Origin of the sequence: Accumulibacter sp. (assembly GCF_029255145.1) — a bacterium.
In the GTDB taxonomy this organism is placed as follows: Bacteria; Pseudomonadota; Gammaproteobacteria; order Burkholderiales; family Rhodocyclaceae; genus Accumulibacter.
This window is the reverse complement of the sequence record NZ_JAPUVQ010000110.1, coordinates 1-84,480: the sequence shown is the minus strand read 5'-3', so window position 1 is coordinate 84,480 and position 84,480 is coordinate 1. Positions and strand designations below refer to the sequence as shown.

83 protein-coding genes, 1 tRNA gene and 1 pseudogene are annotated in these 84,480 nt (G+C 63.5%); 22 read left to right on the top strand and 63 right to left on the bottom strand.

Going from position 1 to position 84,480, the window contains the following annotated elements:
• On the top strand, positions 1-191 hold a 191-nt coding region (locus Q1L50_RS11730), incomplete at its 5' end, for a hypothetical protein (protein ID WP_300338907.1).
• 80 nt (positions 192-271) lie between these two features.
• On the opposite strand, the gene Q1L50_RS11725 is transcribed toward Q1L50_RS11730, so the two are convergent.
• Positions 272-356: transfer RNA gene (locus Q1L50_RS11725), tRNA-Leu, on the bottom strand.
• Positions 357-513: 157 nt separating this feature from the next.
• On the opposite strand from Q1L50_RS11725, the gene hpnC reads away from it, so the two are divergent.
• From hpnC to hpnE, 3 genes are all read left to right on the top strand, one after another.
• Positions 514-1,323, top strand: a complete 810-nt coding sequence (gene hpnC / locus Q1L50_RS11720; protein ID WP_300338904.1) for a squalene synthase HpnC — start codon at positions 514-516, stop codon at positions 1,321-1,323.
• Between the two features lie 61 nt (positions 1,324-1,384).
• Positions 1,385-2,218 carry a presqualene diphosphate synthase HpnD gene (gene hpnD, locus Q1L50_RS11715; protein ID WP_300338901.1) on the top strand — a complete coding sequence of 278 codons (834 nt, stop codon included), beginning with the start codon at positions 1,385-1,387 and terminating at the stop codon, positions 2,216-2,218.
• On the top strand, positions 2,185-3,513 hold the full coding sequence (gene hpnE / locus Q1L50_RS11710; RefSeq protein ID WP_366145232.1) for a hydroxysqualene dehydroxylase HpnE: 1,329 nt from the start codon (positions 2,185-2,187) through the stop codon (positions 3,511-3,513). The genes hpnD and hpnE overlap by 34 nt, the downstream gene beginning before the upstream one ends.
• 112 nt (positions 3,514-3,625) lie before the next feature.
• On the opposite strand, the gene Q1L50_RS11705 is transcribed toward hpnE, so the two are convergent.
• Both Q1L50_RS11705 and Q1L50_RS11700 read right to left on the bottom strand, forming a co-directional pair.
• On the bottom strand, positions 3,626-4,072 hold the full coding sequence (locus Q1L50_RS11705; RefSeq protein WP_300338896.1) for a hypothetical protein: 447 nt from the start codon (positions 4,070-4,072) through the stop codon (positions 3,626-3,628).
• A gap of 110 nt (positions 4,073-4,182) precedes the next feature.
• Entirely contained in the window at positions 4,183-4,884 is a 702-nt protein-coding gene (locus Q1L50_RS11700; protein ID WP_300338894.1) for an ATP-binding cassette domain-containing protein, read from the bottom strand.
• On the opposite strand from Q1L50_RS11700, the gene Q1L50_RS11695 reads away from it, so the two are divergent.
• Both Q1L50_RS11695 and mnmH read left to right on the top strand, forming a co-directional pair.
• A complete protein-coding gene (locus tag Q1L50_RS11695; RefSeq protein ID WP_300338892.1) occupies positions 4,883-5,527 on the top strand; it encodes an arylesterase in 645 nt (214 codons plus the stop codon). The two genes, Q1L50_RS11700 and Q1L50_RS11695, sit on opposite strands and share 2 nt — an antisense overlap.
• 28 nt (positions 5,528-5,555) lie before the next feature.
• Positions 5,556-6,608 (top strand): tRNA 2-selenouridine(34) synthase MnmH, encoded by a 1,053-nt coding sequence (gene mnmH / locus Q1L50_RS11690; protein ID WP_300338890.1) that lies wholly within the window; start codon positions 5,556-5,558, stop codon positions 6,606-6,608.
• On the opposite strand, the gene Q1L50_RS11685 is transcribed toward mnmH, so the two are convergent.
• Complete coding sequence (locus Q1L50_RS11685) at positions 6,609-7,154, bottom strand: methyltransferase domain-containing protein (protein WP_300338888.1); 546 nt, start codon at positions 7,152-7,154, stop codon at positions 6,609-6,611.
• Positions 7,155-7,204: 50 nt separating this feature from the next.
• Here Q1L50_RS11685 and Q1L50_RS11680 point away from each other — a divergent pair, with 50 nt between their 5' ends.
• Both Q1L50_RS11680 and Q1L50_RS11675 read left to right on the top strand, forming a co-directional pair.
• Positions 7,205-7,660 carry an OsmC family protein gene (locus Q1L50_RS11680; RefSeq protein WP_300338886.1) on the top strand — a complete coding sequence of 152 codons (456 nt, stop codon included), beginning with the start codon at positions 7,205-7,207 and terminating at the stop codon, positions 7,658-7,660.
• A gap of 102 nt (positions 7,661-7,762) precedes the next feature.
• Positions 7,763-10,453: a bifunctional acetate--CoA ligase family protein/GNAT family N-acetyltransferase gene (locus Q1L50_RS11675; RefSeq protein ID WP_300338885.1), complete on the top strand. Its 2,691-nt coding sequence runs from the start codon at positions 7,763-7,765 to the stop codon at positions 10,451-10,453.
• A 134-nt stretch (positions 10,454-10,587) separates the two neighbouring features.
• On the opposite strand, the gene Q1L50_RS11670 is transcribed toward Q1L50_RS11675, so the two are convergent.
• From Q1L50_RS11670 to nosZ, 38 genes and pseudogenes are all read right to left on the bottom strand, one after another.
• On the bottom strand, positions 10,588-10,785 hold the full coding sequence (locus Q1L50_RS11670; protein ID WP_300338883.1) for a DUF3460 family protein: 198 nt from the start codon (positions 10,783-10,785) through the stop codon (positions 10,588-10,590).
• Between the two features lie 173 nt (positions 10,786-10,958).
• The gene (locus tag Q1L50_RS11665; protein WP_300338881.1) at positions 10,959-11,192 is read right to left on the bottom strand and encodes a DUF3567 family protein; all 234 of its coding nucleotides are present in this window, start codon (positions 11,190-11,192) and stop codon (positions 10,959-10,961) included.
• A gap of 102 nt (positions 11,193-11,294) precedes the next feature.
• Positions 11,295-13,874, bottom strand: coding sequence for an ATP-dependent chaperone ClpB (gene clpB / locus Q1L50_RS11660; protein WP_300338878.1), 2,580 nt, complete (start codon positions 13,872-13,874; stop codon positions 11,295-11,297).
• 130 nt (positions 13,875-14,004) lie between these two features.
• Positions 14,005-14,457, bottom strand: coding sequence for a molybdopterin synthase catalytic subunit MoaE (moaE, locus tag Q1L50_RS11655; protein ID WP_300338876.1), 453 nt, complete (start codon positions 14,455-14,457; stop codon positions 14,005-14,007).
• A gap of 1 nt (position 14,458) precedes the next feature.
• Positions 14,459-14,713, bottom strand: coding sequence for a molybdopterin converting factor subunit 1 (moaD, locus tag Q1L50_RS11650; RefSeq protein WP_300338873.1), 255 nt, complete (start codon positions 14,711-14,713; stop codon positions 14,459-14,461).
• Between the two features lie 8 nt (positions 14,714-14,721).
• The gene (gene glp / locus Q1L50_RS11645) at positions 14,722-15,927 is read right to left on the bottom strand and encodes a gephyrin-like molybdotransferase Glp (RefSeq protein ID WP_300338870.1); all 1,206 of its coding nucleotides are present in this window, start codon (positions 15,925-15,927) and stop codon (positions 14,722-14,724) included.
• Positions 15,914-16,441, bottom strand: a complete 528-nt coding sequence (gene mobB / locus Q1L50_RS11640) for a molybdopterin-guanine dinucleotide biosynthesis protein B (RefSeq protein WP_300338867.1) — start codon at positions 16,439-16,441, stop codon at positions 15,914-15,916. Before mobB ends, glp begins: the two co-directional genes overlap by 14 nt.
• A complete protein-coding gene (locus Q1L50_RS11635) occupies positions 16,438-17,772 on the bottom strand; it encodes a hypothetical protein (protein WP_300338864.1) in 1,335 nt (444 codons plus the stop codon). Before Q1L50_RS11635 ends, mobB begins: the two co-directional genes overlap by 4 nt.
• A complete protein-coding gene (locus tag Q1L50_RS11630) occupies positions 17,772-19,715 on the bottom strand; it encodes an ATP-dependent DNA helicase (protein ID WP_300338861.1) in 1,944 nt (647 codons plus the stop codon). Before Q1L50_RS11630 ends, Q1L50_RS11635 begins: the two co-directional genes overlap by 1 nt.
• Positions 19,716-19,782: 67 nt before the next feature.
• Complete coding sequence (locus Q1L50_RS11625) at positions 19,783-20,649, bottom strand: serine protease (RefSeq protein WP_300338858.1); 867 nt, start codon at positions 20,647-20,649, stop codon at positions 19,783-19,785.
• A gap of 156 nt (positions 20,650-20,805) precedes the next feature.
• Entirely contained in the window at positions 20,806-21,732 is a 927-nt protein-coding gene (locus tag Q1L50_RS11620; RefSeq protein ID WP_300338856.1) for a transglycosylase SLT domain-containing protein, read from the bottom strand.
• Positions 21,732-22,763 (bottom strand): SDR family oxidoreductase, encoded by a 1,032-nt coding sequence (locus Q1L50_RS11615; RefSeq protein WP_300338913.1) that lies wholly within the window; start codon positions 22,761-22,763, stop codon positions 21,732-21,734. Before Q1L50_RS11615 ends, Q1L50_RS11620 begins: the two co-directional genes overlap by 1 nt.
• 35 nt (positions 22,764-22,798) lie before the next feature.
• Positions 22,799-24,079, bottom strand: coding sequence for a nucleotide sugar dehydrogenase (locus tag Q1L50_RS11610; protein WP_300338853.1), 1,281 nt, complete (start codon positions 24,077-24,079; stop codon positions 22,799-22,801).
• A gap of 52 nt (positions 24,080-24,131) precedes the next feature.
• Positions 24,132-26,918, bottom strand: a complete 2,787-nt coding sequence (prsT, locus tag Q1L50_RS11605) for an XrtA/PEP-CTERM system TPR-repeat protein PrsT (RefSeq protein WP_300338850.1) — start codon at positions 26,916-26,918, stop codon at positions 24,132-24,134.
• 44 nt (positions 26,919-26,962) lie between these two features.
• Positions 26,963-28,321: a PEP-CTERM-box response regulator transcription factor gene (gene prsR / locus Q1L50_RS11600; RefSeq protein ID WP_300338827.1), complete on the bottom strand. Its 1,359-nt coding sequence runs from the start codon at positions 28,319-28,321 to the stop codon at positions 26,963-26,965.
• Positions 28,318-30,432, bottom strand: a complete 2,115-nt coding sequence (gene prsK, locus Q1L50_RS11595; protein WP_300338825.1) for an XrtA/PEP-CTERM system histidine kinase PrsK — start codon at positions 30,430-30,432, stop codon at positions 28,318-28,320. Before prsK ends, prsR begins: the two co-directional genes overlap by 4 nt.
• Before the next feature lie 73 nt (positions 30,433-30,505).
• Complete coding sequence (locus Q1L50_RS11590; protein ID WP_300338822.1) at positions 30,506-31,888, bottom strand: TIGR03013 family XrtA/PEP-CTERM system glycosyltransferase; 1,383 nt, start codon at positions 31,886-31,888, stop codon at positions 30,506-30,508.
• A gap of 266 nt (positions 31,889-32,154) precedes the next feature.
• Positions 32,155-34,224 carry a hypothetical protein gene (locus tag Q1L50_RS11585; RefSeq protein WP_300338820.1) on the bottom strand — a complete coding sequence of 690 codons (2,070 nt, stop codon included), beginning with the start codon at positions 34,222-34,224 and terminating at the stop codon, positions 32,155-32,157.
• Positions 34,225-34,312: 88 nt separating this feature from the next.
• Positions 34,313-34,540, bottom strand: coding sequence for a DUF2783 domain-containing protein (locus tag Q1L50_RS11580; RefSeq protein ID WP_300338818.1), 228 nt, complete (start codon positions 34,538-34,540; stop codon positions 34,313-34,315).
• Positions 34,528-36,123, bottom strand: coding sequence for an FAD-dependent monooxygenase (locus tag Q1L50_RS11575; protein ID WP_300338815.1), 1,596 nt, complete (start codon positions 36,121-36,123; stop codon positions 34,528-34,530). The genes Q1L50_RS11580 and Q1L50_RS11575 overlap by 13 nt, the downstream gene beginning before the upstream one ends.
• Positions 36,124-36,168: 45 nt before the next feature.
• Positions 36,169-37,044: pseudogene (locus Q1L50_RS11570) on the bottom strand (MBL fold metallo-hydrolase).
• Positions 37,045-37,230: 186 nt separating this feature from the next.
• Complete coding sequence (gene trxC / locus Q1L50_RS11565; protein ID WP_300338812.1) at positions 37,231-37,665, bottom strand: thioredoxin TrxC; 435 nt, start codon at positions 37,663-37,665, stop codon at positions 37,231-37,233.
• Positions 37,666-38,055: 390 nt separating this feature from the next.
• The gene (locus tag Q1L50_RS11560) at positions 38,056-38,445 is read right to left on the bottom strand and encodes a hypothetical protein (protein ID WP_300338810.1); all 390 of its coding nucleotides are present in this window, start codon (positions 38,443-38,445) and stop codon (positions 38,056-38,058) included.
• 272 nt (positions 38,446-38,717) lie between these two features.
• A complete protein-coding gene (locus Q1L50_RS11555; protein ID WP_300338808.1) occupies positions 38,718-39,221 on the bottom strand; it encodes an AsnC family transcriptional regulator in 504 nt (167 codons plus the stop codon).
• Positions 39,218-39,697, bottom strand: a complete 480-nt coding sequence (locus tag Q1L50_RS11550; protein WP_300338805.1) for an AsnC family transcriptional regulator — start codon at positions 39,695-39,697, stop codon at positions 39,218-39,220. Before Q1L50_RS11550 ends, Q1L50_RS11555 begins: the two co-directional genes overlap by 4 nt.
• A complete protein-coding gene (locus Q1L50_RS11545) occupies positions 39,690-40,670 on the bottom strand; it encodes an Lrp/AsnC family transcriptional regulator (protein ID WP_300338911.1) in 981 nt (326 codons plus the stop codon). The genes Q1L50_RS11550 and Q1L50_RS11545 overlap by 8 nt, the downstream gene beginning before the upstream one ends.
• Before the next feature lie 5 nt (positions 40,671-40,675).
• Positions 40,676-41,842 (bottom strand): cytochrome D1 domain-containing protein, encoded by a 1,167-nt coding sequence (locus Q1L50_RS11540; RefSeq protein WP_300338803.1) that lies wholly within the window; start codon positions 41,840-41,842, stop codon positions 40,676-40,678.
• Between the two features lie 126 nt (positions 41,843-41,968).
• Positions 41,969-42,469, bottom strand: a complete 501-nt coding sequence (locus Q1L50_RS11535) for a TlpA disulfide reductase family protein (protein WP_300338801.1) — start codon at positions 42,467-42,469, stop codon at positions 41,969-41,971.
• A gap of 13 nt (positions 42,470-42,482) precedes the next feature.
• Complete coding sequence (locus Q1L50_RS11530; protein WP_300338799.1) at positions 42,483-43,310, bottom strand: ABC transporter permease subunit; 828 nt, start codon at positions 43,308-43,310, stop codon at positions 42,483-42,485.
• Positions 43,311-43,320: 10 nt separating this feature from the next.
• Positions 43,321-43,806: a nitrous oxide reductase accessory protein NosL gene (locus Q1L50_RS11525; protein ID WP_300338797.1), complete on the bottom strand. Its 486-nt coding sequence runs from the start codon at positions 43,804-43,806 to the stop codon at positions 43,321-43,323.
• A gap of 41 nt (positions 43,807-43,847) precedes the next feature.
• Positions 43,848-44,720, bottom strand: a complete 873-nt coding sequence (locus Q1L50_RS11520) for an ABC transporter ATP-binding protein (RefSeq protein ID WP_300338794.1) — start codon at positions 44,718-44,720, stop codon at positions 43,848-43,850.
• 12 nt (positions 44,721-44,732) lie between these two features.
• Entirely contained in the window at positions 44,733-45,695 is a 963-nt protein-coding gene (locus Q1L50_RS11515) for a NapH/MauN family ferredoxin-type protein (RefSeq protein WP_300338792.1), read from the bottom strand.
• Positions 45,695-46,594 (bottom strand): 4Fe-4S dicluster domain-containing protein, encoded by a 900-nt coding sequence (locus Q1L50_RS11510; protein WP_300338789.1) that lies wholly within the window; start codon positions 46,592-46,594, stop codon positions 45,695-45,697. The genes Q1L50_RS11515 and Q1L50_RS11510 overlap by 1 nt, the downstream gene beginning before the upstream one ends.
• Positions 46,591-48,015 (bottom strand): nitrous oxide reductase family maturation protein NosD, encoded by a 1,425-nt coding sequence (gene nosD, locus Q1L50_RS11505; RefSeq protein ID WP_300338787.1) that lies wholly within the window; start codon positions 48,013-48,015, stop codon positions 46,591-46,593. Before nosD ends, Q1L50_RS11510 begins: the two co-directional genes overlap by 4 nt.
• A 5-nt stretch (positions 48,016-48,020) precedes the next feature.
• Positions 48,021-49,010 (bottom strand): hypothetical protein, encoded by a 990-nt coding sequence (locus Q1L50_RS11500; RefSeq protein ID WP_300338784.1) that lies wholly within the window; start codon positions 49,008-49,010, stop codon positions 48,021-48,023.
• A 200-nt stretch (positions 49,011-49,210) separates the two neighbouring features.
• Positions 49,211-49,945 carry a c-type cytochrome gene (locus tag Q1L50_RS11495; protein ID WP_300338782.1) on the bottom strand — a complete coding sequence of 245 codons (735 nt, stop codon included), beginning with the start codon at positions 49,943-49,945 and terminating at the stop codon, positions 49,211-49,213.
• A 123-nt stretch (positions 49,946-50,068) separates the two neighbouring features.
• On the bottom strand, positions 50,069-50,380 hold the full coding sequence (locus Q1L50_RS11490) for a cytochrome c (protein ID WP_300338780.1): 312 nt from the start codon (positions 50,378-50,380) through the stop codon (positions 50,069-50,071).
• Positions 50,381-50,461: 81 nt separating this feature from the next.
• Positions 50,462-52,759: a Sec-dependent nitrous-oxide reductase gene (gene nosZ / locus Q1L50_RS11485; protein WP_300338778.1), complete on the bottom strand. Its 2,298-nt coding sequence runs from the start codon at positions 52,757-52,759 to the stop codon at positions 50,462-50,464.
• A 283-nt stretch (positions 52,760-53,042) separates the two neighbouring features.
• Between nosZ and Q1L50_RS11480 the strand changes: the two genes are divergently transcribed.
• The 3 genes from Q1L50_RS11480 (at position 53,043) to Q1L50_RS11470 (ending at position 54,602) form a co-directional block, all read left to right on the top strand.
• Positions 53,043-53,504 carry a hypothetical protein gene (locus Q1L50_RS11480; RefSeq protein WP_300338776.1) on the top strand — a complete coding sequence of 154 codons (462 nt, stop codon included), beginning with the start codon at positions 53,043-53,045 and terminating at the stop codon, positions 53,502-53,504.
• 152 nt (positions 53,505-53,656) lie between these two features.
• The gene (locus Q1L50_RS11475; protein WP_300338773.1) at positions 53,657-53,797 is read left to right on the top strand and encodes an SCO family protein; all 141 of its coding nucleotides are present in this window, start codon (positions 53,657-53,659) and stop codon (positions 53,795-53,797) included.
• A 316-nt stretch (positions 53,798-54,113) separates the two neighbouring features.
• The gene (locus tag Q1L50_RS11470; protein WP_300338771.1) at positions 54,114-54,602 is read left to right on the top strand and encodes a copper chaperone PCu(A)C; all 489 of its coding nucleotides are present in this window, start codon (positions 54,114-54,116) and stop codon (positions 54,600-54,602) included.
• 54 nt (positions 54,603-54,656) lie between these two features.
• Here the strand turns inward: Q1L50_RS11470 and Q1L50_RS11465 are convergent, their stop codons facing one another.
• The 12 genes from Q1L50_RS11465 to Q1L50_RS11410 form a co-directional block, all read right to left on the bottom strand.
• Positions 54,657-55,046 (bottom strand): DUF2237 domain-containing protein, encoded by a 390-nt coding sequence (locus tag Q1L50_RS11465; RefSeq protein ID WP_300338769.1) that lies wholly within the window; start codon positions 55,044-55,046, stop codon positions 54,657-54,659.
• Positions 55,043-55,237: a Fe-S cluster assembly protein IscX gene (gene iscX / locus Q1L50_RS11460; RefSeq protein WP_300338766.1), complete on the bottom strand. Its 195-nt coding sequence runs from the start codon at positions 55,235-55,237 to the stop codon at positions 55,043-55,045. The genes Q1L50_RS11465 and iscX overlap by 4 nt, the downstream gene beginning before the upstream one ends.
• Positions 55,234-55,575: an ISC system 2Fe-2S type ferredoxin gene (gene fdx / locus Q1L50_RS11455; RefSeq protein ID WP_300338763.1), complete on the bottom strand. Its 342-nt coding sequence runs from the start codon at positions 55,573-55,575 to the stop codon at positions 55,234-55,236. The genes iscX and fdx overlap by 4 nt, the downstream gene beginning before the upstream one ends.
• Entirely contained in the window at positions 55,572-57,473 is a 1,902-nt protein-coding gene (hscA, locus tag Q1L50_RS11450) for a Fe-S protein assembly chaperone HscA (RefSeq protein ID WP_300338760.1), read from the bottom strand. The genes fdx and hscA overlap by 4 nt, the downstream gene beginning before the upstream one ends.
• A 61-nt stretch (positions 57,474-57,534) precedes the next feature.
• Positions 57,535-58,062 carry a Fe-S protein assembly co-chaperone HscB gene (hscB, locus tag Q1L50_RS11445; RefSeq protein ID WP_300338757.1) on the bottom strand — a complete coding sequence of 176 codons (528 nt, stop codon included), beginning with the start codon at positions 58,060-58,062 and terminating at the stop codon, positions 57,535-57,537.
• Positions 58,063-58,130: 68 nt separating this feature from the next.
• The gene (gene iscA / locus Q1L50_RS11440; RefSeq protein WP_043568452.1) at positions 58,131-58,454 is read right to left on the bottom strand and encodes an iron-sulfur cluster assembly protein IscA; all 324 of its coding nucleotides are present in this window, start codon (positions 58,452-58,454) and stop codon (positions 58,131-58,133) included.
• Positions 58,455-58,504: 50 nt separating this feature from the next.
• Positions 58,505-58,900: a Fe-S cluster assembly scaffold IscU gene (iscU, locus tag Q1L50_RS11435; protein WP_300338754.1), complete on the bottom strand. Its 396-nt coding sequence runs from the start codon at positions 58,898-58,900 to the stop codon at positions 58,505-58,507.
• A gap of 23 nt (positions 58,901-58,923) precedes the next feature.
• Positions 58,924-60,135: an IscS subfamily cysteine desulfurase gene (locus tag Q1L50_RS11430; RefSeq protein WP_300338751.1), complete on the bottom strand. Its 1,212-nt coding sequence runs from the start codon at positions 60,133-60,135 to the stop codon at positions 58,924-58,926.
• Positions 60,136-60,227: 92 nt separating this feature from the next.
• Positions 60,228-61,388 carry a cysteine desulfurase family protein gene (locus Q1L50_RS11425; protein WP_300338749.1) on the bottom strand — a complete coding sequence of 387 codons (1,161 nt, stop codon included), beginning with the start codon at positions 61,386-61,388 and terminating at the stop codon, positions 60,228-60,230.
• A 44-nt stretch (positions 61,389-61,432) separates the two neighbouring features.
• On the bottom strand, positions 61,433-61,924 hold the full coding sequence (gene iscR, locus Q1L50_RS11420; RefSeq protein WP_300338746.1) for a Fe-S cluster assembly transcriptional regulator IscR: 492 nt from the start codon (positions 61,922-61,924) through the stop codon (positions 61,433-61,435).
• 64 nt (positions 61,925-61,988) lie between these two features.
• A complete protein-coding gene (gene cysE / locus Q1L50_RS11415; protein ID WP_300338743.1) occupies positions 61,989-62,741 on the bottom strand; it encodes a serine O-acetyltransferase in 753 nt (250 codons plus the stop codon).
• A gap of 45 nt (positions 62,742-62,786) precedes the next feature.
• A complete protein-coding gene (locus tag Q1L50_RS11410) occupies positions 62,787-63,596 on the bottom strand; it encodes an RNA methyltransferase (RefSeq protein WP_300338740.1) in 810 nt (269 codons plus the stop codon).
• A gap of 67 nt (positions 63,597-63,663) precedes the next feature.
• On the opposite strand from Q1L50_RS11410, the gene Q1L50_RS11405 reads away from it, so the two are divergent.
• Positions 63,664-64,473, top strand: a complete 810-nt coding sequence (locus tag Q1L50_RS11405) for an inositol monophosphatase family protein (protein ID WP_300338737.1) — start codon at positions 63,664-63,666, stop codon at positions 64,471-64,473.
• A 683-nt stretch (positions 64,474-65,156) separates the two neighbouring features.
• On the opposite strand, the gene Q1L50_RS11400 is transcribed toward Q1L50_RS11405, so the two are convergent.
• Positions 65,157-65,429 carry a hypothetical protein gene (locus tag Q1L50_RS11400; RefSeq protein WP_300338914.1) on the bottom strand — a complete coding sequence of 91 codons (273 nt, stop codon included), beginning with the start codon at positions 65,427-65,429 and terminating at the stop codon, positions 65,157-65,159.
• A gap of 966 nt (positions 65,430-66,395) precedes the next feature.
• The gene (locus Q1L50_RS11390; protein ID WP_300338734.1) at positions 66,396-66,824 is read right to left on the bottom strand and encodes an integrase arm-type DNA-binding domain-containing protein; all 429 of its coding nucleotides are present in this window, start codon (positions 66,822-66,824) and stop codon (positions 66,396-66,398) included.
• A 567-nt stretch (positions 66,825-67,391) separates the two neighbouring features.
• Between Q1L50_RS11390 and Q1L50_RS11385 the strand changes: the two genes are divergently transcribed.
• From Q1L50_RS11385 to Q1L50_RS11350, 9 genes are all read left to right on the top strand, one after another.
• The gene (locus tag Q1L50_RS11385) at positions 67,392-68,876 is read left to right on the top strand and encodes an Eco57I restriction-modification methylase domain-containing protein (protein WP_300338731.1); all 1,485 of its coding nucleotides are present in this window, start codon (positions 67,392-67,394) and stop codon (positions 68,874-68,876) included.
• Complete coding sequence (locus tag Q1L50_RS11380; protein WP_300338728.1) at positions 68,873-69,826, top strand: BsuBI/PstI family type II restriction endonuclease; 954 nt, start codon at positions 68,873-68,875, stop codon at positions 69,824-69,826. Before Q1L50_RS11385 ends, Q1L50_RS11380 begins: the two co-directional genes overlap by 4 nt.
• 176 nt (positions 69,827-70,002) lie before the next feature.
• A complete protein-coding gene (locus Q1L50_RS11375; protein WP_300338725.1) occupies positions 70,003-70,392 on the top strand; it encodes a hypothetical protein in 390 nt (129 codons plus the stop codon).
• A gap of 65 nt (positions 70,393-70,457) precedes the next feature.
• On the top strand, positions 70,458-71,507 hold the full coding sequence (locus Q1L50_RS11370; RefSeq protein WP_300338722.1) for a replication initiation factor domain-containing protein: 1,050 nt from the start codon (positions 70,458-70,460) through the stop codon (positions 71,505-71,507).
• 256 nt (positions 71,508-71,763) lie between these two features.
• The gene (locus Q1L50_RS20040; protein ID WP_366145231.1) at positions 71,764-71,958 is read left to right on the top strand and encodes a DUF4224 domain-containing protein; all 195 of its coding nucleotides are present in this window, start codon (positions 71,764-71,766) and stop codon (positions 71,956-71,958) included.
• A 158-nt stretch (positions 71,959-72,116) separates the two neighbouring features.
• Entirely contained in the window at positions 72,117-72,944 is an 828-nt protein-coding gene (locus tag Q1L50_RS11365; protein ID WP_300338719.1) for a tyrosine-type recombinase/integrase, read from the top strand.
• Positions 72,928-75,522 carry a DNA mismatch repair protein MutS gene (gene mutS / locus Q1L50_RS11360; protein WP_300338716.1) on the top strand — a complete coding sequence of 865 codons (2,595 nt, stop codon included), beginning with the start codon at positions 72,928-72,930 and terminating at the stop codon, positions 75,520-75,522. The genes Q1L50_RS11365 and mutS overlap by 17 nt, the downstream gene beginning before the upstream one ends.
• On the top strand, positions 75,519-76,457 hold the full coding sequence (locus Q1L50_RS11355) for a metallophosphoesterase family protein (RefSeq protein ID WP_300338714.1): 939 nt from the start codon (positions 75,519-75,521) through the stop codon (positions 76,455-76,457). The genes mutS and Q1L50_RS11355 overlap by 4 nt, the downstream gene beginning before the upstream one ends.
• An 82-nt stretch (positions 76,458-76,539) precedes the next feature.
• Positions 76,540-77,679: an ABC transporter substrate-binding protein gene (locus tag Q1L50_RS11350; RefSeq protein ID WP_300338711.1), complete on the top strand. Its 1,140-nt coding sequence runs from the start codon at positions 76,540-76,542 to the stop codon at positions 77,677-77,679.
• 75 nt (positions 77,680-77,754) lie between these two features.
• On the opposite strand, the gene Q1L50_RS11345 is transcribed toward Q1L50_RS11350, so the two are convergent.
• Together Q1L50_RS11345 and Q1L50_RS11340 are read right to left on the bottom strand one after the other, a co-directional pair.
• A complete protein-coding gene (locus Q1L50_RS11345; RefSeq protein WP_300338909.1) occupies positions 77,755-78,261 on the bottom strand; it encodes a peptidylprolyl isomerase in 507 nt (168 codons plus the stop codon).
• Between the two features lie 2 nt (positions 78,262-78,263).
• Positions 78,264-78,734 (bottom strand): peroxiredoxin, encoded by a 471-nt coding sequence (locus tag Q1L50_RS11340; RefSeq protein ID WP_300338708.1) that lies wholly within the window; start codon positions 78,732-78,734, stop codon positions 78,264-78,266.
• Between the two features lie 224 nt (positions 78,735-78,958).
• Here Q1L50_RS11340 and Q1L50_RS11335 point away from each other — a divergent pair, with 224 nt between their 5' ends.
• A complete protein-coding gene (locus tag Q1L50_RS11335) occupies positions 78,959-79,663 on the top strand; it encodes an SIMPL domain-containing protein (RefSeq protein ID WP_300338705.1) in 705 nt (234 codons plus the stop codon).
• A 65-nt stretch (positions 79,664-79,728) separates the two neighbouring features.
• On the opposite strand, the gene ftsB is transcribed toward Q1L50_RS11335, so the two are convergent.
• Genes ftsB through Q1L50_RS11310 form a run of 5 tightly spaced genes read right to left on the bottom strand, consistent with a single transcriptional unit; the run spans position 79,729 to position 84,201 of the window.
• Positions 79,729-80,079 (bottom strand): cell division protein FtsB, encoded by a 351-nt coding sequence (gene ftsB / locus Q1L50_RS11330; RefSeq protein ID WP_300338702.1) that lies wholly within the window; start codon positions 80,077-80,079, stop codon positions 79,729-79,731.
• A gap of 40 nt (positions 80,080-80,119) precedes the next feature.
• Entirely contained in the window at positions 80,120-81,403 is a 1,284-nt protein-coding gene (gene eno, locus Q1L50_RS11325; RefSeq protein ID WP_300338700.1) for a phosphopyruvate hydratase, read from the bottom strand.
• Between the two features lie 25 nt (positions 81,404-81,428).
• Complete coding sequence (locus tag Q1L50_RS11320) at positions 81,429-81,725, bottom strand: DUF1330 domain-containing protein (protein WP_300338698.1); 297 nt, start codon at positions 81,723-81,725, stop codon at positions 81,429-81,431.
• Positions 81,725-82,561 (bottom strand): 3-deoxy-8-phosphooctulonate synthase, encoded by an 837-nt coding sequence (gene kdsA, locus Q1L50_RS11315; RefSeq protein ID WP_300338696.1) that lies wholly within the window; start codon positions 82,559-82,561, stop codon positions 81,725-81,727. The genes Q1L50_RS11320 and kdsA overlap by 1 nt, the downstream gene beginning before the upstream one ends.
• Entirely contained in the window at positions 82,558-84,201 is a 1,644-nt protein-coding gene (locus tag Q1L50_RS11310) for a CTP synthase (RefSeq protein WP_300338694.1), read from the bottom strand. Before Q1L50_RS11310 ends, kdsA begins: the two co-directional genes overlap by 4 nt.
• Positions 84,202-84,480: the final 279 nt, after the last annotated feature.

Genomic DNA, 84,480 nt, shown 5'->3' with positions numbered 1-84,480 from the left:
AAGATGCTCAAGAAGCACGGCTTTATCCCCGCTGCCGCCTGAGCCTCTCTTCCTGCCAGTTGCTCTCAATGGCATCAAGTGCCAGAGATTCGCTCGCCTTCAAGAGGGTGTTCTTTCACGGTAAAGCAGAGTCAAAGGCAGCACCGGGGCAGCGCGATCCAGCTGCTAGCGAAGTCAACTGCACAACTTAAACTGAGATGATATTTGTCTTGACTATGGGGACCCACTTAAGGTTTCTCTGGACTTCGATGGACCAACTTGGATTGCTGTTTGGTGCCCAGGAAGGGAATCGAACCCCCACACCTTGCGGCGGCAGGACCTAAACCTGCTGCGTCTACCAATTTCGCCACCTGGGCACTGCCACGGACCGACCACACGCCCCGCGCAGACCGAGACTCGGTCGGCACACCGACTCGCCTGATCCGCCGCGTGAGGCATTCTACCCGCGGCGACCCTATACTGTCAGCTGCCGATGGCGCCTTCGCGCGATTGAGTTCACCCGCCTGCTCCATAATGCCCGTCGACCACTACGAAAACTTCCCTGTTGCATCGCTCCTGCTTCCCAGGCGTCTGCGCCGACCGATCGAGACCATCTATCGTTTTGCCCGCAGTGCCGACGACATCGCCGACGAAGGCGACGCCAGCGATGCGGCGCGCCTGCGCGGGCTTGCCGACTACCGCGCCGAACTCGACCGCATCACCCGTGGGCACGATCCGGCGACCCCTGCCTTCAGGGAACTGGCGCTGGCGATCGACGAATGGCGTTTGCCGGTGCAGCTTTTCCGCGACCTGCTCGACGCCTTTGCGCAGGACGTCGTCAAGAAGCGCTACGCCGACTACCCGGAACTGTTCGACTACTGCCGACGCTCGGCCAATCCCATCGGCCGCCTAGTGCTACACCTCGCCGGCAAAGCCAGCAACGCGAACCTGCGCTGCTCCGACTGCATCTGTACGGCCCTGCAACTAATCAACTTCTGGCAGGACATCGCCATTGACTGGGGGAAGGATCGTGTCTATCTGCCACGGACCGACCTCGATGCTTTCGGCATTTCCGAAACCCAGATCGCGGCCGGCCACTGGACCCCCGAATGGGCAGCGCTGCTTGCTTTCGAGAGCGCGCGGACGCACGCCTTGATGACCGAAGGCACGCCACTGATCAAGCAACTGCCGGGTCGGTTGGGCTGGGAAATCCGGCTGACGGTACAAGGCGGCCTGCGAGTCCTGGAACGGATTCGGCTGGTTCGCGGCGACGTCTTCGGAGAGCGACCACGGCTTGGGCCGGTCGACTGGCTGCGGATCGGAGGCCGGGCGCTGCTCATGTAGCTCCGGCAAGGCGCGCAAGTCGTGTAAGAATTGCGGCCCTGAGCACCTCCCGAGACTGCCAATGACCCCAGACGAATACTGCCAACAGAAGGCGGCCCGCAGCGGCTCCAGCTTTTACTACAGCTTCCTGTTTCTGCCACCGGAACAGCGGCGAGCGATCACCGCGCTCTATGCCTTCTGCCGGGAAGTGGACGACGTTGTCGATGAGTGCCAGGACGCCCAGATCGCAGCGACCAAGCTGGCCTGGTGGCGACAGGAACTGAGCCACGTCTACGCCGGCCAGGCGCAACATCCGGTGACGCAGGCGCTGCAGGCGGCGAGCCGCGAGTTCGACTTGCCGGAGGAGCAACTGCAGGAGATCATCGACGGCATGGAGATGGATCTGCAGCAATCGCGCTACCTCGACTTCAAGGCGCTGTCGCTCTACTGCTACCGCGTCGCCGGCGTCGTCGGTCTGCTCGCCGCCGGGATTTTCGGCTTCCAGGACCGCCGGACGCAAAAGTATGCCCACGATCTCGGCCTGGCTTTCCAACTGACCAACATCATTCGCGACGTCGGCGAAGACGCGCGCAGAGGACGTATCTACTTGCCGATCGACGAATTGCACCGTTTCGAGGTGACCGCCGCCGACATCCTCAACGCCCGCCACACGGACAACTTCGAGCGCCTCATGGCCTTCCAGATCGAGCGCGCCGAGAGCTACTATGCGCAAGCGCTGGAGGCTCTGCCAAGCGCTGACCGGCGGGCGCAACGGCCAGGCCTGGTGATGGCGGCGATTTACCGCACACTGCTGGACGAGATCAAGGCCGACCGCTGCCGGGTGCTGACCCAGCGCACTTCGCTGACCCCGGTACGCAAGCTGTGGATCGCCTGGCGGACCTGGGTGCGTGGATGAGGGTGGCGGTCGTCGGCGGTGGCTGGGCAGGACTGGCGGCCGCCGTCGAGTTGACCGACGCAGGGAACCGGGTCACCGTCATCGAGGCCGCCAAGCAACTTGGCGGCCGCGCACGCAGCGTCGACCTGCGCGGGCTGCGGCTGGACAACGGCCAGCACATCCTGATTGGCGCCTACGGCGAAACGCTGCGCCTGATGAAGAAAGTCGGCGTCGACCCGGAGCGGCTGCTCAAGCGCCTGCCGCTGGAAGTGCGCTTTCCGGGCTGCCAGCCAGCGCCTTTCCGGCTCCGGCTGCCGCGCCTGCCGGCACCACTGCACCTGGCGGCGGGACTGCTCACGGCCCGCGGCGCCAGCCTGGGCGAGAAGATCGGCGCAGCACGTTTCATGCGCTGTCTGCAGGCGACGGGGTACCGGATCGCCGACGACTGCACGGTGACCTCGCTACTCGATCGGCACCGGCAGAAGGGCAAACTGCGCCGCTACCTGTGGGAGCCGCTCTGTCTGGCGGCGCTGAACACCGCGCCGGAACGGGCCTCGGCCCGAATCTTCGTCAACACGCTGCGCGACAGCCTCGGCGGTGAACGTGCGGCAACCGACCTGCTGCTGCCGGCCGCCGACCTCGAGCAGCTGTTCGCCGTCGCCGCCGCTGAATTCATCCGCGCCCGCGGCGGCGAACTTCGCCTCTGCACACGTGTCGGTTCTATCGACGACGAGTTGAGCGTCGTCGGCGAGCGTTTCGATTGCGTCGTCCTCGCCGTCGGCCCGGTCCCGGCAGCGGCGCTGCTCGCCCAGAGACCGGAAACCAGCGCCATTGCGAAATTGCTCGCCGACTACCGCTTCGAACCGATCGGCACCGTCTACTGCGCCTATCCGCCGCAAGTCCGGCTACCCTTTCCGATGCTCGGGCTGGCAGCCCAGGACGACGGGCAAATCGGCCAGTGGGTCTTCGATCGCGGCACCCTTTGCGGCACGCCGGGTCTGATGGCTTTCGTCCTCAGTGGCCATGGTCAGTGGGAAGCACTCGACAACCAGGCGCTGGCGTCGGCACTGGACCGGGAACTGGCCGCGACACTGAGCAGCAGGCTACCGGCGATGCTCTGGCAGCAGGTGATCCGCGAGCGGCGTGCGACCTTTTCCTGCCGCCCCGGTCTGCACCGCCCGAACGCCCGCACCGCGCGTGCTGGATTGTGGCTGGCGGGCGATTACGTCTGTGCCGACTATCCGGCGACTCTGGAAGCCGCTGTGCGCAGCGGCGTAGCGGCGGCCCGGGGGATTGCGCTAGGTGGCTGCGAGTGAAGCCAGCTGGCATCGTCCAGACGATCGAGCAGCGGCTTCCCCGCTCTCCCCGCCGATCGGCTCAGGCGGCAGGCAGCGATCTTGATCGTCCGACAGGGATCGGCATTCGCGGTCAGGGGCAGTTCTTCCATTCGTCAAGGCGGGCTCGAGCGCATTGAACGGCGCCCTCTGAAAACAGCTCCGGGTGCCGGACGACGACCTCCTCAAATGCGTAATCCTCAAGACCCAGTTCGACCAGAACGGTGTGGCCTGCGGTCTCTGGCTCTCGATTCACCGCCCGCTCGACGGCGCCGATGATTCCGTGACGGCGGATCATTTGCCAGGTATGCACGGCGCGCGTTGCTTTGCCGTTTCTGGTCGCGAGGACGCCTTCATAGGCATAAACGGCCTCCAGGCACTGCCGCTCTGGATCCGTGCTGGGCCCGTACTTCTGCGCACGCAGTTCGAGAGAGCGCTTCCGGGCAGCAATGGCGAGATCAGGGCGCCCTCTTTCCAGCACGTTTTTCTCGAAGATGGTGCACTCTTCGGGCGTCTTGAAGTTTGCTACTCGTTCGGCCATGAGTGACATGGGATCCCTTGAAATTGATATGGTTGGTAGTTAAGGGCGGTGAGGAAGGAGGTACAGCATACCCTTCCGGACCGCCGAGTTGGTAGACCTGCTCGCGACGCTCAGCGCGCAGGCCTGGCGCTGACCTCGTCCAGGTGCCCGACGTCCATCCGCAGCCGCCGGGCACAACGCCCGGCAATCTCCTCGTCATGGGTAACCAGAATCAGCGTGGTACCGCTTTCAGCGTTGATCGCAAACATCAGTTCGATCACCTGATGGCCGGTCACCGCATCGAGATTGCCGGTCGGCTCGTCGGCGAGCAGCAGCCGCGGCCCGCGGGCAAAGGCACGGGCCAGAGCCACGCGCTGTTGCTCGCCACCGGAAAGATGTTTCGGATAATGCCGCAACCGGTGCGCCAACCCGACGCGCTGCAGCCATCGTTCCGCTTCGGCGCGGGCGTTGGCGGCACCGGCAAGTTCGAGCGGCAACATCACATTCTCGATGGCGTTCAGCGACGGCAATAACTGAAAGGTCTGAAAGACGAAACCCAGCAACCGCCCGCGCAATACCGCCCGGGCGTCCTCATCGAGGCCCGACAGATTTTCGCCAGCCAGGACCACCGAGCCACTGCTAGCCTGGTCCAGACCGGCCATCAGACCAAGCAGAGTTGACTTGCCTGAGCCCGAAGCACCGACGATCGCCACCGTCTCCCCCGCCGCGACGGCGAACGAAATGTCGTGCAGAATGGTCAACGGCTCGCCGCCGTTATCGACACGTTTGCTCAACTCACGAACTTCAATCACCATCTCTGCGTCTGAAACCATGCTCCACTTCCTGAACTGCCGTTGCTCCCTGATCCGCCGATTCTTTCTGCTCGCCGCATTGCAGTTGCTCGCGCCGACGGCACCAGGCGCCCAGGCCGCACCAACGATCCTGATCTTTGGCGATTCGCTGTCCGCGGGCTACGGAATTCGCCCGGAGGCTGCCTGGCCAGCCTTGCTGGCACGCCGCCTGCAGGAGAAAGGCCTCGATTATAGCGTCGTCAACGCCAGCATCTCGGGAGAAACCAGCAGCGGCGGCCGCGCCCGTATCGACGCGGCGCTGGCCAGGTACTCGCCGCGCGTCCTAATCCTTGCCCTCGGCGCCAACGACGGCTTGCGTGGTCTGCCGGTGGCACAACTGCGCGACAACCTGACCGCCATCGTCGCCAGCGCGCAGCGGAAGAAAGCCACGGTGTTGCTGGTCGGCCAGCGCCTGCCGCCCAATTACGGTGTTTACGCCAGCGAGTTTCATGACTCCTTCGGCGCCGTGGCCAAGGTCCGCAAGACCGCCCTGGTGGACTTCCTGCTCGCCGGCGTGGCGACCCAGCCACAGCTATTCCAGGCCGACAATCTGCATCCGACGGCCGAGGCACAAACGCTGCTGCTCGACAATGTCTGGCGCGGGCTGGCGCCACTGCTAGAATAGCAGGTTGCCATCGAGAGGTTCGCGCAGCATGAAAGCAGACATTGCGACCGTCGAGCGGATCAGCGACTTCGATTCGTTTGACGAGATCATCGACGTTCGCTCGCCGGCCGAGTTTGCCGAGGACCACATCCCGGGGTCAGTCAACTGCCCGGTCCTCGACAACCAGCAACGGATCGAAATCGGCACACTGTACAAGCAGGTCTCGGCCTTCGAGGCCAAGAAGCTGGGCGCCGCTCACGTGGCCGAGAACATCGCCAGGCATCTGCGTGCGCGCTTCCTCGATCGCCCGAAGAGCTGGCGACCCTTGATCGTCTGCTGGCGTGGCGGCCAGCGCAGCGGCTCGATGAACCACGTTTTCCGCCGCGTCGGCTGGGATGCGCAGCAACTCGAAGGCGGCTACAAGGCCTATCGCCGACTGGTCGTCGAAAGCCTGGCCGAGTTGCCACGTCAGTTCCGGCTCAAGGTCATCTGTGGCGCCACCGGCAGCGCCAAGAGCCGCATCCTGCAGTCCATCGGACGACTAGGCGAACAGGTGCTCGACCTTGAAGAACTCGCCTGCCACAAGGGTTCGGTGCTGGGGGTCCTGCCGGACTCGCCGCAGCCCTCGCAGAAGATGTTCGAGTCGCACCTGCTGACCGCACTGCGGGCGCTGGACCCGCTTCGCCCGGTCTTTGTCGAGGCCGAAAGCCGCAAGATCGGGTCGCTGCAGGTACCTGCCGCGCTGATCGAAACGATGCGGGCCGGCGAGTGCTTCAACATCGAAGCGTCGTTCGCCGCGCGGGTCGATTTCCTGTTGCGCGACTACGACTACTTCCTGGCCGCGCCAGAACGCTTGAACGCCTGCCTTCGTCCCTTGCGCAATCTGCAGAGCAGCGACACGATCGAACGCTGGCAGGCGTACGCACACGAGGGCCGTTGGCGCGAACTGGTGAGCGAGCTGCTGGCACTCCATTACGATCCACTCTACAGTCGCTCGCAGACACGCAACTACAGCGGCTTCGCTGCGCCCGCGAACTTCGTCAGCGACGATCTGACGCCGGCCGGAATTGAAGCGCTGGCGCTCGCGGTCTGCGGCCGTTAGTCAGAGTCTCGCGCCAATGCTGCCGCGCGCGGCGCAAAGGCGCTGCACGACCGCCGCGCGCGGCACCTCGACCTGACCCTCCTCGAAAGCCAGCACCCGCCAGCCCGGCCGCTGCACCCAGCCGAGCATCTCCTGCGAGCGCAGCAGGAATTCCGGATTCGCCGGCCTGCCGTAGCGCTCATTACCGACCATGAATGTCTCGTAGATCAGGATTCCCGGGTCGGCGAGGCAAGCCAGCAGTTCGGCCAGCCGCGCGCGAAACAGATAGTTGGTGACCACGATGCCCGCGAAGGAACGCCCACCGTAGGGCCAGACACCAGCTTCGAGGTCGACCTGCCGCGCCGATACCCGGCGAAGACCCTGCAGCGACCGCAGGACCAGCGGATTGCGATCGACGGCTTCGACATGGTAGCCGAGGCTGGCCAGAAAGCGCGCATGACGGCCACTGCCACAGGCCAAATCGAGCACCTCGCCGGGCTCCGGAATCAGGCCGGCAAAGCGCCGCACCCAGGGCGATGGACGCGATTCGTCGAGAGAAATTGTCATCCGTGGCCTTCTTTCATTTATCATGCTGCAAGACTTCCGGAGATCAGAGCATGGCACCAGACCAACCAGGCGTCGTCGTCAGAGAGAACGGACTGGGACGCTACCAGCAGACCGTTCGCCTTGGCAAGCACACCCTGATCGCCGATGAGGCCGTGGCCACGGGCGGCGAGGACGCTGGTCCCGAACCCTTCGACTTACTGCTGGCCGGCCTCGGCGCCTGCACCTCGATCACTCTGCGGATGTACGCCGAACGCAAGGGATTCCCGCTGGCTGGCGTCAGCGTCGAACTGACCCACGACAAGATCAAAGTCGACGGGCACGGCACGCGTGATCGAATTGTCAGAAGGATCACCCTGGAAGGCGATCTGACGCCTGAACAGCGCGACCGCCTGCTGGCGATCGCCAACAAATGCCCGATGTACCGCACGCTGCAAGCCGTGACCCAGATCGACAGCACGCTCACCGACCGCTGCCCGGCAACAGCGGCCACCACGGCGGCCGCCTGAGCCATGCCGTCGATCTAGAGACTTGACGCGCCATCTGTGGTAAATTGATGCAGTGCAACAATAACCGCTACAGCACCTCTCAAACGCGAGGTGAAATTCCCCATGCTAGAACACCACTACCTCACCACCCTGTTTGAACCCAAGTCCGTCGCGGTCATCGGCGCCTCCGACCGCGAGAATTCGGTCGGAGCGGTGCTGTTCAAGAACATCCTGGAGTCCGGCTACAAAGGCCGCCTCTACCCGATTAACACCGGACACCCGACTGTACAGGGCGTGCCGGCTTACAAGTCGATCGAAGAAATCAGCGCCCGCGTCGAACTCGCGGTGGTCGTCACCAGGCCGCAGACGGTGCCGAGATTGATCGAACAGTGCGGACGCAGCGGCGTCAAGAACGCGATCGTGATCACCTCGGGTTTCGCCGAAGCCGGTCACTCGGGTGCCGCGCTCGAGCGCAAGATGATGGAGATCGCCCGGAGCTACGGAGTCCGCCTGCTTGGCCCCAACTGCCTGGGGATCATTCGCCCCAATCTCGGACTCAATGCCACGTTCGCCAGCGTACACGCACACGTTGGCAATCTCGCCCTGGTCGCGCAGTCGGGCGCCATCTGCTCGGCCGTTCTTGACTGGGCCAGCAGCAACCACATCGGCTTTTCCAGCGTGATCTCGCTGGGCGGCACCGCCGACGTCGATTTCGGTGAAATCCTAGATTACCTGATCTACGACAACCACACTCACTACATCCTGCTCTACGTCGAAGGCATCCGCGATGCCCGCCGCTTCATGAGCGCCCTGCGCTCGGCGGCGCGCATCAAGCCGATCGTCCTGCTCAAGGCCGGACGCCACGCTGGCGGACTGGCCGCGGTCGAGACCCACTCGGGGATGGCCGGTGGTTCCGATATCGTTTTCGACGCTGCCGTCCGGCGCGCCGGAGTGGTGCGCGTGAAGAACATTGGCCACCTGTTTTACGCCGCCAAGGCGCTGGCCTCGAAGTTTCGCCCGCAGGGAAAACGACTGGCGATCATCACCAACGGCGGCGGCCCCGGAGCCATGGCGGCCGACCGTGCCGGTGACCTCGACATCCCGCTGGCCGAGTTGTCCGCCAGTACCTTGCAGGCGCTCAACGCCGCCATGCCGCAGACCTGGTCGCAAAGGAATCCGGTCGACATCGAGGGCGACGCAACACCGAAGCGCTACCACGACGCGATCCTCGCCGTTGCCGGGGACGACGCGGTCGACGGCGTCCTGGTAATGCTTTCGCCACAGGCCATGACGCAGCCGATCGAAGTCGCCAAAGCGGTGATCGACGTCGACCTGCTGACCGCCAAACCGATCCTCACCTGCTGGATGGGCGAGGAGCAGGTGCGCGAGGCACGCAGCATGCTGGAAGACGCCGGCATCCCCTCGTTCCGGATGCCGGAAACGGCTATCGAACTCTACGCCCACATCTCGACCTACTACTGGAACCAGAAGCTCCTGCTGCAGACCCCGGCGCCCTTGTCGAAGCATGCCCGCCCGGAGACCGAAGGTTCCAAGATGTTGATCGAGGCGGTGTTGCACGAGCGCCGCAAGGTGCTTTCGGAAATGGAATCAAAAGCCATTCTGCGCGCGTTCCGCATTCCGGTGGCGCAGACCATGGTCGCCCACACGCCGACCGAATCGCTGTTGCTCGCCGAACAGATCGGCTTCCCGATCGCCATGAAGATCGATTCGCCCGACATCATCCACAAGAGCGAAGTGGGCGGCGTGCGGCTGAACATCACCAATGCCCCGGCCGTGCGCAACGCGTATCACGACATCATTGAGACAATCAAGAAACGGCACCCGACCGCGCGCGTAAACGGAGTCTCGATCGAACCCTACCTGGCGCGCCCACATGGCCGCGAACTGATGATCGGGGTCACGCGCGACCCGATCTTCGGTCCGATCATCACCTTTGGCGCCGGCGGCACCGAGGTTGAAGTTTTCAGCGACCGGGCCGTCGCGCTGCCGCCGCTCAACCGCTTCCTGGCGCGCGACCTGATCGCTTCGACGCGTGCATCGAAACTGCTCGGCGTCTTTCGCAACATGCCGCCGGTCAACTCCGAGGCGCTGGAGGATGTGCTGCTGCACGTTTCCCAGATGATCTGCGAGCTGCCGTCATTGCAGGAACTCGACCTGAACCCACTGATCGTCGACGAGAACGGCGCCATCGCCGCCGACGCGCGCATCGTGATCGACTATGCAGCGCCGTCTGGTGACCGCTATTCGCACATGGCGATCCACCCCTATCCGGTGCACCTGATCCAGGAATGGGAACTCCCGGACGGCCGGGTGGTAACCATTCGCCCAATTCGCCCCGAAGACGCCGAGCGCGAACAGCAGTTCGTCATCTCGCTATCCGAGGAAAGCAAGTACTACCGCTTCATGGATACCATCCGCGAACTGACGCAGGCGATGCTGGTGCGCTTCACCCAGATCGACTACGACCGCGAAATGGCGCTGGTCGCGAACATCGTCGACGCCGACGGCAAGGAAGTCCAGATCGGGGTCGCCCGCTATGTCACCAACCCGGACGGAGAATCGGTCGAGTTCGCCCTGGCGGTTGCCGACGACTGGCAGAAACACGGTGTCGGCCGCAAGTTGATGAGCGCGCTGATTGCCGCCGCCCGTGCCAAGGGCTTTCGGACCGTCGTCGGCGACGTGCTGTCGATGAACACCAAGATGTTCAGTCTGATGACCAAACTCGGGTTCACGATCCACCCGCACCCCGATGACCCGGCGGTCAAACGTGTCATCAAGCCCCTGAACAGTTAGGGCCGCGTTCGCGGCCGGAATGCGGTTGCAGGCAGCGCATCGCCGCCGCTCCCGCGAAAGAGACCAGAAACGAGAGGCAGGCGGGAAGCTGCGGCCGGCCGCCCCTCCCAGGCGAACGCCCGGTGGACTTAGCCTTACTCCTGCTCGAAATTCACGTCGTAGGGATACGAACGATGTCGTTCGGCAGCCTCGCGATACGCTTTCTGTTCGTCAAGGTCAGTCTTCCGGTCCCAGAAGATGGCCCGGCCGCGACGCTGGTCCTCACGCCACTCCGGGTTCCTGGCCAGCATTTCGCGGATGAATTTGGTGTGCTCGGATTCGTACAAGGCCATCTGGCCTACTCCCCAAAGGTATACAGGTCTACGCCGTCACCCGGCGCCAAGATCATGATTATACGCGCGCGCCATGACGGCATGCGCGCTCGGCCTGGAATGCAGCGCGGCAGAGCCGGAAAACGACGACCCACGGTGCGACGCGCCAACGCCAGGCAGCCGGCTCGAAGTCGTCAGTGCAGGATGATCGGCCGCGCTGCACCGGCGCAGTAGGAGTCGAGCAGGGCATCGATCGACTCTTCGTCACGCTCGCTGTCGGGGATATCCTCCAACGCCCGGCGCAAGTCCCTGGCCACCGAACCCTGGACAAAAAGACTGCGGCTGGCCGCCTTGTCCACCAGCTCAAAACCCTCCTGCGCCGGGTAGGCGACGATCGCGTAGTTCGCGCTGTCGTACAAAATGTTCATGATTGCTGTTCCTTTTCCGCCGCAGGAAAACGGGGCCGGACGGCGCCCGGATCATCCGTCGCACCGCATGCCGGCCGCGGTGGCCATGAGCATACCTGTAGCCTACACCTTGTCGAAGCGCATGACGCCGTTTTCACAGGCGACGCGGATCGTATCACCGGCGGCAAATCGCCCTTCGAGAATCGCCTTCGCCAGCGGGTTCTCGAGCTCCGACTGGATCGCCCGCTTCAGTGGCCGCGCACCGAATACCGGGTCGAAACCGGCGGCTGCCACTTCGGAAAGGGCGCTGTCATCGACCTCGGTCTTCATTTCCAGTTGCGCCAGTCGTTTATCGAGATAGCCGAGCTGGATCCGGGCGATCGACTTGATGTGCTTTTCGTCGAGCGCATGGAAGACGACGACCTCGTCGATGCGGTTGATGAATTCCGGCCGGAAATAGCTTTTCACTTCGCCCATCACCGCCAGCTTGATCACCTGATAATCATCGCCGGACATTTGCTGGATCATCTGCGAACCGAGGTTCGAGGTCATCACGATCACCGTATTCTTGAAATCGACGGTACGTCCGTGACCGTCGGTCATGCGGCCATCGTCGAGGACTTGCAACAGCACGTTGAAGACGTCCGGATGCGCTTTCTCAATTTCATCGAGCAAGATGACGCTGTAGGGCTTGCGCCGCACGGCTTCGGTCAAGTGGCCGCCCTCCTCGTAGCCGACATAGCCCGGCGGCGCGCCGATCAGGCGCGACACCGAATGCTTCTCCATGAATTCGCTCATGTCGATACGCACCAGGTGCTCCTCGGAGTCGAACAGGAACCCGGCCAGCGCCTTGCACAACTCAGTCTTGCCGACGCCGGTCGGCCCGAGGAAAAGAAATGAACCATAGGGCCGATTGGGATCGGCCAGGCCGGCACGCGAGCGGCGAATGGCGTCGGCGACCAGGCGCACCGCCTCGTCCTGACCGACCACCCGCTGATGCAGACGCTGCTCCATCTGCAGCAGTTTCTCGCGTTCGCCCTGCATCATCTTGGCGACCGGGATGCCGGTGGCGCGCGACACCACCTCGGCAATTTCCTCGACGCCGACCTGCGTGCGCAGCAGTCTGTTCTCCTGCCCGCCCTGGGTTGACTTTTCCGCCGCCTTCAACTGCGCTTCAAGCTGCGGCAACCTGCCGTACTGCAACTCGGCGGCCTTGTCGAGCTTGCCCTCGCGCTGCAGTCGGGTGAGTTCGACCTTGAGCTTGTCGATCTCTTCCTTGATGTGCGCGCTGCCCTGCACCTGCGCCTTTTCTGCCTTCCAGATTTCATCGAGGTCGTTGTACTCGCGCTCCAGCTTGAGCAGTTCATCCTCGATCAGGTGCATGCGCTTTTTGGACGCTTCATCCTTCTCCTTGCGTACCGCTTCACGTTCGATCTTGAGCTGGATCATGCGTCGATCGAGACGGTCCATCACCTCCGGCTTGGAGTCGATCTCCATCTTGATCCGCGCCGCCGCCTCGTCGATCAGGTCGATGGCCTTGTCCGGCAGGAAACGATCGGTGATGTAGCGCTGCGACAACTCGGCTGCGGCGATGATCGCCGGATCGGTGATCGGGACGCCGTGGTGCAGCTCGTATTTCTCGCGCAGGCCACGCAGGATGGCGATCGTCGATTCGACCGTCGGCTCATCGACCAGCACTTTCTGGAAGCGGCGTTCGAGTGCCGCGTCCTTCTCGACGTACTTGCGATACTCGTCGAGCGTCGTCGCGCCGACGCAGTGCAGTTCGCCGCGCGCCAGCGCCGGTTTCAGCATGTTGCCGGCGTCGATCGCGCCCTCGGCCTTGCCGGCACCGACCATGGTGTGCAATTCGTCGATAAAGACGATGATCCGCCCCTCTTCCTGGGCGATCTCCTTGAGCACTGCTTTCAGGCGCTCCTCGAACTCACCGCGGTACTTGGCACCCGCCAGCAGCGCGGCCATGTCGAGACTCAGCACCTTCTTGCCCTTGAGCGTTTCCGGAACCTCGTCATTGACGATCCGCTGTGCCAGCCCCTCGACGATCGCCGTCTTGCCCACCCCGGGCTCACCAATCAGTACCGGGTTGTTCTTGGTCCGCCGCTGCAGGATCTGGATCGCCCGGCGGATTTCGTCGTCGCGGCCGATCACCGGATCCAGCTTGCCTTGGCGCGCGCGGTCGGTCAGGTCGATGCAGTACTTGCCCAGGGACTGGCGCTGGCCTTCGGCTTCCTGGCTATCGACCCCCTGGCCGCCGCGCACCGCCGCCACGGCCTGTTCGAGCGCCTGCTTGACCAGCCCGTGCTGCCTGGCCAGACGGCCGCATTCGCCTTTGTCTTCGCAGAGCGCGAGCAGGAACATCTCCGAGGCCATGAACTGGTCGCCGCGCTTCTGCGCCTGCTTGTCGGCCAGATTCAGCAGATTGCCGAGATCGCGGCCGATCTGCACCTCGCCGCCGTGCCCCTCGACCTTCGGCAGGCGGCCGAGCGCCTGCGTGAGTGCCGACTTTAGCGCTGCCACGTTGACCCCGGCGCGCGCCAGCAGCGGCCCGGTGGCCCCGTCTTCCTGCTGCAACAGGGCCAGCAACAGGTGCTGCGGCTCGATCATCTGATGGTCGTGACCGACCGCCAGGCTTTGTGCATCGGCCAGCGCTTGCTGGAACTTGGTCGTCAGTTTGTCGAGACGCATGCGGCTACCCTCCGGGGAAATATATCCATGCGCCACAGATGGGGGCGGGGGGCACGAAGTCAACGCCCATTTTCGTGCGCTCCGCGGGTAGACCGCGGTGCCTCCCGCCGGCGGGGTCAGCGGTGGCGGGTCAGTCCTGCCAGCGCTCGGCCGCCTGGTCGTCTGCTTCGCGTGCGTCAACCCAGCGCGCACCGTCGCCGGTCACTTCGCGCTTCCAGAACGGCGCGCGTGTTTTCAGGTAATCCATGATGAACTGACAGGCGGCAAAAACGTCGCCGCGATGCGACCCGGCAACCGCCACCAGGACGATCTGATCGGTCGGCAACAGGCGGCCAACGCGGTGGATCACCAGCGCATCGATGATCGTCCAGCGCTCGCGGGCCTGGTCGACGATCGCCGTCAGAGCCTTCTCGGTCATCCCCGGATAGTGTTCGAGCGTCATTTCGCTGACGCCGGTGCCGTCGTTGACGTCGCGCACCAAGCCGACGAAGGACGCCAGCGCACCGATCTGCGGCTTGCCCTGGCGCAGCGCGGCGAGTTCGGCGCCAACGTCAAAATCGGCTTCCTGCACGCGGACCCGCATCTCAGCCCCCGGTCACCGGTGGAAAGAATGCCACTTCGTCACCGGCGCGCAGCGTCGTCTGCGGCCTGGCCATCTCCTGGTTGACCGCGTAGCGAAGATTCCTGACCGTCGCCAGGCCTTCCCATTCGCCGCCGCGGGCGGCCAGAAAGGCGAGCAGTCCGGCGACGTCGGTTACCCCGTCGGGCATCTCCAGCTGCTCGCTGGCGTGTCCGAGCCGCTCGCGCAAACCGGCAAAGTACAGAATTTGCACGATCATCCCATCGCTCAAGCCAGCAACTCCGAAAAAGGCACAAAACAAACCATCTCGCCACGCCGGATGGGCTGCTGCGGCGGATTGTCGATCAGCCCGTCGCCCCACACCGCCGAAGTCAGGACACCCGAACCCTGCTGCGGAAACAGGTCCACGCCGCCGTCGCCGTTGCTCCTGGCCCGCAGGAACTCGCGCCGCGCGTCGGGCCGCAACCAGTCGAAATCGGCACGCAGGAAGTAACTCGCCGGTGCCGTCCGCGATGCGCCCTGCATCTTCAGCAGAAATGGACGTACCAGCATCACGAAGGTGACGAAGCTCGACACCGGGTTGCCCGGCAGACCGATGAACGCCACTTCGCGGCCGCTCGCGGCGACGCAGCCGAACGCCAGCGGTTTGCCCGGCTTGATGGCGATTTGCCACATCTCCAGCCGGCCTTCGGCTTCCACGGCCGCCCTGACATGATCCTCCTCGCCAACCGAAACGCCGCCCGAGGTCAGAATCAGGTCGTTGTCCTGCGCTGCTTCGCGCAACGCCTGCCGGGTCGCCGTCAGATCGTCGGCGACGTGTCCGTGGTCGCGCACTTCGCAGCCCAGCTGTTCGAGCAGACCAGTCAGCAGGAACCGGTTGGCGTTGTAGATCGCCCCGGCCGGCAGCGGCTCACCGGGCATGCGCAGTTCGTCACCCGTGAACAACACCGCCACCCGCAGGCGGCGAAAGACCGGCAGCCGGGCGATTCCGACCGACGCCGCCAGCGCGCTATCCTGGGGTCGCAGGCGCTGCCCGGCGCCGAGAATCTCGCTGCCGGCGGCAATGTCGCTGCCGGCTCGCCGGATATGATCGCCCGCCTGCGGCAGGTGGTCGATCACCACCTCATCGCCGAGCATCTGACAAAGTTCCTGCATCACCACCGCGTCGGCGCCATCCGGGATCGGCGCGCCGGTGAAGATCCTGGCGGCGGTTCCCGGCTGCAGCCGGCTGCCGACGCTACCAGCCGGAATGCGCTGGGCGACCGGCAGCCTCGTCGGCAAGCTGCGGACATCGGCGACGGCAACCGCGTAACCGTCCATCGCCGAGTTGTCTAGCGGTGGCGCGTCGAGCGCAGAGGGCTGCGCCTCGGCCAGCACCCGCCCGACGGCCTCCAGGGTCGGCAGGAAACATCGTTCGGCAAGTGCCGGAGCGCCGGCCAGCAAACGTGCCAGCGCCAGTTCAAAGGACAGCATGCGTCTCTCCTCCAGCTTGCACAGTACCAAGGATAAAGCCGGCGATCGCCGCTGCATCGTTCAGGTCGAGCGCGGCAAGGTGTCCGGGGAGCGTCCCCGGCAGCGGCTGGTCGGAAGCCACGGCGACGATCTGGTGATGATCTGGCCAAAGGGGCGACTTGCCATTAGCCGGTCGAAACACCTCCAGCGTCGGGATCGCTTCGCCCTTGAAGCCCTCGATCAGCACCAGGTCGCAGGGCGCGAAACGAGCGACGTGTTCGGCCAGCGACGGCTCCTCGGCGCCGCGCAGTTCGCTCATCAGCACCCAGCGCGAACTGCTGGCCAGCAAGACCTGGCTGGCGCCCGCCTGGCGGTGCCGGAAGGAGTCCTTGCCGGGACGATCGATATCGAAATTGTGATGCGTGTGCTTAATCACCGAGACCCGCAAGCCGCGCGCGGTGAGCAACGGCAACAGCTTTTCCAGCAAGGTCGTCTTGCCCGATCCGGAGTAGCCGGCAATACCGAAGACCCTCATCTGCAGCTTCCCGACGGACTTTGACAGGCCACCGGCAGGACGGCCGCGAAGCCGCCTCCGGGGGTCCGGAAATTGGTTGTCTGGCCGCGGTAGAGGCGAGCGGAAACGAGCTGCACGGCACCCCGATAGACGTAGTTGCGGAGATCCAGCTTGAAATCCTGCACCACGCCGTCAACCCGCAGCCGCCGCTCCGACGGCTTCACCAGTGCCTGCGCGATATAGCCACCGCGCGCGATGTCGGCGAAAACGCGCCGGGTCAGCTTGTCGCCGCGGTACGCCGCCTTGCTGCCAAAACCCGCCGCCGGCTTGAAGAACCACTGCCTTCGACTGCTCCAGAAGGCATCGGCGGTGGCCGGAACGACTTCCTCGGTATGCGGAATGCTGCTCGCCAGCAACTGCCGCTGCTGTGCGCCAACGCCAATCTGCCGCAGCCACTGTTGATCGCCGAGGACGGCCAGATTGCGCTTGTCGGCGTACAGTGCGTGCATCTGCGGGTGCGGCGTCAGGACCACCGCGTCGGCCAGATACGCGTCGCGCAGCGCGGCATGCTGCGCTTCGGCGAGGGCGAAATCGGTCAGCCGGTTGTAGACCAGGTCGACCACCTGGCCGCGACACCACAGCCGCCCGTCAGCAAACGAGAGTTCAGCCGGGTCGGCGACCATCGCCGCGATACCGTTGGCCTCGAACAGCTGCCGGAACAGTTCGAACTCGGGCGCCAGGTACTGCGCGGTCGGTTGCGTATCGACGATCGCGATGCGCGCCAGCGGCCGACTCGGCGAGTCACCGCGGGCCAGACGCCACTCCTCGCGGAACATGGCCACCAAGGTGGCTTCAAGCGGACTCGGCGCCGGCAGCATCCGGGCCACCGGCGCGCAGCAGGCGCGCTGGGCACGCAACAGCCGCGAATTCAGCAGCGCCCCGCCGGCATTCGAATTGATCTCGATCAGCTGCGGGCCGTCCGGACCGAGATGGAAGTCGTAGCCGAGGAAAACGCCGGCGGCGGCCGGTGCATGCCGGGCGATCGGCGGCGCATGGGCCAGCACCCGCTGACGATAGGCGGGCATGAGTAGCACCTGCTCAAGCGCCGCAATGATCTGTTCCATGCGCCGCAGATGCGCTTCGCTGACGAAGACGACGCTGTCCGAAAAGAGGTGCGGGCGCGTCGCCAGCAGCTCGCCGTGCGAGAGCGTTCCCTGGCCTTCCTCAAGGGCCTGCTTCAACGATTGGTGATCGACCGAAACGCACGCACAGCCGCGATTGAGCCAGGCGGCCGCAGCACCGCAGTTCGCCGGCAGCAGATCGGCAAGAGGCGCGGGAAGAGGCACGTCCATCAGCCCTCCGCGGCCGTGCGCCGGGCGAAGAAAGCCAGCGCTTCGTCGAGGTCGCGGGTCCTCTTCATCGGCGGCAAGCTGCGCCAGATCCGCTTTCCGTAGGGCTTGCTGAGCAGCCGCGGGTCGCAGATCATCAGGACGCCGCGGTCGTTTTCGTCACGAATCAGGCGCCCTGCACCCTGCTTGACGTTGATCACCGTGCGCGGCAACTGGTACTCCATGAAGGCATTGCGACCCTCGCTCCTCAGGCGCTCGATGCGCGCCGCAAGCACCGGATCGTCTGGAGACGCAAAAGGCAGCTTGTCGATCACCACCAGTGACAGCGCTTCGCCACGAACGTCGACGCCTTCCCAGAAGCTCTGGCTGCCGATCAGGATGGCGTTGCCGAGTCGCCGGAAGCGCTCGAGCAGTTCGTTCTTGCTGCGCTCGCCCTGCAGCAGCAAAGGCAGATCCAGCCCGGCCGCGGCGAGTTGCTCGGCGAGCAGCTCGTGCGCGCGGCGCATCGCACGCAGCGAGGTGCACAACAGGAAGGCCCGCCCGCCACTGGCCCTGAGCAAGGGCAAGGCAGCCTTGACGACGGCCTCTACATAGGCCAGGCTGTTCGGGTCCGGCAAGTTCCTCGGCGCGTAGAGCAAAGCTTGTCGCGGGTAGTCGAAGGGGCTCTCCCAACGCGCCGTGCTGGCATCGCCGAGGCCCATTTCGGCGCAGTAGTGCGAAAAATCGTTCTGCACGGCGAGCGTCGCCGAAGTGAAGATCCAGGCCCGCGGATGACCGGTCATCTGCTTGTGCATGATCTCGCCAATCACCAGCGGCGTGGCGTTGAGCTGCAGCGAGTGTGTATGCGTTTCTCCCCAGCGGACAAAGTCGGCATTGGCACCGCTCTGCCAGCTACGCAAGCGCTCCAGCAATTCACCGGCACGCCGCCAACAGCTCTCCAGTCCTTCGGAACGCTGCGCCTGCGATTCGAGCAATGCGGCCAGCGCAGCAAGTTCGCTGACCACCGCGGCGACCGCGCTCTCGAAGCCCGCACGCCCTTCGAGTTGTAACAGCGCGAAACGCGCGGGATCGACCGGCAGCGTCAGTCGCAGGTCGCGCAGCGCTTTCTCGAGCACGCCGCACAGGCCGGGAAGGTCCAGGCAGTCGCGCGCCGCCGCCAGGCCGGCGATCTGCGTATCGCGGACCAGTTCGACGAGCTGCGCGGTCGACACGCTTTCGCCGAAGAACACGCTGGCGACTTCCGGCAACTGATGGGCTTCGTCGAAGATCACCGTGTTGCAGGCCGGCAGCAACTCAGCCGTACCCTCGTCGCGCAGCATCACGTCGGCGAAAAACAGGTGGTGGTTGACCACCACCAGATCGGCAGCCAGCGCCTCGCGACGGGCCGCAAGAATGAAACACTCCTTGTGCTTCGGGCAGTCCTGGCCAAGACAGTTGTCGCGCGTCGAGGTGACCAGAGCCCAGACCGGCGCGTTCTCCGGCACATCGGCGCACTCGGCCTTGTCGCCGCTGCTGGTGCGTTTGGCAAAGCGCGCGATGCGCTGCGCGTACGCCGCATCGTCGCGTGACAGGAAACGGCCGTCAGCCAGCGCCCGCTCGAGGTGGTAGTGGCACAGGTAGTTGGCGCGGCCCTTGAGCAGCGCCACCTTGACCGGCGCCTTGAGCGCCTTGCGGACGGTCGGAATGTCGCGCGAGAAGAGCTGATCCTGGAGGTTCCTGGTGCCGGTCGAGACGATCACCTTGCCACCGGAAAGCAGCGCCGGCACCAGATAGGCATAGGTCTTCCCGGTCCCGGTCCCCGCTTCGGCGACCAGCACCCGATTGTCGGCCATCGCCGCAGCGATCAGTTCGGCAAGTTCGAGCTGCTGAGTCCGCAGGCGATAGCCGGAAATGCTGGCGGCCAGCGGGCCTGCGGCAGAAAAGACTTCGGCAAGCAAGGCGTTCATGCGCGGTTCGTCGGAAGCAGCGCGCATGCTAACAGATGCGGCCACGGTCGGTGCGGCGGCCGGTCGACTATTGGTTCGCTTCCCGCATCAACTCGCGCAGGAACTGTACCGGAATGGCGAAGCTGATTCCCGAGGGCTTGCTCAGAATGGCTTCCTTGGTTTCCTTGACGAATACCATGTTGATGATTCCGACCACCTCGCCGCGGCCGACTTCGTACAGCGGACCACCGCTGTTGCCAGGGTACGCCGTCGCGTCGAGCTGGTAGATGTCGAAGCTGCCGCTGCGCAAGCGCTGAATCACCCTGGGATCAAGCTGCCGCGCGTTTGCCCCGGGCAGGACAATCGGCGTCACCGCCGAGATGATGCCGCGGTGCGTCACCGGCGACAGGCCCAACACGGCGCCGATCGGGAAGCCGGTAAACGCGACCGACTGCCCCTCGCGCACCTGCCCCGGGTGATGCAGGGCAAGCGCCGGCAAGGCCGGCCCATCGACCTGCAGCAGCGCCAGGTCATGCGTCTTGTCGACCGCGACCGATCTGGCCGCGCGTTGCTGCGGGCTTGAACCCGGCAGAAGCGCCAGAATCACCAGCACTTCGCCCGCCGTATCGTTGGTCTTGTCCGGAAGCACGTGAAGATTGGTCGCCACATGACGGCCGTCGCCGACCACGAAGCCGGTTCCACGCATCATGAACTGCGGGCTGCGCGTCCGCTGATAGGTACCGACGACCACCACCGAAGGCTTCACCTGCTCGATCACCTCGGGCAAATCAGCAACCGCGGGCCTGACGAAAACCAGCAGGACGAGCAGCGCGGCAGCCCGCCACAAGCCCGGCGCGCTCGCCATCGGCGCCGCCGGCCGCACCTTCCGGGAGTCGTCACGACGACTTCCCGGCGCTTCGGTCGACGCGGGCGAGATCAAATGCCACAGTTCCATGTTGTTCCTTCGAAGGTCATCCAAGGCCTGCGAAATGCGTGCGGAGGCGCGGGAAAGCGGCACCGCCGGGGCGGCTTTCTTGCGGCGCCCCGGAACTGGCCGGCGCGGCCAAGAGCACCACCCGCTGGCCGCCGACCCTGTCGCAGCTTGCCCGCCCTAGCTGCCTTTGGTCAAGCGAATCCTCGGCAGTTCGGGGGAAGGCGTGGTCACGCTGGCGTCGTACGGATGGTCGTCACGCTTGAAAAGACTCATGATCCGCTTCACGTAGCCGCGCGTCTCGGCGTAGGGTGGCACGCCACGGTAACGATTGACCGCGCCTTCGCCGGCGTTGTAGGCCGCCGCGACCAGGCTGACGTCGCCCTCGAAATAGGCCAGCAGCCAGCGCAAATAAGCGAGCCCGCCACGCAGGTTCTGCTCCGGATCAAAGGGCTTGGTGACGTTGAAGCGCGCCGAGGTATCCGGAATGAGCTGCATCAGCCCCTGCGCGTTCTTGTTCGACAGGGCCTGCGGATTGAAGTTGGATTCCGCCCGGATGACCGCCAGCGCCAGGCGTGGGCTGACGCCATATTGGGGCGCCAACTGATTGACCAGGCCAAAGACCACCTTCTGCGCTTCGCTGCCGGCCACCAGCACATCGCGGCCATCGTCGGCCAGCACCGGCGGGCGCATGCACTCGGGCACCTCCGGCCCCGGTTCGCCGACGAAGCGTTGCATCTTCTGCGATTGCGGGTGCCCCTGTTTGGCGGCCAGGCTGAAAAAGTAAGCTGCCCGCGAGTCATCACGGTCGACGCCGCGACCATTGGCGTACATCCAGCCCAGATTGAACTGTGCCTCGGCGTCGCCCAGACGGGCGCCATCGCAGTACAGGCTGGCCGCCCGAAGCGGATCCCTGGGCACGCCTTCGCCATGCTCGTAGCTCAGCGCCTCCTTGCGAATCGCGAGGCGACGCTCGTTGTCCCGGTCACCGGAGCCGTCGACGGCGGCATGCGCGGCGAGCGACGAACTGCCGAGACTCAGCAATCCGCAAAAAACCAGCGCCCCACGGCGGAGCCGCAGCGGACAACGCAAACAGGCGGCTTTCATCAGCTGACCTCGTCGGCAACGGCAAAACGTGACAGGTACCAGGGCATCGCCGCCCGAACGCCCTCTTCGAGCCGGTGGCTCGGCCGATAGCCGAGCAAACGCCTGGCCTTGCCGATGTCCGCCTGCGAATGACGCACATCGCCGACGCGGAATTCCCCGTGCACCGCTCGCACATCGCCCACTTCGGGGCGAAATTCCGCCAAGGCGTCGCGCAGGATCTCGAAAAGGCGATTGAGCGCCGTGCGGCCATCGACGGCGACGTTATAGACCTGGTTGACGGCCGCCGGTTCGTCGCTGGTTGCCGCCAGGAGGTTGGCCTGCACGGCATTGTCAATGTAGCAGAAATCACGGCTGCTCTCGCCGTCGCCGTTGATCGTCACCTCCTCGCCAAGCAGCATCGCCCGCGTCCAGCGCGGAATCACCGCCGCGTAGGCGCCATCCGGATCCTGTCGCGGACCGAAGACGTTGAAGTAACGCAGACCGATTGACGGGAATTCGTAACAGCGCGCAAAAACATCGGCGTAGAGTTCGTTGACCAGCTTGCTCACGGCGTAGGGTGATAGCGGCCGACCGATGCGCTCTTCGACCTTGGGCAGCGCCTGATGATCGCCGTAGGTCGAACTCGATGCGGCATAGACGAAGCGCCTGACACCGGCGTCCCGGGCTGCCACCAGCATGTTGAGAAAGCCATCGACGTTGGTGCTGTTGGTCGCCACGGGGTTAGCCAGCGAGCGCGGCACCGAACCCAGCGCCGCCTGATGCAAAACGAAATCGATCTCGCGGCACGCTTCGCGGCAGGCATCGAGGTCCCGGATATCGGCCTCGACGAAGCGATGACGCAACCACTGCCCGGGGGTCACCAGTGACTGCACTTCGTCGACGTTGCGACGATGACCGGTCGCGAAGTTGTCCAGACCGACCACGGTCTGGCCGTGGCCGAGCAGCGTCTGCACCAGATGCGAGCCAATGAATCCGGCACTACCGGTCACCAGCCAGCGTGCCGGCTGCGCCCGCAGGCGTTCGCCGAGCACCGCGCCGGCGCTCGGCGAATCGCTATCCGGGGAACTCAGAGCCGCCACAGGGTGACACCTTGCGCCGTCAGCTCGGCGGCGTTGAACATGCTCTTGACGTCGGCCAGGACGCCGCCCCGCTGCAGCTTGCCGAGGTAATCGGCCAGCGGCCGCTGCTTGAATTCACGATGCGCCACCGCCGCAACAATGGCCGCCGCCGGCGGCAACTGCTCCCACGTGACCAGTTCGACCCCGTACTCGTGCCGTGCTTCAGCGGCATCGGCGACCGGCTCGTGGACCAGCACCTGCGCCCCGTACGACTCCAGCTCGCGGATCACGTCGATGACGTGCGAGTTACGCAGGTCGGGGCAGTCTTCCTTGAAGGTCAGACCGAGGACGATGATCGGCGCACCCTTGACCTGCCAGCCATTGCGAATCATGTGCTTGACGGTCTGCTCGGCAATGAATTTGCCCATCCCGTCGTTGATCCGTCGTCCGGCGTTGATCACCTGCGGGTGATATCCCAGCATCTCGGCCTTGTGGGTCAGGTAATAGGGGTCTACCCCGATACAGTGGCCACCGACCAGCCCAGGCCGGAAAGGAAGGAAGTTCCATTTGCTGCCGGCCGCCTCCAGCACCTCGACGGTGTCGATGCCGATGCGATCGAAGATGATCGCCAACTCGTTCATCAGGGCGATATTCAGATCGCGCTGGGTGTTCTCGATGACCTTGGCGGCCTCGGCGACCTTGATGCTCGACGCCGGATAAACGCCAGCGGTGATCACCTCCTCATAGACCTGGCGGACCCGCGCGAGTGTCTCCGGGGTATCGCCGGATATCACCTTGACGATCTTGGTCAGCGTCCGCTCCTTGTCGCCGGGGTTGATCCGCTCGGGCGAATAGCCGACAAAGAAGTCCTTCTTCCACTTCATGCCGGAATGCTTCTCGATGATCGGAATACAGACCTCTTCGGTGGCGCCCGGGTAGACCGTCGACTCGAAAACGACCGTCGCGCCGCGCTTGAGGTTCCGGCCGACGGCTTCCGAGGAACCGATCAGGGGACCGAAATCCGGCTGATGCGCCTGGTCGACGGGCGTCGGCACGGCGACAATCAGGAAATCGGCCTCCGCCAACGCCGCCGGATCGGTACCGACCTCAAGGTGAACGGCGGCCTGGAGGTCGGCGCTGCTGACCTCGCCGGTGGGATCGACATACTGCCGATAATGCGCAACCTTGCTCGCCGACAGGTCGAAACCGATGGTCCGGCGCCGCTTGCCAAACTCGACCGCCAGTGGCAAGCCAACGTATCCCAGACCCACTACCGCAACAATAGTCATGAACTCTTCATCCTCTCCATACAAATCAAATCACCGTCAATCGCAACCGCGTCTACAGCGCCTTGAGCAGTTCCGCGACTTCGGCCTGTGCCGGGAACTGGTCGCCGAGCTTCACGAGTTGATCCAACTCCTTCCTGGCCTCGGCCTTCTGGCCGGCCTTGATCAGCGCCTTGGCGTAATTGAAGCGAATCTGCGTGGCCTGCGGAGCAAGTTCGAGAGCCTTCTTGAGTAGCTCCAGCCCGCGCGCGCTATCGCCCTTATCGACCAGCAGCACGCCGAGGGTATCCATCAGCGCCGGTTGATTCGGCGCCAGTTTGTTCGCCTTCTCGGCGTATTCGATGGCCTTCGGATCCTTGAGCTGTCCGGCCACCCACGCCAGATTGTTAAGTACGGCCGGGTCGTTCGGCTGCGCCTCGAGCAAGGCGCGATAGCGCTTGGCAGCGCCGGCATAGTCCTTGCGCGCGGTCGCCACTTCGGCCAGATACAGGCGGAAACGCGCATCCTTGGGATGATCCTTCTGCCAGGTCTCACCGAACCTTTCGGCGTCGGCCGGGCTGCCACTGCCGAGCAACGCGCCATACAGCTTGATCGCCAGTTCGCCGCTCCCGGGATCCGCCTTCAGGCCGGCGCGGTACGCCGCCACGGCCTCAGGCCAGGACTTCTTCGCAAGATAGGTATCACCCTCGAAGAGGTAACCGACCGCTTCTTTCGGTCTCTGCTTCTGCACCGCGCGCGCCATCGCCAGCGCCTCGTCGAGCCGACCGGCGTCGAGTTCGAGCATGATTATCCCGCGTTGCGCCTCGAGCGAATCCGGCTTGACCTTCAGCGCCTTGTGCAGACTCTGCAGCGCGCCTGGCTTGTTCTTCGCCGCCACTTCGATCTCGGCCATGCGCAGGAATGGCAGCGGACTGTCGGGCTGCAGCGCGGCGAGCTTGCCGTAGGTCGCCAGCGCCTGGTTGAAGTCGCCGGCAGCCTGCTGAGCACGCCCCGAACCATCGAGGATCTCCGGCCGATCCGGCAGCGCGGCGACGGCTTCCTGCGCCGCCGCAAGCGCGCTCTTGACGTCCTTCTTGCCAAGATAGAGGCCGATCAGAGCCAGGCGCGGAGCCGACGCGGCAGGGTCGGCTGCCACCGCCTGTTTGATCAGGCCGGCCACTTCTTCGGTCGTGCCGCCGGCCTTGGCACTCAGCTGGGCCATCGCCAGCAGGGCCTGCGCGTTCTTGGGATCTTTGGCCAGCAAGGCCTCGAAACGCTTCTTCGCTTCCCCGGGCTTTTTCTCGTAAATGTCCAGATTGGCCAGATTGGCCGTCGCCGGGTAGTACACCGGGTTCAAGGAGAGCGCTTTTTCAAAGCTCTTCCGTGCCCCGGCGATGTCTTTCTTGCCGAGCAGCGCGGTCCCGCGCAGGTTAAACGTCAACGGGTTGTCGGGCTGTTTCTTCTCCAGCTCGGCGATCGCCTTCAGCGCCTTGTCGAACTCGCGACGCTGCAGGTGCGCGGCGATCAGAGCCAGATCCGCGCGGTTACCGGGGTCGGCTGCCGCCACCTGCTCAAGGTCGCGGAGCGCCACGTCGGTATCGCCGGTAGCCAGATTGACCAGGGCCAGCGAGGTCTTCTTGCCGATATTCTGCGGATCAAGGGCGGCAGCCCGCGCAAAGTACTTGCCACCTCTCTCGACATCGCCATTCTGCAGAAAGACCTGGCCGGCGAGCGCCAGCATGTTCGAATCCTTGTCGATCTTGTCGAGCACCGGCTCCAGGATGTTCAGCGCCTTGCCCGGCTGCGCGTTGCGCAGGTAGCTGGCGATCAGCACACGGCGAGCCATGCCGAGCGGTGGTGTCTTCGGCAACGCCTTGAGCAGGTAGGCTTCCGCCTGCGGGAAGGCCTTCAATTCGTACTCGATGAGCCCGGCTAACTGCAGCCCGAGGGGACTTTCCGGGGCAACCTTGAGCACTTGGAGGATGGCTTCCTTGGCCGCCGCATAGTCCTTCTGCTGATAGGCAAGCGTTGCCCGCAGGTAATTGGTCTGTGGATTGTTGGGCGCGATCTTCTGCATCGCGGCCAGTTCCCTGGCGGCCTCGTCGTTCTTGCCCTCGGCCAACAGGAGCTTGACCATGGCGGCGTAAGCGGGCAGATAGTCGGCCTTGATTTCCAGCGCCTTGCGATAGGCCTGCATGGCCGCCGCCGCGTCACCCTGTGCCGACAACAGCTCGCCCTTGAGCTGCCAGGCGTCATTTAGCCCTGGCGATTTCGCAAGGGCCGCGTCGACCAGCGCCAGCGCACCCGGCAAATCGCCCCGGCTCGCCCTTGCCGCCGCCTGGCCGATCAGCGCCGGCGGGTAACCGTCCTGCGCCGCCAGGGCCGCCGTATACGCGGCATCGGCCAGGTCGGCCTTGCCCTGTGCCAGATAGGCTTGCGCCACGGTCGTCTTGAGATCGGCGACCGCCGCCGGTGTCGACAGGTCAGACTTGGCCAATTCGTCCGTCACCTTCTTCGCCTGCCCGAGCGCCAGCATGGTGCGGGCCAACAGCGGGGTTACCTGGTCGGCCGGGTAGTTCAAGCTCTGGGCCTTGCGCAATTCAACTTCGGCGCCAGTCGGATCGCCGGCGTCGAGCAACGCCTCGCCGAGCAGAAAGCGCGCCTCTGCCAGATCGGGCTTCTGCTGCAAGGCGTTCTTCAACTGGATGGTCGCCGCCTTGTGGTCATGCTTCGCCAGATACTCCTTGGCCGATGCCAGCATCGCTTCCGGTTTGTCTCCGCCACAGCCAACCAGCAGCAGCGCGGCGAGCAAACCTGAGACCGTCGCTTTACGCAGCATGTGTATCGAGGTACGAGTGTTCATGATGATCCCCACAGAGTGGCAAAGATTGTCCGTCAAGAAAAAGGCTACTTCAGTCCGAAACGATGCATCAGATCGTACAGGGTCGGGCGGCTGACGCCAATCAACTCGGCGGCCCTGACAACGTTCCCGTCGGCGCGCGCCAAAGCGGTGATGATCACCCGCCTTTCAGCGTCGTCACGAGCGTGTCGCAGGTCCAGCAGCATCGCGTCCTGCGCTCCGCCACCAGCCAGACCAATGTCATCGGCGGTGAGCTGATTGCCGTCGGCCATGATCACCGCCCGTTTGATGCAATTCTCGAGTTCGCGAACGTTGCCCGGCCAGTTGTGCGCCTCAATCGCCCGCAGGGCATCTTCGCGAATGGTCATCGCGCCGCGATTCTGTTCTGCCGCGAAACGCCTGACGAAGGCGTGTGCCAGCAGCGTGGCATCGCCTGAGCGAGCACGCAATGGCGGAATATTGACCACAATCTCCGCCAGTCGATAGTACAAATCCTCACGGAAGCGCCCATCAGCGATCAGCGATTTCAGGTCCTGATGCGTCGCGCAGACGATCCGCACGTTGACCGGTATCTCGTTGCGTCCGCCGATCCGCTCGATCACGCGTTCCTGCAGAAAGCGCAGCAGCTTGGCTTGCAGGGCGTGCGGGAGGTCGCCGATCTCGTCGAGCATCAAAGTGCCGCCGTTCGCGGTTTCGATCTTCCCCAGCGTGGTCCGGGCAGCGCCCGTGAAAGCGCCCTTCTCGTACCCGAAAAGCTCGCTTTCCAGCAGATTGTCGGGGATCGCCGCACAGTTGATGGCCACGAATCGCTCTCGGCGCCGCGGCGACGACTCGTGCACCGCACGCGCCAGGACTTCCTTGCCGGTACCGCTCTCACCGAGCAGCAGTACCGTCGCATCGCTGACCGCAACTTTTTCGATCGTGCGACAGACGCGCAGCAAGTCCGGGTCACGCGTCAGCAAACCAGACAGGACATCGGGCTGCTGCATCGACTGCAGCCGCCGGTTCTCCTGTTGCAGCTCATAGAGACGATAGGCACGCTGGATTGTCAAGCCGAGCATCTCGATCTCGAAGGGCTTGGCGAAGAAGTCGTAAGCACCCAGCGAAACAGCGCGCAAGGCGTTGGCCCGGTCGTTCTGCCCGGTAAGGACGATGACCTTGGTGTCGGGCGCCAGCGTCAGAATCTCTTCCAGCAGCTTGAAACCTTCCGAGACAGAATCGGCATCGGGCGGCAAACCGAGATCCATCGTCACCACCGGCGGCAGGTGGCGACGGACCTGTGCCAGCGCGCCCTCGCGATCCTCCGCAGTCAACGCTTCGTACTGGTCAAAAGCCCAGCGGATCTGTTTCTGCAGCGCCCGATCGTCCTCGACGATCAGCAGGTGGGGCAACTTCTCGGAACTCATTCCTGCTCCTTCGGAGCGCCAGCGGCGTCGATGCCCGAACCCGCGTCAAACAGTGGCAACAGCAGTTTCACCTGCGTCCCGGCATCGACGGCGCTGTCGACCGACAGCGTGCCCCCCAACTCATTGACATACTGGAAACTCTCGTAGGCGCCGATCCCCATCCCCGTCGGCTTGGTCGTCTGAAAGGGCTTGAACAGCCGCTCGCGGACGAATTCGGGACTCATTCCATGGCCGGTGTCGCCGACCTCGACCAAGGCGTTGGTCCCCTGCCGGGCGATCCGCAGCCACACCCGCCCGCCCTCTTCCGTCGCCTCCAGGGCGTTCTGCACCAGGTGGCCGATCACCCGTTCGATCCGGTCTTCGTGCCCACGGGCAACAAGTCGCTCCTCGATCGTCAATTCCACGTCCCTTCCCTGCCCGGACTTGGCGGTCTGGATGCGTCGGGCCGCATCAGTCAGATCGATCCCGCGCGGGCCGTCGAGCGGGGTGGCGCCTTCGCGCAGTTGCAGCATCAACTGTCGCATCCGCTCGACGGAGTTCTCTACGGTCATCAGCATGTCCTTCTGGAACTCCGGGTTGTCGCGGTGGCGCTCGGCGTTCTTGAGCATCAGCGACAACTGCGCGACGATGTTCTTCAGGTCATGGACGACAAACGCCGACATCCGGTTGAACGAGTCGAACTTGCGGACTTCGAGCAACGCTTCGCTGCCCTGCATCTGCCCGAGAAAGGCGCCTGCCTGACGGCCAGCGGTCTTCAGGAGGTCATTTACCTCCCAATTCACGTCGATCCTGGCGCGCGCCGTGGCCAGCACCACAAAAGCGATCAACTCGTTGCCGGTGGTCAACGGCACGACCAGCCAGGCGTTCGGCACCTCGACCAGCCAGGAAGGCAGCGTCAGTCCGTCGTAGCGCCGCGGCAGCGAACGATACTCCTCGAGGTTGATCACCCAGCCGCTATCGACCAGGAACTTGCACAAGGGGCTCCCCTGATCCTCGGTGGCCACCGACACCGGCATGTTCCAGCACGCCGCCTGGGCAAAGAAACGACCCGAGGGATCCTTCAGCCACAGCGCACCACCCGGGCTCTCGACCATGTCGGCGAGGCCGCGCACAGCATGACGCCCCATACCCGAGAACCCATCCTGCGAGGAAAGCGTCTGCGTGAAGCGCAGCCACTCTTCGCGATAGTCGTAGCGGTAGCTGAAGAAGTGCTTGCCGACCTGGACCCGCAGCCGTGCCCGCATCGAACCCGAGAAGGTCAGAGCCACCAGCACCAGCATCGCGGCAAAGAGCAGCGCCAGTTGCAGAGCACGCCCCCATTCGCCGCCAAACAGGCGCACGTAATAGCCCGCCGAAGCCATGAACAGGAGGTAGATACCAACGATCACCAGCGTCGCGGACTGCACGGCGGCGCGCTGCGACATCACCAGCCGGCGCTTCCAGTCATGGCTTCGGATCGCCGACAAGGCAACCAGCGGCAGGCCAACCGCATGCGCAAAACCGCGGATGCTGAAGGCGTCCACGTCAACCCGGTTGAACAACAGCGCATCGGAGTACAGATACAGGTCGAACAGAAATGTCCCGCCCAGGCCGAGGCACAGGGGCTTGATGCTCCAGCGAAAATCAGGTGACACCTTGCGAAACAACTGCTCGATCAGCACCAGGCCGAAGACGCTCATGGCCAGCGACGCGAACAGGGCCACGCGTTGCGATGGCAGCACCATGTAGGCAATCACCAGATCGATCCCCGAGACCACCAGGAGCTGCGACCCGAAGCCGACGATGAACAGCAGCACCGCGACCGCGCCCAACCAACCGCAGCGGCCCGGAGAACGTTGGCCCTCGGGCGCCTCCGGCTTCATCAGAACGAGCAGGAACAGATACCAGCCGCCGAAGCGCAGCGCATCTGCCAACAGGCCGCCAGCAAAGAAGATCGCCTGGCCGGTGATCGCGAAGGTCATTCCGAGCAAGCCCCACAGCGCACACAGGCTAACCGCCAGGAACATCGCGCGGCTGCGACCGCCAGCGCGCCAGCCGGACGCCAGGTAGAGCGCCAGCAAGGCCGCCAGGATGCCAGCCAAGCCGTAACTCCAGGTGGAGATGATTGCCATCTTGCTGTCCATCACCGGCAGCGCTCCTCCCGAATCGACACCGGCGAACACGCCGCGCCCAGCAGCAGAAGCTTCATTGGGCGCCTTTTCCGGTCAAGACGACGCCGACCGTCTGAAAGAGAATCACGATATCCAGGAACAGGCTGTGGTTCTTGACATAGAACAAGTCATATTGGAGCTTCTGGATCGAATCGTCGACCGTCGAACCGTAGTGGTAACTGACCTGCGCCCAGCCGGTCACCCCCGGCTTGACGCTGTGGCGCACGGCATAGAACGGGACGTCGCGGGTCAGCTGGTCGACGAAAAACGGACGCTCGGGACGCGGCCCAACCAGACTCATATCGCCGGTGAGCACACTATACAACTGCGGCAACTCGTCGATGCGCAGCTTGCGGATGAACCTCCCGACCCGCGTCACGCGACTGTCGTTGGCCGTCGCCCAGCGCGGTTGGCCATCGCTTTCTGCATCGTTACGCATGCTGCGAAACTTGATGACATTGAACAAGCGGCCATCGAGGCCAACCCGCTCCTGCCGGTAGAAGACAGGAAAGCCATCCTCGATAACGATCAGAATCGCCGTCAGCAGCATCACCGGCATGGCCAGCAGCAGCAAGAAAGCCGCGACGACGATATCGAACAGGCGCTTGATGCTGGTTCGCCGCCAGCTCTGCCGAAACCCCTCGCCGAAAATCAGCCAGCTGACACGCAGCGAATCGATCCGGATCTGCCCGAGCGCACGTTCGAAGTAGCTGGCCAGATCGAGGACCTTGACGCCCGAAAGCTTGCAGTCCAGGAGTTCACGCAGGGGCAGCGCACCACCGCGGCGTTCGCGAACGGCGACGATGATTTCATCCACCTTCAGGGAATGCGCGGTGTCCGACAGCGACATCTCGCGCGGCAGCAGGACCTGTGCCGGAACGATAATCTCCAGGTCGGTAGGGCTGGGATAGAAACCGACGATCTGGATTTCCGGATCGGACTTGCGCAGCACGCGGCCGACGTTCTCCGCCTCCTCGCCGGCACCAAAAACCAGTACCCGGTGACTGAGCAGCAAACCCGTGCGGCTGTGCGCCGAATGAACCCGGTGAACCAGCGTCGCAAACAGCGCCGCCAATCCGGAAAGGAGCAGGTAACCTCGATCGACCTCGGCTACCGACAGCAGCGCAAAAACGGCATAGGCCAGCGGAATTGCCAGGTAGAGGGACAACACCGCCCGCGCCCTGGTCTCTGTCCGGGTACGGCTGTGGACCCGTTGATAGATGCCCAGCCAGGCGCTGAAGACGATCGTCGCAAGCGCAAAGATCACCGCATAGAAAGCCACTTTCTCAAGGGCGAGCTGACCTCCGCGCCCAATCCAGATGGCGGCAAGGATCACACAGAGCACCGGGAACATCAGGTCGATCACCACCCGGGCTATGGTCGTCCGATAAAACCAATGATTGAACACCTTGATCACGATAGACCCCTTGCAAGTGCGAACCTGAAAACCTGTCGTTGATGACCGGCCTGCGGAAACCTGGATTGAGACCAGGACAACTCGGCGAACGTCACGAAACGAAGGCTATCAGTGCAGAGAAATGAAGACCGTGACCTAATGCACAGGGAGCGGGCAATACGCCTTGTGGCAAACCGCCAGGCGCCCCTCCGGGACAACGAAACCAACTTGAGAAATAGTCATAAGCGTATGATAAAACATGTTATTGTATTATTGCTCCGAATGGCTTATGCCGTAATTTTACTCTGCGAGAGGTCTGCAATCGCTTTTTCCGGCGGGCAGACAGGCGTTCGGGGAGGGTCCGCGGCGGGCTCCTCGTCGAGGAACAGGGCAAAGCATAGCAGCAAGAAGAACAGGAAAGCAGTCCGCGGCATGTCGAGCAGGCTCGAAACCATACCAACCACCACAGCAGCCAGCAGCGAGGCCAGCAGGTAGGGCGCCAGCGTCTGCGCTCGGCCGGGACCGCCAAGCAGGTTGGCAAAGGCCAGAACCAGCAGGCCGAGCAGCAGCAGCAGCCCGATCGCTCCCTGATCAATCAGCAGTTCGAGAAACAGGTTGTCGATATGCCAGGGGACGAAGTAGTCGTGCCCGGCAAAGAACCAATGCCTCAGCCCGTCCGAAAAGGCGGCATTGCGCAGCAGCTCGCGACCATCGGCGGCGAGCACGCTGACCTTGCCGATATCGATGTAGTCGGCCGGTCCGGCGAACTGCAAGCTGATGAATCCGGGCCCCGCCTGCCGCCACCAGCCGCCCGTCTGCTTGTTCGACCTCAGCCCCAGCGACACCTGTTGCCATTGCTCGCCGCCCTGGTGCACCAAGACGCCGCTACGACCGCAGGGCACGGCGTACAGCAGGTGCCGCTGGCACAGCTCGACACGCAGCCGGGCCAGTCGCGCCGCCCGCAGTTCGAGGACCACCGTGTAAGGCCCCTCAGCCAGCGCCGGTACGCGCTGCAGCAGGTCGAAGGCGCCGCGCAGGTGCTCGTTGTGGCGCGGACCGAAGAGGCGCAGGTAGCTTCCCTGAGCCTGCCCCGGTAGATCGATGACGCGCAGTCGACCCGGCATCTCGCGCCCGGGCACCGCCTGCGAGTAGTTCGCCGGAAAACGCCCGAGTCCCCTGCCGAACAGGACCTCCGCCGGACTGCGCAGCAGGCTCAATCCTTCGGACCAGTGCTGCAGGCGCCCACCCAGATCGCGCGCACTGGCCGACAAGCGACGGCCCATGAAGTCTCCGAGCGCCAGCACCGCGACCAGCTCGCAGATCAGCACCCCCACCAACACCCGGCCACCCCACACCCGCCAGCGCTCCGACGGCCGGACAACGGCCGCCTGAGCCGGCGGCGAAGCCCCCGCTGCAGTCGAGCACAGCAGGCCCGCCAGGACGGTCAAGGAAAACCCGACGCTCAGATAGACGCCGCGCGAAAAACTGGTCAGCCCAGCGTAGGCGGCAATCAACGCCAGCGCTGCGGCGAGTACCCAGGCGAGCGGGCCGGGCGCGCGCAGCACCGCGTGCACGGCAAACGGCACGGCCATGGCGAGAAAGGCATCCAGCGCCGCGCCACCAACGTGCATCTCCCAGAACAGCGCCGTGCTGCGATACGCAGTCGAGAAATCCAGCAGCCCCGGATAGCCGGCGCGCTCGCCGAGAATCGCCAGCGACGCCAGCGCCAGTCCGGTCGCCACTCCCGCCGCGAGGCGTCGCGCCAGCAGTTCGGGCGCCCCGTCGAGCAGGCTGCGCAGCGAAGGCAGGAGCAACAGAATCAGCAGCAGGCTCTTGCCCGTTCGCAGGCTGTTCAAGGGATCTTCGTAAGCAGCGAACCACCCCGGCGGAACGCTGTCAGGACCGGCGCCGGCACTGGCAGCCATCAGGCCACGCACCAGGGCCAGCAGCCAGGACGCCGCCAGCAGGCCGAGCCCGATCCGGGCCAGAGCAAACCACCGGGCCCGCCGCGGCCGGCTCTGGCGCCACGGCACCACGCCGGCGACGGCCCGGCCCGCCGGCGGCGATCGCCGGAGGACCAGCCGGGCATGGCATCCCAGCGCGGCGCCGAGGGCCAGCAAATCGAACTCTTCGACAACGATCCAGCCGGTCCACGGCGCCAGGCCGGCGACCGGCAGCAAGGCCGGCAGTACCAGCGGCCAGATCGCCGGACGCAGGAAGACCGCCGTCGACCAGGCCAGAAAGGTCACCGTCAGCGGCAGTGGCCACAGCGGATGGTGCAGCGCGATGAAGCTGCCCAGTGCGCAAGCGAAGACGGCCAGAACCGCGTGCAGCGCCACCTGCAGGCCCGGACTCACGCGCAGGCTCCAGCGCCGGCGCGCGACACCGCCGCAATCGCCGCTGACGACCACCGCGGCATCTGCAGGAGTGGCCCACGCACTCCCGCTAACACTCTTCGCCGGCGATCCTCAAGGCTTCGCGCAGCACACCGAGGTCACCGATGTGATTGGCCATGAGAAGGATCAAGCGCGCATTGAGTAGCGTACTCTGCTCGTCCGAAAGCTCGCGATGGGCATCGAGCAGCACGGCGTAGAAGTCGTCACCGGGGGAAAAAGCGCGCCGGTAGCTATTGCCCGGCTCGCCGAAAGTCGCTTCGGTAATCAGTGTCGCCATGCCGCCGTCTCCTCCAGAACCGTGCACGTGGCGCGCGCCAGCGCCGCCGCGACCGGATCGCAATCGATACTGCGCCAGCGGGCGCTGACGTGCTGGCCCGGCCGGCACAGGTCCACCGTGCGCGGCCTGGCGTCATAGCGATCGGCGTAGCAACCGCGATAGTCCTCGAAGACGCGCCAGCCGGCCGGCGCCACGCCTGACCGGGGTGCCAGCAGCGCAACGTCGAGCGGAATCGGACCGTCGGTCAGGGCGCAGAGCGTCGCCACGGTCGACGCTTCGACGGCAGCCGGATCGTCGACCGCGCGCAGCAGCATGAAATGGTTGCCAATCGAATCGAGCAACCAGCCGTCGCTACCGGAGACACGGACCGGTGCATCGTCGATCGGCGCGCCGGGATGCATCTGGCCAGCAAAGAGATCGGCGTCGGGCGTGTTGAGCGAGGATTCGGAAAGAAAGGCCGGAACCGACAGGCGGCCCGAGTTGACCAGCGCACGGGCGAAGGAGTACTTGCGCGCCAGTGTCAGCACGGCGTTGCGAAAGCTCAGCGACATCCTGCTCCTGGGCGTGATGAAGTCGGTCGATCGCGTCGAGTTCAGCAGGTTCTCGTCGGCCGCGAGCTCGCGCTCCTCGGCGTAGCTGTCGAGCAGCACTTGCCGGTGTCGGAAACTGCTCATCCGCCGGCACTGGGAGGCGTACACGCTGACCCATTCGACCTCGAATACGCGGTCGTCGCCCAGCATCGCCCTGATCCTCGGGATGACCCTCTCGGGTTTCTTCTCCTCTTCGGGACCGGCCTGCCGGCCGGGCTGGAAGTCGATCCGCCCGACGTTGTCGGCCTGACCCTGCAGCAACACCGCCCGCCCGGGGTGAAAAGGCGGGTAGAACCCGAACCAGCGCTCGGCGGGTAACTCGGCCTTCATCACCACCTCGGCGATCAGCAAGCGGTCCATGAGCACTTTGCCCTCGACCTCGAGCTTCAGCATCGCGCGAATGCTGCTGCGTGCGCCGTCAGCGACGATCAGCCAGTCGCATGCGACCGCGTAGGGGCCATCCGGCGTGTCGATCTGCACGACGACGCCGTCCTGATCACCGCTGCCGTCCTCGACCACCGCCCTCTGCTGCACCGCGACGACCCTGTTCTTCCAGCGCAGATCGATGCCGGGCAACTCCTGGGCGCGCCTGACGAGAAACTCTTCGAGGTAATGCTGCTGCAGGTTGATCATCCCCGGACGCTTGTGGTCCGGCTGCGCCAACAGCGTGAAGTTATCAACCTCCTCCTCGCGAAAGAAGGTGCGCCCGACGTTCCAGCTGACGCCCCTGGCGACGCAGCAATCACCGACCCCCAGGCGATCGAGCACTTGCAGCGCCCGTTTGGCGTAGCAGACGCCCCGCCAGCCGACCGAGACGCGGTTGTCGTCGTCGAGCGGCAGCACTGGAGTCCCCTGCTGCGCCAGGTCGATCGCCAGCGCCAGACCGGCCGGGCCAGCGCCGACAACAACCAGCGGATGCCGGCGCACGAGTCCGCCCTGCAGTTCGGCCGGCCGCCGATACTCGTACTCTGAATAGAGGTAGGCACTCAGCATGACTCGCGTGCTCGCTCGCGCAGGACTTGCCCGGAACCCGAAGGTTCAGTCGGCGGCCTGCAGGCCGTGCCACATTTCCCGGTCGCGCGCTGCCGTCCAGATCTGCGGATGCCGGATGCCGTTGGCTTCGTCGATCGCCCGCACGACGTCGAACGGCAGGAAGTACTCGGAGATGAATACCTGCGCGAACTTCGGGTCCATCGCCCGGCGGGTGTGCGCCATGGCCTGCTTCAGGTTCATCCCGGCGGCTGCCGCTTGCCTGACACAGGCGAACAGGGTGGCCACGAAGTCGGTGGTGTAGTCGAGGCCACGGGCCACTTCGGCCAGTCGGCGAGTTGCGCGTCGCCGGTGTAGCACACCGCGTCGCACTCGACCAGGTCGCCCGAAAACAGCGCCTTCTCGGACGGCACCCAGACCACGGTGCCGCTGCGGGTGTGGCCGGCGCCGGACCTCCAGCCCGCCCATCCACAGCGTCATCGTCTCCTTGAAGACCAGCGTCGGCCGGGTCAGCCCCTGGATCGACCCGAACGCCTGGAACAGGCGCGGAAAGCGCTCGTACTCCGAAGGCATGTCCTGGGCACCGCGTTCAACGATCATCTCGTAAGTACCCTGGCTGGCGATCACCTCCTGCAGGCCCTCGGCCCGGTAGGCCGTCGCGCCAAGCACGCGCACCGCGTGATGGTGCGAAAGCACAACGTGCTTGATCGGCTTGTCGGTCAGCCGGTGAATCTCGGCGACCAGGCGAGCAGCCATCACCGGCGTCGCCTGGGTATCGGCGATCAACACTCTGTCATCGCCGATGATGATGACGCCGGTATTCGGATCGCCCGCGGCGGTATAGCCCCAGCAATGTTCGGAAAGCCGGACGAAAGTCGCTTGCTTCTCTTCGAGGTCGGCGACCGAGGCGAACTTCGCTTTCATGCGCTGCTCCGGGAGTGATGGAAATGACCAACGCCAAGCACCGCATCCTGCCGGCACCCTACGCCGGGCGACGCAAGCGGTGTCCCGCAACCGGCTTCTCCGTCCCGATCCAGGCCGATTCTGTCTTTCGGGGTGGCTTCTGTCAATGAACCGTCACGCCGCTCTCAGCCAAGGCGGGGGCGTCGATCACTCGAACGACCGAACCCAGCGAACCAGGCTGGCACCATCGATGGCTCCGGCCTGACGCGCCACTTCCTTGCCCTGCCTGAATAGCGCCAGGGTCGGAATCGAGCGGATGGCGAAGCGCGCGGCCAGCGACGGTTCTTCCTCGGTGTTGACCTTTGCCAGCCGGAAAGCGGGTTCGAGTTGCCGCGCCGCCGCAGCGAACGCCGGCGCCATGGCCCGGCACGGACCGCACCAGGGCGCCCAGAAGTCGACCACCACGGGCAGTTCGGAGCGCTCGATGTGCCGGTCAAAGCTGGCCACCGTCAAGACCGTTGGCGTGCCGTCGAAAAGTATCTGCTGGCAGTGACCGCAACGCCCCTGATCGCCGAGTCGCGCTTCGGGGACCCGGTTCGGGCGATGGCAATGCGGGCAAACGACTATCTTCGATGTACTCATGGCGTCTCCCGCCGGCGTCCCCGCCTCGACACTCGACGCTCACCGCCCACCGCAGCCCGGCACCGCAACCTTGCGAAACACCTGCGGTGAGGCGACCGCGCTGGACGGGTAAGGCCCGGCTGGCGCTGGAAATCGGGGTTGTCGATGAGACGCCGGCAGTGCTCGGTCGATTCCCATACCGCGTGATTCACGAACACACAGCCGCCACCAATGCCACGATGCGGCCGGGTCGAACTGTCGTCGGGCTGCCGCCACATTGCTGCTGCATCGGCTGTCCAGGCCTTGAGCAGTTGCCCGACCTGGTCCGCTTTGACCTGGAACCTGTTGATCGGCACCAGCGGAGCAGCGGTGTCCTCCATCTGCCCGGCCAGCGTAACCAGGTCGTCCATTTCAACGAAGCGTGGCATCGTAGGTCTCCTTTCGTTGGTGCCGCGTGTTACTGCATCGGTGCCGTCGCGCGGTGCCGCGCCCCGGCAGCGGCCTCTTCGCACCCGGCCCGTTCGTGCTTCCGATCCTGCCGGTCAGGCGCAGGGCATCAGCAGCAAGGCGCCGTACGGACCGGTGATCATCATCCGCCGCTTCCTGGCCAAGGGCCAGCGCGTCGCTGCGCCCCTTGAACACGCCGGGACCGTTTTCCCCGGCGGTCGCCAGCGCCAACACCGGCAACAACGTGCGCCACCGTGTAGTCAGCTCGACTATGGCCACCGAGCGCTCGCTGCCGAACGGTTCGGAAAGCGCGGTCAAGGTCCCGGAGCAAGGAAGGGTCAGGAAGCCGAGCAAACGCCTGTGGTGTGCACTCGGCGAATCATCGCCTCTCCGGCGCGTCTCGCTCGACGATGCTCGCCGCGAGCGGCTTGCCGATTTCGCGGACCCCCGAAAGCGCATTCGCGATGGTCTCGGCCGACCGGCCCCTGGCCAGCTGATTGGCCAATTGTACCCGGCGTTCGGCGGCCGCATGAAAGGTGCCGATCCCGCGCTCGCCGAGAGCGACAGGCCTCGCGCGCCGATGGCGCAGCCGGCCGCATGACGGGCGCTTCGCGACGCAGGGGACCTCAGACGCCGATTCGAAGCCCCGTCTTCTTGAGAATCCTGGTCGAAAAAAGGACATCGTGCGCCCGGCAATCGGCACCCAGCAACTCGGCGATGGTCGCCACTTTGGCCAGCACTTCGGCACGCGAACTGCCATGCACCATTGCAAACAAGCTGTACGGCCACTCGGGAAGCTGGCGCGGGCGATGGTAGCAGTGGGTGACGAAGTCCAGTGCGCCGACCCGCGCGCCGAGCTCGTCGATGCGCTCGTCCGCGACATCCCAGACGCTCATCCCGTTGGCGGTGTAGCCGATCGCGTAGTGGTTGGGCACCGCGCCGATCCGGCGGATGATGCCGCAGTCGAGCATCCGCCTCAGCCGGGCCATCACTTCCTGCGGCTCGATGCCGAGCTGCCCGGCCAGCTGGTGATACGGTCGGGCGACCAGCGGCAGGCCACTCTGGGTGGCCAGCACCAGGCGGCGGTCGACCGCGTCGAGCGCCTCGCCCGGGCTCGCCAGGGCGCTCATGCGCGTACCGCCAGCTTCATCTCGACGAAGTACTCGCGCAACTTCGGAAACGCGAAGACCTGTAGACCGCTGGCTTCCTCGATGCCACGCCGCGCGGCCGCGATGCCGTCGGCGGTCTCGCTCGCCAGCACGAACCACATGTTGAAGCGACAGTAGAGGTCGCTCTCGCGCCGATAGTTGTGGGCCACTTCGGGAAAGGCGTTGACCACCTCGAGTACCCGCTGCCAATCGTCCTCGGGAACGCACATCGCCGCGAGGACGAAGGCGCCGCCCATCCGCTCGACCTGAAACATCGGTCCAAAGCGGGTCAGCACGCGGGCATCAAGCATCGCCTGCAAACGTTCGAGGAGGTCTTGCTCGCCGATCCCGAGCGCTCCTGCGACTTCGGCGTAGGGCAGCTCGCAGATCGGGAAGTCGCCCTGCAGGCCGTCGATGATCGCGCGATCGATGGCGTCGATGGCCACACTGTCACGCATAGCGTGCTCCACCCTGCTTGAAGCGGGTCACTGAAAAGAGGGTCGCGTGGGCGTAGTCGCGCAGCTGCAGGCGCGATCGCAGTTGCCTGATCCTGGCCTCGACTTCGCCGCGGAGCTGGCCGTGGATCATGCAGAACAGGTTGTAGCGCCAGTCCGGCAGCACCCGCGGGCGCTGATAGCACAGGGTAACTCCCGGCTCGCGGGCCAGCGTCTCGCCGATTCCGGCGACGGCGTCGTCGGGGACGTCGTGCACCAGCATCGCGTTGGCCGTGTAGCCGAGTTCGTGATGCCTGACGACCACCCCGAAGCGCTTGATGATCCCCTCGGCGCACCAGTGACGGATACGTTCGAGAACCTCGCTCTCGTCGCAACCGACCCGGCTGGCGAGCACCGAAAACGGACGAATGAACAGTGGCAAACCCTCCTGCAAAGCCATCACCAGCCGCCGTTCGAACTCGTCCAGCGGTCGCGGCGGCACGAAGGCCCGCCGGCGGGAATCGCCCGGCAGCACCTTGTCGGTCTTGCCGTCCAGCGAGAAACCGAGGTCGATGTGGAATTCGTGCAGCAAGGGGAGTCGCAGCAGCGGGTAGCCTGCCACCTGCTCGATCGCCCCCAAGGCAGCCTGCAGCCGCCCCTCCGAACCCGCGGTAACGACAAACCAAAGGTTGAAGCGGTGCTCGCGCTCGTAGTTGTGGTTGACCTCGGGAAAGCGATTGACCGTCTCGGCCACCGCGACCAGCCGCTCCGGCGGCACCGCCATCGCCGCCAGCGTGCTGGCGCCGATCCGCTTGGGTGCAAAGACCGCGCCGACGCGAGCGATCTTGCCCTCGCGGCGCAAGCCCTCGAGCAGCCGCAGGACAGCACTTTCAGCAACGCCGAGGCGCGCGGCCAGCTCGGCGAAGGGCGCCGGGCAGAGCGGAAAGTCGCGCTGGAAATCGTTCAGCAAGCGAAAATCGAGCGCCTCGTCGGTCATCGCGCTCAAAACCCCGTCCGCTGCGCGCGGCTGGTGAAGAAGATGCCGCTCGGCGCCTGCGCGGCAAACTCGCCGACCTTGGTCAAGGTCGCCGTATCGTAGATCACCACCTTGTTGTCGTCGCGGGCGGAAAGCCAGACCTGTTCCCCGCGCGGCGTGAACTCCATGTGCAGAATGGCTTTTCCCGGCTCGAACGTCTTCACCACTTTTCCGGTCAGCGTGTCGATCACCTCGACCCAGCCATTATCCGGGAAAGCGTAATTGACCCAAACCTGCCGGCCATCGGGGCGAGCCATTACGAACACCGGCTGGCCCTTGACCTTGATTCGACCCACCTCCTGCCAGCTGCTGCCGGAAACGACCAGTACCTCGTGCCGACCGACTGCTGGCAGATAGGCATTGCCCTGTGCCATCGACCAGCCACGCAGATGCGGCATCTTGAATACCGGCAGCTTCTCCTCGCCGCGCCCATAGTTCTGCAGGATCCGGCGCGTCCCCTGCTCGGGCTGCCAGGTGTCGAGCAGGACCACGCCATCCTCGCCGAACAGCCCGGCCAGGTAATAGCGCCCATCGGGACTTACCAGTCCGTCATAGGGCTGCAGGCCGGCCGGAAAACGTTGCGTCTGCGGCTTCCTGGGGTCGGAGAAGTCGGTGACCCAGATTTCGCCACCGTCGAACAGCGCGTAGGCGAAGCGGTTGGCGGACAGATCGGCCAGGCCGACGACCTTGGAAAAGCTTCCGGGCGCGTACTCGGCGGGCACTTCGGAAAGCACTTCAAGGCTTTCGGAGTCGAAGGCCTTGATGCCGCCCGGTTTATAGTTCTGGGCGACGACGATGCGGCCATCCTGCGAAATCGAGCCGCCGATGGCATTGCCCGACTGCAGCACGCGCTTGACGATTCGTGACTCAAGCAAGTCGACTTTGGTCAGCCCGCCGTCACGGCCAAAGACGTAAGCGTAGCGGCCATCGCGCGAATAGACCACCGAGGCGTGCGACAGGTCGCCCAGTCCGTCGATGCGCGCGTACGGCACACCGCGGCTGGTATCGATCAGGGTGACCTGCCCGCTGGCGCGTTCGATGACCAGCCCGAGGTCGCCGGTGCCACGCAGCTGCTGCGCCGCACAGCCCGCGAGGAGTACTACCGACAGCAAGCCAAACGCTCTTCTAATCATGATCGTCACTCAAATGGCGCCTGCGGCGCATCACAAAAAAATGGCGCCGGCGGTGCCGGCCGGCGGTCGACGCTACCTGCTATCCTAGCACCCGCGCAGCACACACCGGGTAGCGGCGCCTGTCACTCAGAGGATCGGCCGTACTGCGGCGTCCATCTCGGAGGCACTCATCGCGCCGAGTTTGCTGCCTCGTATCCGGCCATCCCGGTCGATGACCACCGTAAATGGCAGGCCAGCCTTGCTGTTGCCGAGCGACCGCATCAGCTCGATGCTCGTCTCGACGCCGCCGATCAGCGCCGTGTAGCTCATCTCGTAGGCGCGGGCGAAGTCGCGGACTTTCTCGTGCTGCTCGGCGTCCTCGACGGCGATGCCAATGACCAGCAGGCCCCGTTCCTTGTAGCGGGCGTGCAGAGCGGCGAGATCGGGGATCTCCTGGCGACAGGGAGCGCACCAGCGGGCCCAGAAGTTGACGACCAGTGGCTGCCCCTTGAACGACGCCAGCGCTATCGGGCGCCGATCGATACCCGGCAGGCTCAAGGCAAAGAACGGCGTGGCGGACAACTGCTCCGCGGCGCCGGCCGAAACGGCCTGCACGGCGAACAGCAGGCCGGCAATCAGACGCTTCATCGCACGCACCCGGTCAAGGCAGGTCGCTACGGCGAAAAGTCAGGTAGCCGAGCAGCGCACACAGCGAACCGATGGCCAGCGGATAGAGCAATGCATAGAAGCGGTAGCCGGCACTGCCGAAGAGGTCGAGAATGACGTACGCGGACGGCCCGAGGACGATCAGCTGCGGATCGAACATGGCCAGCGAAGCCGTACGGAAGACCTGCAGCGGATTGAGCAGTGCGATGCCAACGGCGACTTCGGGAGCGACCCGGCCCTGGATCATCACCCCCAGCAGGATCAGATCGAGGAACAGCAGCATGCTCAGCCAGACCATGAAGGCCGCACCCTGCGCGACATCGGTGCTGCGTGCCAGCGTCGAAATCAGCATGCCAATGCCCAGAAAGCACCAGGCCATTGCCGCCAGCAGGCCGGTGTAATAGAAGAACATTCCCCACGGCACGTCGATGGCCTTGAACAGCGCCCACAGCACCGCGCCGAGCATGGCCACGAAGACCGGCAGAAAGATGGTCACATAACGACCGACGATTTTTCCCCAGAACCAGGCCGACAGCGATACCGGCAGGGACAGCAGGTACTCGAAGACCCCCGCCTCGCGGTCACCGGCTACCGAGCGAACCGTCGTGATCAGCACAAAGACTGGCAGGATGGCCATCGTCAGCTGGATGTAAGTCACCAGCAGCCGCGACAGGCCAATGAAACCCAGGACCCGCGACTCGGTCAGGCCAAAGGCGAACAACAGCGCCACGATGCCGCCGAAAACCAGGCTGTAAAGCATGAACCAGCGCGCCCGCAGCGACTCGACGATATCCAGGCGGGCAGTCAACAGGAGGGCAGTCATCGCAGCGGCTTCACTTGCCACGAGCCAGCACAGTCTGCTTCATTTCCTGATACGAGACCGTCCCGGTCTCGGGAACCGCCAGCGCCGCGAAGTGGTAGCCCATCGGGCTCTTGCTTCCTGGCAGGTAGTGCGCCCGGCGGGCATCGATCCAGCCACCGGTGCGATAGTCGGCGACCCAGAACTCGGTGTTCGCGGTCTCCTCGTTGAAAGGACTTTGCGCCAGCCAGAACATCGCGCAACCAATGTCGTCGAATTTCCAGGGTTTGCCATCGGGGTCGCGAATCTGCGCCGCGAAACGCTTGTCGCTGATGATCATCCCACAGCGCGCGTCGGTGTCTCGGTCCCACTTGACCTGAGCGGGTCCGCTGCTCGGCTCGCCGCTACAGCCAGTCAGCAACCAGCCCGCGCCGATGCCGAGTAGCGGCCCAAGACAAGGCGCAAGGCCCAGCGTCGGGAGAACTGCAATGAACTGGCGTCGTTTGGTGGGTCGTTTCATTGTTGCGATTCCTGCTTCCTTCCTGCTTCCTTGCGGCTTCATTACTGGAGGACGACAGCCGGGTCGACTTCCTTCATTTCAATGCGTGACAGCAGCCCGACATAGCGCGACACCATCCCCAGAAAACGCAGGCGGTCGGGTCCGGAAACGTTGCCGTGCCACTCGACGCCATCGGCGCGGTCGGCAAACTGCCAGGCGGCAAGCGTCTTGGCAATGGCCGCGTCGGCGCGGGCCAGCGTCAAGCGCACCTGGAACAGGGCCGAGAGCTTCGACTCCTCGGCGACGCGGTCGTCGAGGACGATCCTGCCGGTGTCCATTTCAACCACCCGATTGACCAGTGGTGCGACCTCGTCGAGGCGGTGGCTGGAAATGATCATGGTCGTGCTTTCCAGGCGCTCGGCGAGCAGCGCGAAGAAGATGTGGCGTGCTTCGGGATCGAGGTTGGCCGCCGGCTCGTCCATGACCAGCACCTGTGCATCACGGCCAAGGGCGATGGCGATCAACAGCTTCTGCTTCATTCCCCCCGAAAGGCGGTTGAACGGCCTGGCCAGAATCGGCTCGACATCGAGCCCGAGCCGCCGCGCCACGGCATGGATCCGTTGGGCATCCGACCGGCAAACAGCGGCCGCGAAGCTGACCAGTTGACCGACCGGCATCTTCAACGGCGGCGGCAACTGCGGTACGAAGCCGACCTTGCCGAGCACCTGTGTGCGCTCGCGGCGTGGTTCCTGGCCATTGATGGTCACCGTGCCCTGGTGCGTATACTCGCCCAACAGGCAGCGGATCAAGGTCGTCTTGCCGGCGCCGTTGGAACCGATCAGCGCGATGCGCTCGCCGAGTTCGACCTCCAGATGAACACTGTCCAGTACCTGGTTCTTACGGAAATCCTTAACGACGTTTTCGAAACGAATCATTCGCAACCTTGTTCACAGCAGCTTGCTCAAGCCCTTGACCTCAAAAACCAGCGCCCCGCTTGGGCAGACATCGACGCACAGGCCGCAGCGCGTACAGTCGGGTCCGATCGGCGTGCTCAGGTCGGCTGCCCTCCCCTTGATTACCACGTCGAGGACGTGCGGGACCAGACAGACCCTGCGGCAATCACCTTCGTGGAAGCACTTGTCGAGCTGGTACTTGACGCGTACCGGCGAAATGGCGCCCACCATACCATAGGTCAGACCGATCGGGCAGACGTAGCGGCACCACGCGCGGCGGGAGTAGACCACCTCGAAGACCAGCAGCAGCAGGACCCAGCCCAGCGCCAGCGAGGGGCCGTAAATCAAGGCCCGCGAAAGGATGCCGGTCGGTGAGATGGTTTCGAAGACGGTGTAGCCGCTAAGCGCCGCCAGCAGCGCAAAAACGATCCAGAAGACGGTGCGGGTGCCGCGATGGAACTCGTGGTCGCTGACCAGTTTTTTGCTCACCAGTTTCAGATGCAGCCATTCGAACCACTCCGCGAGCAGGTGGTAGGGACAGACCCACGAGCAGAACGAGCGGCCGCCGAGCACCGCCCAGAGGACGAAGACCGTTGCCGTTCCGATGAACAGATTGACGATGATGTGCTTGTGAGCCAGCATCACCTGCAGTGCCGAATTGAGGTCGATCAGGTGAAAGCCGACGAAGCGCGACGCGGTCAGCGCCCCCTCGAGCATCTGGATATCGAGCCAGAACGACAAGGTGAACAACAGGTTGGCCAGGATCAACACCGCCCAGCGCCGATTGCGCCACTTGTGCGTCACCAGCTGGTGGTCGTGCGCGTGCTGCTTGAGGGCCTCGAAGTCTGCCTTGGTCATCCGCTTCAACCTGTGCACCTGCTTGACCTCGGGCTTGACGTTGAGCGGCTTCTGCGGTGCCGCGCCGAACATCACCTTGATCCGTTCAAGCTGGCTCATCACGCTCTCCACGGCTCGCGGTGATCGACGACGATCGCCGCCGGCGCGACCGGACAGATCATTTCGCAAACGCCGCAGCCAACGCACTGCTCGAGGACTTGCGGCCGGTATCGCTTGCTGCCGTCGGCGGCCTGCGACTCGTCCATGCGGATCGCCTCCTTGATCGGACACTCGGTCACGCACAGGTCGCAGAGATCGCGCTGGTAAGGATGCTCGCGGACCCGCACCGGCTTCCAGCGATCGACCGCCACGTAGCGCAAGCGGCCCCGGAAGTCGGCCCCACGCGCCTGGCCACTGAACCCCTTGCCTTGTACGGCCAGGCAGGCCTCCGGGCGCGCCAGACGAGCGACGCCGATTCGCTCCTTGAGATTCAGCGTCGGCTCGGGGTCATTTTCCTTGGCCTTGAGCACCGGTGGCTGTGCCAGCAGCATTCCGGGACGGGTCTCGACGGCCGCGGGTTTCCGATAGGTCAGCGACCCGGTGGGACACGCCAGGATGCACTGGACGGCGTCACAGGAGAAATCGCAGGCCTGCTGGCGAGCGTCGATGTACGGCACGCCAACGCCAAAACCCTGGTCGATGTCGTCGAGTTTGATCGCCGCCACCGGGCAAACCTGCACACACTGGCCGCACTTGATGCACGAGGACAGGAAGTCACTCTCTTCGAGCGCGCCGGGAGGCCGCAGGCGGGACTTCCGGGCGCTGGCCACCGGGATATAGCCGAGCATCGCCAGGCCGAGAACGCCGCCGATCATCACCGTCGAGCGAATGAACTTGCGGCGGTTGGCCTGCTGGCGCACCGGCGCCCTGGCGCGCTTGCTGACGGCGCCCTGGACTGCTGCCGCGGGCGAAACGCGTGCGGCATCAGCCGCCTGTTCTTCGGTGTTCTGATCGTTCATTGGACAGACCTCTTGCTGGTCTCTGGCGACTTGCGGAACACCGGCTGTTCGTCGCGCAGGAGCATGACCGGCGTTGAAAACGGCGCCAGGCGTTCGAGAAAATCGAGCGTTTCCATCATCGGCGCATTGCGGAAGAAGCGTGCATAGGGCACCTGCATCCACACTTGATCGGTATAGGCATAGAGCTCGTGTGGCCGGTCGCCGATGTTGTCGCCGTCGCGGTCGAAGCCCTGGTAATCGTCCCAGTAGTTGCCGCGCCAGACGTTGCGGCTGGCGCTACCGCTGTCGCCCATCGCCACCTGGGTAAGGTTTCCCTCGAAGACATTGCGCTCGATCAGCGTGCCCTGCTTGTCGGAGAGGAAGCTGACGCCGATGCCGTTATAGGCAATGCGGTTGCCGCGGATGGTGATCGTGCTGTCGGGTTCGAAGGGCGACATGTCGAGGCCGACGCCGACCGCGCAGTAGATGATCTCGTTACCCTCAACGAGCACATTGGACGCTTCCTTGAAACCAACCGCCATGCCGGTCGGCCCGTTGGCGTGCGAAAACAGGTTGTTGCGGATTGCGCCACCCCCGGAGTACATCACATTGACGCCAACCGCGTTGTCGTAGAAGCGGTTCCCTTCAACCAAATTATCGGCCGCAAACATGAAGTGGATCGAATAGCGGCTGCGCCGCGCGACGTTGTTCAGGTAGCGATTCTCGTTCGAGTACCAGGCGACCATGTCGCGGGAGTCCTCGATGGTATTGTCGGCGATCAGGTTCCGATGGCTGTACCACAGGCGCAGACTGTCACCGCGCGTACCCAGGTCGAACGGCTTGGAGCTAATGTGGTTGCCGCGCACGACGTTGTCGTTCGATTTCTTGAGGTCGATTCCGAACAGGCAGTTGTCGATTCGCAGGTTCTCGACGACGTTGCGGTCGCCGCGAACGTTCAGGCAGGCGTCGTCCGAATCATGCGACACTCCCGAATTGGTCAGATGCAGGCCGCGCAAGACCGCCTCCGTCGCCTCCAGGACGAAGACGGTCCCCTTGCCCCCCCCGTCGACCGTCACTTCCCCAGCGCCGTCGATGGTCAGGGTCTTGTTCACCACCACCGGCCCGGAATAGCGTCCTGGCTTCAGCCTGAGCACTGTTCCAACGGGCGCGGCGTTGATCAGTTCCTGCAGGAAAGGCAGCCCCGCGACCCGCGGCTCGGTCGGGATCGGCGCTTGCTCGTCGATGCCACCCCAGCCGGCAGGTGGTGGCGCGCGCATCTCTCCCAGACGGGCGTCAGCCGGTTCGCTGGCCGGCGAACGTTGACCGCCCAGGGTGCCGGTACGGCGTAGCGCGGTCAGCGCATCCTCTGCGCCGCCGGGCGAAGGGAAGACGACCAGAGCAAGCGCGCAGGCCAGTCCGGCGGCGAGCAAACGGACCAGCATCGCGGTTACTCCGCCGATCCCTCGCGCATCTGCTTGCGCCTGATCAGCAAGGCGAGCAAAAGGCAGACCATCACCCCCAGAAGCAGGGCATAACCCCAGTAGGGATACGAGTAGGTCGAGAACTGCGCCACTTTGCCCTCGCCGAAGACGGTCGGCATGAACGGCTTGACCGTGAACGCACCCCAGGGATGCATGTTGTGGCCAAAGAACCACAGCCAACCGGCATAGGTAATGACGAAGAAGACTGGCAACAGCGCCGGTACCAGGGCCAGCAGCAACGAGAATGAGGGAATGCGGGCAACGCCGGCGAGAACGACCAGCATCGCCACGATCGTCCCGGCGATCACCACATGCGTGATGGTCGTGACGTTTTCACCCCAGCCCCGGATCTTCTCGGGCTCGTTGAAGAAGGTCGCCGTCTCGCTGACATAGTGCGCCACGTGCGCCTGCAGCCCGCCCAGCAGATACTGATCGACCAGAATCCAGCCGGCCACCAGCGAAAAACCGGCACCAAGCACCAGCAGCCGCGTCTTCCGCCGCGGAACCAGGAAACCCAGGAGCATCACCGTGAAAAAGGCGAAGAAGAACTTGGCCAGCGGCTTTTCCACCGGCGCTCCGGTGGCGATCGGAAACATTCCGACATAGTGGTTGATGGTATTCATTTCGTGCACGCAATCGAGCCCCTGCGCGCCTTTATCGACGTCCTTGTTCTTGTCGGTAATCGGGTTATAGCGCTCGTCGTCGTGGGACAGATCCTTCTGGATGATCTCGCTGGCCATGCGCGTTCCCTTGCCGGCCGCCTTGCAGCCGTTGAATACGCCATTAAAGTGGAAATGAATGCGGATCCCGTCGGGGAAGGCATCTGGTGGATAGTTCGGCGCGGTCAGCGAAACCCACCAGATCGGCGAAAAAAAAGCGGCGATCATCAAGGCCATGGCTACCGCGGTAAGCGCGGCGACGATGAAATTCTGCTTGCTGGCTGGTCCTGCGGGCATTCTTCAATCCTCGTTCAGAGCGCGGGTCCAGGTCCCTGCTGGCCTCGCTACTGCCAGCCCCCGGCACGCGACGGTCTGCAGCATATTATTCATTACTAATATTTCCCGGGGACTAAAGCCCGCCACATAGGCTGCTGGCGGGCTTTAACAGCGGCAGGTACGCGCCCGTTGTCTGGCGACTCGTACCACACTCAAACCGACTACTTCTTCTTGGCCGCCGCCTTCGCTTTGCACATATTGCCCGGCATCACCAGGCTCGACTGGTAAGCTGAAATGGCCACCAGCTGCTCGTTGTTGTACTTCTTGATGATCTTGACCATGTCCGGATTGGCATTGCGACGATGACCGTCGCGAATCTCGGTCATCTGGCGCAACAGGTACTTGTAGTGCTGACCAGCGATCACCGGATAGAACTTGTCCTTGACCCCTTGACCATTCGACCCGTGGCAGTCCTTGCATTCTTTCTCGTAGAGTTCCTTGCCGGTCGCCAGTTGCTTCTCGACGTCGGCGCCTTCGTACTTGCCGTGGTCGACGGGAATACACAGCGACTCGATGTAAACCGCCACGTCTGCCAGTTCCTGCGGGTCAACCAGGGTCGCGGCAAACGGGTACATGGTCGGGTTGTCGCGCAGCCCGGAACGGATGTCGGCCATCTGCTTGATCAGCACCGTGGTGTGCTGGCCGGCGAGTTGCGGGAAGGTCCCGTCGGGGCGGCCTGCGCCGGACGGCAGATGACAGGCTCCGCACACTTCGTAACCTTCCTCGCCGCGCGTCTTGTCACCCTTGAGTTTCAGCGCCTCGAGCTTTTCGCCCTCCTGCGCGTTCCACTTGTATTCCTTGCTCTCGATACCCTGCGCCTTGGGCGCCGGCGGGCCAGCATGCGCTGCGCCGACGGCGATCATTGCCAGCGAAACGGCCAGAATCAATTTCTTCATTGCTAACTCCCTAATGTTTGAGACTCCACACCCGCCAATCTAGCAAGCGACCGGGTGTTTGGCGTTGATAATTATCAAGGCCGGTGCGGGCCAGCCAGCGGGCGGGCGTGCCCGCAGCGCTGCTCAAGGCTTGAGTTTCGAAAGATACTCGGCGATCGCGGTGATCTCCGTGTCGCTGACCAGCGGCATCACTCCTTTCATCGCCGCCGAGTTGCCGTTGGCACGAGCACCGCTCTTGATGTCGAGCATCTGCCTTTCGAGGTACTTGGCATTCTGCCCGGCGATCTTCGGGTAATCGGGCATCAGCGGCTTGTCACCCGCCGGACCGTGGCAGGCGCTGCAGGTCTTTTCCGTATACAGCTTCGCGCCGTCAGCGGCCAGCGCTGGCGACACCGCCAGCGTCGATAATGCGACAAGAGCCATCAGCTTGTTCATGGTCATTTCCTCTTCATAAGAAAACGGGGAACAGATAAACTCCGCTCCCCGCTGAGTTGCCTTGCGTCAGATCAAGACGGTTTACTTGGCCTTCTTGGCACCATTCTGCTCGAGATAGGTCTTGGCACGCAGGCCGAGGTCCGCAGCCTTGACCTGATACTGCCAGATCTGCTCGGTCCACAGCGCTGCGTTGTTCCAGTCCTTCTTGCCGGCAGCTTCGTCAGCCTTGGCCTTGGCATCCTTGATCTTGCCCAACTGATCGACAGCGTCGTCCATCATATTGACCACATCCGGGAAGTCCTTGTAGTTCACGCTAGTGATGTAGCCAACCACCGAGTCGATCACCGCCTGCGTGTCGACGACCTTCTTCAACTGCGCCTTGTAGTCCGCTTCGGTGTAGTTGGTGCCAGCCGCGGTGGAGGTCTTGGTCGCTTTCCAGCCTTTCGGCTTGACCAGCAGGTAACCCTGCATTTCCAGGTGCAGCGCCGAGCAGAACTCGGTGCAGTAGTACGGATAGACGCCTTCCTTGTCAGCCTTGAACTTGACCTGAACGGTCTTGCCCGGTTCGATCGAAGCGTGCACGTTGTAGGTCGACACCGCGAAGCCGTGAGTCTCGTCCTGTGCCCGCTCGAGGTTGGTCAGGTTGATGGTGATCTCGTCACCAACCTCGGCCTCGATCGTTTCCGGCGTGATGTGCGAGCGGATCAGAGTACCGAAAACCTCGATCTTGTTACCCTTCTTGACCGTGTTTTCTTCACCGGCGCGAACCGCACCCGGATGCTTCTTGTCGGTCCGGCTGTCGGTACCGACCTTGTAGCGAACGCCCGGCTTCAGTTTGCTCGCTTCGATGGCGACCACGTAGTGCGGTTCGCCCAGCGGGACCGGCATGTCGTACAGCAGTTGCATCTTGTCGTCGCTGATGTCGATCAACTGGTGGTTCTGCGGATGCAGCGGACCAACCGGAACAAAGCGGTCGATGGCCAGTTTGTTGAGCGCCACCAGGTAACGACCCTTGGGATCCATGGAATCACCCTCCATGGTCATCAGGTGACCAATGTTGTAATGCACACTGATCTTGTCGAGCACCTTGCCTTCGCAGTAGTTCCACTTGGCCACTTGCGAATCGACGTACAGCGAGGTATAGGCCACGCAAGGTTTGGCGTCGTACTGGGTATGCAGCGGGCCGAGACCCAGTTGAACCTGGGTGTGCAGCGCATCCTTCATGTTGATCACCGGCAGGCCGTAGGGGTCTTTCGATTCGAACTTTCCGGCCTTGATCGCGGCCTGGATCTTCTCGAACGAATAGACCGAAACGTGCGTGTCGAGCTTGCCGGAAACGGTTATGAACTTGCCGTCCGGCGTGACATCAACACCGTGCGGCGACTTCGGTTCCGGAACCAGGAAGACAACCCCTTCCTTGATCGAGGTGTCCAGCATCAGCACGTCGTGACCGTTGATCTTCTTAGCCCTGCCGGCAGCGACCAGCTCGGCCGCCTTTTTCCAGTTGATCACGTGCATGTAATCGGTATCCTTGGCCGAGCAACCCGCTTCATAGGGCGGCCGGCCCTTCTCGATACCGCCGACGTAACGCTCGCTACAGAAGGAGTTGGTGAAGGACCAGCCGTCTGATGGCCCCTTGCCGGCGTCCGACAGATCCTGGCTGTACGGTGGCAGTTCGACCGAGAACGACTGCTTCGGGTCGATCCGACCTTCCTTGCGGTCGAACTTCCAGTAGGTGACGCCGCCACGGTATTTCTCGTTGAAGTCTTCGAGCGGATAGAACTTCTTGTTCTCGAGCGGCGCCGCGTACTGCGCGGCCTCGATCACGTACTCGGTATTCGGGGTCACGAAAGCGCCGCCGTGTTCCGACTTGTAGATCGGGTTGACCACGATCTGCTTGGTCTCGAAATCACGCAGGTCGATCACCGCCAGGCGCGGGTTGGCCTTGTCGTTGATGAACAGGAACTGCCCGTCGTACTGGCCCTGAGTCTCCGACATCGCCGGATGGTGGGTATCGCCCCAAGTGATGTCCTTGCCGTCGATCTTCCCTTGCGCGAGAACCGCCTTCGAGCTTTCGTCGAAACCGTAGCCCTGCCAGGGCTCCGGCGTGAACACGCCGATGTACTTGAGGATGCGCATCGACGGGATGCCGTAGACAATGACCTGCCCGGACTGTCCGCCGGACGAAAAGGCAACGAACTCGTCGCGCTTGCCGGTCGGCACGTAGGTCTTGGACGCCGCCAGCAGATCCTGCTGCGACAGGTTCCGGCGCTTCATCACGTCCTGCAGTGATTCGGCAGCGTAGGCACTGCCGACCGCTGCGAAGCCGAATCCTGCTGCGAGCAGCATCGACGCGGCTTGCTTCGTTCGGAATTTCATTTTTGCTCTCCCTTTGATCAATCGGCGGCCACCCGCACCATTTTCGATTGCCGCGCCCGGTGACGCGACTGCGGCAATATGCCGCACATTGTGGAGACAAGCGGTGCGCGATAATTTGAGGTGCATCAAGTTTCGCCAAGCTGCCCCCATCCGCCGGTGCAGCCACGCCGATTCGCCTCCGGAACGTGCTGCTCCCGGTCCTCCGATCGCCAGGAAACGTCCGGGAAAGGATCCACGCCGACGATACCAAGACTCAACCGCCAACCGACCAGACGCCCGCTGGATGACCAAGAACCTGCTGCTTGACGCCGCCATCCTGCTAGCGCTCGCCGTCCTCGGAGTCGTCGGCTACAAGCTGGCGCCGCCATTCGGTCCGAAAACGGATATCACCCTGCCGCTGTCGAACTGCAAGCTCGACCAGCAGCGCTGCGTGGCGACGCTACCCGACGGATCCCAGCTCGAATTCTCGATCGAGCCCCGGCCCATCCCCGCCCTCCAGCCACTGCACCTGCAAGCGTCCTTCAAGGGTAGCGAAGTGCGCAAGGTCGAAGTGGATTTCGCTGGCACAGACATGAAGATGGGCTACAACCGACCACTGCTCGAGAAGCAGCTAGGCGGCCGATTCACCGGCCAGGCCAGCCTGCCGGTATGCATCACCGGGACCATGGAATGGGATGCCACAGTCCTGGTCGATACCGGCCAGTCGCTGGTAGCCGTGCCATTCCGCTTCCTCAGCGGCCACTAGAGCCGGCGGCACGAGCAACGAAAACGCACCTGCTGTTGATGTGCCGGGCGGTCGTCCCCGGCGCGCCGCCCGGATCTTCGTCGCCGCTTTCTGGAGCCCGCTGCCGCCAACGCTAGCGGGCTTCATGCCGCAAAGACCTCCAGCTTCCGCCAGTGGCGGGCTCAGCCGGACGAGACTTCAAGCTGGCGAGGCCGGAAGGGCCGGTAGCGCCGGCCGCCTACCCTGGAAAAGTGCTCTTGATCTACTTCGGATACACTTCATGCCCGGATGTCCCCCCAACCTCGCGAGCGTGAGCGCGCGCGGGGAATCTTCACCTCGGCCGGCCGCGAGCGTGACACGGTTGTGCCCCTGCGAGACGAGGAGCGTTTTTCGACCCGGCGCGACCATCGGCCGGAGCGGCAGCGCGGCGCAGACCGCCGCCGTCACCGGGCAGTACGGCGCCAGCTATCGACACCAGCAAGCGAACGCCAACGGGCACGAAAGCATCGACGGCACTTCGGCAGTAGCTGGCCTCGCCGGCCCAAAGGTGAAGCGCAAGGCGATGCCACCACCGCTTTACCGGCTTCAACGCCTCAGCCTCTTCCCGAACGAAAGGAGCAGTTCACAACCATGCGTCTTCATCCGACCCTGATTGCGCTCGCCGCTGCACTGGCGCAGCCGCTGTCCACCCGCGCAGCGCCCAGCGACCTCACGGTCGTTGCCCCGTACGTGCGCATGAGCCCACCCGGCACCGCCAACACGGCGGCCTTCATGACCATCAGCAACACCGGCAACAGCGACCGCAAGCTGGTCAAGGCCGAAAGCCCGGTGGCGCGGTCGGTCGAACTGCACAGCCACAGCAACGACCACGGGGTCATGCGCATGCGGCAGGTGACCGAGATCGAACTGAAGGCGAGGGCGCAGACCGAGCTCAAGCCCGGCAGCTACCACGTGATGCTGATCGACCTGCGGCAATCCCTGCAGGAAGGCGACACGGTCCCGCTGACCCTGAGCTTCGACGACGGCGACAGCAGCAGGATCGACGCACCGGTCCGAAAACCGCAGACGGTCATCGACGCCGACTCCGGCACTGCGCCCGCCATTAGGATGCAACACTGAGCGCTGGCGAGCAAATCATCGCCAACCGGCCGCGAGGCCGGCAGCTGCGGCAGGTCAATTCAGGTCGATGGCATGACGCTTGAGATCGTCGAGGCTGACAATCAGCAGTGCAGCTTCGTTGGTGGCGTTGAGGACGACCCGCGGCGCCTTGCCGGCAAGCAGGGCTTCGCGCCAGCGTGCGGCGCAAAGGCACCAGCGGTCGCCGGGCTGCAGTCCGGAAAATCCGAACTCCGGCCGCGGCGTCGTCAGGTCGTTGCCGCGCGCCCGCGAGAACTCGAGAAACTCGGCGGTGGTCAGGATGCAGACCGTATGGCTGCCGAAATCCTCTTCACTGGTGTTGCAACAGCCGTCGCGAAAGAAACCGGTCATTGGCTTCTCGCTGCACGAGCCGAGCAAGCCACCCAGGACATTGCGCTGCCGACCGCCCGAATCGTCCGGCTTCATGCCAGTTCATCGATCCAGGCTTGCTGGACCGCCTCGAGAATCTTTTCGCCGCAGTGCCGCTGGTCGTCGTCAAATCCCGGCAAGGCCAATATCCAGTTCATCAGGTCTACGAAATTGATCTTCAGCGGGTCGACTTCCGGATGCGCTTCGGCGAGTTCGACCGCGAGCTCGTTGATGTCGGTCCATTTCATCGCTTGCCCTCCTTGGTCATGTTGATCGAGTAGCGCGGGATCTCGATGGTCAACGGTGTCTGGTTGACCATCGCCTGGCACGACAGGCGCGAATTCGGCTCCAGACCCCAGGCCTTGTCGAGCAGGTCGTCCTCGAGTTCGTCGGATGGTTCCAGCGCGCCGAAGCCTTCACGGACGACGACATGGCAAGTGGTGCAGGCGCACGACATCTCGCAGGCATGCTCGATGGCGATGCCGTTCTCGAGCAGGTTCTGGCACAGCGATTCGCCCGGTCTGGCGTCGAAGACGGCACCGTCGGGGCAGAGTTCGAGGTGCGGCAGAACGACGATCCGGGTCATGCCGTCTCTCCGCTTTTCGCTGCTGCGGAATCGCTGCCCAGCTCGCTGATGTTGCGGCCGGCAAACGCCCGCCTGATCGACTTGTCCATGCGCCGCGCGGCGAAGTCCTTGGTATCGGCTTCGAGGTCGTCCATCGCCAGCATGATCTGCCGGCGGTTATCGCCGGGCGCCACGCTTTCGAGCTTGACGATGTCACTTTCGACGCGCGACAGCTCGTCTGGGGACAGCAGGTCGGCGTCGGTGGCTAGCGCCGCCCGCACCGCCTCGAGCAGGCGCCGTGCGTCCACCTGCGACTCCTTCAAGGCGCGCTGCAGTGCGTCATCCTTGACGTGCGCCAGCGAGTCCTTGAGCATCCCGGCGATCTCGTCATCGGAAAGTCCGTACGACGGCTTGACGACGATGCTGGCTTCGACGCCAGAGGTCTGCTCGCGCGCACTGACCGCCAGCAGGCCGTCGGCGTCGACCTGGAAAGCGACCCGAATGCGCGCCGCGCCGGCGACCATCGGCGGGATCCCGCGCAATTCGAAGCGCGCCAGCGAACGGCAGTCGCTGACCAGCTCGCGCTCGCCCTGTACGACCTGGATGGCCAGCGCCGTCTGGCCGTCGCGGAAGGTGGTGAAGTTCTGCCCTCGCGCCGTCGGGATCGTCGAGTTGCGTGGAATGATCTTCTCGACCAGGCCGCCCATCGTTTCGATTCCCAGCGACAAGGGAATCACGTCGAGCAGCAACCAGTCGTCGCCGGCCGTGTGATTGCCCGCCAGCAGGTTGGCCTGCGTCGCCGCGCCGAGGGCGACAACCTTGTCCGGGTCGAGGTTGTTCAGCGGGTCCTGCCGGAAGAACTCGCCGACCGCTCGCTGCACCTGCGGCATGCGGGTGGCACCGCCAACCATCACCACGCCCTTGACGTCGCTGACCGACAAGCCGGCGTCGCGGAGTGCCTTCTTCACCGGCTGCATGGTCTTGGCCACCAGCGTCTGGGTGATCTCGGCGAAGATCTCGGTGCTAAGCCTCAAGTCGACGACCTCGCCGCTGTTCAGTCTTCCGGTAATCGGCGCAACGCCGTGAAAGGTCAGGTATTCCTTGGCTTCCCTGGCGCGCGTCAGAAGCATGCTGGCATCCTCGACGGACGTCGGCTTGAGCTTCGCCGCTTCGAGAATCCAGCAGAAGATGCGCTGGTCGAAATCGTCGCCACCGAGCGCCGAGTCGCCGCCGGTCGCCAGCACCTCGAAGATCCCCCTTGACAGCTTGAGGATCGAGATGTCGAAAGTGCCGCCACCCAGATCATAGACGGCGTAGACGCCCTCGGCGGCGTTGTCGAGTCCGTAGGCGATCGCCGCCGCGGTCGGCTCGTTGAGCAGGCGAAGAACCGGCAGTCCGGCGAGTTTCGCCGCGTCCTTGGTCGCCTGCCGCTGGGCATCGTCGAAGTACGCAGGAACGGTGATCACCGCGCCAAGCAGCGCGCCACCCAGCGCCGCCTCGGCGCGCAAACGCAGCGTGCGCAGGATGTCGGCGGACACTTCCACCGGACTCTTGAGCCCGGCCGCCGTATGGATCCGCAACATCCCCGGGCCGCCCTGAAAATTATAGGGCATCGACTCGCGATTGGCGATGTCGGTGATCCCTCGCCCCATGAAGCGTTTGACCGAAACGATGGTGTTGCGCGGATCGATCGCCTGCGCGGCCTGCGCTTCGTAGCCAACTTCACTGCCGCCGTCAGGAAGGTAGCGGACCACCGAGGGCAGCAGCGGGCGGCCGAGTTCATCACGCAGGACGACCGCCACGCCGCTGCGTACGCTCGCCACCAGCGAGTTGGTCGTACCAAGGTCGATGCCGACCGCCAGCCGGTGCTCGTGCGGCGCGGCTGACTCGCCGGGTTCGACAATCTGTAATAAAGCCATGGCGACAAGGGGTCCTGAGACGTGTTGCGGGTGGGTGAAGGCACTGAACTTGCCGCTGCTGCTACTCTTCGCAGGCCACCATCGCGTCGTCGATCTCGATCAGCAGCTTCTCGATGAACATCAGCCGCCGAATGCGATCGGCAGACTGCTCAAGATCGTGCTGATCGTCGAGCAAAACGGCAAGTTCGTCGTAGCGTTCGCGGATCTCGCGCTGCAAGCGGTGATGCAGATGCTCGAGCTCATGGTGCTCACCGGCAGCGCGCGCTTCGCCGACCGCCTCACGCCACTCCATCTGTTCAACCAGAAAGTCGGCGGGCATGGCAGCATTGTTCTCGCTGCCGATCTCATGAGCTGCCAGATGCAACAGGTACTTCGCCCGTGCGAGCGGCTTTTTCAGCGTCTGGTACGCTTCGTTGACCCGTGTCGCCCATTGCAGCGACAGGCGCCGTTCGGCTTCGCCAGCACTGGCGAAGCGGTCGGGATGGACCCTGGACTGCATTTCCAGATAACGTCGGTCGAGTAGTGCAGCGTCAAGGCGGAACCCCGGCGGCAACTCGAACAGCGAGAAATGATCGGTGTTGAAATCCATTCGGTGATCCATCGCGCACGTCCCGCCAACCGCGGCAACCGCTCTGCGGCGGGCCGTCCGCCACAAAGTCAGACGTTGAAGCTCTCGCCGCAGCCGCAGGCATCCTTGACGTTCGGGTTGTTGAACCGGAAGCCCTCGTTGAGCCCCTCGCGCGCGTAGTCGAGTTCGGTACCGTCGAGGTAGGGCATGCTTTTCGGATCAACCAGAACGCGCACGCCGTGCGACTCGAACTCGATATCGTCAGGCTGCGCGACGTCGGCGAACTCGAGCTTGTAGGCCATGCCCGAGCAGCCGCTGGTGCGTACGCCAAGGCGCAGGCCAATGCCCTTGCCGCGCTTGACCATGTAATTGGCGACGTGGCTGGCCGCTCGTTCAGAAAGCGTCACTGCCATGAAAACCTCCTGCTGCTTTGCGTTTGCTGTTAAGTGACTCGCCTGCGGCCTTAACCGACGACCTGGTCGGCGTGCTTCTTCTTGTAATCGGCGACGGCGGCCTTGATCGCGTCCTCGGCAAGAATCGAGCAGTGGATTTTTACCGGCGGCAGTGCCAACTCCTCGGCGATCTGGGTGTTCTTGATCCCCAGCGCCTGCTCGACAGTCTTGCCCTTGACCCACTCGGTCACCAGCGACGACGACGCGATCGCCGAGCCGCAGCCGTAAGTCTTGAACTTGGCGTCTTCGATGACGCCGCCCTTGCCGACCTTGATCTGCAGTTTCATCACGTCGCCACAGGCGGGAGCGCCGACCATGCCGGTGGCCACACCCTCCTCTTCCTTGCCGAAGGAACCCACGTTACGCGGATTCTCGTAGTGATCCAGAACCTTCACGCTGTATGCCATCTTGACTCTCCTTCAATGCCTTCTCAATGTGCGGCCCACTGGACCGTACTCAGGTCGACGCCCTCCTGGACCATCTCCCAGAGCGGCGATAGTTCGCGCAGGCGAGCGATCTTGTCGTGCAGCAGGCGGCTCGCGTAATCGATCTCTTCCTCGGTGGTGAACCGGCCGAGCGTGAAGCGGATCGAGCTGTGCGCCAGTTCGTCCTCGCGGCCGAGGGCGCGCAAGACATACGACGGTTCAAGCGAAGCCGAGGTGCACGCCGACCCCGAAGAAACCGCCAGATCCTTGACCGCCATCAACAAGGACTCGCCTTCGACGTAGGCGAAACTGATGTTCAGATTGTGCGGAACGCGCTGCTCCAGGTCGCCATTCACGTAGACATGTTCGATGTCCGACAACCCTTTCAGCAGGCGGTCACGGAGCATGCGAATACGCTCGTTCTCGGCGCCCATCTCGAGCCGTGCGAGGCGGAAGGCCTCGCCCATGCCGACGATCTGGTGTGTCGCCAGGGTTCCGGAACGGAAGCCGCGCTCGTGGCCGCCACCGTGCATCTGGGCGGCCAGACGAACGCGTGGCTTGCGGCGCACGTACAGGGCGCCGATTCCTTTTGGCCCGTACGTCTTGTGCGCCGAGAAACTCATCAGATCAACCTTCAGCGTCGCCAGATCGATGACCACCTTGCCGGTCGCCTGCGCCGCGTCGACGTGGAAGACGATGCCCCTGGCGCGGCAGATCTCGCCGATCTCGGCGATTGGCTGGATCACGCCGATCTCGTTATTGACCAGCATTACCGACACCACGCTGGTATCCGGGCGAAGCGCTGCCTTGAAGGCCTCGAGGTCGAGCAGGCCGTTGTCCATGACATCAAGGTAGCTGACCTCGAAGCCCAGGCGCTCGAGTTCGCGGCAAGTGTCGAGCACGGCCTTGTGCTCGGTCTTGACCGTCACCAGGTGTTTGCCCTTGCCGGCGTAAAACTGCGCCGCACCCTTGAGCGCCAGATTGTTCGACTCGGTGGCACCCGAGGTCCAGACGATCTCCTTGGGGTCGGCGTTGACCAGCGTCGCCACTTCCAGGCGTGCCTCCTCGACCGCGGCTTCCGCGTCCCAGCCGAAGGCGTGCGAACGCGAAGCCGGGTTGCCGAATTTCTCGACCAGATAGGGGATCATTTTCTCGGCGACGCGCGGATCGACCGGCGTCGTGGCCGAATAATCGAGATAGATCGGTAGTTTCAACATTGCTCATGCTCCGAGTGATACGAGTGATACATCTAGTACGTGTCATAAATCTGGTGCCGATGACTGACGCCGCGCCGGTCCGGCGCCACCGCTCAAACTGCCATCGCGGTCAGCCCTTGCAGGCGGCGCACGGTGCCCTGCAGCGTTGCCAGGAAACCGTCGACCTCGGCGACGGTGTTGGCGCCCCCGAGACTGACGCGTACCGCGCCGCGTGCCAGCCCGGGCGCCACACCCATGGCCTGCAGCACGTGCGACGGCTCGGGGCTGGCACTCGAACACGCGGCACCGCTGGCTGCTGCGTAGCCGGCACGGTCGAGCTGTCCGACGAGCGTTTCGCCATCAAGTTCCGGAAAAGCGAAATAGACGGTGTTCGGCAAACGCTCGGCCGCTTGGCCAAAGAGCGTCGCGCCTTGGCCAAGCAGGCCGCATTCGACGCGCCCACGCAATGCCAGCAAATGGGGAGCCGTTGCAGCCAGACGCGCCGCCGCCAGTTCGCAGGCAACGCCGAAGCCGACGATCGCCGCCACATTCTCGGTACCCGAGCGTAGTCCGCGCTCGTGGCCACCGCCGGCAATCAGCGGCTCGACATCGAGCCGCTTGTCGAGTATCAGCGCCGCAGCACCCTTGGGACCGCCAATCTTGTGTGCCGACAAGGTCAGCGCGTGCACGCCGGCGGCATTGAGGCGGCGAAAATCGACCGGCAGCTTGCCTACCGCCTGCACCGCATCGCTGTGAAAGCAGGCCCCGGCGGTTCTCGCCAGCGCGGCCAGCGTCTCGATGTCCTGCAACACGCCGGTCTCGTTGTTGGCCAGCATCACAGAAACGATCCGCGGCGGCTGTTCAGCGATCAAGGCCTGGAAATTCCCGGCATCGACCCGCCCATCGCGATCAACCTCCAGCTTGTGCAGAGTCCAGCCACGTTTGCGCAACTGCTCGGCCGGCCTTATCACGCAGGGATGCTCGATCGCGCTGACTGCCACCAGGCCGGGTTTCAGACAAGCCGCGGCACCCTTGATCAACAGGTTGTTGGCTTCCGAACCACCGCTGGTAAACACCACTTCGCTGGCATGCGCGCCAACCGCCGCAGCGACCTTGCTGCGCGCTTCGTCGATGGCTCGCCTGGCGGCGCGGCCGTACTCGTGCCGGCTCGAGGCGTTGCCGTATTGTCCCGACAGGTAGGGCAACATCGCTTCGCGCACCGCCGGATCGACCGGGGTGGTCGCATTGTGATCGAGGTAGACGGGCGCGAACATCGGCTTGGGCGCTAGAGAGTGCAATTGCGGGCGCTGGCCTGCGCTCAGCGGCCGAATGCGACGACTTTGGCGCGCTGCCGCACGCCGGGCCGCCGCGCATCATGCAGAACGGCGACGTCGGCACCGCGCCTGGTGAGCTGCTGATCAACCAGTTCGGCCAGGGTCACCGAACTCAGATAGTCGAACATCTTGACGTTCAAGGTCGCCCACAGGTCATGGGTCATGCAGCGCTCGTCGTCCTGGCAGTTCTCGCGACCACCGCACTGGGTGGCATCGAGCGGCTCATCGACAGCGCGAATGATGTCGGCGACGGTCATCGCGCTGGTCGGCCGCGCCAGGCAGTAACCGCCGCCTGGGCCACGCACGCTGCCGACCAACTGGTGGCGGCGCAGCTTGCCAAACAACTGCTCCAGATACGACAGCGAGATCTTCTGGCGATCGCTGATACCCGCCAGAGACACCGGGCCGTCGGCGCAACGCAAGGCCAAGTCAATCATCGCCGTCACCGCGAAACGTCCTTTGGTCGTCAGTCGCATACTACCTCCACCAATAATAGTTGATTAGATCACTACACTATTGACTATATCGGCGCCTCGCCAATTAGTCAACTATTTTACTCAAGTATTGCGGATCGAACTGATCCGCCTTCACCAGGTCGCCGTTGACATGCACGCCGGCCTCCTCGAGCCGCTTGAGCAGCAACTCGAAGCGCCGGTCACCGTCGACCGCATGGTCGAGCAGCCCATGGATCGCCTTGGCCAGCGGGTCGTCCTGGTCGCCAGCCAGCGCGTAGGCCGAAAAGCCCAACTGCCCGGCCATCTGCTCGCGCTTGCGTGCCTGCTCGCTATCGATGATCCGGGCCGGGTTGCCGACCGCCGTCGCCCCCGGCGGGACGTCCTTGACGACCACCGCGTTGGAGCCGACCTTGGCCCCCGCACCAATGGTGATCGGCCCGAGCACCTTGGCACCGGCGCCGATCACCACGCCGCGCTCCAGCGTCGGGTGGCGCTTGCCCTTGTTCCACGAGGTGCCACCGAGCGTGACGCCATGATAGAGCGTGACGTCATCGCCGATCACGGCCGTCTCGCCGATCACCACACCCATCCCGTGATCGATGAACATCCGACGTCCGACGGTCGCCCCGGGATGGATTTCGATGCCGGTGAAGAAGCGCCCGAGGTGCGAAACGAGACGGCCCAGCCAAGGACAACGATGCGTCCACAACCAGTGCCCGAGACGATGCAGGACGATCGCGTGCACGCCCGGGTAGCAAGTCAGCACCTCCCAGGAGGTACGCGCTGCCGGGTCACGGTCGAATACGGATTGGATGTCTTCGCGCAGACGGATGAACATGAAAAGAAAGTCCTTGAGCGATGACGCTGATTTTACAATAACCTACTATTTTGGTCCACTATTCTTCAAGTCATCGTCCGCCGGGCGAGGCCCGGAAAATTTCCGTTCGACGGCGTCGAGCAGTCCGCGCAGGATGTTGATCTCGTCGCTCTCCAGTTCCGCACGTCCGAACAGGCGACGCAGCTTCGGCAACAAGCGCCTGGGCCGCTGCGGATCAAGGAAACCGCTGCCGACCATCACCCGTTCGAGATGCTCGTAGAAACGCTCGACCTCCTGATGCGGCGCCAGCGGCGAGGCAAAGGGCACCGCCCGGGTCAGCACCGGCGGGCGCCCGTCAAAGACCGCCAGGCGCAGTTCGTAACATACCAGTTGCACCGCCGAAGCGAGATTCAGCGAGCTGTAGTCGGGGTTGGCGGGGATGAACACCGTCCGCTGGCAGCGTTGTACCTCGGCATTCGACAGACCGGCCGTCTCGTTTCCAAAAAGCACGGCCACTTCCCCGTCGCTGGCCTGGGCCGCAATGTCGGTTGCTGCCTCGCGGGCCGGCATCGCCGGCGGCCCAAGGTTGCGGTGCCGCGCCGACAGAGCGTAGACATGGATCGCGCCGGCCAGCGCCTGATCGAGACTGCTGCATACCTGCGCCCGCGTCAGGATGTCGCCGGCGTCGGCAGCCCGAGCCACCGCCTGCTGGTCCGGAAAGCACTTCGGATTGACCAGCAGCAGGCGCGACAGACCCATCGTCTTCATCGCGCGCGCGGCGGCACCAATGTTGCCCGGATGGCTGGGATGCGACAGGACGACGCGAATGCGATCTAGCGGCGAGCCGGAAGAATGAGACCCTGCAGGCCTGTTCATATTAGAATCGGGGTCCCCCACCACAGCCATCGATCGGCATCAGCCGCCCGATGCGTCCTTCAAGGCCATGCATCCAGCTCTCAACATCATCATCAAGGCGGCGCGTCGCGCCAGCCAGATCATCAACCGTGCCTCGCTGGATCTGGAGCGCCTGCAGATCACCACCAAGCGACAGAGCGATTTCGTTACCGAAGTGGACAAGGCCGCCGAGGCGGCGATCATCGACATCCTGCGCGAGGCCTATCCGGAATACGGCATTCTAGCAGAAGAGTCGGGCCAAACCGCAGGCCAGGCCGGCGGCAGCGAGTATCAGTGGATCATCGACCCGCTTGATGGCACCACCAACTTCATCCACGGTTTTCCGCAGTACGCGATCTCGATTGCCCTGGCGCACCGCGGCCAGGTCACGCAGTCGGTAGTTTACGACCCGGTGCGCAACGAGATGTTCACCGCCAGCAAGGGCGGTGGCGCCTTCCTCAACGAACGGCGGATCCGGGTCAGCAAGTGCCTCAAACTGGAAAACGCACTGATCGGCACCGGCTTCCCCTACCGTGTCTATGACCACATCGATGCCTACCTGGGAATCTTCAAGGAACTCGCGAAGAAAACCGCCGGCATGCGTCGCCCGGGTGCCGCGGCGCTCGACCTGGCCTACGTCGCCTGTGGACGCTTCGACGGCTTCTGGGAGTTCGGCCTGTCGCCGTGGGACATGGCCGGTGGCGCGCTGCTGATTTCGGAAGCTGGTGGACTGGTCGGCGACCTCGCCGGCAACGAGACCTACCTGCAGTCCGGCAACCTGGTCGCCGGTACACCGAAGGTCTTCGCGCAACTGCTGCAGGTGATCGACGGCCACCGGACGCCGGGGCTTGCGGCCTGAGACCCGCAACGCTCACCGGCCACCTCTTTCGAGCAACATGGACACGGTTTGAGCTCGGCATTCCCCGGCACCCGCTGCCGCGGCCGGGCACGCCAAACGAGTGCCCGCCGATGACTGAGCGGCACAGCTTCCAGGGTACAAGAGTGCCGCGCGACAATTGGCGCCTATTCCTTCGGAAATGACTGACTCGTAGTTCAGTGTCCGGCTGTTCCCGGTCACGGCACGTACGACAGGATCCGGGACGCCGCTCGCTATCTCGGCTTCAAGCTCGATGACTAACGTCACTGACGCACCGACCAGCCCAGCGAGGTGCGAAATGACCTCATCAGCAATCCGGCTCGCGTCTCGCCCCAGGCGTGCGGTATCGAGGACTACCGTGCCGTGCTAGCGCTTCACCTTCACCGGCGCCGGTGGCACGGCGCCGGGCGAAGTTGCGCCCGGGAGGGCGGACGCCGCTCCGGTGCTACTCCAGGCAGGCAATTGCCCTGGCACCCCATCCGCCGGCCGCGCACACCGCTCGGCGTCGACCTGCTTGCTGTCCACCTCGGGCTTCACCACCAGATCCAGCGCATGGGCGTGGACCGGCGTCACCATCGTGCCGCCGCGCAGCCAGTTGTGGCGGCCTTCACCTTCGTCGGAACTGTCGGCAAGAGCCAGGCTGTCCTGTGTTCAGGTAAGCAGGTTCACGCCATCGCGGATCGCGTCGAGCTGCACACTGGAGTTTCTGAGCCGTGGCCGTATAGACAGCGCGCGAAACCGTCGACCAGCTCCTTAACAGCCACATGGTTGCCGCGCCAGAGCGGCACGCGGTCGCGTTCCATGCGCAGGCATGTCGGGGCGAAGCTGGTCAGGTAATGCTCGTCGGTACGCCGCTTCTTGTTCGCGCGCACGCGGCCAAAATACTCACGCTGTCCGAATCGACCGTCCAAACCATGGTCCGCCTTGGACCGGGACATTTCCCTCAGCCGCGGCAAAATATCAGTGCGACGCGTCGGATGGCTGCTGCGGGAGGTTGAGCAATGGGCCGAATCACGGCCAGCGTCTGACCTTCCACCGCCACCAAACACTGGGGCAAAGAAACAGCATGCAGCTACACAAGGAGCAAGACTCTCCAAATGGTCGGAAAGTCGCCTGAGCCATTCCACCCGCTCACAATCGTAAGCGTGCTTGCTGTAGAGGCCAAGCACGCCAGGCAGCATGTGGTCAGGTATATCGATTCTCCAACCGCGTCCGGACAACCCATTGCGGCAAGCAGAGCGCGACAGGTGCGCCGCAGGTCGCGTGGCGAGCAGTGTGAAACCGCAAGCCTGGTCCGCGCAGCGTCAGCCCGCGTCTTGCCGCGTCTGGCTGTAACGGTGGCAAGAATAGACCGCGGTCTGGATGGTCTTCTCCTCGACGGCACGATTCTTCCGGTACCGCGTCTTGGCAGGGAACAGCAGACCGTCTCCGCAACGATCTTTTCGGTGCATGATGATAGCCAAAGACCGACAAGACAAGGGAACGCGCAGTTCGGTAGAGTTCTCGTGGCGCGGGCTCTTGGTCCGTGCTTTTGGCATTACCCACCACACCAGACCATCAGCTTCCCGCTGACTCTCCCGCCTTTCCGTGCCAACAATATCAGCGGCACGGGTACCGGTCTACAAGCATAGAGTGAGCGCGTCCTCTATTAGCTGACTAGAATTCGGTAGCCATCGAATCAGTGCGCCAAGTTCGGCGCGTAGTCCTGCTGCCTGCGCCGGCGCGGTCTCGGCATGCCGTTTGATCAGATCGAACGTTTGAACACGGGAGATGCTTGACGCCGCCAGCGTTCCCGTATCGCAGAGCATCCGGTCGAACATACGTTCGACTTCCGTAACTCCCTTGATTGCCCGCGTCGGCACAACATGGCCTTGCCAATAGTCGTAGCAGACCTGTGCCACCGTTTACGGCGGAGGGGCCGCAGCGCTTCTCTCGGGAATGGCGGCCCGCGCTTGCACTTTCTCGGATCTCGCCTCGGCAGCAGGGTCTCGGCCTGAATCGCGCTGATCGCGTAGCTTCTCCCAGGCGACGACGGCAGCATGCACGGATACCGCTGACCACATACCGATCTTAGTCAGCCGCAACTTCTGATCAGAGAGGCTGCGGTATCGGTAAATCCACGTCTTCCGGTCGGAGTAGGCCTCTACGCGAAGGCCAGGGGCCTCCGCACTGGTAAGATGCTGTCCTCGCTGCAGGAACTTGATGACCCGCGCGTCGAACGTCATGGCGACCTCTCCGTATAGGTTTTCAAAGCCCTCGGCATCGGCAGCATAGGTTTTTGAAAGTTCACCAAGACCCATACTAAGAAGCAACGTGTCGATGAGTGTCGACAAGCTTCAATGGTCCTTGCGCGATCCTAAGCGTCATAAATTTAACACAATATTTCCACGGCTTGTATGCAATATGCCGAAAAATAAAGACGCAAGAGACAGTGCGGAATCCGCGCACACCCCGATGATGCAGCAGTATTGATTGAAAGCATCGGCAAGATGCTGACTTAATGCGATAAACGAACACCCAGAGTCTAAAACAAATCATCCAGGCTGACCGAGAGTTAGTCCCGGTTTGCGGGGTGTCTGGAGATAGTTTTAGACCGCTTCAGGCCGATGGCAGCTGATGGCCGTCATGAACATCTATCCATAACGGCCAGGAAGAGGCGGCGGCGAAGTCTGCCGAAGGCAGTCATTGACGTTAGCTGGGCTCATGCTATTGCCCTAGATGGCGAGGTGCCGCTTTACACGACTTTTTCGGTACTGTATAGAATCAACACGCGCTGGACGCGAAGCCTTTTCAAGAGAAGCGTTCAGTGTGGAGCCGATGCCGAGCTATGGAGCTGGCGCCGGATTTATCGCGCAAAAGCGTCGCCTTAGAACAAATGGCTTACAACGGGGGAATCTTCATTGCTATCAGTCGTTGAGGGAAAAAGACTACATGTTTCACGAAGCACCGCTGCAGAAAAGAAAGCGCAGCTCGGTCAATTCTTGACCCCTGAAAGAATTGCGAAATTTCTGGCAAGCCTATTCCCTTCGGCTAGTGGCAGTTGCCACCTTCTGGATGCTGGAGCAGGTATTGGTTCGCTGTCTGTTGCATTTATTGAGAGATGGCAAGAAGGTGGATTCCAATTCAATAGCGTTGAGCTCGATGCATTTGAGATTGATGACACTTTGCATGATCTGTTGTCGCAATCGTTTGAAAAATATAGGAACTGTGGGAATTTTGAAGTAAATATTAGCGGCGATGATTTTATCCATGCCGCTACAGAATCGCTTTCAGGAAACTTATTTTCTGGGGCGCCCGTAAATTACACCCACGCCATACTCAATCCGCCCTACAAGAAGATCAGCAGCAATTCAGCCCACAGGCTGGCCTTGCGCACGGTCGGCATCGAGACGGTGAATCTGTATTCGGCGTTCGTCGCACTGGCTGTGGCACAGACCGCGCCTGGCGGCCAGATCGTGGCGATCATCCCGCGCAGCTTCTGCAATGGGCCATACTACCGGCCGTTTCGTAACTTCATCCTTGAGCGTGCGTGCATCCGGCACATGCACCTCTTCGAGTCGCGGAACAAGGCCTTTAAGGACGATGAAGTGTTGCAAGAGAACGTCATCATCCGCCTTGAGCGAGGCGGCCAGCATGGGACGGTGACGATCACCACATCGACCGACGACAGGTTCAACGATGTTGCCACCCACGAACACCCATTTGACCGAATCGTGTTCCCGGACGACCCAGAGCGCTTCATCCATGTGCCCACGTCGCCCGGGAAGAGCGCCATCGAGCTATCACCCGCGGTGCGCTACACACTTTCTGATCTGGGCATCAAGGTATCGACCGGGCCTGTGGTGGACTTCCGGCTGAAGGAATACCTCCGTGCTATGCCCGAAGAGGGTACCGTTCCGTTGATTTATTCGAGCCACTTTAGCAGCACCGGAGCGGTTTGGCCGGTGCCGGGGTCTAAGAAGCCGAACGCGATATTGCGCAACGAGGCGACCGAAAAGTGGCTTTATCCCAATGGCTTCTATTGCGTGGTGCGCCGATTCTCATCAAAGGAAGAGAGGCGCCGCGTAGTGGCGAGCGTGGTTGAACCTACGGCCTTCGGCGATCATTCCGTGCTTGGCTTCGAGAACCACATCAACCTTTTCCACGAGAACAAGCGAGGCTTGCCCGAGCTACTGGCACGAGGCTTAGCCGTGTTCCTGAACACGACCGCCGTGGACGAGAGTTTCCGCTGCTTCAATGGCCATACACAGGTCAACGCAACCGACCTCAAGCTGATGAAGTACCCTAGCCGGGAGGCGCTGATCGAGCTGGGCGAGTGGGCCAAGCAGCACAGCAGAATCACGCAGGAATTGATTGACGAACAACTAGGGAAGCTGACGGCATGACCGACAAGCAGACTAAAAACATCGAGGCCGCTCACCAGATCATCATTTCGCTGGGCCTACCGAGAGCGCAACAAAACGAGCGATCCGCCCTATCCTTGCTGGCCCTGCTGAACCTCACGCCGGGCAAGCCTTGGGCCAAGGCGGAAGACCCACTTATCGGCATCACGCCGATCATGGATTGGGTGCGGAGGCATTACGGCAAGGATTACGCGCCGAACACCCGCGAGACGTTCCGCCGCCAGACCATGCACCAGTTCTGCGACGCTGGCGTGGCCCTCTACAACCCGGATAAGCCCTTGCGTCCAGTGAACAGCCCAAAGGCGGTCTATCAGATCGAACCCTCTGCGCTGACCCTGCTGCGCACCTTCGGCACCCCACAGTGGCACGACAACCTCACAACCTACTTGGCCAAGCGTGAAACGCTGGTCGCCAAGTACGCAAAGGAGCGCGAGCAGAACCGCATCCCGGTTGAGATTGCGCCGGGAAAGGCAATTACCCTCAGTCCCGGTGAGCATAGCGAGCTGATCCGGGCAATCATCGAGGACTTCGCGCCCCGCTTTGCGCCTGGTAGCGTGCTGGTCTATGCCGGCGACACGGGCGACAAGTGGGGCTATTGTGATGCCGTACTGCTGGCCGAACTGGGCGTGGGCGTGGACTCCCATGGCAAGATGCCCGATGTAGCCTTGCACTTCACCAAGAAGAATTGGTTGCTGCTGGTGGAGTCCGTCACTAGTCACGGCCCGGTCGATGGCAAGCGCCACGCCGAACTCGCCAAACTGTTTGCCGGTTCAAGGGCCGGTCTGGTCTACGTGACGGCCTTCCCGAACCGCGCCATCATGGGCCGCTACCTTGGCAACATCGCATGGGAGACTGAGGTGTGGGTGGCGGATGCACCATCGCACCTTATCCATTTCAACGGAGTACGCTTCCTTGGGCCATATTCGCCCTAGCTCAAGTGCGGAACGTCCGATACCAGCCAAGACGAAGGTGCGGTCGGGTCGATAGGGGCCGATGACGCACAACCTGCTCGGACACGACTTGTCCGAGCGACTACGAACGCCAAAGGTTGCTGACTACCCCTCAATGGGTTATCGTTATCCCCCACCCTGATCGAGAGGCACCCCCCATGTCCCTGACCGCCGAAGACGTACAAAGGAACCGTCATGACCTGGCTGCGTTTAACGTGGAACGTATCGAGGAACTCCACGCGAAAGAACGAGAGGCCATCGCCAGCTTCACGGGCCAATTCGACGAACTCGAAGCCGCCCTCGGGATGCTGCACCTGGGCGACCATCTTGGATGGAAGCCGCTGGTCCTCATTCACAACAAGCGCACCATCCGCAAGTATGAGGAAATCCTCGGTATCGACATACGCGAGTTCTTCCCGCCTGAAGGCCCCAGCGCGGACCGCTCACTGGGCTACAGGATCGCCAAGAAGCTCGGCAACTTCTGGAAGGCCGTCAGCGGCGAGATCAAAGACGACGAATTGAAGGCGCAACGCCGCGAAGTCGCCTAAAGGGTAACGTAAACCCTTGACAGGAGTTTCAGTACCCCTCTACACTGCGGGGTATGGAATCTCCCTTGCCTCTATCTACCGGTCTTGAAGTAAACACAGTCGGCCTCGGGCTGGCCGCACGGATTGCCGCGCCAGCGGCAACCGTACGGACAAACGAGGCCGAAATTGGAGCGCTTCCGGCGGCGATAGCGCTTGAGGAGGCAACCACCCCCCGTCTGGTAATACGGGGGGAAAATCATTCCACGAAGGCCAACCCGAAGGCAGCCTTTATCGATTGGCTGAATTTCTCCTTCCGTTTCGAGCTATCGGGCAACGGCGCGTTGATGGAGCTCGATGTCGCACTCCGCAAAGCGTTTGGCTTTGGTCTTGGCTTGCGTCGAAATCGTGGGCACCTGAACTACCAGCAGTCTTGGGAGTTGGGGAGGAACTACGGAATCTTTGCAACCGGCGGGGATTCGGTTCGCGGCACGTCCTTGGTCAGCCTGTCCGGCGAAGGGTGCAGTGTCGTCAAGGACTGGCAGGCCGTGCATGACTTTCTGAAGCTCCACAAAGCCCGGATTACCCGTGCCGACCTTGCGCACGATGACTACGAAGGGCGGATTTCTCTGCCAAGCGCGGTTGAGTGGTACCTGGCGGGAGACTTCCACGCCGGGAAGGGGCGACCGCCGAGTGGCGAGCTGATCAATGACTTCGACTCCGGTGCCGGCAAGACGCTTTACATCGGCAACCGCAAGAACGGGAAGCTGCTTCGCATCTATGAGAAGGGAAAACAACTGGGCGACGCTCTGAGTCCTTGGGTGCGCTGGGAGCTGGAGCTTCACAACAGGGATCGCGTCATTCCTCTGGATGTATTGCTGACCCCGGGGCCTTACCTGGCGGCAGCGTATCCCTGCACCGAGTGGATTTCAACTTCACAGGTACGAATCGAAACGGCGGCGCGCACATCAAGAATCGGCCTTGCGGTGCTGCTTCACTACTGCCGGCAAAGCTACGGCAAGTTGATCTGGACGCTGTGGAAGGTCTGCGGCCACACCCCCGAAGAAATCGTCGAAATGCTCGCGGTCGAAGGGCTGCCGAAGCGCATCGATCACGCGATCCCGACGGAGGTTTCGTGAGAACGCACCCTGCCGTTCCTGGAAGGAGTCCGGAATTCGAGGCGGACGCTCTAGACTGGGCGTTGGGTGAGCTGCTACACATGGTTTCGGAAGCCAAGCGAGCCGGCATGCTACCGCATGAATTCAACCCTCTGCTTTCCTACCGCTGTGTGCTGGTGATCGGTTGCCAGCCACGCGATGTGGCGAAACACTGCGTCAAGGTGATAAACGACACGATGCCAGGTATCGCCTGCTTTCGTTCCAGGTTGAAACCAAGATGTTCCTGACTCCTGACGAACTGCGCGAGTGGACGGACTTGATGCGACCATCTGCCATCTGCCGATGGCTCGACCGGCACGGGTATGCATACGACCTAAGCGCCAAGCGCTGGCCCAAGGTTCTGCGTGCCTCTCTATCGATGCGGCAATCTGGCGTGGCTATCAAAAAAGAACCACAATTGAGGCTGCCATGACACGCCCAAGAAAAACTGACCGCCACCTGCCACAGTGCGTGTATTTCAAACATGGCGCCTACTGGCTCGTCAAGAAGGGGAAGTGGGCAAGGCTGGGGACGAGCCTTCCTTCTGCATTGGCCGAATATGGGCGTCGAGTCTCGGAACCGTCCTCGGGCATGGCGGAGTTGATTGACACTGCGTTAGCTACGATACGACCAAGAATTGCGGCCACTACTTGGTCGCAGTATCAAACCGCTGCGAGGAAGCTGAAGAACATCTTCGCCGAGTTCTCGCCTGAACAAGTCAAGCCCAAGCATGTCGCGCAGATGAAGATTGGTTTGGCCGAAACGCCGAACATGTGCAACCGATGCCTTTCGGTCCTTCGGCAGGTGTTTGACTACGCCCTCGAACAGCAGATGGTAGAAAGCAATCCGGCAATCGGCGTTAAGCGGCACCAGGAGAACAAGCGAAAGCGCCTAATCTGCTCAGAAGAATACGGGGCGATCTATGCGGCGGCTGGCCCTCGCCTACAGGTCATCATGGACTTGCTTTACCTTACAGGGCAACGCGTGGTTGATGTGCTCAGCATCCGTTACGCCGACCTCAGAGAGGAAGGCATCTACTTTGAGCAGGACAAAACCGATGCACGACTCACCGTCAGATGGACACCCGAACTACGCGCCGTGGTGGATCGCGCCAAGGCATTGCATGGCGACAACATCCGAGCCCTGACGCTCCTGCACAACCGCCGTGGCAAAGCTCCGGACTACCGCACAGTGCGCGACCAATGGGATAGGGCTTGCGAGGCCGCTGCGATTGCTGATGCCGATCTGCGCGATCTTCGGGCGATGGCGGGAACGGCAGCCAAGGCACAAGGGAAAAACCCCACTGCGTTGCTCGGCCATACGTCACCAGCGATGACCGCACGATATCTCCGCGACAAGGAAGTTCCTGTCGTTGATGGACCAAGTTTTAGACAGCGATTAGATGTTAGACAAAACTAGTAGTGAGAACAAAGCGTTGGCGCATACGCCGATGATGCAGCAATACCTGCGGATCAAGGAACAGCATCCCGGCCTGCTGCTGTTCTACCGGATGGGTGACTTCTACGAGCTGTTTTTCGACGATGCGGAAAAGGCGGCGCGGCTGCTTGGCATCACCCTGACGTCGCGCGGCCAGTCGGCCGGGCAGCCGGTCCGGATGGCCGGGGTGCCGTACCACGCGGTCGAGCAGTACCTGGCGAAACTGGTCCGGCTGGGCGAGTCGGTGGTGATCTGCGAGCAGATCGGCGACCCGGCGACCAGCAAGGGACCGGTCGAGCGCGCCGTGGCGCGCATCGTCACTCCCGGTACGCTGACCGACGCGGCGCTGCTCGACGAGAAGCGCGACACGCTGCTGCTGGCGATCCACGCGACGCGGCAACTCGTTGGTCTGGCGTGGATCAACCTGGCGAGCGGCGAGTTCCGCGTCTGCGAAGTCGCTCCGGTGCGGCTGGCCGCGACGCTGGAGCGCATTCGGCCGGCCGAGATGATCGTTGCCGAGGGCTTTGACGCAGGCTTTGCGGTCGAGGCCGCTCTGACGCGTCGGCCCGACTGGCACTTCGACGTCGAGGCGGCGAACCGCGAACTGCGCGCGCATTTCGGCACCAGTTCGCTGGCAGGCTTCGGCGCCGACGGGCTGCGCCCGGCGATTGCCGCCGCTGGCGCCCTGCTGCGCTACGCGCAGGCGACGCAGGCCCGCGCGCTGCCGCACCTGCAAGCGCTGATCGTCGAACGCGACGCGACCTTCCTCGGGCTGGACACGGCCACCCGACGCAACCTCGAACTCACCGAAACTCTGCGCGGACAGCCTGCCCCGACGCTGTGCAGCCTGCTCGACAACTGCGTCACGTCAATGGGCTCGCGATTGTTGCGGCACGCGCTCCACCACCCCCTGCGTGACCCGGCGATTCCGACCTCCCGCCACACGGCGATTGCCATGCTGCTCGACGACGGCGAGCAGACCCCGCGGGAACTGCGGCAGGCCTTGCGCGGCTTTGCCGACATCGAGCGGATCGCCGGCCGCGTCGCGCTCTACAGCGCGCGGCCGCGCGACCTTGCCAGCCTGCGTGACAGCCTCGGTCGTCTGGCCGAACTGCGCGCGCCGCTGTTGGCCTCCGCCGCGCCACTGCTCGCAGAACTGCACCAGCAACTGGCCACCCCGGCCGCCGCGATCGATTTGCTGCGCCGCGCGATCCTGCCGGAGCCCGCCAGCGCGATTCGCGACGGTGGCGTCATCGCCGGCGGCTTCGACGCCGAACTCGACGAACTGCGCGCCTTGAACGACAACTGCGGCGCATTTCTGCTCGAACTCGAAGCACGCGAACGCGAGCGCACGGGGATCGCCAACCTGAAGGTCGAGTACAACCGTGTGCACGGATTCTTCATCGAAGTGACGCATGCTCAAGCCGCCAAAATCCCCGGCGATTACCGTCGCCGGCAAACCTTGAAGAATGCGGAGCGCTATCTGACCCCCGAGCTCAAGTCCTTCGAAGACAGGGCACTGTCGGCCAAGGACCGCGCGCTGGCCCGCGAAAAGCTGCTCTTCGACGGCCTGCTGGCCGAACTGCAGGCCGAACTGCCGCGCCTGCAGAAGATCGCGCACGCGGTGGCTTACGTCGATCTTCTGGCGGCGCTGGCCGATACGGCTCTGCGGCGCAACTATTGCCGGCCCCTGTTCTCGTGCGAGCCCGGCCTGCTGATCGAGGGCGGGCGACACCCGGTCGTCGAAGAGCAGCTCCCTGGCGGCGAAACCTTCATCGCCAACCAGACGCTTCTCGGCGACGGCCGCCGGCTGTTGCTGATCACCGGCCCGAACATGGGCGGCAAGTCGACTTACATGCGACAGACGGCGCTGATCGCCCTGCTCGCCCACGTCGGCAGCTTCGTGCCGGCCAGCAAGGCAGTTCTCGGCCCGCTCGACCAGATCTTCACGCGCATCGGCGCCGCCGACGACCTGGCTGCCGGACGCTCGACCTTCATGGTCGAGATGACCGAATCGGCCGCCATCCTGCATCACGCGACCGAGCGCAGCCTGGTGCTGATGGACGAAGTCGGGCGCGGCACCTCGACCTTCGACGGAATGGCACTCGCCTTTTCGATCTGTCGCCACCTGCTCGAGAAGAACCGCTGCCTGACACTGTTTGCCACGCACTACTTCGAGCTGACGCTGCTGGCCAACGAGTACGCCGAACTGGCCAACGTCCATCTCGGTGCGATCGAGCACGGCGAGCGCATCGTCTTCCTGCACGCCGTCGAAGAAGGCCCGGCCAGCCAGAGCTACGGGATCCAGGTCGCGGCACTGGCCGGAATCCCCGCGTCGGTACTGCGTGCCGCCAGACGACACTTGCGCGAGTTCGAACAGCGGGCGGCGATCAACCCGTTGCAGCCGGATCTCTTCGCCACGGCACAGTCCACCGCCGCCGAAGCGCTCGAGCCAGCGAGCCATCCGGCGATCGACAGGCTACTGGCGGTCGAGCCCGATCAACTCACCCCGCGAGAGGCGCTCGATACCCTCTATGAACTGAAGTCGCTGCTCCAATGACCCTGCACCCACGAACAATTGCCGGTCTTCTGGCCGCCGTCGGACTGCTGCTCGCCAGCGTTTCGCACGCCGAGACCTGGCGTTTTGCGGTCATTGGCGACACCCCCTACAGCGACTACGAAGAGCACGAGTTACCGTACATGCTCGAGAACATCGCCGCTGAGAACCCCCAACTCATCGTCCACGCCGGCGACTTCAAGGGCAGCAGGGTGGTTTGCAGCAACCAGTTGTTTCTTGATCGCCGGGCACTATTCGACGCTTCGAAGGTGCCGCTGGTCTATGTTCCCGGCGACAACGAATGGACCGACTGCCGGCAACTGGCTGCCGGCCGCTTCGACCCTCTGGAACGTCTGCAGAAATTGCGTGAGGTCTTCTTCGCCCTGCCGCGCTCGCTTGGTCAGCGAACGCTGCCGGTCGAGCAACAGTTGGGCGGCTACCCGGAACACCTGCGCTGGCGGCTGGGGCCAGTACTCTTCGTATCGCTGAACGTGCCAGGCCCGAACAACAACTACGGCATGGGCAGCACACCGGGGCCGGAGTTCCTGGCACGCAACCCGCGGGTCATCGACTGGCTGGAACAGGGCTTCGCGGCGGCCCGCCGAGAGCGCGCCGCCGGCATCGTCGTCGTCATGCAGGCCAACCCGGGATTCAAGCACTATACCGCCGGCCTCGCGCATTCAGGCTACCGGCAGTTGCTGGACACACTGCGCCGCGAAACCATGGCGTTCCCTGGGCAGGTCCTGCTGGTCCACGGCGACACGCACTGGCGCCGCACCGACCACCCGCTGCGCGATCCGATCGGCAAGCTGCCGATTGCGAACTTCACGCGGCTGGAAACCTTCGGCTACCCGCTGATGGGTTGGGAGAAGGTGATCATCGATAGCGAGCACCCGCAGCTGTTCCGCTTCGAGGTTCATCCACACCAGCGTCATTGACCCCGGCTGGCAATCGCCCGTCGACAGAGGTCACCGCAAGCCCTAGACTTCACACGACAGATAGCCTTCGGAGAGCTGACCCATGAAGCTGATCTCTTTGTTGCGCAGCGCCCTGGCCGCGCTGATCGTCGGGGTGGCACCTGCCGTGGCCGGCGCAGCCGATATCGTGATCGGACAGGTCGCGGCTTTCAGCGGCCCACTGGCCCCGACCGGAACGCACATGCGCGCCGGTGCGCAGTTGTACTTTGACGCGGTCAATGCCGAGGGCGGCGTCCACGGTGCCAGGATTCGCCTGATTTCGAAGGACGACGGCTACAAGACCGACGAGACGGTCCGTCTGGCTCGTGAACTGCTCAAGGAGTCGCGGCCGCTGGCGTTCATCGGCTTCGTCGGCACCGGTAACGTCGAGGCGATGCTCGAGAAGAAGGTGCTCAGCGAAGCCGGCATTCCGCTGATCGCCGTGCGTACCGGAGCGGCATCGGTCGTGCAACGAAACGACCCGTTACTGTTCCTGACGCGCGCCAGCTACGCGGAAGAGGTGCAGAAAATCATCGACCAGTACGCAACCACCGGCTACACCCGCTTTGCCATCCTCTATCAGGACGATGCCTTCGGGCGTGACGTACTCGGCAGCACCGAGCAGGCGATCAGCAAGGCGGGTGGCACCCTGTTGGCGACCGATTCCTACCCGAAAAACACCACCGAGGTCGGCGCCGCCGTCAAGACCATTGCCGCCGCCAAGCCGCAGGCGGTGATCATGATCGCCAATACCGCGGCCAGCGCCGAGTTCCTGAAACAGTCGCGCGAAGCCGGGAATCTCGCCCAGTATGTCGCCCTGTCGGTGACCGACGCCGCGCAGGTCGTCAAGCGGATCGGCGCCGACAAGGCGGAGGGGCTGGCCCTGACCCAGGTTGTTCCCGACCCCAACAGCGCCATCGTCCCGCTGATCCGGGAGATACAGGACAACTTCGCGAAGTTCAAGCCCAAGGACGTGACCGCCAATCACACCTTCGTCGAAGGCTATCTGGGGGCCAAGGTGCTCGTTGAAGCGCTGCGCCGTGCCGGCCCGAACCCGACCCGCCAGAAACTGCGCGAGGCCCTCGAAACACTGAGCAACTACGACGCAGGCGAGGTCTTCATCAGCTTCTCGGCAAACCGGCACGCCGGTTCACGCTTCGTCGACATCACCATCCTCAACCGCGCCGGCAAGCTGCTGCGCTAGGCGCCGCACACGCAGCCGTCCCGAGACCGTCGGCCTGTCGGCCGGCGACCGATGCTCACCGGTCCCTGTCAGTGCTCACTCGTCATCGTCGTCTTCACAATCGCCATCGTGCGTGTGTCCGTGGCTGATCTCTTCGGCGGTGGCGGGACGAACGCCGGTTACGGTGCAGGTAAACACCAGTGCCATCCCGGCCAGCGGGTGGTTACCGTCGAGGACGACTTTGTCGTCGGCCATCTCGGTCACCCGATAGATCAGCACATCCTCGTCTTCGTCATCGTCATCGGCGCCCTCCGGCACGCCCTCGAACTGCATGCCGACCTGCAATTCCTGGGGAAATTGGCTGCGTGGCTCGACCTGAACCAGGGCCGCATCGTACTCGCCAAAGGCGTCGTCTGGCTGCATCTTGACGATCACCGACTCACCGATCTTTTTGCCCTGCACGGCTTCTTCGATCAGCGGAAAAATGTCATCGTAGCCGCCGTGAAGGTATACCAGCGGCTCCTGGCCGGCATCTACCAGCACGCCTTCAAAATCGGCCACACTGTAGTCAAGGGTAACGACCGTGTTCTTGGCAACTTGCATGTTCATGAATTGATTTCCTTCACCGCGCGCAGCATCGCCAGCGCGTGGCCTTTGGCGGTCACTCCGTATAGCACGAGACGGAGGACGCCCAGTTTATCGATGACGAATGTCGAGCGCACGATGCCGTACTTCTTGGCACCGTTCACTTCTTTCGCCTGCCAGACGCCGTACTGCTTGCATGCCGATCCTTCGGCATCGGAAAGAAGAGCGACGGAAATGCCATGCTTGTCGCGAAATTCAGCGTGCCTGATGCAGTCGTCACGGCTGATGCCGATAATCGTGCAGTCATGACGCGCGAACTCATCCTCGTGATCAGAGAAGTCGGTGGCCTGCAAGGTGCAGCACGGCGCGTCATCTCTGGGATAGAAAAAGAGAATGACATTGCTTCGGCCCTTGAACTGCGCAATATCGATAAGTTCCATATCCGCGTCGGGGAGGACGAACATTGGTGCTGCCTGCCCTGCTTTCAGCATCGAGACCCCTCAAAGACCGGCCCCATTCGCAACGGAGCGAACGGGTGAGGCCGATTCTAACCAAGCTTCCGACAACTGACCACAAGAAAGCGACAACCGGAACACGCTACAATGGGCACTCAACGAGGCGCTCTGGCGGCTCCTGGATCGTCCCGGACGCAGTTTGTTGCTCAGGACGCCGAAGGATACCCGCCGTCGTCGAGCACGGCAAACCCGGAGACGACATGACTTCATTTCGACCGCTGATCAAGGCCGCACCCCTCCTGCTGGCGCTGCTGCTCGCCGTACCGGCGCTGGCCGATACAGGCAGCAATGCGACGACCATCGATCTTTCGGCCGAAGCCACCCGGCCGGCAGGCAATGACCTCGTCCGCGCGACGGTCTTTGCCGAGGCCAGCGGCGCGACGCCTGGCGAACTGGCCAAGCGCGTCAACGGCATGATCGCCGAGGCGCAGACAACCGCCAAGAGCTACCCGGCGGTCAAGTCCCAGAGTGGGGCCACCCACACCTATCCAGTCTACGGCAAGGGCAGCAGGATCGAAAGCTGGCGGATGCGCTCCGACCTGACCATCGAGTCCAGCGATACGGCCGCGATCTCCGAGTTGCTGGGCAAGCTCCAGGCGTCGATGGCCATCGCCAGCCTGGTAATGCTGCCGGCAACGGAAACGCGCAAGGCTGCCGAACGCGACGCCATCGTCGATGCCATAGCTGCCTTCACGGCGCGCGCCGAGGTGATCACCAAAGCGATGGGCAAGAAGTCCTACCGGATCAGGCACCTGGCCATTGACAGTGGGGGTGGCCGGCCACCGGTACGGCCGATGATGCGCGCCGCGGCGATGGCTTCCGCTGATGCCGCGCCAATGCCGCTCGAGGCCGGCGATACCCAGATCAGCGCGACCATCTCGGGCGACATCGAAGTCCTGGAATAGACCAACGGATGGCCATGGCAGCGCCAATCGACCACCGGTCCTGAGGCCCGCCGAAGCCCGTGCGACTAGCGCTTGGCAGGGCGGGCCGGGTCCTTGCCGGCAGCAGCCTTGTCGTTGGTCGGCGCAGTGGCCTGGACGGTCCGTGGCCGATCGGGGATCTGGACATAGACTTCGTTCTGTTTGATCATTCCCAGCTCGAAGCGCGCCCGCTCCTCGATCGCGTCGTATCCCTGCTTCAGGTCGCGCGCTTCGGCGTCCAGGCCGGCGTTGCGCCTTTCCAGGGACTTGTTGGTTTCCTTCTGCTGCTGCAGCTGCCGGTCAACGTCCCAGACCCGCAGCCAGCCCCCCTTGCCGAGCCACAAGGGGTGTTGCAACAGGGCGACCACGACCAGCAGCGCGACAGCAAGCCAACGCACGGCAACAGACAACGGCTAGCGCTGCGGCTTGGTGGCTGGATCAGGACAGGTTATAGAAGGCGTCACGACCTGGATAGCCAGCCGTGTCGCCGAGATCCTCTTCGATGCGCAGCAGCTGGTTGTACTTGGCGATCCGGTCGGAACGCGACAGCGACCCGGTCTTGATCTGCAGGGCGTTCATGCCAACGGCAATGTCGGCGATGGTACTGTCTTCGGTTTCACCGGAACGATGCGAAATGACTGCGGTGTAGGCCGCGCGCTTGGCCATTTCGATGGCCGCGAAGGTCTCGGAGAGCGTTCCGATCTGGTTGATCTTGATCAGAATCGAGTTGCCAATGCCCTGTTTGATCCCTTCCTTGAAGATCCGGGTATTGGTCACGAAGACATCGTCGCCGACAATCTGGATCCCATTGCCGAGCCGGCCGGTGAGCACTTTCCAGCCATCCCAGTCATTTTCGGCCATGCCATCCTCGATCGAGACAATCGGAAAGCGGTCGGCCAGGCTGGCCAGATAATCCGTCAGTTCGTGCGCGTTCAGTTGCAGGTGCTCGCCAGCCAGGTGATAGCGGCCATCCCGGTACAGCTCGGACGCGGCGCAGTCCAGGCCGACCAGTACATCGTCGCCCGGGCAGTAGCCGGCGTTCTGGATCGCATTGACGATCAGTTCCAGCGCTTCGGCGTGGCTGCCGAGATTTGGCGCAAAGCCACCCTCGTCGCCAACGGCGGTCGAAAAGCCCTTCTTGTGCAGCAGGCCCTTCAGCGCATGAAACACCTCGGCACCACAACGCAGCGCTTCGCGAAACGAGTTCTGACTGACCGGCAGAATCATGAACTCCTGGAAGTCGAGGCTGTTATTGGCGTGTTCGCCGCCGTTGATGATGTTCATCATCGGCACCGGCATCTGCATCGGCCCTGAACCACCAAAATAGCGATATAGCGGCAGCCCCGCCTCCTCCGCGGCGGCCTTGGCCACGGCCATCGACACCGCCAGCATGGCGTTGGCACCGAGACGCGCCTTATTGTCGGTGCCATCGAGATGGATCAGCGTCTGGTCGATGAACGCCTGTTCCTGCGCGTCCAGGCCGATGATCGCTTCGGAGATCTCGGTATTGACGTTTTCAACAGCCTGCAGAACGCCCTTGCCCAGATAGCGAGCCGCGTCGCCGTCACGCAGTTCAATCGCTTCGCGCGACCCGGTCGAGGCGCCGGAAGGCACCGCCGCACGGCCCATGACGCCGGATTCGAGCAGAACGTCACATTCGACGGTAGGGTTGCCGCGCGAATCAAGCACCTCGCGGGCGACAACATCAACGACAGAGCTCATGGTCTTTCCCTTGTCTTCAAAAATACTAGGTTGGTAATCCCTCGACGACCAGAATGTTCATTTCCGCCGCGTCCTTGCGCGAGGTCTTCGCTTCCTGATACTCGGGCGAATGATAGAACTTCTTCACCTGCTCCAGCGAATCGAACTCGACAATCACCAGACGCCCGGGCTTCGACCAGCCGCCTTCAAGAACCTCGCTTCGCCCGCCACGCGCGCAATAGCGCCCGCCGTGCTTCGCGATCGCGGCCTGCGCAAGCTGCTTGTACGTCTCGTAGACCACAGGATCGGTGACCTTCGCTTCGGCCAACAGGTAAGCGGCCATTATCGTGTCTCCTCAAAACCATCAGCCTTGACCGCGCGATCAAGTCCCACCAGCGTCGTCAGCAGGCTCTCCATGCGCGCCAGCGGCCAGCTGTTCGGACCGTCGGAAAGCGCCCTTTCCGGGCACGGGTGCGTTTCCATGAACAACCCGGCGATCCCCACCGCGACCGCTGCACGCGCCAGTACCGGGACGAACTCGCGCTGGCCGCCGGAAACGCTGCCCTGTCCACCCGGTAGTTGCACCGAGTGCGTGGCGTCGAAGACGACCGGGCAAGCCGTCTCGCGCATGATCGATAGACTGCGCATGTCCGAGACAAGGTTATTGTACCCAAAGGAAACGCCACGCTCGCAGACCATGATCGTATCGGCACCACTGGCGGCGTCCCTGGCCTTGCCGACCACGTTGCGCATGTCGCCAGGCGCCAGGAACTGCCCCTTCTTGATATTCACCGGCTTGCCGGTCGCCGCTACCGCCTGGATGAAGTCGGTCTGCCGGCAGAGGAAGGCAGGCGTCTGCAGCACATCGACGACTTCTGCCACCGCGGCGATGTCCTGTTCACGATGCACGTCGGTGAGCACCGGAACACCGACCTGGCGACGTACTTCAGAGAGAATCTGCAAACCGGCGTCTACCCCCGGCCCACGCGCCGACCGCCCGGAACTGCGGTTGGCCTTGTCGTACGACGCCTTGAAAATGTACGGCAAGGCGAGCCGGGAACAGATTTCCTGCAACTGCCCGGCGACGTCGACACACAGCGCCAGCGACTCCGCGGTGCACGGGCCGGCGATCAGAAAAAGGGGTTGGTCGAGGCCGGCCTCGAAGTGGCAGAGCTTCACGTCCTGGCCCGGTAAGCAGCGGCGGCGACGACCAGCGAGGTGAACAGCGGGTGACCCTTGCGCGGCGAGGAGGTGAACTCCGGATGGAACTGGCAGCCGAGGAACCACGGGTGGGCGTTCGGCCCGTCGGTCGGCATTTCGACGATTTCGCACAGATCGGTAACCGGGGCGCGACCCGAGACCACCAGACCGCTCTCTTCCAGCTTGCCGAGCAGCGTGTTGTTGACCTCGTAACGGTGACGATGGCGCTCGGTGATCTCGGCCCGACCGTAGATCAGCCGTGCCAGGCTGGCTTCCTCGATCCTGCAAAGCTGACCGCCAAGACGCATGCTGCCGCCAAGGTCCGAGGTCTCGTCGCGCTTCTCGACCCGACCCGACGCGTCCTGCCATTCGGTGATCAAGGCCACCACCGGATACGGACAATCCTTTTCGAACTCGGTGCTGTGGGCGCCGCTCATGCCGGCAACGTGGCGGGCAAACTCGACGACGGCGAGCTGCATTCCCAGGCAGATCCCGAGATAGGGAATCCGGTTCTCGCGGGCGTGCCTGATCGCGGCGATCTTGCCTTCGGTGCCGCGCCGCCCGAAACCACCCGGAACGAGGATCGCGTCCATGTCCTGCAAGGCATCACAGCCCTGCCGCTCGATCTCTTCGGAATCGACGTAGCTGATCGTGACCTTGCTGCGGGTCGCAATTCCGGCATGCACCAGGGCTTCGGTGAGCGACTTGTACGATTCGGTGAGGTCGACGTACTTGCCGACAAAAGCGACATTGACCTCCCGCTCCGGGTGTTCGAGGGCATGCACGATGCTCTTCCATACCGTAAGATCAGCGGCCTTGGCGAGGATCCCCAGCTTGTGGCAGACGATCTCGTCAAGCATCTGGTCGTGCAGCATGGCCGGGATCTTGTAGATCGAATCGGCGTCGCGCGCCTCGATCACCGCCTCGCGCTGGACATTACAGAACAGCGCCATTTTCCGCTTGTCTTCTTCGGGAATCGGGCGATCGGTGCGGCACAGCAGAATGTCCGGCTGAATCCCGATCTCGCGCAACTCCTTTACCGAGTGCTGCGTGGGCTTGGTTTTCAGCTCACCGGCGGTCGGGATATACGGCACCAGCGTCAGGTGCATATAGCAGGCGTTGTTGCGGCCTTCCTGCAAGCCCATCTGGCGGATTGCCTCCAGGAAGGGCAACGACTCGATGTCACCGACCGTTCCGCCGACCTCGATAATCGCCAGTTCGGCGCCCTCGGCACCCCGTCGAATGTGCGCTTTGATCTCGTCGGTGATGTGCGGAATGACCTGTACGGTCTTGCCAAGGTACTCACCTCGCCGCTCCTTCTTGATCACCGATTCGTAGATCTGGCCGGTGGTGAAGTTATTCCGCCGCTCCATCCTGGCGTTGGTGAAGCGTTCGTAGTGCCCGAGGTCGAGGTCGGTCTCGGCACCATCCTCGGTGACGAACACCTCGCCGTGCTGGAACGGACTCATCGTTCCGGGATCGACGTTGATGTAGGGATCGAGCTTGAGATTGGTGACGCGAATGCCGCGTGACTCGAGAATCGCTCCCAAGGACGCCGCGGCGATGCCCTTGCCGAGCGATGAAACCACGCCGCCGGTGACGAAAACATATTTGATCATGGGGAAGGCTGCGCCGGGAAAGCCAGATTGTAGCGGAAAACGCTGCCACCCTCAAACCTGGGCGAACCGGCCAGCCCTGACGCATGACCCCGCCGAATCGACAGCGCTTGCCGGTTACGCCCGCTTTCGCCGCCGAGGGGGTCAGATGGGGGTTGGGTGATCTCTACGAATATTCATACCGCACAGGCCGGTCGGATCAAGATGTCCCACTTGGGTAGAAGTGGGTTTCGTTCCAGCCTGGACTCGACAGCTTGCATGGCATCCTTGGCCACGGAGATT

What these genes read in the sequence shown, in the direction of transcription:
- hpnC (WP_300338904.1), top strand. Translation starts at nt 514, where the DNA reads ATGCCCGTCGACCACTACGAAAACTTCCCTGTTGCATCGCTCCTGCTT.
- hpnD (WP_300338901.1), top strand. Translation starts at nt 1,385, where the DNA reads ATGACCCCAGACGAATACTGCCAACAGAAGGCGGCCCGCAGCGGCTCC.
- Q1L50_RS11705 (WP_300338896.1), bottom strand. Translation starts at nt 4,072, where the DNA reads ATGGCCGAACGAGTAGCAAACTTCAAGACGCCCGAAGAGTGCACCATC.
- Q1L50_RS11695 (WP_300338892.1), top strand. Translation starts at nt 4,883, where the DNA reads ATGCTCCACTTCCTGAACTGCCGTTGCTCCCTGATCCGCCGATTCTTT.
- Q1L50_RS11700 (WP_300338894.1), bottom strand. Translation starts at nt 4,884, where the DNA reads ATGGTTTCAGACGCAGAGATGGTGATTGAAGTTCGTGAGTTGAGCAAA.
- mnmH (WP_300338890.1), top strand. Translation starts at nt 5,556, where the DNA reads ATGAAAGCAGACATTGCGACCGTCGAGCGGATCAGCGACTTCGATTCG.
- Q1L50_RS11685 (WP_300338888.1), bottom strand. Translation starts at nt 7,154, where the DNA reads ATGACAATTTCTCTCGACGAATCGCGTCCATCGCCCTGGGTGCGGCGC.
- Q1L50_RS11680 (WP_300338886.1), top strand. Translation starts at nt 7,205, where the DNA reads ATGGCACCAGACCAACCAGGCGTCGTCGTCAGAGAGAACGGACTGGGA.
- Q1L50_RS11675 (WP_300338885.1), top strand. Translation starts at nt 7,763, where the DNA reads ATGCTAGAACACCACTACCTCACCACCCTGTTTGAACCCAAGTCCGTC.
- Q1L50_RS11670 (WP_300338883.1), bottom strand. Translation starts at nt 10,785, where the DNA reads ATGGCCTTGTACGAATCCGAGCACACCAAATTCATCCGCGAAATGCTG.
- Q1L50_RS11665 (WP_300338881.1), bottom strand. Translation starts at nt 11,192, where the DNA reads ATGAACATTTTGTACGACAGCGCGAACTACGCGATCGTCGCCTACCCG.
- clpB (WP_300338878.1), bottom strand. Translation starts at nt 13,874, where the DNA reads ATGCGTCTCGACAAACTGACGACCAAGTTCCAGCAAGCGCTGGCCGAT.
- moaE (WP_300338876.1), bottom strand. Translation starts at nt 14,457, where the DNA reads ATGCGGGTCCGCGTGCAGGAAGCCGATTTTGACGTTGGCGCCGAACTC.
- moaD (WP_300338873.1), bottom strand. Translation starts at nt 14,713, where the DNA reads ATGATCGTGCAAATTCTGTACTTTGCCGGTTTGCGCGAGCGGCTCGGA.
- glp (WP_300338870.1), bottom strand. Translation starts at nt 15,927, where the DNA reads ATGCTGTCCTTTGAACTGGCGCTGGCACGTTTGCTGGCCGGCGCTCCG.
- mobB (WP_300338867.1), bottom strand. Translation starts at nt 16,441, where the DNA reads ATGAGGGTCTTCGGTATTGCCGGCTACTCCGGATCGGGCAAGACGACC.
- Q1L50_RS11635 (WP_300338864.1), bottom strand. Translation starts at nt 17,772, where the DNA reads ATGGACGTGCCTCTTCCCGCGCCTCTTGCCGATCTGCTGCCGGCGAAC.
- Q1L50_RS11630 (WP_300338861.1), bottom strand. Translation starts at nt 19,715, where the DNA reads ATGAACGCCTTGCTTGCCGAAGTCTTTTCTGCCGCAGGCCCGCTGGCC.
- Q1L50_RS11625 (WP_300338858.1), bottom strand. Translation starts at nt 20,649, where the DNA reads ATGGAACTGTGGCATTTGATCTCGCCCGCGTCGACCGAAGCGCCGGGA.
- Q1L50_RS11620 (WP_300338856.1), bottom strand. Translation starts at nt 21,732, where the DNA reads ATGAAAGCCGCCTGTTTGCGTTGTCCGCTGCGGCTCCGCCGTGGGGCG.
- Q1L50_RS11610 (WP_300338853.1), bottom strand. Translation starts at nt 24,079, where the DNA reads ATGACTATTGTTGCGGTAGTGGGTCTGGGATACGTTGGCTTGCCACTG.
- prsT (WP_300338850.1), bottom strand. Translation starts at nt 26,918, where the DNA reads ATGAACACTCGTACCTCGATACACATGCTGCGTAAAGCGACGGTCTCA.
- prsR (WP_300338827.1), bottom strand. Translation starts at nt 28,321, where the DNA reads ATGAGTTCCGAGAAGTTGCCCCACCTGCTGATCGTCGAGGACGATCGG.
- prsK (WP_300338825.1), bottom strand. Translation starts at nt 30,432, where the DNA reads ATGGCAATCATCTCCACCTGGAGTTACGGCTTGGCTGGCATCCTGGCG.
- Q1L50_RS11580 (WP_300338818.1), bottom strand. Translation starts at nt 34,540, where the DNA reads ATGGCGACACTGATTACCGAAGCGACTTTCGGCGAGCCGGGCAATAGC.
- Q1L50_RS11575 (WP_300338815.1), bottom strand. Translation starts at nt 36,123, where the DNA reads ATGCTGAGTGCCTACCTCTATTCAGAGTACGAGTATCGGCGGCCGGCC.
- trxC (WP_300338812.1), bottom strand. Translation starts at nt 37,665, where the DNA reads ATGAGTACATCGAAGATAGTCGTTTGCCCGCATTGCCATCGCCCGAAC.
- Q1L50_RS11555 (WP_300338808.1), bottom strand. Translation starts at nt 39,221, where the DNA reads ATGAGCGCCCTGGCGAGCCCGGGCGAGGCGCTCGACGCGGTCGACCGC.
- Q1L50_RS11550 (WP_300338805.1), bottom strand. Translation starts at nt 39,697, where the DNA reads ATGCGTGACAGTGTGGCCATCGACGCCATCGATCGCGCGATCATCGAC.
- Q1L50_RS11545 (WP_300338911.1), bottom strand. Translation starts at nt 40,670, where the DNA reads ATGACCGACGAGGCGCTCGATTTTCGCTTGCTGAACGATTTCCAGCGC.
- Q1L50_RS11540 (WP_300338803.1), bottom strand. Translation starts at nt 41,842, where the DNA reads ATGATTAGAAGAGCGTTTGGCTTGCTGTCGGTAGTACTCCTCGCGGGC.
- Q1L50_RS11535 (WP_300338801.1), bottom strand. Translation starts at nt 42,469, where the DNA reads ATGAAGCGTCTGATTGCCGGCCTGCTGTTCGCCGTGCAGGCCGTTTCG.
- Q1L50_RS11530 (WP_300338799.1), bottom strand. Translation starts at nt 43,310, where the DNA reads ATGACTGCCCTCCTGTTGACTGCCCGCCTGGATATCGTCGAGTCGCTG.
- Q1L50_RS11525 (WP_300338797.1), bottom strand. Translation starts at nt 43,806, where the DNA reads ATGAAACGACCCACCAAACGACGCCAGTTCATTGCAGTTCTCCCGACG.
- Q1L50_RS11520 (WP_300338794.1), bottom strand. Translation starts at nt 44,720, where the DNA reads ATGATTCGTTTCGAAAACGTCGTTAAGGATTTCCGTAAGAACCAGGTA.
- Q1L50_RS11515 (WP_300338792.1), bottom strand. Translation starts at nt 45,695, where the DNA reads ATGAGCCAGCTTGAACGGATCAAGGTGATGTTCGGCGCGGCACCGCAG.
- Q1L50_RS11510 (WP_300338789.1), bottom strand. Translation starts at nt 46,594, where the DNA reads ATGAACGATCAGAACACCGAAGAACAGGCGGCTGATGCCGCACGCGTT.
- nosD (WP_300338787.1), bottom strand. Translation starts at nt 48,015, where the DNA reads ATGCTGGTCCGTTTGCTCGCCGCCGGACTGGCCTGCGCGCTTGCTCTG.
- Q1L50_RS11500 (WP_300338784.1), bottom strand. Translation starts at nt 49,010, where the DNA reads ATGCCCGCAGGACCAGCCAGCAAGCAGAATTTCATCGTCGCCGCGCTT.
- Q1L50_RS11495 (WP_300338782.1), bottom strand. Translation starts at nt 49,945, where the DNA reads ATGAAGAAATTGATTCTGGCCGTTTCGCTGGCAATGATCGCCGTCGGC.
- Q1L50_RS11490 (WP_300338780.1), bottom strand. Translation starts at nt 50,380, where the DNA reads ATGAACAAGCTGATGGCTCTTGTCGCATTATCGACGCTGGCGGTGTCG.
- nosZ (WP_300338778.1), bottom strand. Translation starts at nt 52,759, where the DNA reads ATGAAATTCCGAACGAAGCAAGCCGCGTCGATGCTGCTCGCAGCAGGA.
- Q1L50_RS11480 (WP_300338776.1), top strand. Translation starts at nt 53,043, where the DNA reads ATGACCAAGAACCTGCTGCTTGACGCCGCCATCCTGCTAGCGCTCGCC.
- Q1L50_RS11470 (WP_300338771.1), top strand. Translation starts at nt 54,114, where the DNA reads ATGCGTCTTCATCCGACCCTGATTGCGCTCGCCGCTGCACTGGCGCAG.
- Q1L50_RS11465 (WP_300338769.1), bottom strand. Translation starts at nt 55,046, where the DNA reads ATGAAGCCGGACGATTCGGGCGGTCGGCAGCGCAATGTCCTGGGTGGC.
- iscX (WP_300338766.1), bottom strand. Translation starts at nt 55,237, where the DNA reads ATGAAATGGACCGACATCAACGAGCTCGCGGTCGAACTCGCCGAAGCG.
- fdx (WP_300338763.1), bottom strand. Translation starts at nt 55,575, where the DNA reads ATGACCCGGATCGTCGTTCTGCCGCACCTCGAACTCTGCCCCGACGGT.
- hscA (WP_300338760.1), bottom strand. Translation starts at nt 57,473, where the DNA reads ATGGCTTTATTACAGATTGTCGAACCCGGCGAGTCAGCCGCGCCGCAC.
- hscB (WP_300338757.1), bottom strand. Translation starts at nt 58,062, where the DNA reads ATGGATTTCAACACCGATCATTTCTCGCTGTTCGAGTTGCCGCCGGGG.
- iscA (WP_043568452.1), bottom strand. Translation starts at nt 58,454, where the DNA reads ATGGCAGTGACGCTTTCTGAACGAGCGGCCAGCCACGTCGCCAATTAC.
- iscU (WP_300338754.1), bottom strand. Translation starts at nt 58,900, where the DNA reads ATGGCATACAGCGTGAAGGTTCTGGATCACTACGAGAATCCGCGTAAC.
- Q1L50_RS11430 (WP_300338751.1), bottom strand. Translation starts at nt 60,135, where the DNA reads ATGTTGAAACTACCGATCTATCTCGATTATTCGGCCACGACGCCGGTC.
- Q1L50_RS11425 (WP_300338749.1), bottom strand. Translation starts at nt 61,388, where the DNA reads ATGTTCGCGCCCGTCTACCTCGATCACAATGCGACCACCCCGGTCGAT.
- iscR (WP_300338746.1), bottom strand. Translation starts at nt 61,924, where the DNA reads ATGCGACTGACGACCAAAGGACGTTTCGCGGTGACGGCGATGATTGAC.
- cysE (WP_300338743.1), bottom strand. Translation starts at nt 62,741, where the DNA reads ATGTTCATCCGTCTGCGCGAAGACATCCAATCCGTATTCGACCGTGAC.
- Q1L50_RS11410 (WP_300338740.1), bottom strand. Translation starts at nt 63,596, where the DNA reads ATGAACAGGCCTGCAGGGTCTCATTCTTCCGGCTCGCCGCTAGATCGC.
- Q1L50_RS11405 (WP_300338737.1), top strand. Translation starts at nt 63,664, where the DNA reads ATGCATCCAGCTCTCAACATCATCATCAAGGCGGCGCGTCGCGCCAGC.
- Q1L50_RS11400 (WP_300338914.1), bottom strand. Translation starts at nt 65,429, where the DNA reads ATGTCCCGGTCCAAGGCGGACCATGGTTTGGACGGTCGATTCGGACAG.
- Q1L50_RS11380 (WP_300338728.1), top strand. Translation starts at nt 68,873, where the DNA reads ATGACCGACAAGCAGACTAAAAACATCGAGGCCGCTCACCAGATCATC.
- Q1L50_RS11375 (WP_300338725.1), top strand. Translation starts at nt 70,003, where the DNA reads ATGTCCCTGACCGCCGAAGACGTACAAAGGAACCGTCATGACCTGGCT.
- Q1L50_RS20040 (WP_366145231.1), top strand. Translation starts at nt 71,764, where the DNA reads ATGTTCCTGACTCCTGACGAACTGCGCGAGTGGACGGACTTGATGCGA.
- Q1L50_RS11365 (WP_300338719.1), top strand. Translation starts at nt 72,117, where the DNA reads ATGGCGGAGTTGATTGACACTGCGTTAGCTACGATACGACCAAGAATT.
- mutS (WP_300338716.1), top strand. Translation starts at nt 72,928, where the DNA reads ATGTTAGACAAAACTAGTAGTGAGAACAAAGCGTTGGCGCATACGCCG.
- Q1L50_RS11355 (WP_300338714.1), top strand. Translation starts at nt 75,519, where the DNA reads ATGACCCTGCACCCACGAACAATTGCCGGTCTTCTGGCCGCCGTCGGA.
- Q1L50_RS11350 (WP_300338711.1), top strand. Translation starts at nt 76,540, where the DNA reads ATGAAGCTGATCTCTTTGTTGCGCAGCGCCCTGGCCGCGCTGATCGTC.
- Q1L50_RS11345 (WP_300338909.1), bottom strand. Translation starts at nt 78,261, where the DNA reads ATGCAAGTTGCCAAGAACACGGTCGTTACCCTTGACTACAGTGTGGCC.
- Q1L50_RS11340 (WP_300338708.1), bottom strand. Translation starts at nt 78,734, where the DNA reads ATGCTGAAAGCAGGGCAGGCAGCACCAATGTTCGTCCTCCCCGACGCG.
- Q1L50_RS11335 (WP_300338705.1), top strand. Translation starts at nt 78,959, where the DNA reads ATGACTTCATTTCGACCGCTGATCAAGGCCGCACCCCTCCTGCTGGCG.
- eno (WP_300338700.1), bottom strand. Translation starts at nt 81,403, where the DNA reads ATGAGCTCTGTCGTTGATGTTGTCGCCCGCGAGGTGCTTGATTCGCGC.
- Q1L50_RS11320 (WP_300338698.1), bottom strand. Translation starts at nt 81,725, where the DNA reads ATGGCCGCTTACCTGTTGGCCGAAGCGAAGGTCACCGATCCTGTGGTC.
- Q1L50_RS11310 (WP_300338694.1), bottom strand. Translation starts at nt 84,201, where the DNA reads ATGATCAAATATGTTTTCGTCACCGGCGGCGTGGTTTCATCGCTCGGC.